This window comes from Saccharospirillaceae bacterium (assembly GCA_022448365.1).
In the GTDB taxonomy this organism is placed as follows: domain Bacteria; phylum Pseudomonadota; class Gammaproteobacteria; order Pseudomonadales; family Oceanobacteraceae; genus Bacterioplanoides.
Genome location: JAKVCS010000003.1, coordinates 229,834 through 345,176, shown reverse-complemented (window position 1 = coordinate 345,176; position 115,343 = coordinate 229,834). Strand labels below are relative to the sequence as shown.

General features: G+C 48.7%; 117 protein-coding genes (2 of these 117 only partly in view). 67 read left to right on the top strand and 50 right to left on the bottom strand.

The features are described 5' to 3' along the window. Positions 1-493, bottom strand: the 5' portion of a protein-coding gene (locus MK185_05300) for a porin (protein MCH2040028.1). The gene continues 602 nt to the left of window position 1, outside the view; the window shows 493 of its 1,095 coding nt (coding positions 1-493); its start codon is at positions 491-493; its stop codon lies beyond the left edge, outside the window. Between the two features lie 191 nt (positions 494-684). Between MK185_05300 and apbC the strand changes: the two genes are divergently transcribed. Together apbC and MK185_05290 are read left to right on the top strand one after the other, a co-directional pair. Next, the gene (apbC, locus tag MK185_05295) at positions 685-1,779 is read left to right on the top strand and encodes an iron-sulfur cluster carrier protein ApbC (GenBank protein ID MCH2040027.1); all 1,095 of its coding nucleotides are present in this window, start codon (positions 685-687) and stop codon (positions 1,777-1,779) included. A 230-nt stretch (positions 1,780-2,009) separates the two neighbouring features. Continuing rightward, entirely contained in the window at positions 2,010-4,070 is a 2,061-nt protein-coding gene (locus tag MK185_05290) for an NADPH-dependent 2,4-dienoyl-CoA reductase (GenBank protein MCH2040026.1), read from the top strand. A 114-nt stretch (positions 4,071-4,184) separates the two neighbouring features. Here MK185_05290 and MK185_05285 read toward each other — a convergent pair whose 3' ends face one another. The 3 genes from MK185_05285 to MK185_05275 all read right to left on the bottom strand — a co-directional run bounded on the left by MK185_05285 (position 4,185) and on the right by MK185_05275 (position 10,207). Then, positions 4,185-5,774: an ATP-binding protein gene (locus MK185_05285; protein MCH2040025.1), complete on the bottom strand. Its 1,590-nt coding sequence runs from the start codon at positions 5,772-5,774 to the stop codon at positions 4,185-4,187. Positions 5,775-5,921: 147 nt separating this feature from the next. After that, positions 5,922-9,143, bottom strand: coding sequence for an efflux RND transporter permease subunit (locus MK185_05280; GenBank protein MCH2040024.1), 3,222 nt, complete (start codon positions 9,141-9,143; stop codon positions 5,922-5,924). Between the two features lie 11 nt (positions 9,144-9,154). Continuing rightward, complete coding sequence (locus tag MK185_05275; GenBank protein MCH2040023.1) at positions 9,155-10,207, bottom strand: efflux RND transporter periplasmic adaptor subunit; 1,053 nt, start codon at positions 10,205-10,207, stop codon at positions 9,155-9,157. Positions 10,208-10,399: 192 nt separating this feature from the next. On the opposite strand from MK185_05275, the gene MK185_05270 reads away from it, so the two are divergent. Beyond that, entirely contained in the window at positions 10,400-10,636 is a 237-nt protein-coding gene (locus MK185_05270; protein MCH2040022.1) for a GrxA family glutaredoxin, read from the top strand. Here the strand turns inward: MK185_05270 and MK185_05265 are convergent, their stop codons facing one another. From MK185_05265 to MK185_05255, 3 genes are read right to left on the bottom strand one after another with little or no spacing between them, the layout of a single operon-like run. Further along, positions 10,637-11,290, bottom strand: a complete 654-nt coding sequence (locus MK185_05265) for a TIGR01621 family pseudouridine synthase (GenBank protein MCH2040021.1) — start codon at positions 11,288-11,290, stop codon at positions 10,637-10,639. A 9-nt stretch (positions 11,291-11,299) separates the two neighbouring features. After that, positions 11,300-11,449: a cell developmental protein SirA gene (locus MK185_05260; protein MCH2040020.1), complete on the bottom strand. Its 150-nt coding sequence runs from the start codon at positions 11,447-11,449 to the stop codon at positions 11,300-11,302. Between the two features lie 14 nt (positions 11,450-11,463). Next, positions 11,464-12,006, bottom strand: a complete 543-nt coding sequence (locus tag MK185_05255; protein MCH2040019.1) for a porin family protein — start codon at positions 12,004-12,006, stop codon at positions 11,464-11,466. Positions 12,007-12,151: 145 nt separating this feature from the next. On the opposite strand from MK185_05255, the gene MK185_05250 reads away from it, so the two are divergent. The 3 genes from MK185_05250 (at position 12,152) to MK185_05240 (ending at position 13,232) form a co-directional block, all read left to right on the top strand. Continuing rightward, positions 12,152-12,511 (top strand): hypothetical protein, encoded by a 360-nt coding sequence (locus MK185_05250; protein MCH2040018.1) that lies wholly within the window; start codon positions 12,152-12,154, stop codon positions 12,509-12,511. An 18-nt stretch (positions 12,512-12,529) separates the two neighbouring features. Then, complete coding sequence (locus tag MK185_05245; GenBank protein MCH2040017.1) at positions 12,530-12,784, top strand: YkgJ family cysteine cluster protein; 255 nt, start codon at positions 12,530-12,532, stop codon at positions 12,782-12,784. A gap of 136 nt (positions 12,785-12,920) precedes the next feature. Continuing rightward, entirely contained in the window at positions 12,921-13,232 is a 312-nt protein-coding gene (locus tag MK185_05240; GenBank protein ID MCH2040016.1) for a YqfO family protein, read from the top strand. Here the strand turns inward: MK185_05240 and MK185_05235 are convergent. Together MK185_05235 and MK185_05230 are read right to left on the bottom strand one after the other, a co-directional pair. Then, positions 13,202-13,819, bottom strand: coding sequence for an NUDIX hydrolase (locus MK185_05235; protein ID MCH2040015.1), 618 nt, complete (start codon positions 13,817-13,819; stop codon positions 13,202-13,204). The genes MK185_05240 and MK185_05235 overlap by 31 nt on opposite strands. A 71-nt stretch (positions 13,820-13,890) precedes the next feature. After that, complete coding sequence (locus MK185_05230) at positions 13,891-14,235, bottom strand: DUF3135 domain-containing protein (protein MCH2040014.1); 345 nt, start codon at positions 14,233-14,235, stop codon at positions 13,891-13,893. A gap of 365 nt (positions 14,236-14,600) precedes the next feature. On the opposite strand from MK185_05230, the gene MK185_05225 reads away from it, so the two are divergent. The 8 genes from MK185_05225 (at position 14,601) to MK185_05190 (ending at position 20,450) form a co-directional block, all read left to right on the top strand. Next, complete coding sequence (locus MK185_05225) at positions 14,601-15,173, top strand: CoA pyrophosphatase (GenBank protein ID MCH2040013.1); 573 nt, start codon at positions 14,601-14,603, stop codon at positions 15,171-15,173. Between the two features lie 37 nt (positions 15,174-15,210). Then, positions 15,211-15,735: a gamma carbonic anhydrase family protein gene (locus MK185_05220; protein ID MCH2040012.1), complete on the top strand. Its 525-nt coding sequence runs from the start codon at positions 15,211-15,213 to the stop codon at positions 15,733-15,735. 2 nt (positions 15,736-15,737) lie between these two features. Continuing rightward, a complete protein-coding gene (locus tag MK185_05215) occupies positions 15,738-15,962 on the top strand; it encodes a DUF1289 domain-containing protein (protein MCH2040011.1) in 225 nt (74 codons plus the stop codon). Positions 15,963-16,007: 45 nt separating this feature from the next. Continuing rightward, on the top strand, positions 16,008-17,204 hold the full coding sequence (gene purT, locus MK185_05210; protein MCH2040010.1) for a formate-dependent phosphoribosylglycinamide formyltransferase: 1,197 nt from the start codon (positions 16,008-16,010) through the stop codon (positions 17,202-17,204). Between the two features lie 284 nt (positions 17,205-17,488). After that, positions 17,489-17,905: a MerR family transcriptional regulator gene (locus MK185_05205; protein ID MCH2040009.1), complete on the top strand. Its 417-nt coding sequence runs from the start codon at positions 17,489-17,491 to the stop codon at positions 17,903-17,905. Further along, positions 17,902-19,203 (top strand): permease, encoded by a 1,302-nt coding sequence (locus tag MK185_05200; GenBank protein MCH2040008.1) that lies wholly within the window; start codon positions 17,902-17,904, stop codon positions 19,201-19,203. The genes MK185_05205 and MK185_05200 overlap by 4 nt, the downstream gene beginning before the upstream one ends. A 91-nt stretch (positions 19,204-19,294) precedes the next feature. Next, positions 19,295-19,876, top strand: coding sequence for a DUF3833 domain-containing protein (locus tag MK185_05195; GenBank protein MCH2040007.1), 582 nt, complete (start codon positions 19,295-19,297; stop codon positions 19,874-19,876). A 91-nt stretch (positions 19,877-19,967) separates the two neighbouring features. Beyond that, complete coding sequence (locus tag MK185_05190; GenBank protein MCH2040006.1) at positions 19,968-20,450, top strand: hypothetical protein; 483 nt, start codon at positions 19,968-19,970, stop codon at positions 20,448-20,450. A gap of 83 nt (positions 20,451-20,533) precedes the next feature. On the opposite strand, the gene rimO is transcribed toward MK185_05190, so the two are convergent. Continuing rightward, the gene (gene rimO, locus MK185_05185) at positions 20,534-21,856 is read right to left on the bottom strand and encodes a 30S ribosomal protein S12 methylthiotransferase RimO (protein MCH2040005.1); all 1,323 of its coding nucleotides are present in this window, start codon (positions 21,854-21,856) and stop codon (positions 20,534-20,536) included. Positions 21,857-22,364: 508 nt separating this feature from the next. Beyond that, positions 22,365-23,099 (bottom strand): hypothetical protein, encoded by a 735-nt coding sequence (locus tag MK185_05180; protein MCH2040004.1) that lies wholly within the window; start codon positions 23,097-23,099, stop codon positions 22,365-22,367. A gap of 90 nt (positions 23,100-23,189) precedes the next feature. On the opposite strand from MK185_05180, the gene MK185_05175 reads away from it, so the two are divergent. Together MK185_05175 and MK185_05170 are read left to right on the top strand one after the other, a co-directional pair. Further along, positions 23,190-24,242 carry a DUF3524 domain-containing protein gene (locus MK185_05175; GenBank protein ID MCH2040003.1) on the top strand — a complete coding sequence of 351 codons (1,053 nt, stop codon included), beginning with the start codon at positions 23,190-23,192 and terminating at the stop codon, positions 24,240-24,242. Positions 24,243-24,315: 73 nt separating this feature from the next. Next, positions 24,316-25,116 (top strand): MipA/OmpV family protein, encoded by an 801-nt coding sequence (locus tag MK185_05170; protein ID MCH2040002.1) that lies wholly within the window; start codon positions 24,316-24,318, stop codon positions 25,114-25,116. 81 nt (positions 25,117-25,197) lie between these two features. Here MK185_05170 and MK185_05165 read toward each other — a convergent pair whose 3' ends face one another. Continuing rightward, complete coding sequence (locus tag MK185_05165) at positions 25,198-26,919, bottom strand: beta-ketoacyl synthase (protein ID MCH2040001.1); 1,722 nt, start codon at positions 26,917-26,919, stop codon at positions 25,198-25,200. Positions 26,920-27,066: 147 nt separating this feature from the next. Between MK185_05165 and MK185_05160 the strand changes: the two genes are divergently transcribed. Beyond that, on the top strand, positions 27,067-28,068 hold the full coding sequence (locus MK185_05160) for a helix-turn-helix domain-containing protein (protein ID MCH2040000.1): 1,002 nt from the start codon (positions 27,067-27,069) through the stop codon (positions 28,066-28,068). A gap of 23 nt (positions 28,069-28,091) precedes the next feature. Here the strand turns inward: MK185_05160 and MK185_05155 are convergent, their stop codons facing one another. Further along, positions 28,092-28,877, bottom strand: coding sequence for a hypothetical protein (locus tag MK185_05155; GenBank protein MCH2039999.1), 786 nt, complete (start codon positions 28,875-28,877; stop codon positions 28,092-28,094). A gap of 300 nt (positions 28,878-29,177) precedes the next feature. On the opposite strand from MK185_05155, the gene MK185_05150 reads away from it, so the two are divergent. Beyond that, positions 29,178-29,981: a zinc-dependent peptidase gene (locus tag MK185_05150; GenBank protein MCH2039998.1), complete on the top strand. Its 804-nt coding sequence runs from the start codon at positions 29,178-29,180 to the stop codon at positions 29,979-29,981. 49 nt (positions 29,982-30,030) lie between these two features. Here the strand turns inward: MK185_05150 and MK185_05145 are convergent, their stop codons facing one another. Together MK185_05145 and MK185_05140 are read right to left on the bottom strand one after the other, a co-directional pair. Beyond that, the gene (locus MK185_05145; GenBank protein ID MCH2039997.1) at positions 30,031-30,504 is read right to left on the bottom strand and encodes a MaoC family dehydratase N-terminal domain-containing protein; all 474 of its coding nucleotides are present in this window, start codon (positions 30,502-30,504) and stop codon (positions 30,031-30,033) included. 17 nt (positions 30,505-30,521) lie between these two features. After that, positions 30,522-31,445, bottom strand: coding sequence for an alpha/beta hydrolase (locus MK185_05140; protein MCH2039996.1), 924 nt, complete (start codon positions 31,443-31,445; stop codon positions 30,522-30,524). Between the two features lie 258 nt (positions 31,446-31,703). On the opposite strand from MK185_05140, the gene MK185_05135 reads away from it, so the two are divergent. From MK185_05135 to MK185_05105, 7 genes are all read left to right on the top strand, one after another. Further along, positions 31,704-33,380, top strand: coding sequence for a long-chain fatty acid--CoA ligase (locus MK185_05135; GenBank protein MCH2039995.1), 1,677 nt, complete (start codon positions 31,704-31,706; stop codon positions 33,378-33,380). A gap of 177 nt (positions 33,381-33,557) precedes the next feature. After that, a complete protein-coding gene (gene hrpA, locus MK185_05130) occupies positions 33,558-37,535 on the top strand; it encodes an ATP-dependent RNA helicase HrpA (GenBank protein ID MCH2039994.1) in 3,978 nt (1,325 codons plus the stop codon). Between the two features lie 192 nt (positions 37,536-37,727). Further along, entirely contained in the window at positions 37,728-38,120 is a 393-nt protein-coding gene (locus MK185_05125) for a hypothetical protein (protein ID MCH2039993.1), read from the top strand. Positions 38,121-38,126: 6 nt separating this feature from the next. Next, positions 38,127-38,966, top strand: coding sequence for a DUF692 domain-containing protein (locus MK185_05120; protein ID MCH2039992.1), 840 nt, complete (start codon positions 38,127-38,129; stop codon positions 38,964-38,966). 1 nt (position 38,967) lies between these two features. Further along, positions 38,968-39,735 carry a putative DNA-binding domain-containing protein gene (locus tag MK185_05115; protein ID MCH2039991.1) on the top strand — a complete coding sequence of 256 codons (768 nt, stop codon included), beginning with the start codon at positions 38,968-38,970 and terminating at the stop codon, positions 39,733-39,735. A 36-nt stretch (positions 39,736-39,771) separates the two neighbouring features. Further along, positions 39,772-40,356, top strand: coding sequence for a DoxX family protein (locus MK185_05110; protein ID MCH2039990.1), 585 nt, complete (start codon positions 39,772-39,774; stop codon positions 40,354-40,356). Between the two features lie 85 nt (positions 40,357-40,441). After that, entirely contained in the window at positions 40,442-41,224 is a 783-nt protein-coding gene (locus tag MK185_05105) for a VacJ family lipoprotein (protein MCH2039989.1), read from the top strand. A 75-nt stretch (positions 41,225-41,299) separates the two neighbouring features. On the opposite strand, the gene MK185_05100 is transcribed toward MK185_05105, so the two are convergent. Further along, positions 41,300-42,373, bottom strand: a complete 1,074-nt coding sequence (locus MK185_05100) for a 3-deoxy-7-phosphoheptulonate synthase (GenBank protein ID MCH2039988.1) — start codon at positions 42,371-42,373, stop codon at positions 41,300-41,302. Positions 42,374-42,531: 158 nt separating this feature from the next. Here MK185_05100 and MK185_05095 point away from each other — a divergent pair, with 158 nt between their 5' ends. Beyond that, entirely contained in the window at positions 42,532-43,365 is an 834-nt protein-coding gene (locus tag MK185_05095) for a DUF72 domain-containing protein (protein MCH2039987.1), read from the top strand. Here the strand turns inward: MK185_05095 and MK185_05090 are convergent. After that, a complete protein-coding gene (locus MK185_05090; GenBank protein MCH2039986.1) occupies positions 43,362-43,541 on the bottom strand; it encodes a MerR family transcriptional regulator in 180 nt (59 codons plus the stop codon). The genes MK185_05095 and MK185_05090 overlap by 4 nt on opposite strands. A gap of 106 nt (positions 43,542-43,647) precedes the next feature. Beyond that, positions 43,648-44,421 (bottom strand): sulfite exporter TauE/SafE family protein, encoded by a 774-nt coding sequence (locus MK185_05085; GenBank protein MCH2039985.1) that lies wholly within the window; start codon positions 44,419-44,421, stop codon positions 43,648-43,650. A 136-nt stretch (positions 44,422-44,557) separates the two neighbouring features. On the opposite strand from MK185_05085, the gene cysB reads away from it, so the two are divergent. Continuing rightward, positions 44,558-45,532 carry an HTH-type transcriptional regulator CysB gene (gene cysB / locus MK185_05080; GenBank protein MCH2039984.1) on the top strand — a complete coding sequence of 325 codons (975 nt, stop codon included), beginning with the start codon at positions 44,558-44,560 and terminating at the stop codon, positions 45,530-45,532. A 71-nt stretch (positions 45,533-45,603) separates the two neighbouring features. On the opposite strand, the gene MK185_05075 is transcribed toward cysB, so the two are convergent. Beyond that, on the bottom strand, positions 45,604-46,224 hold the full coding sequence (locus MK185_05075) for a phosphoadenosine phosphosulfate reductase family protein (GenBank protein ID MCH2039983.1): 621 nt from the start codon (positions 46,222-46,224) through the stop codon (positions 45,604-45,606). Positions 46,225-46,400: 176 nt separating this feature from the next. Here MK185_05075 and thrH point away from each other — a divergent pair, with 176 nt between their 5' ends. Continuing rightward, entirely contained in the window at positions 46,401-47,018 is a 618-nt protein-coding gene (gene thrH / locus MK185_05070) for a bifunctional phosphoserine phosphatase/homoserine phosphotransferase ThrH (GenBank protein ID MCH2039982.1), read from the top strand. A gap of 54 nt (positions 47,019-47,072) precedes the next feature. Here the strand turns inward: thrH and MK185_05065 are convergent, their stop codons facing one another. Next, entirely contained in the window at positions 47,073-48,365 is a 1,293-nt protein-coding gene (locus MK185_05065; GenBank protein MCH2039981.1) for an anthranilate synthase component I family protein, read from the bottom strand. A 376-nt stretch (positions 48,366-48,741) separates the two neighbouring features. On the opposite strand from MK185_05065, the gene MK185_05060 reads away from it, so the two are divergent. The 6 genes from MK185_05060 (at position 48,742) to MK185_05035 (ending at position 55,391) form a co-directional block, all read left to right on the top strand. Further along, positions 48,742-49,821 carry a DUF6160 family protein gene (locus MK185_05060; GenBank protein ID MCH2039980.1) on the top strand — a complete coding sequence of 360 codons (1,080 nt, stop codon included), beginning with the start codon at positions 48,742-48,744 and terminating at the stop codon, positions 49,819-49,821. 171 nt (positions 49,822-49,992) lie between these two features. Continuing rightward, complete coding sequence (locus tag MK185_05055) at positions 49,993-50,925, top strand: C39 family peptidase (protein ID MCH2039979.1); 933 nt, start codon at positions 49,993-49,995, stop codon at positions 50,923-50,925. A 21-nt stretch (positions 50,926-50,946) separates the two neighbouring features. Continuing rightward, positions 50,947-51,993 carry a transporter gene (locus tag MK185_05050; protein ID MCH2039978.1) on the top strand — a complete coding sequence of 349 codons (1,047 nt, stop codon included), beginning with the start codon at positions 50,947-50,949 and terminating at the stop codon, positions 51,991-51,993. A 23-nt stretch (positions 51,994-52,016) separates the two neighbouring features. Then, positions 52,017-53,699 (top strand): outer membrane protein transport protein, encoded by a 1,683-nt coding sequence (locus MK185_05045; protein ID MCH2039977.1) that lies wholly within the window; start codon positions 52,017-52,019, stop codon positions 53,697-53,699. A gap of 38 nt (positions 53,700-53,737) precedes the next feature. Next, positions 53,738-54,541, top strand: a complete 804-nt coding sequence (locus MK185_05040) for a hypothetical protein (protein ID MCH2039976.1) — start codon at positions 53,738-53,740, stop codon at positions 54,539-54,541. After that, entirely contained in the window at positions 54,522-55,391 is an 870-nt protein-coding gene (locus tag MK185_05035; protein ID MCH2039975.1) for an alpha/beta hydrolase, read from the top strand. Before MK185_05040 ends, MK185_05035 begins: the two co-directional genes overlap by 20 nt. A gap of 15 nt (positions 55,392-55,406) precedes the next feature. Here the strand turns inward: MK185_05035 and MK185_05030 are convergent, their stop codons facing one another. Beyond that, a complete protein-coding gene (locus tag MK185_05030) occupies positions 55,407-56,228 on the bottom strand; it encodes a kinase/pyrophosphorylase (GenBank protein ID MCH2039974.1) in 822 nt (273 codons plus the stop codon). Between the two features lie 154 nt (positions 56,229-56,382). On the opposite strand from MK185_05030, the gene ppsA reads away from it, so the two are divergent. From ppsA to scpA, 8 genes are all read left to right on the top strand, one after another. Continuing rightward, positions 56,383-58,755, top strand: coding sequence for a phosphoenolpyruvate synthase (gene ppsA, locus MK185_05025; GenBank protein ID MCH2039973.1), 2,373 nt, complete (start codon positions 56,383-56,385; stop codon positions 58,753-58,755). Positions 58,756-58,793: 38 nt separating this feature from the next. Beyond that, positions 58,794-59,780: a lysophospholipase gene (locus tag MK185_05020; GenBank protein ID MCH2039972.1), complete on the top strand. Its 987-nt coding sequence runs from the start codon at positions 58,794-58,796 to the stop codon at positions 59,778-59,780. Then, a complete protein-coding gene (locus MK185_05015; protein ID MCH2039971.1) occupies positions 59,773-60,429 on the top strand; it encodes an NAD(P)H-binding protein in 657 nt (218 codons plus the stop codon). Before MK185_05020 ends, MK185_05015 begins: the two co-directional genes overlap by 8 nt. A gap of 23 nt (positions 60,430-60,452) precedes the next feature. Further along, entirely contained in the window at positions 60,453-60,944 is a 492-nt protein-coding gene (rraA, locus tag MK185_05010) for a ribonuclease E activity regulator RraA (GenBank protein MCH2039970.1), read from the top strand. Positions 60,945-61,369: 425 nt separating this feature from the next. Beyond that, a complete protein-coding gene (locus tag MK185_05005; GenBank protein MCH2039969.1) occupies positions 61,370-63,043 on the top strand; it encodes a hypothetical protein in 1,674 nt (557 codons plus the stop codon). Positions 63,044-63,105: 62 nt separating this feature from the next. After that, positions 63,106-65,961, top strand: a complete 2,856-nt coding sequence (locus MK185_05000; protein MCH2039968.1) for a hypothetical protein — start codon at positions 63,106-63,108, stop codon at positions 65,959-65,961. Positions 65,962-66,028: 67 nt separating this feature from the next. After that, entirely contained in the window at positions 66,029-66,433 is a 405-nt protein-coding gene (gene mce / locus MK185_04995) for a methylmalonyl-CoA epimerase (protein ID MCH2039967.1), read from the top strand. Positions 66,434-66,587: 154 nt separating this feature from the next. Beyond that, a complete protein-coding gene (gene scpA / locus MK185_04990; GenBank protein ID MCH2039966.1) occupies positions 66,588-68,732 on the top strand; it encodes a methylmalonyl-CoA mutase in 2,145 nt (714 codons plus the stop codon). On the opposite strand, the gene MK185_04985 is transcribed toward scpA, so the two are convergent. Then, on the bottom strand, positions 68,713-68,949 hold the full coding sequence (locus MK185_04985; protein ID MCH2039965.1) for a hypothetical protein: 237 nt from the start codon (positions 68,947-68,949) through the stop codon (positions 68,713-68,715). The two genes, scpA and MK185_04985, sit on opposite strands and share 20 nt — an antisense overlap. 51 nt (positions 68,950-69,000) lie before the next feature. Here MK185_04985 and meaB point away from each other — a divergent pair, with 51 nt between their 5' ends. Further along, positions 69,001-69,969, top strand: a complete 969-nt coding sequence (meaB, locus tag MK185_04980) for a methylmalonyl Co-A mutase-associated GTPase MeaB (GenBank protein ID MCH2039964.1) — start codon at positions 69,001-69,003, stop codon at positions 69,967-69,969. Positions 69,970-70,049: 80 nt separating this feature from the next. After that, positions 70,050-70,577 (top strand): thioesterase domain-containing protein, encoded by a 528-nt coding sequence (locus tag MK185_04975; GenBank protein MCH2039963.1) that lies wholly within the window; start codon positions 70,050-70,052, stop codon positions 70,575-70,577. A gap of 35 nt (positions 70,578-70,612) precedes the next feature. Here the strand turns inward: MK185_04975 and MK185_04970 are convergent, their stop codons facing one another. The 7 genes from MK185_04970 to metH all read right to left on the bottom strand — a co-directional run bounded on the left by MK185_04970 (position 70,613) and on the right by metH (position 82,178). Then, a complete protein-coding gene (locus tag MK185_04970) occupies positions 70,613-72,487 on the bottom strand; it encodes a methyl-accepting chemotaxis protein (GenBank protein MCH2039962.1) in 1,875 nt (624 codons plus the stop codon). A 60-nt stretch (positions 72,488-72,547) separates the two neighbouring features. Continuing rightward, positions 72,548-73,708 carry a cation:proton antiporter gene (locus MK185_04965; protein ID MCH2039961.1) on the bottom strand — a complete coding sequence of 387 codons (1,161 nt, stop codon included), beginning with the start codon at positions 73,706-73,708 and terminating at the stop codon, positions 72,548-72,550. A 142-nt stretch (positions 73,709-73,850) separates the two neighbouring features. Further along, complete coding sequence (locus tag MK185_04960; GenBank protein MCH2039960.1) at positions 73,851-74,354, bottom strand: DUF934 domain-containing protein; 504 nt, start codon at positions 74,352-74,354, stop codon at positions 73,851-73,853. After that, positions 74,338-75,999: a nitrite/sulfite reductase gene (locus MK185_04955; GenBank protein MCH2039959.1), complete on the bottom strand. Its 1,662-nt coding sequence runs from the start codon at positions 75,997-75,999 to the stop codon at positions 74,338-74,340. The genes MK185_04960 and MK185_04955 overlap by 17 nt, the downstream gene beginning before the upstream one ends. Positions 76,000-76,167: 168 nt before the next feature. Further along, positions 76,168-76,956, bottom strand: coding sequence for a hypothetical protein (locus tag MK185_04950; protein MCH2039958.1), 789 nt, complete (start codon positions 76,954-76,956; stop codon positions 76,168-76,170). 57 nt (positions 76,957-77,013) lie between these two features. After that, positions 77,014-78,381, bottom strand: coding sequence for an MATE family efflux transporter (locus tag MK185_04945; protein MCH2039957.1), 1,368 nt, complete (start codon positions 78,379-78,381; stop codon positions 77,014-77,016). 125 nt (positions 78,382-78,506) lie between these two features. Further along, a complete protein-coding gene (metH, locus tag MK185_04940; GenBank protein ID MCH2039956.1) occupies positions 78,507-82,178 on the bottom strand; it encodes a methionine synthase in 3,672 nt (1,223 codons plus the stop codon). Positions 82,179-82,556: 378 nt separating this feature from the next. Here metH and nfuA point away from each other — a divergent pair, with 378 nt between their 5' ends. Then, a complete protein-coding gene (gene nfuA, locus MK185_04935; GenBank protein ID MCH2039955.1) occupies positions 82,557-83,147 on the top strand; it encodes a Fe-S biogenesis protein NfuA in 591 nt (196 codons plus the stop codon). A 143-nt stretch (positions 83,148-83,290) separates the two neighbouring features. Here nfuA and MK185_04930 read toward each other — a convergent pair whose 3' ends face one another. Continuing rightward, on the bottom strand, positions 83,291-83,593 hold the full coding sequence (locus MK185_04930; GenBank protein MCH2039954.1) for a PilZ domain-containing protein: 303 nt from the start codon (positions 83,591-83,593) through the stop codon (positions 83,291-83,293). Positions 83,594-83,814: 221 nt separating this feature from the next. On the opposite strand from MK185_04930, the gene MK185_04925 reads away from it, so the two are divergent. The 8 genes from MK185_04925 (at position 83,815) to MK185_04890 (ending at position 89,813) form a co-directional block, all read left to right on the top strand. Beyond that, positions 83,815-84,987, top strand: a complete 1,173-nt coding sequence (locus tag MK185_04925) for a SpoIIE family protein phosphatase (protein ID MCH2039953.1) — start codon at positions 83,815-83,817, stop codon at positions 84,985-84,987. Beyond that, on the top strand, positions 84,984-85,478 hold the full coding sequence (locus MK185_04920; protein MCH2039952.1) for an STAS domain-containing protein: 495 nt from the start codon (positions 84,984-84,986) through the stop codon (positions 85,476-85,478). Before MK185_04925 ends, MK185_04920 begins: the two co-directional genes overlap by 4 nt. 20 nt (positions 85,479-85,498) lie before the next feature. Further along, on the top strand, positions 85,499-86,524 hold the full coding sequence (locus MK185_04915; GenBank protein MCH2039951.1) for an NAD(P)H-dependent glycerol-3-phosphate dehydrogenase: 1,026 nt from the start codon (positions 85,499-85,501) through the stop codon (positions 86,522-86,524). 41 nt (positions 86,525-86,565) lie between these two features. Further along, positions 86,566-86,844, top strand: a complete 279-nt coding sequence (locus MK185_04910) for a DUF4389 domain-containing protein (protein ID MCH2039950.1) — start codon at positions 86,566-86,568, stop codon at positions 86,842-86,844. A 5-nt stretch (positions 86,845-86,849) separates the two neighbouring features. Beyond that, on the top strand, positions 86,850-87,329 hold the full coding sequence (gene sixA / locus MK185_04905) for a phosphohistidine phosphatase SixA (GenBank protein MCH2039949.1): 480 nt from the start codon (positions 86,850-86,852) through the stop codon (positions 87,327-87,329). A gap of 86 nt (positions 87,330-87,415) precedes the next feature. After that, positions 87,416-88,231: an alpha/beta hydrolase gene (locus MK185_04900; GenBank protein MCH2039948.1), complete on the top strand. Its 816-nt coding sequence runs from the start codon at positions 87,416-87,418 to the stop codon at positions 88,229-88,231. Beyond that, the gene (locus MK185_04895) at positions 88,228-89,103 is read left to right on the top strand and encodes an alpha/beta hydrolase (protein MCH2039947.1); all 876 of its coding nucleotides are present in this window, start codon (positions 88,228-88,230) and stop codon (positions 89,101-89,103) included. Before MK185_04900 ends, MK185_04895 begins: the two co-directional genes overlap by 4 nt. Next, positions 89,100-89,813, top strand: coding sequence for a DUF1461 domain-containing protein (locus MK185_04890; GenBank protein ID MCH2039946.1), 714 nt, complete (start codon positions 89,100-89,102; stop codon positions 89,811-89,813). The genes MK185_04895 and MK185_04890 overlap by 4 nt, the downstream gene beginning before the upstream one ends. Before the next feature lie 83 nt (positions 89,814-89,896). On the opposite strand, the gene MK185_04885 is transcribed toward MK185_04890, so the two are convergent. The 4 genes from MK185_04885 to MK185_04870 form a co-directional block, all read right to left on the bottom strand. Beyond that, positions 89,897-90,514: an RluA family pseudouridine synthase gene (locus tag MK185_04885; protein MCH2039945.1), complete on the bottom strand. Its 618-nt coding sequence runs from the start codon at positions 90,512-90,514 to the stop codon at positions 89,897-89,899. Further along, positions 90,511-91,812, bottom strand: a complete 1,302-nt coding sequence (locus tag MK185_04880; protein MCH2039944.1) for an ABC transporter substrate-binding protein — start codon at positions 91,810-91,812, stop codon at positions 90,511-90,513. The genes MK185_04885 and MK185_04880 overlap by 4 nt, the downstream gene beginning before the upstream one ends. A gap of 334 nt (positions 91,813-92,146) precedes the next feature. Continuing rightward, positions 92,147-92,674: a hypothetical protein gene (locus MK185_04875; protein ID MCH2039943.1), complete on the bottom strand. Its 528-nt coding sequence runs from the start codon at positions 92,672-92,674 to the stop codon at positions 92,147-92,149. After that, positions 92,671-93,594, bottom strand: coding sequence for a hypothetical protein (locus tag MK185_04870; protein MCH2039942.1), 924 nt, complete (start codon positions 93,592-93,594; stop codon positions 92,671-92,673). The genes MK185_04875 and MK185_04870 overlap by 4 nt, the downstream gene beginning before the upstream one ends. Positions 93,595-94,076: 482 nt before the next feature. Between MK185_04870 and MK185_04865 the strand changes: the two genes are divergently transcribed. Then, positions 94,077-94,424: a hypothetical protein gene (locus MK185_04865; GenBank protein ID MCH2039941.1), complete on the top strand. Its 348-nt coding sequence runs from the start codon at positions 94,077-94,079 to the stop codon at positions 94,422-94,424. 17 nt (positions 94,425-94,441) lie between these two features. Here MK185_04865 and MK185_04860 read toward each other — a convergent pair whose 3' ends face one another. The 3 genes from MK185_04860 to tal are packed head-to-tail and all read right to left on the bottom strand — an operon-like array spanning position 94,442 to position 96,712. Next, complete coding sequence (locus MK185_04860; protein MCH2039940.1) at positions 94,442-95,311, bottom strand: DNA replication terminus site-binding protein; 870 nt, start codon at positions 95,309-95,311, stop codon at positions 94,442-94,444. After that, a complete protein-coding gene (locus tag MK185_04855) occupies positions 95,308-95,760 on the bottom strand; it encodes a TerB family tellurite resistance protein (protein ID MCH2039939.1) in 453 nt (150 codons plus the stop codon). Before MK185_04855 ends, MK185_04860 begins: the two co-directional genes overlap by 4 nt. Next, positions 95,753-96,712, bottom strand: coding sequence for a transaldolase (tal, locus tag MK185_04850; protein ID MCH2039938.1), 960 nt, complete (start codon positions 96,710-96,712; stop codon positions 95,753-95,755). The genes MK185_04855 and tal overlap by 8 nt, the downstream gene beginning before the upstream one ends. A 134-nt stretch (positions 96,713-96,846) precedes the next feature. On the opposite strand from tal, the gene MK185_04845 reads away from it, so the two are divergent. After that, a complete protein-coding gene (locus MK185_04845; protein MCH2039937.1) occupies positions 96,847-97,161 on the top strand; it encodes a rhodanese-like domain-containing protein in 315 nt (104 codons plus the stop codon). Positions 97,162-97,182: 21 nt separating this feature from the next. Here MK185_04845 and dusA read toward each other — a convergent pair whose 3' ends face one another. Continuing rightward, entirely contained in the window at positions 97,183-98,184 is a 1,002-nt protein-coding gene (dusA, locus tag MK185_04840; protein ID MCH2039936.1) for a tRNA dihydrouridine(20/20a) synthase DusA, read from the bottom strand. Positions 98,185-98,333: 149 nt separating this feature from the next. Between dusA and MK185_04835 the strand changes: the two genes are divergently transcribed. Continuing rightward, positions 98,334-99,500 carry a tyrosine-type recombinase/integrase gene (locus MK185_04835; protein MCH2039935.1) on the top strand — a complete coding sequence of 389 codons (1,167 nt, stop codon included), beginning with the start codon at positions 98,334-98,336 and terminating at the stop codon, positions 99,498-99,500. On the opposite strand, the gene MK185_04830 is transcribed toward MK185_04835, so the two are convergent. The 11 genes from MK185_04830 to MK185_04780 form a co-directional block, all read right to left on the bottom strand. Next, entirely contained in the window at positions 99,497-99,772 is a 276-nt protein-coding gene (locus MK185_04830) for a hypothetical protein (GenBank protein MCH2039934.1), read from the bottom strand. The genes MK185_04835 and MK185_04830 overlap by 4 nt on opposite strands. Then, positions 99,772-100,026, bottom strand: a complete 255-nt coding sequence (locus MK185_04825; protein ID MCH2039933.1) for a pyocin activator PrtN family protein — start codon at positions 100,024-100,026, stop codon at positions 99,772-99,774. Before MK185_04825 ends, MK185_04830 begins: the two co-directional genes overlap by 1 nt. Continuing rightward, positions 100,023-101,615 carry a DNA cytosine methyltransferase gene (locus MK185_04820; GenBank protein MCH2039932.1) on the bottom strand — a complete coding sequence of 531 codons (1,593 nt, stop codon included), beginning with the start codon at positions 101,613-101,615 and terminating at the stop codon, positions 100,023-100,025. The genes MK185_04825 and MK185_04820 overlap by 4 nt, the downstream gene beginning before the upstream one ends. Then, positions 101,615-102,244 (bottom strand): hypothetical protein, encoded by a 630-nt coding sequence (locus MK185_04815; protein MCH2039931.1) that lies wholly within the window; start codon positions 102,242-102,244, stop codon positions 101,615-101,617. The genes MK185_04820 and MK185_04815 overlap by 1 nt, the downstream gene beginning before the upstream one ends. A 31-nt stretch (positions 102,245-102,275) precedes the next feature. Continuing rightward, positions 102,276-102,956 carry a hypothetical protein gene (locus MK185_04810; GenBank protein MCH2039930.1) on the bottom strand — a complete coding sequence of 227 codons (681 nt, stop codon included), beginning with the start codon at positions 102,954-102,956 and terminating at the stop codon, positions 102,276-102,278. A 98-nt stretch (positions 102,957-103,054) separates the two neighbouring features. Then, entirely contained in the window at positions 103,055-103,366 is a 312-nt protein-coding gene (locus MK185_04805; protein MCH2039929.1) for a hypothetical protein, read from the bottom strand. After that, positions 103,363-104,307, bottom strand: coding sequence for a hypothetical protein (locus MK185_04800; GenBank protein MCH2039928.1), 945 nt, complete (start codon positions 104,305-104,307; stop codon positions 103,363-103,365). The genes MK185_04805 and MK185_04800 overlap by 4 nt, the downstream gene beginning before the upstream one ends. Next, on the bottom strand, positions 104,304-104,522 hold the full coding sequence (locus MK185_04795; protein MCH2039927.1) for a hypothetical protein: 219 nt from the start codon (positions 104,520-104,522) through the stop codon (positions 104,304-104,306). The genes MK185_04800 and MK185_04795 overlap by 4 nt, the downstream gene beginning before the upstream one ends. Next, entirely contained in the window at positions 104,519-105,247 is a 729-nt protein-coding gene (locus MK185_04790) for a hypothetical protein (protein ID MCH2039926.1), read from the bottom strand. Before MK185_04790 ends, MK185_04795 begins: the two co-directional genes overlap by 4 nt. A gap of 57 nt (positions 105,248-105,304) precedes the next feature. Then, complete coding sequence (locus MK185_04785; protein MCH2039925.1) at positions 105,305-105,595, bottom strand: hypothetical protein; 291 nt, start codon at positions 105,593-105,595, stop codon at positions 105,305-105,307. Continuing rightward, on the bottom strand, positions 105,592-105,750 hold the full coding sequence (locus tag MK185_04780; GenBank protein ID MCH2039924.1) for a hypothetical protein: 159 nt from the start codon (positions 105,748-105,750) through the stop codon (positions 105,592-105,594). The genes MK185_04785 and MK185_04780 overlap by 4 nt, the downstream gene beginning before the upstream one ends. A 134-nt stretch (positions 105,751-105,884) precedes the next feature. Between MK185_04780 and MK185_04775 the strand changes: the two genes are divergently transcribed. Then, entirely contained in the window at positions 105,885-106,499 is a 615-nt protein-coding gene (locus MK185_04775) for a hypothetical protein (protein MCH2039923.1), read from the top strand. Here MK185_04775 and MK185_04770 read toward each other — a convergent pair. Further along, entirely contained in the window at positions 106,483-107,436 is a 954-nt protein-coding gene (locus MK185_04770) for a hypothetical protein (protein MCH2039922.1), read from the bottom strand. The genes MK185_04775 and MK185_04770 overlap by 17 nt on opposite strands. Positions 107,437-107,537: 101 nt before the next feature. On the opposite strand from MK185_04770, the gene MK185_04765 reads away from it, so the two are divergent. The 10 genes from MK185_04765 to MK185_04720 all read left to right on the top strand — a co-directional run. Continuing rightward, positions 107,538-108,005, top strand: a complete 468-nt coding sequence (locus MK185_04765; GenBank protein ID MCH2039921.1) for a phage regulatory CII family protein — start codon at positions 107,538-107,540, stop codon at positions 108,003-108,005. Next, entirely contained in the window at positions 108,005-109,051 is a 1,047-nt protein-coding gene (locus MK185_04760) for a PriCT-2 domain-containing protein (protein MCH2039920.1), read from the top strand. The genes MK185_04765 and MK185_04760 overlap by 1 nt, the downstream gene beginning before the upstream one ends. After that, entirely contained in the window at positions 109,044-110,528 is a 1,485-nt protein-coding gene (locus tag MK185_04755) for a DUF5906 domain-containing protein (protein MCH2039919.1), read from the top strand. Before MK185_04760 ends, MK185_04755 begins: the two co-directional genes overlap by 8 nt. 247 nt (positions 110,529-110,775) lie before the next feature. Then, positions 110,776-111,138, top strand: coding sequence for a hypothetical protein (locus MK185_04750; protein MCH2039918.1), 363 nt, complete (start codon positions 110,776-110,778; stop codon positions 111,136-111,138). Between the two features lie 213 nt (positions 111,139-111,351). Continuing rightward, positions 111,352-111,780 carry a DUF5675 family protein gene (locus tag MK185_04745; GenBank protein MCH2039917.1) on the top strand — a complete coding sequence of 143 codons (429 nt, stop codon included), beginning with the start codon at positions 111,352-111,354 and terminating at the stop codon, positions 111,778-111,780. After that, positions 111,777-112,280 carry a hypothetical protein gene (locus MK185_04740; protein MCH2039916.1) on the top strand — a complete coding sequence of 168 codons (504 nt, stop codon included), beginning with the start codon at positions 111,777-111,779 and terminating at the stop codon, positions 112,278-112,280. Before MK185_04745 ends, MK185_04740 begins: the two co-directional genes overlap by 4 nt. Further along, entirely contained in the window at positions 112,277-112,573 is a 297-nt protein-coding gene (locus tag MK185_04735; protein ID MCH2039915.1) for a hypothetical protein, read from the top strand. Before MK185_04740 ends, MK185_04735 begins: the two co-directional genes overlap by 4 nt. Positions 112,574-112,662: 89 nt before the next feature. After that, positions 112,663-113,202, top strand: coding sequence for a hypothetical protein (locus MK185_04730; protein ID MCH2039914.1), 540 nt, complete (start codon positions 112,663-112,665; stop codon positions 113,200-113,202). A 13-nt stretch (positions 113,203-113,215) separates the two neighbouring features. Beyond that, positions 113,216-115,144, top strand: a complete 1,929-nt coding sequence (locus MK185_04725; GenBank protein MCH2039913.1) for a phage terminase large subunit family protein — start codon at positions 113,216-113,218, stop codon at positions 115,142-115,144. 7 nt (positions 115,145-115,151) lie between these two features. After that, positions 115,152-115,343 carry the 5' portion of a hypothetical protein gene (locus tag MK185_04720; GenBank protein ID MCH2039912.1) on the top strand. 30 nt of this gene lie beyond the right edge of the window, so the window shows 192 of its 222 coding nt (coding positions 1-192); the start codon lies at positions 115,152-115,154; the stop codon falls past the right edge of the window.

The window sequence follows — 115,343 nt, the reverse complement described above, 5'->3', positions numbered from 1 at the left end:
GCGAGAAAGCGGTACCGTTATAGCCAAAGGGACTGGCATTGTGATTAAAAATATCGATGTGTTCGCCGACCAATAAATAGTGGGGTGGGCGCTGTTTGCCCAGGGTCAGTTTACCGTAATTACTTGAAATACCGGCGAGTGCCAAACGTGCCCCGTCGAATTGACCCTCGTCAGCAATATTGATGCGCCATTCACCCTGAAAAAAAACGTTGGTGGATTCCAAGACATCCGTTGATCCTCTCAGGCCAAAGTAAGAAAGTCCGTCCTGGATATCCGTAGTGGTTTTTTCATCGTCGTCATTGTAGGTCAGCACCGGGCGAAAACTGCCGTATAGCGACAGGGCGGAATCCCTGGGTGTTTGCGCTTTACGCGCTCGTATTTTTTCAATTTCCTGTTCCAGCTGCGACAGTCGTTTTTCGATATCGGCAAAAACAGGATGGGGGATAAGCAGTAATGAAGCAGTAACCGCGACGATGACAATCAGAGCGGGCATAAAGCCTCCGGATGTTTCTCGGATAACTTCAGTGTAGGAATATAAATTGTAGGAATTTGCGAAAGTCTCTTTTTAAGTCAATCTCGTATCAAAACAGTCTTTTTTAATAGCCAGAATGTCTGTCGGTGGAAATTGTTGCTTATCTACGTAGAATTCCCGCCATTGTACGATGATTTTTATAGGAATAGATGGTGGTTCAACTTACCCAGACCCAGGTGGAGCAAGCGTTAGCTGGTTACACCGACCCTTACCTGAATCAGAATCTGGTTTCAGCGGGAGCCATTAGGAACATTGAAATTAATGGTGACCAGGTCACGGTCGATATTTTTCTTGGTTATCCGTCTGAGTATCTGAAAGACGGTATTGCGCAAATGTTGGTGGTGGCACTGGAAAATATTGATGAGTGCGCCAGTGCATCGGTGAATGTGAGCTGGCAGGTTGCTGATAACCCAGCAACGCAGGCAATTGAAGCCATTGCTGAGGTAAAAAATATTGTTGCCGTGGCTTCTGGTAAGGGCGGCGTTGGCAAATCCACCACGTCGGTCAACCTGGCCTTGGCACTCGCCAAAGACGGTGCTCGCGTAGGCTTGTTGGACGCCGATATCTATGGTCCCAGTCAGGGCATTATGCTGGGCGTCGAAGACGGTACCCGTCCCGAAACCGTTGATGGCAAATGGTTTGTGCCGGTTGAAGCTCATGGTATTAAAACCATGTCGATGGCCTACCTTGTGACGGAAGAAACTCCAATGGTCTGGCGCGGACCTATGGTTGCAGGGGCATTGCAGCAGATTATGACCCAGACCCGTTGGGGTGAGTTGGATTATCTGATCATTGATATGCCTCCGGGTACCGGTGATATCCAATTGACCCTCAGCCAGAAGTTTCCGGTAACCGGTTCAGTCATTGTTACAACGCCTCAGGATATTGCGCTGGCAGATGCTAAAAAAGGTGTTGAGATGTTCCGGAAGGTGAATATTCCGGTGCTGGGTATGATCGAAAATATGAGCATGCATATTTGCTCCAGTTGTGGACATGCGGAGCATATCTTCGGTGAAGATGGTGCCGAGCGACTGGCTGAAAGCTATCAGACCGACGTGTTAGGCTCCCTGCCATTGTCGAAGTATATTCGTGAGCAAAGCGACGCGGGGACGCCGGTGGTTGCAGCGGATGACTGTTCTGAGGTGAGTATGATGTATCGCCATGCCGCCCGGAAAATGGCGGTGGTGCTGGCAAAGGCTGCTGAATCGAATGCGGTGGTGCCTGATATTCAGATCTCTGATGATTAATCGCCCAGTGCGGTTCTGTGCTTAGCCCGGTTTACGCCGGGCTTTTTGATTAAGCTTGATGCTGACATTTTATAATAATGCGTAATTCGCCTATCTGAATACCACCTCTGTTATGCATGATCATTTTTCTGCTATAAACGATCATTTACCCCTTCTGCAATACCGTTAAACTGGGCGCATAACAAATAACTAGCTGAATCAGGCTAACCCTCTCTGGAGACCGTATAGAGATGAGTCATTACCCTCATGTTTTTGAGCCGTTAGATCTTGGCTTTACGAAATTAAAAAACCGCGTCGTTATGGGTTCTATGCACGTAGGTCTGGAAGACCGTCCGTGGCACTTTGATGAAATGGCGGAGTACTTTGCCGAGCGTGCGCGCGGTGGTACGGGTTTGATGGTGACCGGTGGTTTTTCTCCCAACCGTCGCGGTGACCTGCTGCCATTTGGCTCCAAGTTAATTTCTGGCTGGCAGGTTCCATTCCACAAGAAGGTAACCACAGCGGTCCACGAAGCGGCAGCAGACAGTAAAATCCTGTTGCAGATTCTGCATGCAGGTCGTTATGGCTACACGCCATTCAACGTTGCACCATCGGCGGTTAAATCGCCAATTACACCCTTCAAGCCAAAAGAGCTGAGCGGTAAGCAGATCGAGAAAACCATTGATGATTACGTTCGCTGCGCCAAGCTGGCCCAGAAAGCGAATTACGATGGTGTCGAGATCATGGGCTCTGAGGGCTACTTCATTTGTCAGATGATCAACAAGCGCGTAAATAAGCGCACCGATGAGTGGGGTGGCTCTTACGAAAACCGCATGCGTTTCCCGCTGGAAGTTGTTCGCCGTATACGTGAAGCGGTGGGCGATGAATTTATCCTGATGTTCCGTCTGTCGATGCTGGACCTGGTAGAAGACGGCTCAGAAATGGACGAAGTATTGCAGTTGGCGCAAGCGCTTGAGAAAGTGGGTGTTACCATCATCAATACAGGCATTGGCTGGCACGAAGCTCGTGTTCCAACCATTGTGACTTCTGTTCCTCGTGCTGCGTTTGTCGATGTCACGGCGAAAGTGAAAGAAGTTGTCAGCGTTCCAGTTGTCGCGTCTAACCGTATTAACATGCCAGACACGGCTGAAGATATTATCTCCAGCGGCAAAGCCGATATGATTTCGATGGCCCGTCCTCTGCTGGCCGATTCTGAGTGGGCTAATAAAGCACGAACGGGTAGAGCCGACGAGATCAACACGTGTATCGCCTGTAACCAGGCTTGTCTGGATCATACCTTCCAGATGAAGCGTGCCAGTTGTCTGGTGAACCCTCGCGCCGGTCATGAAACCCAACTGATTTATAAAACGGTTGGTCAGGCCAAAAAAGTGGCGGTGGTTGGCGCCGGTCCAGCTGGTTTGGCATGCGCAAATGTTGCCGCACAGCGTGGCCACAACGTTACCCTGTTTGAGGCCCGCGAACACATTGGTGGCCAATTCAACTACGCCGCCCGGATTCCAGGTAAAGAGGAATTCCACGAAACCATTCGTTATTTCCACAAGATGATTGAAGTGCACAATATTGATCTGCGCCTGAACACCTGGGTGGATGCAGATCAGCTGAAAGCAGAAGGTTTTGATGAAGTAGTTATCGCCTCGGGTGTTGAGCCTCGTGTGCCTAACATGCCCGGTGTCGATCACCCGAAAGTCGTGACCTATCAGCAGGTTCTGGATAGTGGCATGGAGCTGGGTAAAAAGGTCGCGGTTATGGGTGCTGGTGGTATCGGCTTCGATATGTGTGAATACCTCACTCACGAAGGTCCATCGCTGACATTGGATAAAGATGCATGGATGAAGGAATGGGGTGTTGATGGTCAGAACGAGAACCGCGGTGGTCTGAAGCCTCAGGAAATCGAAGAGTCACCCCGCAAGGTGTATATGTTGCAGCGTAAAGCGTCTTCCTTCGGTAAAGGGTTGAATAAAACTTCCGGCTGGGTGCATCGTGCTGTGGTTGCCATGAAGGGCGTTGAAACCATCGGTGGTGTCAGCTATGACAAAGTAGACGATGACGGTCTGCACGTAACCATTACAACCGGTAAGAAGGGCGAAGAAGTGTCCGAATCCCGCATACTGGATGTTGATCATGTTGTACTGTGTGCCGGTCAGGTATCCGTCAGTAAATTGCATCAGCAGCTGGAGCAGGACGAAACTAAAACGTTTAATCTGCACCTGGTTGGCGGTGCTGAATTTGCCGGTGAACTGGATGCTAAACGCGCGATTCGTCTGGCAAGTGAGCTGGCATCTGAGCTGTAGTGAGAAAGTCGTTAAGGGCGATTTTTAAAGGCAATAAAAAACGGGCTAATGGCCCGTTTTTTATTGCCTTCGATTCAGAATCTATTAAGCAACATTCGCTAAAAACTAGTGCAATCAGCTGTCGATTTTTTTCGGAATTAACAAGCGAAACCCCGCCCCCGATTGATAATCCGGGTCCAGGAATATTTCACCTTTGAGGCGCTGGTGAACAATGTTGTATACCAGGTGCATCCCAAGACCAGTGCCGCCCTGGCCACGCTTAGTGGTATAGAAGGGTTCAAAGATCTTCTGACGGGCTTCTTTACTTAAGCCTTTGCCATCATCGGTATAACGAATGACGGCATTGCCACGCTCCTCCGCAGCCACGATGCGAATAACACCATCGCTCTTGTCCTCGTAACCGTGAATTAATGAGTTCATCACCAGGTTGGTAATCACCTGTGAAATCGCGCCCGGATAAGTGCTCATACGCAATTGTTCAGAGCAATCAATCTCGACCTTATGCTTGGTTTGTTTAAACTTCGGTGACAGGGTTTCCAGGATCTCGGTCAGGTATTCTTTCAGCGAAAAATCACGGATGTGTTCTCCGGTCTGATCTTCCGACACCTGCTTAAAGCTCTTAATCAGATGCGCAGCTCGTTGCAGATTTTTATCGAGGATTCCGAGGCTTTCCTCCATCATGCGGATAAAATCTTCGAAGTCCTGCTTGGTCATCTTTCCGGTATCAAACATCGACCGTATCTGTTGGTAGTGATCGTTGATATAGGAATGAATGGTGATACATAACCCAAGTGGTGTATTTATCTCATGCGATATACCAGCCACCATACCACCCAGTGACGACAGTTTTTCTGCTTCGATCAGTTTCCCCTGGGTCGCGTGCAATTCCTGCAGAGTCTGATTCAATTCATCAACGGTGCGCTGCAGGCTTTGAGTTCTCTCACCCACACGGTCTTCCAGCTCGGCGTTCATAATGCGCAATTGTTGCTGAGCCAGCGTCTTTTGTTGCAGCTCATCGTTCATTGCCGCACTTAAGGCATTAAAGGCATGCACCAGGATATCAATCTCATCACGGGCGCTCGATTCTCTCAACGACAGCGGCATAAAGCTGTCGTTGTTGATGCGATGATTGACTTCCAGCGCCATATGGCGAATCCGTGCATTGATCAGCCGATGAACCACCAGAGCCAGCAGCGATGCCAGTAACATCATACTGATCAGCTGCGCCACCATATTGGACAGGGCGGTTTTGGTGGCCGATGCAAATACAGCATCGTGGTCGAAAGCAACTTCGAGTTTGCCCAGCAGTTTGTTATTGAAAAAGATATCGATGGTCTCGATTTTGCCGTGATGGGGTCGTGAGCCGTCCTCGATATTAAGATTGAGATTATCAGTTACCCGAACGTAACTGATTGCATCGAGGTTCATAATCCCTTTTACCTGAGTACGTATCTGTACCTCATCGTAGAACCACAAGCTCGACCCCAGTGATTCTTTGTAACCAACAGCGACAGCCTCCAGACGTTCAGGAAAAGTATCGGTTTGTTGCTGATAATTCCAGGCAACAATGATGGCACTGATCGCCAGGGACAAGGTGACTGATGCAACGGCGAAGTAAAGAATAATGCGCCACACCAGCGAGTGGTGCCATTGTTGCCCGATAGTGCCTTTGCTTACCGGGTTTGATGATGTTGATGTATCCATTCGCTCAGGGCGGCCTGTTATTAGCTGGAATCGTAAATTAACCTCAGTCTAGCTGAATTTCATCTCCTGCGCTGACGGATATGGACTTTTGTTGAACCTTGCACGGGCCTGCACGAGCGGTTACTGATACAGGCCGTTATTGATGATTCAGCGGTTTAATCGTTTGCGGAAGGCGGCAAAATACAGCAGAGGTATGATGAGCAGAGTCAGTAGCGTCGATATCAGGATGCCGAAGATCAATGTAATGGCGAGACCGTTAAAAATCGGATCATCAATAATAAAGAAAGCACCAAGCATGGCTGCCACTGCCGTCAGTGCGATTGGACGCGCCCGCACTGCTGCCGATGTTACTACGGCGTCTTCAAAGGACATCCCCTCTGATAACTGCTGGTTGATAAAATCGACCAGCAAAATCGAGTTACGAACGATGATTCCAGCCAGTGCGATCATGCCGATCATTGATGTTGCGGTGAATTGGGTACCGAATAGTGCATGGCCGGGTAGTACCCCTATCACGGTAAGCGGAATAGGGGCCATAATAATCAGCGGTATCAGATACGAACGGAATTGCGCAACCACCAATAAATAAATCAGGATCATACCGACTCCGTAGGCAATACCCATATCGCGAAACGTTTCATAGGTGATTTGCCATTCACCATCCCATTTCACTTCCGTTGAATCAGGCAGAGAAGGTGTCGAAAGGTAATGTTGTGGCCAGTTCATTCCCTCATCTTGCATCGCCGAAGCGGCTGAAAATAGGCCGTACAGCGGGCTATCGAGTTCACCGGCCACATCGGCGGTCACCAACACCACAGGCTGCAGATTTTTGCGGTAGATGTTTTTATCGATCATTGTTTTTTGTACGGTGACAAGGTCACTCAGACTGATCAGTTGACCAGTATCCGTCTTCACCTGCATGACCATGAGTTGGTTAAGGTTGACCTTGTCACCCTCACTCAGTTCCAGCCGGATTGCCAGTGGATATTTGTTCTGTTCGGTATGCAGATAGCTGACGTCTTCGCCTCCGAGTGCCGTATTAATTGCCTGAACAATGGTGCTTTGGGCAATACCCAGATGCGCGGCGCGCTGGCGATCGATATTCACCCGCCACTTGTCCTGGTTGGCTTCAATTGAGTCGTCAACGTCGACGATATGCTCTGTTTGCTCCAGCAGCTGGCGTAATTGTTTTGCGGCCTCCGTCTGTTGTTGATAATCCACGGCGTAAACTTCAGCAACGATTGGCGCCATAACAGGAGGGCCAGGTGGCACTTCGACAATTTTGATGTTGGCGTTGTAGCGCTTGCCTACCAATCTCAACGGTTCACGGACAGACAAGGCGATGGCATGGCTTTGGCGGTCACGTTGGCTCTTATCAACCAGATTTACCTGAATATCACCCTGGTTTGGCAGGCGTCGCAGGTAATACTGGCGTATCAGGCCATTAAAGTTGATGGGTGCCGCGGTTCCGGCATAAAGTTGCAGATCGTTAACTTCTGGAACCTTGGTCAGCTCTTCGGACAGCGCTTCCAAAACCCGCAGTGTTTGTTCGACCGGTGTGCCCTCCGGCATATCCACCACAACCTGAAATTCAGATTTATTGTCGAACGGCAGCATTTTTAATACCACGGCTTTAAACGCTGGCAGCGATAGTGCCAGCCCGATCATTGCAATAACGCCAGCAAACAACAGTATGCGTTTCTTTCTCGCTGCGGCACCTTTAACAAAAGGGCCCATCAGGCGATCACATATACGATACAGCTTGTCGGCCTGGAGATCGTGCGGTTGATGCGATTGATTGCTCCCTGACGCTGCTGGTTGTGCGTTTAACAACTTATAAGCCAGCCAGGGAGTGACTACAAACGCAACAATCATTGAAATCATCATGCCAGTGGATGCGTTGATTGGGATCGGGCTCATATACGGGCCCATAAGTCCCGATACAAAAGCCATCGGCATCAATGCAGCGATGACTGTAAAGGTGGCCAGAATGGTCGGGCCTCCGACTTCATCCACCGCTGCGGGGATAAGTTCGGCCAGTTTTTTGTTACTCGCTTGTTTGTGGCGATGGATATTCTCAACCACCACAATGGCGTCATCAACCAGAATGCCAATCGAGAAAACCAGTGCAAAAAGAGACACACGGTTCAGGGTGAAACCCCAGGCCCAAGACGCAAACAAGGTGATCGCCAGGGTAATCATGATGGCGCCACCAACGATGACCGCTTCGCGCCAGCCCATGGTTGCCAGTATCAGCATAACGACCGCTATGGTGGCAAATAATAGCTTTGAAATTAACTGATCGGACTTATCGTTAGCCGTCATGCCATAGTCTCGGGTCACTTCGGCATGAACCGTGTCAGGGATCAGGCGATTTTTCAGTTTGTTGAGCCGTTGTTGGACGTGTCGAGTGATATCGATGGCGTTGACCCCCGGTTGTTTGGCAATCGCCAGCGTGACCGCGGTGTGGCTGTGATGACTGTCGCTGCTAGTCACTTTGATGTGACGCGCATACTGTTCGGCCACGTCGGGTTGCAAACGAATGTCTGCAACATCAGCTAAGTGAACCAGACCGTTGCGATGCTTGCCAACTATCAGTTGCTCCAGCGCCAGAGTTGAATCCAGAAAACTACCAGCTTGTACCTGAATGACCCGGTTGTTCTGCACCAGTGTTTGGCGATGGCCACCGTAATTAGCGCCTTTCAGAGCGTTGCGAACATCGTTGAAAGCCAGTCCATGTGCGTTCATACGAGCCGGATCCATCTCAACTTCCACCACCGTTGTTTGTTTGCCGATGGTATAAATGTCGCGGGTGCCGGGCACGCGTTTTAAATCACTCTCAAGGGTGTGGGCGATCTGAGTAAGTTGTTCGCCGGTGACGTCAGCATCCTCTGACCATAATGTGATCGTCATAATCGGAACATCATCGATCCCCATCGGTTTAATGATGGGCTGCATCACGCCGAGATTCTGTGGGAACCAGTCGTTGTGGCTGTGTAGCTGATTGTACAGGCTGAGGATCGCATCCTGGCGCGGAATTCCGACTTCGAAGGCAACAGTCAGTATCGCCTGGCCAGGTTGTGAGACCGAAAATATATCTTCAACGCCTTTGATTTCCGACATGACCTGTTCTGCAGGAATCGCTACCAGCTGTTCAATCTCTTTCGGACTGGCGCCAGGAAGAGCAATGAAAACATTGGCAAATGTCACATCAATCTGTGGTTCTTCTTCCTTCGGGGTAATCATAATGGCAAAAAAGCCGAGTAATAATCCAACCATCGCCAGTAACGGTGTGATCGTTGAGTTCTGGAAAGTGCGCGCGGTATTACCTGCAATTCCCAGAGGTTTATCATCCGGTAATGAGTTCATCAGCGGGCCTCTTACGGTTGTTCAGCAGGCAGTTGTTTACGTTTCAGTTTGGCGAGTGTGGCATAACCGCTGGTAAAAACGGTGTCGCCTTCCTGCAATCCGGATAACACCTCAATGCGGCTGCCATAGCGGTTACCGGTTCTTATTTGCCGCAGTTTGATGGCACCGCGATCATTGATGTAAACCGCCGACAGCTCGGAGCGTTGGATGACAGCTGTCGCAGGGACCGTGATGACTTGGCGCTCTCCGGTTTTAAACAGCATTTTCGCCCAGCTGCCGGGAATCTGTGGGGGTCCGTCAGCTGGCAGGTCAGCACGAATACGGACGCTGTGTAGCTGGCTGTCGGCATACGGAAATAACGTCACTTTGGCCGGCTTAATCAACCTGTTGTTTATGCGGATACTGATTTGTTGTTGTGACTGATATTGTTCAGCGAGTCGCTGGGGTAAGTCTGCAACAGCTCGCAGACGGTCGAGCGATAGTCCCGTCATTAGCGGCGTACCTGGCGTTACCAATTCTCCTGGTGCTATGTGACGTGCCTTTACAACACCGGAATAGGGAGCGCGAACCTGAGTGTAAGCCAGCTGCTCGCTGGCTTGTCTGACTCCGGCACTGGCTGCTTCAACCGCTGCGGCTGAGCTCTTGGCCCGAGCTGAGGTGCTGTCGAGCTCACCCTGAGAGAGCGTTCCCTGTCTGAATAAGCGTTGGTTACGTTTTAGCAATACCTGGGCATCTTCGTTTTGGGCTTGTGCCTGTGCCAGGCTGGCTTTTGCCTGTGCCAGTGTTGCAAGCTGCTGAGTGTTATCGATCTCAATAAGCAGTGCACCTTTGGCAACTGTGTCATTAACATCAAACAAAATAACCTTAACTGCGCCACTTGTTTGTGCTGATACGGTGCTCTGATTAACTGCTTCGATGGTTGCTTCCAACTCAAAATGCTGCGGTATATCTTGCCGTACCAATGTTTCTGTTGGGGCGTCAGCCATTGCTTGATTGGCCAAGGTCAGCAGGGTGGCAGTAATCAGGCTGATGACTAACTTACAGATGGTTGACCGAGCGTTCATGGGAGTCCTCAGGAATAAGTTGGTGCAGTAATGGTAATTCAAATATAACCATATAGAAATATGCAGGCGTTTTCAATCGTGTGTTGTTAATCACAAATTTCTATCGACTGAATAGAATTAATAAAATACATACGTTGCAGATGTTGAGCGACACTGGCAGTCGTTAACCAATAGTCATGGCAGGAGAATGATATGGCAACCTATACAATTTTTGGTCGCGATGGTTGTGGCTACTGCAGTCGCGCGAAACAACTGTGTGAAATAAAACAGCTCGAATATCGTTACATCGATATTGAGAAAGAAGGTATCAGCCAAGCAGACTTGGAGAAAACCATTGGTAAACCCGTTGCGACCGTACCACAGATCTTTCACGGTCGTGATTACATTGGCGGGTACACCGAGCTGGCAGCTTCTTTGTCTGCCAAATAATCAGAAGCACCGTTCTGGTTCTGCCCAGGTATCCGGTAAGTCTGGCCAGCTGCCACTTTGAGGGGCGCAATTCAGCATCAGCCGTTTCCCTTTGTCTTCGAAGGACAGAGCAAAGGCATGCAGATAGGTACGGTCAGCTGCTTTACCCCCATAACGTCGGTCTCCCATTATGGGGGCGCCAAGGCTCTTTAACGCCACCCTCAGTTGATGCGTTTTCCCAGTGGTTGGTTTTAGCAGATACAGGCGCGAACCGCTGGCTTGGTCGTAGTGACTGATAAATCGGGTTACGGCAGGGTTTTCCTGGCTGCGTAAAATCTTCCAGCTGCCGTTGCGGGATTTGGCCATATCGCCTTTTATCCAGCCCTGTTTCTTTTTGGGTTTATCGGGCGATAGCGCGAGATAGTACTTTTGTATTTTGTGCTCGCTGAATAATGTCGAAAGATACGCCGCTGCGGTTTTGTTTTTCGCCAGCAGCAATATACCGGACGTGACTTTATCGAGTCGATGAACGGGCCAGAGTACAGTACCCAGTTGCTCCGTCACTAATACCACCAGGCCTTTTTGGTCGCCTTCGGTATGCATGCCAATGCCTTGCGGTTTGGCAATCGCTAACCAGTCATTGGTTTCATGAATGATGGGAAAAACGAAGGACATGGAATCGCGTCAGCTTTCCTGTTCCATGATTTCCAGGAGACGGCGCACCAGAGCCTCAAACAGTTGTGCCTGATCATTGTCACTGTCAGCGCTGAGGCTGTACATCAGTCTTTCGATTTCAGCGCGCGACATGTAACGCACGGTTACCGGGTTGGTCATAAATTACTGCTCACTCAGAATCGGTAGCCAATTAACAAGTTGGTTGTATAAACCGATGGTGTTTTCTTACCGAGCCCTGCGCGGCGATATTCAGTCCGATAGTCGCTTGGGTCGCGGACGGTAGCCGCCAAATCCAGAGTGACCGATTTGTATTGATAGCCAAGTCCTAATTGCCAGCCCCAGCCGTTAAATACCTGGTGATTTTTGCCCGCGCGGGTTATCCGGTTCTTTTCATGGTGCCAGCTTGGACCAGTGTATGCGCGAAATCCTGGTTGTGATAAACCGATACCCCACATTAGCTGGGTTTGAAATCCGCTGCTGAATTTGTCGTCCTGATCGATGCGGTAAAGCATGAAGCGGGTAGCGGTATGGTCGGATTGAGGCATCTCAGCAAACAGGCTGAAACCTGTATCAGAATTGTCTGGAAGGTATGCCGGAGCCGGGTCACTATCCAATTGGAAAGAACCCACGCCGACCCGGAAGTTGGTCGGTTCCGACAGGGTAACAGCGCTGGCGCCGAGCAGTGCGGCGGCCATCCATAAACGAGAGCCAGACATTCTTGCTTCCTTAATAACGAAATAAAGCTGGCGCCAAGGCTATCTCAGCAAGGGCACGGATACAACAGCCAGCCTTTGGTGCCTGTGGCGTTGAGTACCGATTCGGCGTCTATACTTGAACGACAAATATTGTTGGGGAATGGTTGTGAAGATATTGTTGATTTGCTGCAGTTTGCTACTGTCGTTGCCGGTTGCAGCAATGGATGAAGAGTTGGTGAATCCGACCGAGGATGCGAAAGTGGCTTATCAATCCGGAAATACCGAATACGTAGCCATCGCATTGCAAAACGAGCTTGAAATCCCTGGGTTAAAAGCGTGGCAGCTTGAGGTGGTAAAGCGTGATTATAAAACCCGCTCATTGAATCGGCGCTGGAAAACGTTCGATAACATTGAACAGCAGCCGAAGCGTTATCGTCGTATCAAGCGATACGCAATCCGGTATAATCTGATGATGTGGAAGTTGACAGAAACTGCACAGAGTCCACGTTTTAAATATCGTTATTAATCGATTCGGAGAGTTTCATTGGAATGTCGTTTAGGCTGCGGAGCCTGCTGTATCGCGCCGTCTATTACTACCCCGATTCCTGGTATGCCTGATGGCAAACCCGCCGGGCAGCGTTGCGTTCAGCTCAATGCACAGAACCTCTGCAATTTATTCGGGGACCCATCCAGACCGGCGGTATGCGATGGCTTTAAGGCTGAAGAGTCGGTATGTGGTTCTGCCAATCAGATTGCGTTACGCAACCTGAATGAACTTGAGCAGTTAACGATCGGCTAACGGTCTGGTCGTGATTGGCGCTCAGAGAATCTTTCTGAAGTGCCAAATTTGAATGTTTAACGGACGCGCCAATTGTTGATACTTGAGTAATGAACAGTGGCCTGACTTCTGATAGTAAAGAGAGTTAATAACGACGGTGTTTAAACTGGCTTTTTTTGTTCCGCCAGCACAGGCGGATTCGGTTAAGCAGGCAGTATTTGCTGCCGGAGCAGGGCGTATTGGTGATTATCAGGAGTGTTGTTGGCAAACCGAAGGTGTTGGTCAATTCAGACCAAATACTTCAGCCAATCCCTTTGTTGGGAAACCTGGTGAGTTGGAAACCATTGCTGAGTTGCGCATTGAAATGGTATGCGACGATCAGTGTATTCACGCCGCACTGACTGCATTAAAGCAGGCACATCCCTATGAAGAGCCGGCTTATGATGTCTGGCGATTGGCGGAGTTGTAGCGTTGCTTTTCTTCTGCCTCGATTTTTTTCAGCGCCTGATGCGGTTCAATAACAGAGCTAGTACAACGCTGTAACGCCACAGAATCGTGTTGGTTGGCAAAATAATGCTTCAACGTTCTTGCGACGGTCGGAAAGGCAATCTCTTTCCATGGGATATCTTCCTCGCTGAATAGCCTGACTTCCAGGCTTTCACTGCCTGAAGAAAACTCGGGTTCAGGAAGGTCAGCCAGATAAAACAGATGTACCTGGTTGATGTGCGGCACGCTGATCATAGTAAAAGCCGACTGGCTTATAACCCGGGCATTGGCTTCCTCCAGCGTTTCCCTCTCAGCTGCTTCAACTGTGCTTTCACCATTTTCCATATAACCCGCGGGTAATGTCCAATAGCCTCTGCGTGGCTCTATTGCGCGTTTACAGAGCAGCACCTGGTGCTGTTCACCGTTGCGATAGACCGGAAGTGTGCCAGCGACGATGCGAGGATTCTGATAGAAAATGGTGTCACAACCCGGGCAAACAAAACGAGGGCGATTGTCACCCTCCGGTGTTTTCATTTCTACCGGGGTGGCGCAGTGGCTGCAAAACTTCATTGTCGGACTCGCGGTCGTGAACTCATTGTCCGAGTATACGGTAATGCGGGAATTCGTTTGAAGAGTCGCTGCTAATTCGCCACAGCATTGTTTGGGAACGGTAAGATGGCGGCTCCAGAGTCGGTGACTTTTTCGACTTTAGGTACCATCTTTTGCGAATCATCTGGCTGCAGAAACGAACGCAGATCTGACAGACTCTCATGCATCATTTTTGAAATTTTCAAACAAGCAGCCATCGGATTTGAGGCGATTTGGCGCTGGGCATCAATCTGAAATTGTAAGCCGCGTAACCGGCGCTGGTCGTTTAACGGGGCTTGTCTGATGGTCTGATCAATCAGCCGTTGGCGCAATCTTTCAAGACTCTCCGGATTGTTTTTGGCCAGTTCAAGCAGCTCTTCAAAAGATGGGAAATCCATTGCCAATCTCCTTCAATCAAGGGGTCGAAGCGCATCCATCGAGCAAATAGCTAATTTTAATGCTGCGATGATTTGCGAAAATATGGATATAGTCTACCGCGATCATTGAGGCGTCAAAATCTTGCAATGCTGGCTAATTTCCTATCTAAGTTGTTGAAAAATATACGGATAAATTCCTTGGGTTAGGTTGCGTGTGACGAAAAACGTTTAAAAACAGTGCGTTAAGTGAACGTTTGAATCCAGAGGTAGAGCATTGCTTATAAGAGTATCGAATTTAAAATCGCATAAGTATGAAAATATGATATACCCGCACTTGTTTGTTCTTTGGCTGGTGAGCGGTATGTCGATCGTCGTACAATGCAGTGATGAGAGATTCACAACTGTTTCTGCAATTGCAGCAGCGCCTCGAGCAAAGGTGCCCAAGAAAAATCAATCAGCCTGACCTGGCTGAAGCGGGTGTGCTGGTAGCCATTACTAATGAGCCCGAGCCACAGCTTATTCTTACCCGGCGCGCCGCTCATTTGTCGTCTCATAAAGGCGAAGTGGCGTTTCCCGGAGGGAAGCGTGATCCTGAGGATACTGACATCATCGCTACCGCTATCCGTGAAGCGGAAGAGGAAGTTGAGCTCGACTCAGCGATGGTTAATGTCATTGGCGAAATGGATCAGGTGGTTTCACGGTTCGGCTATCTGGTGACACCGGTGCTGGCACTGGTGCCGGTCAACGTCGACTTGAAAGCTAACCCGGAAGAGCTGGATGCGGTTTTTAAGGTACCGCTGTCATTTTTTCAGCAGCCGCCCACTAGCTACTTTGAGCATGGCCAGGTAAAAATCCCAAGTTACGATTATGACGGTTTTCATATTTGGGGACTGACGGCCATGATGATTGCTGAAATGATGAATAATCTCTGGGATGCGGATATCTCCTTCCGCTTCTGAATTCAGACTCTGATAACAAGAATAGTGAGAGAGAATCATGTTTTATCAACTAGGTGATAAGACGCCGATAAAGGCTGAAGATGCCTTTGTGGCTGGCAATGCATCCGTGATTGGTAATGTCGAGTTAAAGCAACAATCCAGCATTTGGTTTAACGTCGTCGTTCGGGGCGATAACGAACTGATCAGCATCGGAGAACAGACTAACGTTCAGGACGGTTCTGTATTGCACACGGATCCTGGCTATCCACTAACCCTGGGAAAGGGCGTGACCGTAGGGCATAAAGCGATGTTACATGGATGCCAGGTGGGAGATTATTCTCTGATTGGAATTAATGCTGTCGTTCTGAATGGCGCTAAAATCGGCAAGCACTGCATTATTGGCGCGAATGCGCTGATTCCCGAAGGTATGGAAATCCCCGATGGATCACTGGTTGTGGGATCGCCAGCCAAAGTAAAGAGGGAGCTGAACGATTGGCAGCAAAAAATGCTGGAAGCCAGCGCGGCGCATTACGTTCATAATGCCGCGCGTTTCAGCAAAGAATTAAAGGTTATCGAGTTGTAGTCATGAAACAGGTTGATGTTAATGGTCCGCAGGTGGAACAGCGCGTTGCTTCCCCCTGTGTTTATATTTGCGCCCTGGATGACAATAACATCTGCATGGGGTGTTATCGCAGTGGTGAAGAAATCACCCATTGGGGGCGCTACAGCAACGATGAAAAACGTGAAGTATTAAAAAAAGTGGGCGAGCGAGAGCGCGCCTCAATGAATTTTTATACGCCATCTTCATGATGGCCTGATTGCTTTGTCCGAGAGAAAAAAATGAACAGCAAGGAAATGACTACCATTGGCACACCGTTTTCAGCGACAGCGACCCGAGTGCTGCTGTGCGGTTCCGGTGAATTGGGAAAAGAGGTGGTTATTGAGCTACAGCGTCTCGGTTGTGAAGTAATCGCTGTCGATCGCTATGCCAATGCGCCGGCGATGCAGGTCGCTGATCGCAGTCACGTGGTTGATATGCTTGATGGCGCAGCTTTGCGCGCTGTCATTGAGCGTGAAAAGCCAATGCTGGTTGTGCCTGAAATTGAAGCAATTGCGACGGATACACTGGCTGAACTTGAGCAAGAGGGTGTGAATATTGTGCCAACTGCCCGGGCAACTCAGCTCACTATGAACCGTGAAGGTATTCGCCGTTTAGCGGCTGAAACGCTGAAGCTGCCAACTTCTACCTATGAATTTGCTGCGGATGAAGCGGAGTTTATGGCAGCCGCAGACAAAATCGGTTTGCCATGTCTGGTTAAGCCCATTATGAGTTCCTCGGGTAAAGGTCAAAGTCTGGTGCGCAGTCGCGACCAATTAGAAGCGGCATGGAGCTATGCGCAAGAGGGCGGTCGGGCTGGTAAAGGTAAGGTGATTGTCGAGGGTTTCGTCGATTTTGATTTTGAAATTACCTTGCTGACGATTCGACACAAAGATGCGCAAGGCAATGTTGTTACCAGTTTTTGTGATCCCATCGGCCATCGTCAGCAGGACGGTGATTACCAGGAATCCTGGCAGCCGCAGGCGATGGCGAATGCCGCTCTGGCTGAGGCTCAGCGCATTGGTGGAGCGGTAACAGCGGAATTAGGCGGCTTGGGGTTATTCGGGGTTGAACTGTTTGTGAAAGGTGAACAGGTGATTTTCTCGGAAGTGTCGCCTCGCCCACATGATACCGGTTTGGTCACACTGATTTCTCAGGATTTGTCAGAGTTCGCCTTGCATGCCCGCGCCATTCTTGGTCTGCCGATCCCTAATATTCACTGCCATGGACCATCAGCATCGGCTGTGTTACTGGTTGCTGGTGAATCAAATCGTATGGCTTACAGTGGATTGAATCAGGCGCTGTCTGGCCCAGATACTCAGCTGCGGTTATTCGGTAAGCCAGACGTCAAAGGTCAGCGGCGTTTGGGTGTCGCTTTGGCGCGTGGCGAAGATGTTGAGCAGGCTAAGGAGAGAGCGCTGGCGGTCATTGCACCAATACAGGTGTCCTTGTGATTGGTTAATTGGCTGTCGTTAAGCGTAGGCAGTTTCAGACCGGCAGGTGACTGCGGTTAAAGTTTCTGCCCAGGCAATCCCCTCAGGCTGGCAACCTTTTTGTTGTGCCAGCCTCGCACTTTCCCTTCTTTTTTTGTACTTCCCCTCTTGTGCGATTTTTACCGACCCAGATGTACCGATTCGTTGCCTGCTCAATGTGCCCATAAATGCTGCTTGACCTGCGAGCTACTCAAAGGTTTATCCTCCATGTATTCTGAAGAGGTTCCTGAAGTGGATGGAGTATTATGCGAGTACAGCAACTGGCTAAACAAGAAAAGGTAAATGCCAATACCGTTCGCCATTACGTTCGTATCGGACTTTTAACACCGCTTAAAGATCGTAATGGTTATCACAACTTTACCCAGAACGATCAACAACGTTTGCGGTTTATTCTGCAAGCGCGCGATTTGGGTTTCACATTGGAAGACATTGAACAGATCCTGGCCGATGCCGGCAAAGGACAGTCGCCGTGTCCCAGGGTGCGTGAACTTATTGCACCACGTTTGTCTGAAGCCAGGGATAAATTATCCGCCATGCAGCAGCTGGTGGAGCGAATGGAAATGGCAGTAAGAACCTGGGAAGAGCAGCCCGATTGCTTGCCTTGTGGCGATCATATCTGTCATTTAATCGAAGGTGCACATCAACATGAGGTGGACGCATGAATTCATGTTGCGGTTCAGATAAAGGCGTTGATGATGGCGCAAAAAAAGATACACCGGAGTACACAGTTTCCGATTCCGCAAAAGCCATTCCCTCTGGCTGTTGCAGCGCAGCACAAGCGAAAACCGGCGAAATAGTCGATGGCGGTGCCACTGGCTCAGAAGCTGTGCCGCAGGCGGCAATAAGCGGTTGTTGTTCATCTTCGGTGTCATCGACAGAGTCGGACGACGGCGGTTGTTGTGGTTCGGACGATAGCAACAAAATCGATTGGATTTTGTGGATCTGCACTCCTCTGGTGGTGATTGGTTATCTGAGTTTTCTCATCTGGGGCGATATTGAGCACATGGAGGCAATGGCTGCAGCAGAGACCACCATGGTGATGCCCTGGTGGGAAACGATGATGCACACTGCTTATGAGATGGTGAATGCCATGTGGTGGGGAATCATTTCCGCTTCTCTCTTCGTTGGTTTGTTAGGGCGAATTCCCCGGGAGTTAATCATGTCGCTCCTTGGGCAAGGGGGTTCTAAGCGAGGAATCTTCCGCGCCACACTGGCAGGTCTGATGCTGGATTTGTGTAACCACGGCATTCTTATGGTTGGCATGAAACTGTATGAGCGTGGTGCAAGTGCAGGTCAGGTGATTGCATTTCTGGTGGCTAGTCCCTGGAATTCGCTGACCTTAACCCTCATTCTGGTGGGATTGATTGGCCTGGAATGGACGGTGCTGTTCATCGTTGCGTCGATGGTCATCGCTTGGCTAACAGGCTGGATTTTTGACCGGCTGGTGGACCGCGGCACCTTGCCGCCCAACCCTCATCAAGCAGAGTTTCGTAAAATTCCGTTCTGGCCCACCCTGAAGCAAACGATGACTCAGTACGACTGGTCCTTGTCGTCCTGGTTAAGCCTCTTCTGGCAGGGCCTGAAGGAGTCAAAAATGGTATTGCGCTGGGTGGTATTTGGTGTGGTGCTTGTTGCTTTGATCCGGGCGTTTGTGCCTGCTGACAGTTTTGGTTTGTGGTTTGGCGCCAGCGTATCCGGTTTATTCCTGACATTGGCTGCGACCACTGTAATAGAAGTGTGCTCTGAAGGGTCATCGCCCATTGCCGCCGATCTGTTTAATCGGGCTGGGGCACCTGGCAATGCATTCACTTTCCTGATGGCAGGGGCCGCAACCGATTACACAGAAATCATGGCGCTTAAAGAAACGACGAAAAGCTGGAAACTGGCGTTATTCGTACCATTGATTACCGTCCCGCAGGTGTTGCTGATTGGCTGGATAATGAATGGCGCGCCGCTGTAGCGGCGCCACCGGGTCTTTTCCAAACTTTACTTCTTGTCGAGCGGCAATCCTGTAAATTGACTGCACAACTAATGTATAGGAATTTGCTAATATGTTATACCGTTATCTATTTTTGTTGTTCGTTGTTCTCATAGCAGGGTGTAGCTCGCACCGGGTTGAGGATAATCAGGCATTTGACGTACTGCTCGACCCAAGGGTGTTCTTCGATGGAAAAATCTGTGCCGATGGTGTGGTGCGTGATCGAAATGGTATGCAGATACGGCAGTTTAACGCTGAGATTATTGCCAGCTGGGATGAACAGGGAAGGGGATTGCTTGATGAAACCTTCCATTTCAACGACGGAATCGAATACCGTAAATGGTGGCTGACACCGGTTACCAATGCAGCTGGCGTGGTTGACGGTTATCAGGCAAGAGCCTCAGATGTTCCCGAAGCAACGCTGATGACCTTCTCGGGCAATGCAATCTATATGGATTATCAGCTGCAATATCAGACTGGTGTTGACTCGCAAGGTGAAGCGGAGACGCTGGGGCTGTCAATGATTGATCGCATGTATCAGGTGGCACCTGGGGTCGTTATCAATGAAACGCGCATGGAGAAATTCGGTCTGGGTGTGGGTCAGGTTTTGTTGGTGATGCGCAAGGTCGGTAGCGACGTAAATTGTGTGCCATAACTTTTTGTAGCATTTTGCTACAAACTGAGTCTTCCAGGTTGCAGCAGAGCGACTAACGTTAACAGCAGGCAATGAGAAAAAGGATCTCCAAATGGCTGCTGTCGTTCCGTTTTTACTCGCTCTGCTGTTCCGTATCTCGGCGGGATTTATACCGTTATCTATATTGGCTCTTTCGCTGGTTATAACAAGCTGCTCAAGTTATCCGTCGACATCGCTCGGTGCTTCCTATTCCGTACCACCGATTAGTCGGCCAACCAACTTAGACTATCGTGCGTTTGGTATTCCGGGGCAGTGGGATAACACCGGTATTCTGGTTGCACATGACAGGATTAAGTCACGACTGCTCAGCGATATGCGCTTAATGATGCAGTTTGGTTACAACAGCCGGGTATTTCAGGTCACTAATCAGGCTAATGAAACGGAGTTCTGGCTTGTTGCTGAGGGTTTTGCTGGGCGTGAGAGTGCTCGCCAGGCCATACTTGAAATGGCAGAGACAGGATTGTGGCGAGGTGCGTTATCTTTGGTGTCGCTACCGGAATTGGAAACCGAGAACCGGGTAGCAACCCGGCGCTAGAGTGACAATATGGCATAGTTGTCAAAGAAACCGGCCGCAATAAGTCGACTTGCTGCGGCCATGGGTATCGTCATGACAACGGATCAGATGGGCGTGCCCCACAGATCGTACTCGTCAGAGTGTTCAATCACAACTTCAATCAAATCACCTGGTTGGCAATCCTGATAACCATTCAGATATACCATGCCATCGATATTAGGGGCATCTGCGTAAGTACGGCCGATTGCACCCTCGTCGTCAATCTCATCGATAAGAACGGTCATCTGCTGACCCACACGCCGAGCCAGTTTTCGTGTACTGATCTCCTGAGCTTTGGCCATAAAACGCTCCCAGCGATCTTGCTGAATATCCTCCGGAACATGATACGGCAGATCGTTGGCCTTGGCCCCTTCAACCGGACTGTATTTAAAACAGCCTACACGGTCCAGTTCTGCGTCATCCAGCCAATCCAGCAGTATCTGAAAATCTTCTTCTGTTTCCCCTGGAAAACCGACCACAAAGGTGGAGCGCAGCACCAGATTGGGCACCTGCTCACGCCATTTTTTTATCCGCTCCAGCGTGTTTTCAGAATGGGCAGGTCGCTTCATCAGCTTCAGAACTCGTGGACTGGCGTGCTGGAAGGGAATATCCAGATATGGCAATACTTTGCCTTCAGCCATCAGTGGCATGATGTCATCTACACTCGGATACGGGTAAACGTAGTGCAGACGTACCCAAGCCCCCAGCTTGCTCATTTGTTTACAAAGATCATACAGCTTGGTCTTTACCGGCATACCGTCCCAGAATCCGGTACGGTATTTCAGGTCAACGCCGTAGGCCGACGTGTCCTGAGAAATGACCAGCAGTTCTTTGGTACCTGCAGCTACCAGCCGCTTTGCTTCATCGAGGACGTCACCAACCGGACGGCTGGCAAGCTTGCCACGCATGTCCGGAATAATGCAGAAGGTACAGCTGTGGTTACAACCTTCTGAAATTTTCAGATAGGAGTAATGGCGCGGAGTCAGCTTTACACCTTCTTCCGGCACCAGATCAATAAATGGATTGTGCTCCTGAGTCGGAGGAACCCACTCATGTACAGCGTCCATGACTTCTTCATAGGCATGAGCGCCGGTAATCGCCAAAACACCCGGGTTTTCCTCTTTGATCAGCTCAGCATCGGCACCTTTGCCCATACAACCAGTCACGATGACTTTGCCGTTTTCTGTCATGGCCTCACGGATGGCATCGAGTGATTCTTGCTTCGCGGCATCGATAAAACCACAGGTGTTTACCACCACCACATCGGCATCGCTGTAGCTATTGCTGATTTCATAGCCGTTTAACTGAAGTTGAGTGAGGATTTTTTCACTGTCGACGGAGTTTTTCGGGCAGCCAAGGCTTACCATGCCAACCCGGCCATTACTGATAGAGTCAATAGGGGTATCTTCTGAAATCGTATGTTCAGACATCTGCGGGACCTCGTTATGTGCATTCTGACGTGGCGCTTAGGCCGGGTGCACTTATGTATCTTGCTAATCTGGGCGCGATTGTACTTGTTTTAGGGAATGCCGTCATTGATAGAACCGCTGTGAAATGAACGCTGCAATAATTGATAATCATAATAAAATCCTGCGGTTCTGATTATCTGGAATCCGCGCCGTCTGGCGTATGAAAGAGGTATGCTCAAACAAGCAATGAGTGTGAAAAAGCCGGGTCGCATTTCTATACGGCGTATCGCTTTGGCTCGATGACCAACCGGAAAAGGCGTTACAGCAGCTCAAGCTCAGTCGCAAACAACCTGCGTACTTTTACTAGGAATATATCTGGCCGCCATTAATTAAGAAGAAAATAAAAACCGGCATATAGCCGGTTTTTATTTTGCTTGATTGATTATGCCAGACCTATGTCGCTGGTAATCAGTGCTGTTATTTTCAGTTAATTAAATGACGCTGGAATGCTGACATAATTTTCGAAACAAACGTCATTAACGCAGGACGTGGCGGTAATAAAGCCTGCTTGTGGAGAGGTATTTTCAAAGTTCTCACCGTTTTCACTTTCGAGTTCTACCATAAGAATCGAAGCGAGCTTGTTATTGAGAAAATACCCAGGGTTCGAACAGGTAAAAGACAGGTTATCCCCAAGCTGGCAAAACATGGCAATAATACTGTTGCCCTCTGGCAGGTTGGTGAAGCGAAAACTGTCAGAGGCGGCTCCGGATTGATCAGCGCCCGACTGGTTACCGAATTCTATGCGAATATCACTGCTCTGATCTTTGTCTATGCTGGCTTCGACGTAAATACTAAATTTGCCCATGCTGCCTAGCGGATGGATCTGTACCTTGTTGTCCGATATTTCAGCGTTACCTTGTACACTGAAGCGTGTTAATACTGAATTGGCATTATCGCCAGCCGTTGCGTCAGTTGCCATCGTAGCCAGTTTCGCTTTAGCCACGGCGGCGTTCATATTCTTTTGCTCGTCCGGCGATAAACATTGGTCAACATTATCGTCATAAGTTAACTGGCTCACGAGAATACCATCGATGAGCGCAACGTTGTCTTTGGGGCACACAGAGCCGGGTGGTAAGTTACTGCTGGTACCAGAGCTGTTGCCGCTGCAACCGTGTAGCAACAAGCTGCTGGTCAGGATCAGAATCGATGATTTAGTGAACATAGTGGTCTACGGATTGTTATGATTATTAATTGCCATGGTATACAGCACTACGCTGGCCGGACAAGCCTTTTATATAAAAGTTAATAGTGAATGAAAAAGAAAGTTTTGTTGTTATCTGCCTATCGCTCCGACAGCCATGCCAGCTGGTGTGACTGGCTGCAGCGGGAAGTGGATGTTGACTGGCGTGTACTGGAGTTACCCGGGCGGTATTTTCGCTGGCGAATTCGCGGCAATCCGTTGTCATGGCTGCAACCGCTGTCGGACTTGTTGGCGCAGTGGCAGCCAGATCAGATTCTCGCGACATCCATGGTTGATATTTCAACCATTCGCGGCTTATTTACTGCGTTGGCAGGCGTGCCTCTGGACTACTATTTTCATGAAAATCAATTTGCTTACCCTGCCGGAGAAGGTCAGCACTCATCGCTTGACCCGCAAATGGTTCAGCTCTACGGCGCGTTAGCAGCCGATCGTATTTTCTTTAATTCAGACTATAACCAACAGTCCTTTCTTTCAGGCGTTGCCACTCTGATGAAAAAAATGCCTGACCATAAACCCGATGACCTGGCGCAGCGTTTACGACAGAAGAGTGATTGGTTGCCGGTGCCGATTAATGCCATTGCACCGACGCCTGAAGATCAAAAAGAAGAAAGCCTGATTCTTTGGAATCATCGCTGGGAATACGACAAACGCCCTGAGGATTTTCACGCGATACTGCGGCGACTCCAACAAAAGGGAGTTAACTTTACGCTGGCTTTGTTAGGGCCTCGGGCACAGAAAACCCCGGCTGCATTAAATGCCATTCGTGATGAGTTTTCAGACCGGATTTTGGTCGACGGGCGAGTCTCTCGATCGGATTATGAGCATTGGTTGCAACGCTCTCAGGTGGTTGTCAGTTGTGCAATTCACGAATTTCAGGGGCTGTCGATGCTGGAGGCAGTCAGCGCAGGTGCGATTCCTGTTGTTCCTGATGATCTGTGTTATCGCGAACAATATTCTTCCCACTGCCGTTATACCAGTGGTGATATCGAACAGGCAGCAAATAAGGTTGTAGCGGCGTTAGCGGGCGAGTTGCAGGTGTCGAATATCTCTCCCTGGTTGGCAGACTCATCCGCAAAACAATGGCAGGCACTTTACGCAAGCTGATAGCGGGATACGAAATACAGGAACCTTTGGTGTTTGATACAGTCAATTAGTCATCGCTATAAAGGAAAACCTTATGCATCTTTTCATCCTGGCTTTTGTGGTTGTAACCGCATTTTCCCGCCCCGTCGCGTCTGATGAATCAGTTTGGCGCACTGTGAGCGAACCGGCCTACGGTTTATGGTCTGCCGGTATTACGGTGAAAGCCAGTGTATTTAAAGATGTCGATCCGGCAGTCAGTCCGGCTTTATTGGTGTTTGGTGGGTACGGTGACGTATTCGTTGAAGCCAATCGCTTTGGTTATGGCGTTTATCGTGATGGTACTTATTTCGCATCAATTATTGGTAACTTTCGCAGCCATACCCGTTTAACGGAAGATCAGATTAACGAAAGCAAAGACCTGTCGCGATACGATCTGGATGAGCGAAAAGCGGCGATAGAAGTTGGTATTCAGGCAGGACGGCGCCTGGACTCAGGTTGGGTCGTCAGGGCAGCGCTGTTGCAGGATATCTCAGGCGCTCATAAATCTCAGGAAGCCGAAGTGCTGTTTTATCGCCGTGATGATATCGCCGGGCTACGTGTTCTAACAACGATTGGCGCTCAGCATCAAGCGAAGAAATTTAACGATTATTATTTTGGTGTCGATACCGACGAAATTAAAAATAGTACTCACCAAAAAGTGTACAAGCCAGGAGCCGGTTTTTCTGCCGAATTAGAAGTTATAGCGACCTACAATTTTGACTGGGGAGCTGGTGAAGAGTGGGGCGCTTACGCCGGTCTGCGTCATTACCAATACGATAGTGAAGCGGAAGACAGTCCTCTGGTTGATGATGGTTTAGTACAACAGTATTTTATTGGTTTGGGTAAGTACTTTTGATGGCCCCTCAATAATTACTTGCAGTATTTCATAAGAGCACTTGTCGATTGGCGTTTATATTCCGAAAATCGGTTGTTCTATTTACAGTAGAACGCTGTAATTCCAGCCTTTGATACGAATTTCATCGGTACTGATGGTCAGGTCTTTTGGTTCGAGCACTTGTTTGCCGAACTGGTATAAGGTCTTTATTTTTCCGCTGTTCATATCTTGGTTATATTGTTGAATATTCATTCGCACCTGTTCATTCTTATCAAGATACCGATGCCAGTTTTTCTGCCCGATGGCAGAAGAAATATGTTCTCTGGTTTTATCCGGAGAAATAATAAATGCGGAAGCATTGTTACCACCAAATCCTTTCGAATTAATAAACGCTAATGGTAGATTCTTGCTGTTTACGGGTGTGTGTTGCAGTAAAAAATTCAGACCACTTTGATGCACATCTTCTGCGATCTGGTCAATGGTGGTAATTCCAGGAATGATATGGTTTGCCCATCCCCCCAATGTCATTGTCAGTTGGTCTGCAGACGCTGCTGACAGAGGGTGACCCAGATGGGCTTTAACTGCGGTGATCTTCCAATCCTTAATTTTAAAAGTACCCGCCAGCTCAGCGTAAATATGTGACTCAGTCACCCGATTTTGTGGTGTGCTGCTACCATGGGATTGAACGTAGCTGCCATTACGAACTGCATCAGAGCCCAGCCATCGCTGCGCCTCTGCGATGGCTTTGCCCATCGTTAAATAATTCCCAATCCCCGGACTGGATATTGAATTTTTAAAACCATCGGCATTGATATAAACATCGCCAACTGAGCCGTAAATTGTTAGTCCAAGGTCGAGTGCGAGTGCCTGATCGGTAAGTACAAAAAATTGCGCGGATTCGGCGATGGTGAAGCCCCCATTTTGACCAAACGGTCGGCTGGAACGGCGATAATCGGGCGTTTCATGTTGATTCATTCCGTCCAGGTCACGGAGTTTTTGTTCGCTGATCAGAGCTGTCATGGCGGCGTAGCCCTCCACGACTTCAGGTGTCAGCGGTGCTTCAGCGTTGCCGACCACAACAATGCGGCGACGTCCTGTGCGTAAATCGTCGAGTGCTGCTTTAAGGTTATACAGAAAAGTCGCACAGGCGCCGACATAGCTACCGGTGGCACCAACATTTCCGAGCACATAGGCGTTAACAAAATCGGCTGGCATTTCGCTCAGGCCCAGAGCGCATTGCTTCGAACTGGTGCGCTTTCCTCTGAGGTTTGCCTGAACCATCCCACCGTGACCAGCCTGATCGAGCTGGCCCATTGCCGAGCCGGCGTAGACTCCTATTTGATCTGGACGCACGGATTGCTTCAGTGTTTCCCAGTTTACACCCAGGGAGGCGATGGCATCGGATGCCGCGTAGATGGTCATTTGCAGCGCCCGTGGATGATGACGCGAGGAATAATGTGCAGCGGGATCAAACCCTTTCGGTGTCTGACCCGCACTCTGCACAGACAGACGTTTGTGACTCAGACGCCAGCACTGCACGTCATTTTCGTCGGTAAAGGGCTGGTGAAAGGGGATTTTATTGGCATCCCAGTCAACGTTGTCCCAGTTGCGTACCAGTGTTCCGTTCAATATCGCCTCTTCGTTGACCAGTGCATCGCCATCGAAGCCCATCACCTGGTTAAGAGCGCTCAGGGTTTCTTGTTTCTGCTGTCGATCAAGTGCCTGATACACCACACGCTGAAAAGCCATGTGTCCGGAACTGCGGCCTGCAGTGTTGATTCCGCCGAAGCCAGTGATTAACGCCGGTGCAGGATAAGTGCTCATACAAACCGTTCTCAATGAATGTCGAAGTGAAAGGGATAACAAAGAACCACAGTTATTGTAGAAAGCGACTTAAGGTTGCAATTAGTAGATAATAGACAAATACCAGAATATAAGAGACATCATTATGTCTTGAGAGGAAACGTAACTATGATCAGTCATGTTACCTTGTTGGCTATTGATCAAATGCTGATGTCCAGCGCCGCCATTCCTCTGGAAATGCTCGAGGCGGCCAGAGCCAGACTTGCGCTTGCGCGTCAGTCAAAGCGATATTTCAGTGTTGAAATAATTGGTCAGGAAGAGGGTCCCGTTAGTGTATTAGGAGGTATTCCGCTAACGCCGCAAAAAACCATCGATCAATGTTATCAGTCATCCTTGAGCAGTGACCTGATTATTGTTCCGGCGCTGTGGCGAAATCCAAAGCCCTTGCTGGATAAATATCGGCCAACCATTAACTGGCTCCGTCAGCAGTATCTTGCCGGAGCCAGTGTATTTGTTGTCGGGACCGGCGTTTGCCTGCTGGCCGAGGCCGGAATCCTTGACGGCAAGCCAGCCACTACGCATTGGCATTATCTGGAGAAATTTGCCCAGAATTACCCCAAGGTGAACCTTCAGGTTAACCACTTACTGACACAGTCAGATCGGATTTTTTGTGCCGCCAGCGTCAATTCCGGGGCTGACATGATGGTTCACCTCATCAGTCTGTTATTTGGCCGTGAGCTGGCGTTACAGGTTGAACAGCAGTTTTCCCCAGAAGTACGCAACCCGTTTGAAAAGAAGGTGTTCTATGCCGATGGACGTCATCAACACGGCGATGAAAACATCGCGATGGTTCAGACCTGGCTACAGCATAATCTCAAAGAGGCATTGACATTAAGCCGCTTGGCGCAGATGACCGGTTTGAGTGAACGACAATTTGATCGCCGTTTTAAAAAAATGGTTGGTTGCACGCCCGGGCAATATCTACAGCAATTACGGTGCGAACAGGCGCGGCAGCTATTGCAGGATACTAACTTGAATATTGCCGATATCGCAGCAGCGGTGGGGTATCAGGACGGCGGCTATTTTACCCGCATCTTTAAGAAGCAAGCCGGGCAGACTCCAGGCCAGTTTCGACAGAAAGTCCGTACAAAATTATTCACTTCGAACTGATTAATGCGATTCCATATTATTGTTTAATCTGCAAGGTAAGATTGTGTGATTTTTCGCAAGAGCTGCAGATTTTCAGGTTGTTTTAAAATTCGGTCAAACAATTGAAGCAGTTCCTTGCTGGCTGGCAGATCTGGTGAAATTGCCAGGTAAAACGGGTTGCTATTAAGGCAGCCAGCTGCCTTCAGCGAGTGAGGCTGACCAAGTTTTTTTGTCGCTTGTTTTTGTGCCCAGGCAGCCACCAGCCGCTCTTCAACCATGGCGTCGGCCCGGCCAGCTAATACCAGTTGAACCATGCGCCGGCCTGGGTCGGCGCCAGAAACTTCAAACACTCTTGCGGTATTGTCAGCACTGCGAATGTGACTGTGCAACGGTTCGTTGTAGCCATAATCCTGAACATAGGCAATGTTTACCTGATCAAGAGAACGGTGGTCACCGTAGCGCCATATTTCGTTAGGGCGGACAAAAAAGCAATCGGTGTAATACGCCGTAGGGGTCTTCGGCAGAAGCAGATGATTGATTTCTTCCGGTACGACCGTCAGCAAGCCATCAACGGAACCATTGTTAGCTTCAACTAATGCCCGGGACCAGGGGAGAAATTTAATATTCAGCGAAATATTATGTTGTTGCAGTAATTGATCCAGATACTCACTGATAATGCCGGGTTGTTTTGGTGAGTTTGAAGGTACACATGAGAATGGACACCAATCGGTTGCTGCCAGCGTGAGTTGAGTCGGCAGATTTTTTACTGGCTGAGCTAGGGCGTGAATACCAGCGAAGAAAAGCAAAAGTGGAAGAAGTAAACGAGTCATGAGCAACAACAATCATGTTTTTTCCCAGCTTAGACTGGATAGTATGTAACTACAATCATTGATCGCTTGAGACAGCCGCTTTTTAACTTTCTGACTGCGCGGTTGAGATTGTAATGGACGTATCATAAAGTTCGCAGTCTGTAAGATGCGCCAGAATCCCGTTATCTGAAACACAGAAATTATGGTGCAAGTAGATGATGTATTCGTTCAGGTATTTCGACGACCGCATTATCATCGAATCAGATGGGAAATTAACGCAAGTAATGTGACCAATAATCACGAAAATGGAACACGGAACGTATGCTGGAACTCTTGAAAAAAATTAAAAACTGGTTGTTTGGGGAAAGCGTCACAGACTTTTTCTGGCAGGACGAGTGGAGCCAAATACTGGAGGATCGAGTGGACTTTTATCGCCGACTCGATTCCGAAAAAAAGCAGTTGTTTGAGCAGCATTGTTTCGCATTTTTGCAAACGACCCGGGTCGAGGTCAGTGGCGACGTTTGTGTAACGGATTTAGATCGTTTGTTGATTGCTGCCAGTTCGGTGATCCCTGTTTGGGGCTTTTCTGACTGGCCATATTTAAGTGTGGATGCTGTGGTGCTGTTTCCTGGGTGTTTTAATCGTGATTTTCAATGCGGTCAAAGTGACTCAACCATTTCAGGTATGGTTGGCAGCGGTGCAATGTCTGGAAAAATGGCATTAAGTAAGCCGGATCTTATCCATGGATTCAGCAATGATCAAGACAAGCATAATGTTGGTGTCCATGAATTTGTCCACATTCTGGATATGGCGGATGGTCAATGTGACGGGTTTCCGGAAGCAGTTGCCTCCGGTCAATGCTCGCACCAGTGGTTTGAATTGGTACGCTGTAAAATCGCGGAAATAGAGAAGCGAAAAAGTAATATAAATGATTATGGCGCTACTAATAATCAGGAGTTTTTTGCAGTGGCGTCGGAGTATTTCTTCGAACGTCCCTTAATGCTGAAAAATAAACACCCCAAATTATACGATTACCTGAGTGAATTCTACCAGCAGAACCGGGCGGAAATCGAACGTGACCAATTGCGTTGCAAAGTCAGTAGCAAGAAAGCCAGTAAACGCTAGGGCGCGGACAGAGATCGATCTGTCCACGCTGTTTAAGTCAGGTTGGTCATTATCCCAGAGATATCTCGGGAAGCTCGGGTGCGTCTACCGTGATTTTTTCGGTCGGAGCCATGACGGTTGCTTCACCAACCGCCACAGTTTTACCCGTCTGGTTACTGACCGTGCATTCCAGGGTTACGATCGGTTTTGATTCGTGTTTTGCCGTAACTTTTAATTCAACGGTTAATTCATCACCAATCATGACCGGCTTTCGGAAAGAAAGGTTCTGACCGAGATAAACGGTGCCCGGCCCAGGTAAATCCATCGCCAGCGCAGCCGAAATCAGTGCGCCAGTGAACATGCCATGAGCGATTTGACCTTTAAATGGGGTGGTAGATGCGTATTCAGCGTCCAGGTGAACCGGGTTATGGTCACCCGATACCGCCGCAAATAAAATCAAGTCTTTCTCTTCAACCGTGTGTTTACGCTGACAGCTGTCTCCCAGTTGAATTTCTTCGAAGGTACGATTGGTTATGTGTTCCATATGTTTTCCTTGTTTCTTTAAATAGTCTGAATCCAGTTCAGTATGTCCTGATAAACTTCGTCGGCGTTGATCTCATTCAACATCTCATGACGGCCGTCAATGTACAGCTTGCAGCTGACAGTTTCATGACCGGTTTGTAACAGTACTTGTTCCAGCGCTCTTACGCCTTTGCCTTTTTGACCGACCGGGTCCTGATCGCCAGCAAACAAATAGATTGGCAGGCTTTGCGGTATCCTGGCCAGATTATTTTTGTTACTGATTTCGATCAGACCATCAAACAGGTCAATCCATAGCTGCAAAGAACAGGTATGACCACAAGCAGCATCGTTTATGTATTTATCAACCTGCTGTTCGTCACGTGATAGCCAATCAAAATCGGTACGGGCAGGGCTGAACTGTTTGTTAAACGACGCGAAAGATACTTTATCCATTACGTTCGATTGAGTCCGGCCATCCTGAAATACCTTTAAGCTCCTGGCGACAATCTGTCCTGCGCGGTACAGAGCCGGATTCTGATAGTTGGAACCCGATAGGATCAGACCGCTTAATTTTCCACCGTGGCGAATAGCAAATCCCTGGGAAATAAAAGAGCCCATCGAATGTCCGAATAATATAATCGGTTCGTTGCCGCACAACGTATTTTGCGCTTGCAACATATCGTCGACCACCAGCTCCCAGCCATTCTTGTCAGCGTAATGACCCTGCGGCGTCCGTTCCCCATGTCCGCGGTGGTTATGAGTCATCACCTGAAACCCTTGGGCATGAAGAAATTCGGCCAATGGTGCATAGCGCTGGCAGTGCTCTGCCATGCCGTGCACGATATGAACGGTGGCTTTGGGTTGTTGCTGGCGCCAGATATGGGCGGTAAAAATCTGGTTATCTGTTGTCGAAATATCGATCGTTTGCTTGATGGATTGCGGTGCTTCTGCGACTTGCTTCATGGTGAAAATGCTTTTTTTGAATTCTATAAACGCTATAGGCTGGTCTTTATGTAGCAATTTGTAAATACATTCGGCGGTTTTTTGCTGGATTAGAGCAAAAGCGCTAAACTCCCGGCCAAAATAAATATCCGATTTTAACGTCTGTCAGGCCATTGATTTTATCCGTCAGTGATGTTTTGCGGGCGAAACAAAATGATAAACGCGCTTGTTGGTTAATTTGTACCCAGCAGCGATAACAAGAGTGTTTCAGGAGGTCGTATGAACGAGCAATTCTTCCAGGAGAAATATCCGGAAGACTATCCGAAGTCTGTGGATGCGGATAAGCATGAGTCGGTTGTAGAAATTTTTAACGGTTTTGTTGCCAAATTTGCCGATCGTCCGGCGTTCAGCTGCCTTGGCCAAACGCTTACTTACGCCGAGCTGAATGACAAGAGTGCTGCGTTTGCATCGTACCTGCAGAACCATACGACGCTTGAGGCGGGTGACCGGATTGCGGTGCAGCTGCCTAACGTCCTGCAATATCCGATTGTTGTATTTGGTGCCATGCGTGCCGGTATGGTTGTGGTGAATACCAACCCCCTCTATACCGAGCGAGAAATGGAGCACCAGTTCAACGACTCTGGTGCAAAAGCGCTGGTTGTTCTGGCGAATATGGCGTCTAAAGCAGAAACCGTTCTGCCAAGCACCGGCATTAAACACGTGATTGTTACCCAGGTGGGTGACATGCACGGTATGGTGAAGCGCACCCTGATTAACACCGTGCTGAAGCACGTCAAAAAAGAAGTGCCGGCGTTTAGTATCGCAGGTGCTGTGCCACTGCGCAGTGCTTTAGCAAAAGGCCAGTCGCAGCCTTTCACCCCGGTGAAAGTTGATCGCAACGACGTCGCTGTTCTGCAATACACCGGTGGTACAACAGGTGTCGCCAAAGGTGCGATGCTGACTCACCGAAATCTCATGGCCAATATGATGCAGTGCCATGGTCTGTTTAATATGGTTTTGGACGAAGGTAAAGAGACCGCCATCGCACCGCTGCCGTTGTACCACATCTACGCTTTTACCATTCATTGCATGGTAATGCTTGAGACCGGTAACCATTCGGTGCTGATTCCGAATCCTCGTGATATTCCCGGCTTTATCAAAACGCTGCAAGGCAATAAATTCAGTGCATTTGTTGGCCTGAATACCTTGTTCGTTGCTTTGTGCGGTCAGAAGGAATTCTGTGATCTGGACTTCTCCGGTTTGAAATTGACAATTTCTGGCGGTATGGCGCTGACTAAAGACGCAGCAGACCAATGGAAGACGGTCACCAACTGCGATATTGCTGAAGGTTTCGGTATGACTGAGACTTCCCCGGTTGTCTCGTTTAACCCTCCGGGTCATATTCAGCTGGGTACAATCGGCATGCCAGTGTCGGGTACGGATTGTAAAGTGATCGATGAAGACGGAAATGACCAGGGCATTGGTAATCCCGGCGAGCTGTGTGTAAAAGGTCCGCAGGTGATGAAAGGTTACTGGCAGCGTCCTGAAGCAACGGCCGAAACCATCGACGAAGATGGTTGGCTGAAAACCGGTGATGTTGCGGTCATTCAGGAAGACGGTTACATGAAGATCGTTGACCGTAAGAAAGACATGATTATCGTATCTGGCTTTAACGTGTACCCTAACGAAGTTGAAGACGTGGTTGTTGCCCATCCGGATGTGGTTGAAGTCGCCGCAATTGGCGTACCTGATCCAAAGAGCTCAGAGGCGGTTAAAGTGTTCCTGGTTTCCAGTAACGAAAATCTGACAGCTTCCGATGTGGTTGATTGGTGTCGTGAGCGCCTCACGGCTTACAAAGTGCCACGTCATATTGAATTCCGTGACGAGTTGCCAAAAACCAACGTCGGCAAGATTTTGCGACGTGAGCTGCGTGACGAAGAGTTAGCTAAGAGCTAATAAGTTCTGGTAAAACTGTTAGAATACGCCCGCCCGGGAAACCGGCCGGGCGTTTTTTATTGGATTTTTAATACTGTTATTCCAGCGTTATTTTGCGTCCTCCGGATCAAAGGCACCTCCCTGTGCCTGTGATCGTGTCGCTGTTTTGCAAAACAACACTGAAACAACGGTTTTTAGTTGAGTGCCCCTGTTTTGTCCGATCATCCGACCGATTCTTCCGCAAATACCAATGTTAATAGTGGTACTGATATTAAAGCCTTATATCAGGCGATTGATCACTGTCTGATTAAAGACAGATTTCCGCTACGTCGCAGTGTGCGCCAGATTAAATCGCTGGTCGAAGAGGGAAAGCCCTTCGACAAGGTGCTTGAGAAACTGTTGGCCCGCATTCAGAAAAGCCAGGAGCTGGTTAAGCTGCGCTCCGGGCCGCTAGCAATCAGTTATCCGGACTTGCCCGTTTCTGAGCGTAAGGACGAAATCCTCAAGGCGGTTAAAGAAAATCAGGTGGTTGTTGTGGCTGGTGAAACCGGCTCTGGTAAAACCACACAGCTGCCCAAGGTGTGTCTGGAAGCCGGGTTAGGGATATTCGGCCGTATTGCCCATACCCAGCCACGAAGACTGGCGGCGCGTGCCGTGGCTGGTCGAATTGCCGAAGAGCTGCAATGTCAGCTCGGTAATCAGGTCGGTTTTCAGGTACGTTTTACCGATCAAAGCAATGATCAGACCCGCATCAAGCTGATGACTGACGGCATCCTGCTGGCCCAAACTCAACACGATAAGTTTCTCAATGAATACGACGTCATCATCATCGATGAAGCGCACGAACGCAGCCTGAATATCGACTTTCTGATGGGCTATTTGAAACAGATGTTGCCGAAACGTCCGGATCTGAAAGTCATTATTACCTCGGCCACCATCGACGTTGATCGCTTTGCCAAGCATTTTGCGGATGAAAATGGCAAACCAGCGCCTGTGATTGAAGTGTCTGGCCGCACATTTCCGGTAGAAACCCGCTATCGCCCGCTGGTTCGTGAAGACGAAGAGGGCGAGGATCGCTCATTGTTTGAAGGCATTGTGGATGCCCTGGCGGAACTGAGAACAGAAGACAAAGCCAAAGGGCAACCTGGTGATGTATTGGTATTCTTACCGGGTGAACGAGACATTCGTGAATGTGCTGAAGTTTTGCGCCGTGCGCAATTACCAGCGACCGATATTTTACCGTTATACGCACGTTTAAGCGCCGGTGATCAGCAGAAAATTTTCAAACCACATGGCGGCCGCCGGGTCGTGCTTGCGACCAACGTGGCGGAGACCTCGTTAACGGTACCGGGGATCCGTTACGTTGTTGACTCTGGTGTTGCGCGCATCAGTCGCTATAGCTACCGCAGCAAAGTGCAGCGTTTGCCGATTGAGGCAATCTCACAAGCCAGTGCTAATCAGCGGGCAGGTCGATGTGGCCGTGTTGCGCCGGGTGTGTGTATTCGTTTGTATGAAGAAGCCGATTTTGAGGGACGGCCGGAATTTACTGATCCGGAGATTCGTCGCACCAACCTGGCGGCGGTCGTGCTGCAGATGTTACATCTGAAGTTGGGTCGTTTGCAGGATTTCCCATTTGTTGATGCACCCGACGAGCGTTTTGTAAAAGATGGCTTTAATTTGCTATTGGAATTGGAAGCTGTGAACGAAAAACAGCATCTAACCGAATTGGGACGGCAAATGGCGCGTTTGCCCGTCGATCCAAGAATCGGTCGTATGATGCTGGAAGCACAAAAGCAAAATGCACTGAAAGAAGTACTAGTTATTGCGGCTGCATTAACCGTTCAGGACCCAAGAGAACGACCGCCGGAGAAACAACAGCAGGCGGACGAGAAACACCGTACCTGGAAAGACGAAGACTCCGATTTTACCAGCTTGCTAAACCTGTGGAATGAATTTGAAGAGCAACGCCAGGAGTTGTCTCAGAATCAGCTGCGTAAGTGGTGTGCGAAATATTTTTTGAATTTTATGCGCATGCGTGAGTGGCGTGATACGCACCGCCAATTACATATTTTATGCAAAGAACTGGGCCTGGAAGAAACAGATAAGGCGGCTGATTACGAGGCCGTTCATAAGTCGCTGCTGTCCGGTATGTTGAGCCAGATTGGTTTCAAATCTGAAAACATGGAATACCTGGGTGCCCGTAATCGTAAGTTATGGATTTTCCCGGCTTCCAGCCAATACAAGAAAAAGCCGAAATGGATGATGGCTGCGGAGCTGGTCGAAACCTCCAAGCTGTTTGCCAGGACGGTAGCGAAGATTGAGCCCCAGTGGATTGAAGAAATTGGTAAGCCGTTACTGAAATACCAGTATTTCGAGCCTCATTGGCAGGGGCAGCGAGGTCAGGTGGTGGCGTTTGAGCAAAGTACCTTATATGGCTTGATTATTAACCCGAAAAAACGGGTGAACTATGCCAATACGCATCCGAAAGAAGCCCGTGAGATTCTGATTCAGGAAGGCTTGGTTGAGCAGAAGATTCGTACCAAAGCGGATTTCTATAACAAGAACCTCAAGCTGCTGGAGGAGGTGACGGAATACGAAGAAAAATCCCGCCGCCGGGACCTGGTGATTGATGATGCGTATCTGGCGGAGTTCTACAACAAAGTGCTGCCGGAGCCTATCGTTACCACCAAACACCTGGAGCGCTGGTTCGAAAAAGCCAATGCTGCAGAAAAGCAGGCCATGTATTTCAGTCGTGACTTCCTGTTAAGCCCGGAAGCTGCGGGTGTTGGCGCACAAGATTACCCGACTGAGCTGGACTGGCAGGGTATGGCGTTCCCGCTGACCTACAGCTTTGCCCCCGGCACAAAAGACGATGGCGTGTCGTTGAGTGTGCCAGTGGCCATGTTGCAGCAGGTGCCGGCTGAACAAACCGAATGGCTGGTTCCGGGCTTTATCGAAGACAAGGTGGTTGCTCTGATCAAAGGCTTACCAAAATCCATTCGTAAGCAGTTTGTACCGGTGCCGAACACTGCCCAGGCGTTTTTGAACAAATGCAGCCCGGCGAATGGGGGGTTGTACAGCCAGTTACTGAACTTTCTTAATTACGATCTGCGTCCGGAACAGATTGAGATGCAACAGTTGCGCGATATCGAATTGCCGGATCATCTGCGGATGAATATCCGCGTGATGGCGGATCGTAAACTGTTGGCGCAAAGCCGTGATTTAACGGCGTTAAAAGAGCAGTATACTGATGCTTCCCAGGCGCAGATTCAGGACTTGAGCCATTCTGGTTTTCAGCGTGATCAGGTAAATAATTGGGACTTCGGCGACTTGCCACACAGTACACAAACTGAAGTCAACGGTCTGCCGGTGCGTGCTTTCCCGTGTCTGAAACCAACCAAGGAAAATGCTGAGAAGTCGGATATTCAACTGACGGTGGAAGCCGATGAGTTTGAGGCCAGTCGCCAACACCGAATGGGCGTTTGTCAGTTGATGCGTCGCCAACTACCGGATCAGGAACGGGCGCTTAAATCGCACATTCAGCAACAGATGAAGGGAAAATGGCTTTACTGCAAGGGGTTGGGTTCCGAGGCTGAAATCACCCAGGATTTGATTCAAGCTACCTTTATCCAAGTGTTCGTGCCACTGGATGATGACCTGCCGTATCTTGAGCAGGAGTTTAAGCAGCGATCGGAGCGTCGCTCGGAACTGTTCGATCATGGTGGAAAGCTATTGGTACAGTTTATTGACTGGATTAATCTGCGGCACAAGATTCTCAAAGCCATGGGGGGAGCGGTCAGTCTGGATCGTGCGATGACCTATTCAGACGTGAAAGCGCATCTGGAGCGTTTAATGGCCAAAGGCTTTATGCAACGAACCACCTGGTTACATCTGCAAAGTTTCAGTCGTTATCTGAAAGCAATGGATTACCGTATCGACAAACTGCAGGGTAATCTGGCACGTGATCGCCAATCGATGATTGAGTTCGACAGCGTGTACAAGCCCTATCGTGACGTGGCGGATAAGACTCAGGTGACAGACGGTTCCGAGCTTGATGATTTCTGTTGGATGCTGGAAGAGTGGCGGGTGTCTTTGTTTGCCCAACCGCTGGGGACGAAAGAACCGGTCTCATTGAAGCGCTTACAGAAACGCTGGCGGGAGATTGCAAAACTCTGATCATGGCAGGGAACACGATGGTTTTATCCGGTTGTCGCGTGAAGAAGGCGCACAGCAGAAAAAAATATTGAACTGTCAGACGTTTCCGGTAACTAATGACCATGCAAGTTCACCGGGCTTATCAACTTCCGGATACTGCATCCGATAAGCGGACTATGATTAAAACTTCGAATAAAAGAGTAGGAAACAACTATGGCTAAGACAATCAAACCTGTAGCAGCTGTTCTGGGTACTGCATTTGTGACTGCAATGTCTCAGGCGCCACTGGCAAATGCCGCCGAAAATCCATTTGCATCTGCCGAACTGCAGGGTGGCTATAAACTCGCGGGTCATCACGGTGAAGGAAAGTGTGGTGAAGGCAAATGTGGGGGGAGCGGCAAGTCGTCTTCGGAAGGTAAGTGCGGTGAAGGCAAATGTGGCGGAAGTGAAAAGTCTTCGAGCGAAGGTAAGTGTGGTGAAGGCAAGTGCGGCGGCAGCAGCAAGTCGTCTTCTGAAGGAAAGTGTGGTGAAGGCAAGTGCGGCGGCAGCAGCAAGTCTTCCTCTGAAGGGAAGTGTGGTGAAGGTAAATGTGGCGGTAGTCACTAAACACCTATGAAATATCCTGTCCAAGGTGCCGGGTTGGGTTTGCGACGGGCTCTGATGAGCCCGTTGGCAGACGTACCTGAGCACAAAATCGATTTTATGGAAGTTGCGCCAGAAAACTGGATTGGCGTTGGTGGGCGTCTCGGGAAATCGTTCCGTTCATTTACTGAAAAATACGATTTTGTGTGTCACGGCCTGTCTTTGTCGATAGGCAGTCCGGCACCATTGGATGAGGACTTTGTTCGCCAGGTGAAGCAATTCATCGACGAACACGGTATTAAGGCGTACAGCGAGCACCTCAGCTATTGCAGCGATCAGGGGCACATGTACGACCTGATGCCGATTCCATTTACCGACCAGGCGGTTAAATACGTCTCTGAACGCATCCAGAGAGTTCAGGATATCATCGGGCAGCGGCTTATTATCGAAAATGTTTCGGCATATGCAGAGCCGGGAAAAGAAATGGAAGAAGCAGAATTTGTCAGAGCTGTGATCGAAACGGCAGACTGTGACCTGCTGCTGGACGTGAATAATGTTTATGTCAACAGCGTCAATCATGGTACTGACGCCATGGCATTTATCAAAGCGATGCCAACTGAACGTATCAAATATCTGCACGTTGCTGGTCATTTTGACGAAGCAGACGACCTGTTGGTTGATACTCACGGAATGGAAGTAAAAGACATCGTTTGGGATGTGCTGGCAGAAACCTACAAAATTCACGGTGTTATTCCGACACTGCTGGAACGAGATTTTAATTTCCCTGCCATTGGGGAATTAGTCACCGAGGTTGATCAGATTCGATCTCTGCAACTTCAGGTCAACGCAAAGTCTATTCAGGCTGGCTAATATGGCGAAGTCTGGATCAGTATCCGCAAAACACATCGACACCCAGCGCGCGTTCGCAGCTCATATTCGTGCACCTCATAAACATCCGATTCCTGCAGATATCGATCCCCGACGAATGAAAATCTACAGCGATCTGTTTTTTAATAATGTGAGTGGTTTTCTTGATGGAACTTTCCCGGTGTGTGCGGAAATCATCGGAGCCAAACGCTGGAATGAAATTGCACGGGATTTCTTCGAGAGTCATTTTTGCCAAACACCTTATTTTCTGGAAATCCCGCAGGAATTCCTAGCGTATCTGGAGCAGGAGTTTCGGGCTCATCCCGATGACCCTGATTATTTATATGAGCTAGCGCATTATGAGTGGCTAGAACTGGCCATCGATGTCAGTGAAGACGAAGTCAGCGTGGATATTGACGCAAACGCTGACCTCAGTTCAACCGTCCCACGGTTTGCTGCTGCGGCTCAGGGTTTTGTGTATCAATATCCGGTACACCGTATCAGTGTTGAGAATATCCATCCAGAGCCTCATCAAACGGCATTAATTGTGTTTCGTGATCGCCAGGATCAAGTGCGTTTTATTGAAACGAATCTAATGACGATTCATTTGCTGATTAAACTGAAGTCAGCGGAACTGACAGGCTTGCAGGCAGTCGAACAGTTGCTGCTGGAAAACGACCTCGAACGATCGCCGGTGGCACTTCAGGGTGGGTTATCTATTCTTGAGGAATGGCGTCAACAAGGGTTAATCCTTGGCGGCAGTGTTGTTTAGTTAGTTAATTTTTACGTGGTTCCCGGAGCACAATTCATGAGTATACAATCGCTGGCCCATTGGGTTCATGACCAGCTTGATGTCGCTAAGTCTGTTGATTTTTTAGGACCACTGGCGTTACGGATTTACCTGTTCTTCCCGTTCTGGATGGCTGGCACCAATAAGCTGGCAGGTTTTGATAGCACGGTTGCCTGGTTTGGTAATCCAGATTGGGGGTTGGGGCTGCCTGCGCCTGAGCTGCTTGCTTTTCTGGCGACCTGGACAGAGATTATTGGTGCTGTATTTCTGTTGATCGGTTTTGCTACCCGCTACATAGCCATTCCCCTGATGGTGACCATGGTTGTTGCAATCTTCGCTGTGCATTGGGATAACGGTTGGTATGCGATAGCACAAAGCACCGACCCGGAAGTGGCAGATCGCCTGAATCGGGCGAAGGACATTTTGCGTGAAAACAGTAATTACGATTGGATCACAGGTAAGGGCAGTTTTGTGATACTGAATAACGGCATCGAGTTTGCCGTGACGTATTTGGTAATGCTGTTAGTGTTATTTTTTAATGGTGCCGGTAAATACCTGAGTATCGACCATTGGATCAAAGCAAAATTCCGGCCGGAAGACTGATCGAACGTTTGCTGGAATGAAATATTAAAAAGGCGCCAAGGCGCCTTTTTTTATGGAGGTTATGCTGCTTTAATACTGAAAAATTATGGAAAAGGCAGATCGTCCAATGCGCTTAGCTATCGTGCGTTTAACAATGATGTTGATGGTAACCATGTTACCTGCAACGTCTTTTTCAGAAGAGCAGAACCCCGATCCATGGGAAGGCTTCAACAGGACGATTTTTGCTTTTAATGAGGCTCTGGACGAATACATTGCCAAGCCGGTTGCGGAAGGTTATCAATACATAACCCCTGAGCCTGTCGATCAGTCGGTAAGCGCCTTTTTCTCTAATCTGGGTGACGTACTGGTTATCGTGAATGATCTGGGGCAGCTGAAATTTACTCAAGCGGCTTCAGATACAGCGCGATTCTTGATTAATACCACGGTTGGTTTTTTTGGCTTTTTTGATGTGGCTTCGCATATTGGTCTGGAGAAGCACGATGAGGACTTTGGCCAGACTCTGGGATACTGGGGTGTTGGTACGGGTCCTTACCTTATGTTGCCATTGCTTGGGCCAAGTACGGTGCGCGATGCCGGTGGTCGCGGTCTCGATTTTGTTTCTGGATTGTCCTATACCAACGTTGGTGAAAACTTTGCTAAACAATCCGGATTGTTCGTATTGAATAATGTGGATGCGCGTGCTGATCTGATTGCCTCTGAGGGCTTGATCAGTGGTGACCGCTATACCTTTATCCGCAGTTTCTATTTGCAGCGCCGCGAGTATCTGGTGAAAGATGGTGTTGTGGAAGATGAATTTGAGGACTTCGACGATTTTGATGACGAAGAAGATGACTGGGGTGATGACTGGGATGAAGAGCCTGCAGAATAGTGGCTTGCTGATTATTCACCGAAAATAAAAATCCCATCCGTGACTACACGGATGGGATTTTTTTATGCTGGCAGGCTAAGCGTTACGTTTAGGTAAAACGTCTTTTAACTTGTCATGCATTTTCATGATTGCTTCTTCTGTCTCATCCCAGCTGATGCAGCCGTCGGTGACGGACAGTCCGTATTCCAGATCATCGAGGTTGGCCGGAATATTCTGACGGCCATGCTTGATGTTGGATTCAACCATCAGACCAACGATGGAGTTGTTGCCTTCCAGAATCTGGTTACTTACGTTGTCCATAACTAATGGTTGCAGCTCCGGCTTCTTGCTGGAGTTTTCATGGCTGCAATCAACCATAATGTTCTTTGGCAGATCCGCTTTTTCCAGAGCTTGCTCCGCAATGGATACGCTCACAGAATCGTAGTTTGGTTTGCCACCACCACCACGCAGTACCACATGGCCGTATTGGTTGCCGCTGGTTTCGACGATGGATACAGCGCCACTTTGATTGATACCCAGGAAGCGGTGAGGATTAGCAACCGACATTAACGCATTTGTAGCGACAGTCAGGCTGCCGTCGGTTCCATTTTTGAAGCCAACCGCAGAGGAGAGTCCGGAGGCCATTTCACGGTGAGTCTGCGATTCGGTAGTACGTGCGCCGATAGCAGACCAGGTGATCAGATCCTGCAGATACTGAGGTGAGATGGGATCCAGCGCTTCCGTTGACAGGGGCAGACCCATTTCGGCCAGGTCAATCAAGAGTTGGCGGGAGATGTGGAGGCCTTCCTGAATCTTGAACGTGTCGTTCATAAACGGGTCATTAATCAGACCTTTCCAGCCCACGGTTGTGCGCGGCTTTTCGAAATACACCCGCATAACCAGATAAATCGTATCAGATACTTTTTCTGCCAGGTCGCGTAAGCGCTCGGCATAGTCTTTTGCCGCTTCTACATCGTGAATGGAGCAAGGGCCAACCACCAAAAAGATACGGTGATCTTTGCGATCGAGAATGTCGCGGACGGTTTGCCGTCCTTTCTGCACGCTGGCTACAGCTTGTTCGGTGATTGGCATTTCGGTCTTCAGCTGATCCGGAGTTACCAGCTGAGTGATGGAGCCAATATTGAGGTCTTCAACACGGTTGTCAGTCATTATTCGTCCTAAATCGACGTGGTAGAGTTGAGCATAAGAGCTTTTGATACAATAACCACGGATTATGACAAAACATGCGGTAAAAGCACACTCAAAAGCCTATGGAATATTGCCTGAAATCAGCGTTAAACAGCGGACAGCTCAAATTGGGGCTGCCAATGTGGTTTATGGAAGACTGGCGAGGAAATATGCTGAGTGACTGGCAAACCAGCAAAACGGCTTTGCAGGAATACTCCAGGGTATTCGCTTCGGTTGAGGGCAACTCCACATTTTATGGTTTGCCTTCAGCCCCACGAGTTGATCACTGGCTGACCATGGTCCCAGATAACTTCCGCTTTTGTTTTAAGTTGCCGAAAGACGTCAGTCATTCAGCAAATCTGGTGGAAGCTTACGGCAAGTATCGGTCACAGATTGTCGCATTCTTTAATCAACTGGGTGATCGTTTAGGAACGCTACTGGTGCAGTTGCCCGCTACGTTCTCACCTCTTCGGCAGCCAGAATTGAGCGAACTTTTGTTGCTCCTGCAACAGGACGTTTTTGCGGATATCTCGGTCGAGTTACGTCATTTGCAGTTCTTTGATAAATCCGAGTCGGAATCCAAATTATTGAGGTCTTTGGCAGAGGTAGGCGCTGGACGCACTGTCTTTGATTCGAGAGGTTTATTTGCTGACAGCGCAATGACGGAAGCAGTATTGGATGCCAGGGCAAAGAAGCCGCGTATGCCGGTTCACCCCGTAGCGACCAGTAAGGCGCCTCTTGTTCGGTTTATCGGTCACAGCGACTGGAGTCAGAATGATCATTACCTTCTGCAATGGAAGCAAAAGCTGGGGCAATGGTTAGAGGAGGGCAGAACGCCGTATTTCTTTATTCATACCGCAGGAAATACCGATGTTCAGCATTTCGTGCGTTATTTGGAAGCACTTTGGAAACTGGATGGACAAGTCTGGCCCGGGGAGGGTGGGCCAGGAAAAACAGAGGATATGTTTGATTAGCGAAGTTTGGACTGAATGTCTTTGAAACGTTGCACTTTGTCTGGCTGAAAACGCAGCTCGCCGTTTTTCTCTTCAGAATCCAGTAATCCTTCCCGCGCGTAGCGTTTAATCGTGATTGGTTTCAGGCTAAGGATATCGGAGACCTGGTCGAGCGTGAGTAATTCCGCTTGTTGCATGAGCTTTTCTCCCTTTGTTAACTATATGCTCAGTTATCTTAGACGGAAATGGATCGATAATATCCAGTCATCCGGGAGAACTGGATGACTTTCCTGCCGCCAACCGTTAGAAGAAGGCGTACTTTGCGCCGATAGTAAACAAGATGGTCGCCAGAATCGGTTTCAGCAATTTCTCGGGCACTCTGCGGCTCAGGTGGCTACCAACATGAATCGCGGGTAACGAGCCAATCAGCAGCGCACCGAGCAGATAAAAATCGACGTTACCGAGATACATATGAATCAGACCGGCCGCCAGGGTCAGTGGCACTGCATGAGCAATATCGGTTCCGACGATGTGAGTGGAGCGCAATGCCGGATACAACATCATCAGAATTGCCGTACCGATAGCACCCGCCCCCACGGACGACAAAGTAACAAATACACCCAGTAACATACCCATAACCAGGGTTGCATGCTTGCGATAATGACTGAAGTTGCCTTTAAACGTTGCGGCTGCCCAATTCTGGATCTTACTGCGAATAAGAATAACGGTTGCTGTGAGTAACAGCATTATGCCCAGGGCGGTACTCAGCAGCGATGCATATTGTTCAGAATCTTCAAACAGGGTTTTCAGTGCAAAACCCGTAATCAGTGCTGCCGGAATGCTACCCAGTGCCAGTGTTCGGACCAATGACCACTGGACGTGATTCTGCTTGTGGTGGCTGTAAGCGCCGCCGGCCTTAGTAAGTGCCGCGTACATTAAATCGGTACCAACAGCGACATGGGGAGGGAAACCAAACATCAGGAGCAGTGGAGTCATTAATGCGCCACCACCAATGCCGGTCACGCCAACAATCAGACCAACTATTGCGCCGGAAGCTATATATAACAAAATATCCATGAAATATGGTCTAAAGTAGTACCAGTAGCTCTAAAAAATAACGATTCAACGCTAATGTAGTGTGTTGCATCTATTCTGGAAAAGAATATTTGTTTATATTTTTATAACGAAACACAAGGTCTGGCACGGAGGACGTATGAAGTTACAGCAACTGCGTTACATATGGGAGGTAGCGCATCATGACCTGAATGTCTCTGCGACTGCTCAGGTACTGTACACCTCTCAGCCAGGTATCAGTAAGCAAATCCGCCTGCTGGAAGATGAGTTGGGGGTTGAGGTGTTTGCTCGCAGTGGCAAGCATCTAACGCGCATCACCCCAGCGGGTGAAGCAATTTTGCAGGTGGCTGGTGAAATTCTGCGTAAGGTTGAGAGCATAAAACAAGTTGCCCAGGAGTTCAGTGATGAAACTAAGGGCAGCTTGTCGATTGCTACCACGCACACCCAGGCACGCTATGCTTTGCCGGGTGTTATTGAAGGCTTTATGCAAAAGTACCCGGATGTATCGCTGCATATGCATCAGGGAACACCGATGCAGATTTCAGAAATGGCAGCAAACGGTACCACCGACTTTGCTATCGCGACAGAGGCGATGGAACTATTTTCTGACCTGATCATGATGCCTTGCTATCGTTGGAATCGCAGCATATTAGTGCCGCGCAACCATCCTCTTGCGCAAAATCCGAGGCCATCATTGGAGCAGGTGGCCGCTTACCCATTGGTTACTTACGTGTTTGGATTTACCGGACGTTCGAAACTGGACGAAGCATTCAAAACCCGTGGCCTGACACCACGTGTCGCATTTACCGCGGCAGATTCCGATGTCATAAAGACTTACGTTCGTTTGGGAGTTGGTGTTGGAATTGTTGCAAGCATGGCGCTGGATAAGGATCAGGACTCAGATCTGGTTGCGATCGATGCCAGCCACCTTTTCGCACCGAGTGTGACTCAGATCGGTTTTCGCAAAGGTACTTTCTTACGCGGCTACATGTATGACTTTATATCAGCGTTTGCACCGCACTTGAGCCGTGACTTGGTTGAAAAAGCGACTCATTGCCACAGTCGTCAGGAAATTGATGAACTGTTCTCAAATGTTGTTTTGCCGGAACATTGATCAATACTTCTTTTCTCAGGCAATAAAAAAGGGCGATTCGATCGCCCTTTTTTATTGCCTGAGAAGCATTATCAAATTTTAGTGTGCAGCCCACACTCGCGATTCGAAATTGCTTTGGTAGGATCGAAGTATTTTGTGACATTCGGTAGATTGTTGTCTTCCAGGTACTTTTGCATATCACTTTCCGACCAGTTCAGCACCGGAGCAACTTTCAGAACGCCATTCGGGCCTTCGGAAACAATATCCATTTCCTGGCGAAACGCGGTTTGCTCTTTACGCACTGCGGTTAACCAGACGTCAGGCTGTGCTTCTTTCATGGCGCGCTCGAAAGGTTCCAGTTTGAACTGACGGGTAAACTCTTCGTGTGCAGGATCATCAACGTCTGGGATACCACCCAGGGCTGCATCGCGGCGGGCTGCTGATACTTTGGGTGTGTACACATCAATATTAAGATTCAGAGATTGGATTAACTCTTCTGCAACTTTATACGTTTCGCGTGTGTTGTAACCGGAATCGATCCAAATGACGCGAATATCGGCCTTTATTTGGGTGGCCATGTGCAAAATCACTGCTTCGTGTGGACCGAAATTGGTGGTAACCAATGGGTTGCCGCCATTCTCAATAGCCCAGCGTACGATTGTTTGTGGATCTGCATCAGCGAGCTGCAGATTAGCATTAGCAATATCGGTCATAGTTGCTGTCCGGCTTAGTTATCAAAGCGTGACAGGCTAGCATGAGCTTTGTATTCGATAAAAGAATAAAAAAGAATATTTATATGTAGTTTTCAACTTGTCTTTGTGGATTGCATTGGTAGAGTACGCGCCAACGAAAACATATCATATTTAGTTAATAAACAGCGGGAGCTAACATGGAAATCGCATGTCTTGATCTGGAAGGTGTATTGGTACCTGAAATTTGGATTGAATTTGCCAACAAAACCGGTATTGAGGAGTTAAAGGCGACAACACGTGATATTCCTGATTACGATGTGTTGATGAAGCAGCGCCTGCGCATTCTGAATGAAAATAACCTGAAAATTCAGGATATTCAGGAAGTGATTGCCACGCTTGCGCCTTTGGATGGCGCGAGAGAGTTCGTAGATTGGCTGCGTGAGCGCTTTCAGGTGATCATCTTGTCTGATACTTTTTATGAGTTTTCTCAGCCTCTGATGCGTCAGTTGGGTTTCCCGACGCTGTTCTGTCATCGCTTGATTACCGATGATGAAGGCCGTGTGGTCGATTATAAGTTGCGTCAGGCTGACCCTAAACGTCAGTCAATTCGTGCGTTGCAGACAATTTACTACCGCACCATCGCGGCCGGTGATTCATACAACGATACAACGATGCTTGCGGAAGCCGATGCCGGTATTCTGTTCCATGCACCGGAAAATGTGATCGCAGAGTTTCCGCAATTCCCGGCCGTGCATACCTACGAAGACCTGAAGAAAGAGTTTATCAAGGCAAGTAATCGTGAGCTGACTCTTTAAGCCAATTTTTCAGCCAGGAGGGTACCTACTCTTCTGGCTGAGATTGGACGCAGGCTAAAGAGGCGTGGCTAATATCTTGCCAACTTTGTCCATGATTTCCTGATACTCGTCATCTGCTGTTGAATCGACAGTCACTCCGCCACCGCCCCAGCATTCAGCTCCCTCTTTGGTTGCGACAATACTTCGTATCAAAATATTAAAGTCGCTGTGGCCGGCATCATCAAAGTAGCCGAGTGAGCCGCAATAAAGCCCTCGGGGTTTAATCTCGAGTTCTTCAATAATCTCCATGGCGCGTTTTTTGGGTGCGCCAGTAATGGAACCTCCGGGAAATGCATCGAGAATCACGTCCAGGTGCGATTTATCTGCAGATTTTCTTGCAGAGATGGTGCTGACCAGATGATGAACGTTTGCATGGGATTCCAACTCAAACAGTTTTTCAACGGTTACGCTGTGTGGCTCTGCACTGCGACTGAGATCATTGCGAAGCAGATCAACAATCATCAGATTCTCAGCTTTGTTTTTGTTGCTCGCGGCAAGTTGTTGCATCAGCTTACGATCAAGCTCTGAGGTTGTGCCGCGGGGCAGCGTTCCCTTGATGGGTTTGGTCTCAATCCGATCGCCATCGATCTGGATAAAACGCTCAGGGCTGACGCTGAACAGTGTAAGGCCCTTGGTTTTCATGTAGCCGCCAAAAGCGGGACGGAATTGCTTGATCAGCGGGTAGGGGCTTTTCTCTGTTAAGTCATTCCTGCAATGAAACGGCAGGGTTAAATTGATTTGATAGCAGTCGCCTGAGTTCAGGTAGTTTTGAACCTGATTAAAGGCACGGGTGTAGTCTGCTTGATTCCATAGGGCAGACCACTCTTGTTTTTGTGGCGCTGTATTGACTGGTTGAGCTGTCAGAAGTTGTTCAAGCCAAAGTGATGTCTGCTGGTCACTTAATCGCTTCGGATTCTGCAACCATACTTCATCGCTGTCGATATCCAGTAACAGAGAACAATTGTAATAAGCCATCACCCCTTTAGGTTGATGGCGGTGATCTGCCTTTGTGGTTTGCCCCGCCGCGCTAGGATAATGAAAAACGCCGGCCCAGCCGCTGCGAAATGTCCGTTGGTAATCATCGGTGCTGGCATCAACATTTTCTTGAGTATTGTACGGCCGTCTCCCCCCTATGTGTTCCTGCCATTGCGTTATGCCGGATATTGATGAAGAAATCAGTTTTTCGGGTGCATAAGCCAGTACGTAACGAGCACTGTAATCGCCAGCGGGTAACAGTATTGGATTATCCAAAGAGGGTGCGCGGTCTAGCGCTGTTTTTGCGCTGAGGTCTAGCTTCTTGTGGGACATATTAAGCCAGCTTGGTAATTCGTAAAATAATTCTAAGTTGTTGAAATGTAAGGGTTAAGATGTACTTTCTTGTCTATCTTGTTAATTTTCTGAGTAACAATCGTCATAGTCTCTGTGAAAATATGTAAAAAAGAACTAGACAAGTTTTTAACCCCATAATAGATTGTGGACATTCTCCCACAGAGTTGGGAAAACAAGAACAAGAAAAACAAACGGTCAGATACTCATATCTGCAAACAAAGAAGCCGAAAATATAAACGAAAATTCACTGTATCAGATGGTTCGATGGAAATCCCAAAGTGCTGGCTGGTTCGTGATAGAGCATGGAAATGCTCGATTACTTAAGTAAAAAAAATAATATTGGAGTGTGCACTCAATGAAATTCTTACAAAAAGCTACTCTCGCCGCAGCTATCGCAGCAGCCCCATTTTCCGCTCAGGCTCTGCAGCCAATCGCTGATGAAGAGCTGGGCGGCGTGACTGGTCAGGCTGGTGTTACTATCGAAATCGATATCGATTCCCAGGGTATTTCCGTAGGTGAGGTAGAATACACAGATACAGGCGCTGGCGCCCTTGACGGTGGTTCCGTTGTATTGCAGAACATCACTGTAAAAAATGTTACTGACCTGAAACAAACCATTGACGTGAATGGCGATGGTGACTTGGTGATGGGTGTTAGTGCCGTCGACAACATGCAGCTGGCGATTGGCGGTGCTGCCGATAAAAGCGCTCTGGCTCTGAAATCTTCCACTGGCGATATAACAGAAGTTGTAAATGATATCTCGATGCAGCTGGATCTGGGTCCACAAACAACCTATATCCGCAATTTAGCTGGTCGTGATGCTACTGCTAAAAATGCTCTTGGGCTGCCTGTCGCATCTCACGATGGTTCGGTCGCTATTCAGCAGACTATGGCCGTTCGTATCGATGATCTTGATGTGGGTGCATTCGGTTACACTCAAGCCCAGGCTGATGCTTTGGATGACACGATCATAGCTGGTGTCGGTGGGTCAGATGCTGGTGCAACGCTGAAAGCGAACGAGCTGATCACAGCCTATAATGACGCTAATGGCTACAGCTCAGGTGATGCTAATTTTATTGATCCGGCTGTATCTGGAACAGCTCTTACTTCTGATCAGGAAACCGCTGTTAATACTGCGATTGCAACAGGCTCAGCGGTTGGTGTTAAAGATGTTCAGTTTTACAAAGCTGGTGTTGGTACTGATGGTGTGATCGGTACTGCTGATGACACTAAAGAATATGCAACTATTTCGCAGACTATTTGGGCAAAAGGTGGTTCTGCTGCTACTGGCGGTGGCTTGTATATCCAGGTTGGGCAAATCTCTGGTACATTGGAGGTGGGCGGCGTACTGTTAGCTAATGAATCTATCGGCTCGATCAAGGTGAGCGATATTAATCTGACTGGCATGACTCAACGCATTTACGGTCATCAGTAAGGCCAGACTTCTATGTCGAAAAAACCCGCTTTTGCGGGTTTTTTTTTGCCTGATATAAATGTAAAGGTCATAAAAACAAGGGGAATTGACCGAAAACGGATGAAAATTGGCTTGGTTGGTTGTGTGATTTTATGTAACATGGCCGTGAATAATAATTAAGATAAAAATAAAATGTTTGTCATTCTCCTGGGTTCCATTATTGCATTCGCAATGGTTAACGAATTTGCCATTGTCCCTGATCGAAATCAGGGAGATACCTTTGTACGTGTTGCTGTGGGTCAGGACGGCCAGTACGATCAAGTGGTCAACGTCGAGCCATTGGCCGTTCAAAAGTTCAATAACGTGGTGCGCCAGGCTTACGACTACTCGTGTGGCTCGGCTGCGCTCACTACCTTGCTGGATTTCTATCTGGGGCGTAACTTCCAGGAGCGTCAGGTGATGGAAGGCTTGCTCCGGTTTGGTGAAACTGAGCGGATTGTGCAGCGTCGCGGTTTTTCTTTGTTGGATATGAAACGTCTGGTAACCGCGTTGGGTCACCCGTCAGGCGGGTTTAAGGCCGAAGCCTCAGATCTTGTAGAGCTGGATCACCCTGCCATTGCGCCAATTGAATATGCGGGCTTTAAGCATTTTGTCGTGATTCGTACCGTCTATGAAGGGCGGGTGTATGTTGCAGACCCCGCGCTAGGTAATTTAAGTTTTACGTTAAGTCGTTTTCTGGAAATCTGGGATAATAATGTTCTCTTTATCGTTTTCCCTAACGGACACCGTCCGGCGAGTGGCCTGGAATTGAGAGAAGAGGACATGCGTTACGTCTCCGACTATATAATCGCACAAAATGCATATCGAGAATTCCCTCACTTTATGATGCGTCATGAAGACCTTGTAGGTAATAAAATTGCCGCATTAAATGACAATCTTCGTTCGACGCTTCAACCACAGCGTCACGAGAATGGAGAGGTCAAGAAAAACGACGATGGGGATACCTTATATGAATTTAAGATTGAGACTGCCGCCGATGGTGTGAAGCAGGATGATTTTAACGTCTGGAATAGTAGTGATCCTACCGAGCGTGTCGAGAAAACGCTGCGCTTTCGAAGAAAATAATAAGATACAGGGCATAGGTACATGTTAATTCGATCCACGCTGATAATGGTTCCTTTGATTTTGATGTCAGGTTTAGCATCAGCAGAGAGTGCCAATGATTTGTCCAAGGCACGAGAAGCGCTATCCAAACAGGATAACGACGCGGATACTGAAAAAGCACTTGAGGAAGTGTTTGAGGCCGCCGAAAAAAATTATTCGCTGCTTAAGCAAGGTGGGATGAGTCTTAATTATAATTTTGATTATTCTTATTTTGGTGACCAGAGAATTGAATTGGTGATTGAGCCAAATCTGGTCGATGGCGAGCCGCAGGGTGCTGGCGTGGTTAAAAACGCTAATGTATCGCCTGTCGCCTCACATACCTTTACGAATGCCATCACTTTTGATTATGGCGTATTTAATAATCTGACCTTGAGCGGTCGTCTTCCTCTGATTGCTAAGTTTGATACCGGTGAAGACTTAACCGCCTATTCGATTGGGGATCTGACTGGTACGACACGCTGGCAGCCATTCGAGTACGTGCCTGGGAAAATGTCGTCAACATTTTTCGGCACAGCGCGCCTAAAGACCGGTGACAGTCCTTATGAGATTGATTTGGGTAAAAGCCTGTCTACCGGGTCGGGTACGTATGGTTTGAGCGGCGGCGTGAGTGTTTCGAAAGTACTTGACCCGGTTGTTCTGTTTGGTTCGGGTACATTTGGATACAACTTTCCGCTAACGGATTTAAATCAGGTGCGGGGCAGTGCCATTCTGCGTGAGGTGCATCCCGGTAATAATCTGTCTTTCTCCATGGGATTTGCCTATTCCTTGTCGTACGACGTTTCACTGAGCGCATCATTCCAGGGATCATTTAACGATAAAACCCGCTTTGTGTTGCAGGATGGTGGCGATACTCGTACATCAACGGCGGGGAGTCAGATGACGGGAATTATGAACTTTGCACTCGGGGTCCGTGTGTCGCCAAAAACGATTGCCAACATTAATGTTGGTTACGGGGTAACGGAGTTGGCACCGGATATTATTCTCGGTCTGTCGTTACCAATCGATATCGAAGGTGTGAAGCCTAACTGATCAGTCGCAGAAGAATGATAACAATGACTATCAATAAACGTCGTCTCAGGCGACTGATGACAACTGTCTTTGGGGTATTTATAGGTACTCTTGCCAGCACTGCGAGCAGTCAGCTGGCGACGAACCTGTTCCTTGATACCCGTGCAATGTCTATGGGCAATGCCATTACCGGTGATCCTCAAGGGATTATGAGTATTCATTTTAACCCAGCGGGTTTGGCGAAACTTGAAGGGCGGCAGTTGGAGGTTCAATTACAAAATATCTACCTGTCTGCAGAAGCCACTTTTTCTTTGCCGGAAGGTTATGATCGAGATGCTGCGAATGGTGATTTACTCAGACCGCACGATGATCCTGTGTTGGATGAGGGAAAGAGTAAAAGTACCGCCGCTGCGTATATTCCCGGTGTTGGCCTGTTGCCAATGAAAGCACCCATTCTGACGCTGCCAACGGGTGGGATTTCCATCCAGCCACCAGGGTCGAAATTTACTTTTGCAAACGCTGTTTATGCGCCCATGGCAGCAGGCTTTGCAAAAGACGATGATGACCCGGGCCGCTATCAGGCTAAACAGGTTGCGCTTCAGCGGTTTACCTATCTTTCTCCGTCTTTTGGTTATCGTGTGACTGATGAGTTCTCCGTAGGGGCAAGCTTCTTGTTTTCTCATCAGGCTGTGGCGGTTGTACAGGATATTCGTGCACCGAGCGTGTTAATTGGTGTAATTGATGAACTTCAGGATGCATTCGGTTGTTTTAACCAAGATGGATCGATTGCACCTAATAACGACCCACTCGCCCCCCTAATAACCCTTTGTGGCGGTAAGGTTGGACCCTACGAGGATGTGGGAGAATTATCCGTTGTAACGGAAGAAACACTTTCTCCTTCGTTTAACGTTGGCTTTTTATGGGAGCCGACGGATTGGTTTGGAATTGGCGTTGGTTATCAGAGCGAAGCTGTAACCAATCTGAAGGGCACATTTGACCTGCAATATGACGATCAATTCTCGGGCTTCTTCCGGAAATTCCGTGCATCGATTATCGGTGCCATTGGCGGTGCTATTTTTGGTCTTCCAACGGGTCAGACGTCTGAAAAAGGTCACGTTGCGATTGAATTAACGTACCCTCAGCATTTGCAGATTGGTACCAAGTTCCGCTTCCTGGATAAGTTCCAAATTAATGTGGATGCGGGTTGGACCGATTTCGATAAATGGGATGCTCTTCAAATTGAATTCGACAGGCCAGTGAGCTTTCTGAGTTCGGCGAAAACGTTAGCGCCTGGTCTGGTAACGAATACCAGCTTGAGGCAGCCGATGGGTTTTCGCAGTGTTTGGAGTTTTGGTTTTGGTTTTCAGTATGATCTGAATTCCCGGATCAAGTTGCGCGCGGGTTATGAGCCTCGGGAGACGTCAATTCCCGATGATGCTCGTAGTATTCAGGCGCCATTGGGTTTTGCCGAACTGTACAGTATTGGTATGGGTTATCGTTGGGATCTTGATACAACGGTCGATTTAGCATTGAGCTTTATGCAATCGAAAGAAGAAATCCGTGCTGATCCACAAGCTAATGCTGATTCTGGTAATTATCCCAACTCCAGTAATGCCATCAACCGAAACTGTTTGACGTGTACGGTTACCAATCCATACCCAGGTCTTGATGTGAATACGAAGCTGACGATTGGTGCGGCGGGATTTAGCTTCCGGACCAAGTTCTGATGTTTCGTATGGTCTTTCTGCTCTTGCCGTTATTTGCAATGGCAGAGCAGGAATATTTTACCTGGGTGGACGCACAGGGAAGAATTCATAACTCACTGGTAAGCCGCGAACCAGAAGAGAAGAGTGACGCAGGCAAACAAAACGACGGTGTAAGTAAGCAAGTTCAGGATATTAAGAGCAAGGTTCCTTCCCTTTCTGCAGATAAAAATGAATACCTCACTGAAGAGCAGTTTGCGCAAAAGCTTGAGCAGGAAAAAGTCGACAATCCACCCTTCTTTACCTATGTCGATGAAGCCGGGCAGGTTCGGAACCAGGTCATTATTGACTCTCAGATTGAAGTTGAAGAACTCGATGCTCCTGTCAGTTACGATCACATCTACGCGCCTCCGTTCCGTGTTTCAGATAAGATGGCGAAGCAGTGCTGCAATCGATATCGTTCATACTTTAAAGAGAGAATTCCTGCAGAAAAATCCGTTCTGTTTTCTGGTTTTCTAAATACAATTCCGATTTCAACTCGATTCGGTCCTAAGCAGGCGTGGTATTTTAAACTTACCAATCCGTCTGACTTCCGGATTTTGCAGCTGAAACTGCGTCAGAATGATCAAATATCAACATCACCTATCGCCATGATTCTGGCTGATCGCCAGTTCGATGCGGTGTATTTCACACCCGAACTTTCAATGATATCGAACGACGGCAGTTGGTTCGGGCAACCTTCAAGAAATGCGTTGCTAAAAATAGACGACCCAGAAGTCATGTCGGTGATTGTTTATTTTCCTGAGAATGCTCCCGCTGGTGCCTCGCTGGAGGTAAACTGGTGGCATGGAAAAGCATCAGATTAATTTCAACACAGCCACGGTTCATCAACATGGCTGGACATTTCAGTATCCTGAGACACCATCAAATTCCGGCAACCGTCTGGTGTTACTGCATGGTGCCGGTGTGGCAGGGGAACTGACCTGGACATACATTTGTAACTACCTGAACCACTGGCAGGAGATTCTGGTGGTTGATCTTGCTGGCATGGGTCGTTCTGAATTTTTGACAGACGATGACATCGAAGTTGGCAGTTTTTCTCTGCAATTGATTGAGTTACTGGAGGCGCTGGATTGGCAGCAATTTGATATGGCTGGCTATTCTTTTGGTGGCTTGGTTGCTGTGGATTACCTGAGCCGTTTTTATCGATGTTCTTCTGGGAGAGATTTTGGTGGGCTACTTTTTCTGATCGAACCGGCAATGTTATTTTCCACAAAAATTGAAGATCTCAATTACAAGGCTCATGAATATGCTTCCATCGCTTTAGAAATAGCGAATGGAGAGACGCATGTCTCGGTATTCCGACGCTTCTTAGATTCCGTATCACCCAACAGAAAACCCAATAAAATCGCAGACGAATTAACCATGCAGCGGTTGTGTGAAAATGCGTCTGGTTTTGCAGCAGCATTAGCGGTTGTTGCAAAGAATCTGGTGGCCCGAGGGGAGGATTTTGTCGCTTGGCGTTCTCCTTTTTCGGGGATTAGCTTTGTTGGCGGATTGAGTCCTGATGTGATGAAAGTACGTCATCAACGATTGGTTGAACAGAGCCAGGACTGGCAATTGATCGAGGTGCCCAATTCCGACCATAGCCTGGTATTTACCAAGCCACGCACCATCGCCAGAGCAATGAATGCCAAGAAGGCAGAGCAGCCGTAGCTGCTCTTGTTGTTTTTAGCTTTGCAGCCGTCGTTGTAAGCCGGTTTCGGCCATAATACGGGTTGAGATTTCTTCAATCGATTTATCGGTGGTGCTGATGTACGGGATCTTCTCGCGTTCATATAAGAATTCCACCTCATCGACTTCGTGGTAGCACTGTTTGAGCGATGAGTAGCGGCTATTGGCGCGACGTTCTGTACGGATCGCGGCCAATCGGTCTGGATCAATGGTGAGTCCGAAAAGCTTGTGTTTATGTTGCGACAGGCTCTGGGGTAATTTCAGATCCAGCATGTCCTCTTCTGTGAGAGGGTAGTTTGCCGCTTTTATGCCAAACTGCATCGCCATATACAGGCTGGTCGGTGTCTTTCCGCAGCGAGAAACGCCAACCAGAATCACATCGGCATCCGCATAGTGGCGGGTACGGGCACCGTCATCATTATCAAGCGCGAAGTTCACAGCATCCATACGACTCAGGTAATCGTCGCTATCGGTTGGTGAATGGGATTTGCCAACGGTGTAGGACGATTTAACCGTCAGCTCACTTTCTAGTGGTGCCAGGAAGGCGGAGAAAATGTCCACTTTGAAGACATCCGCGGAATCAATGATCTTACGAATGTTTTTATCGACAATGGTGTCGAACACAATCGCAGAGTGGCCGCTTTCGTGTGCCTGATGATTGATCTGCTGAACCGCTTCGCGAGCTTTATCCTCTGAATCAATATAAGGCAGCGTAATTCGTTCGAATTCGATTTCTTCGAACTGGGACAACAGGCTGTTGCCCAGTGTCTCAGCAGTGATTCCGGTACCGTCGGAAATAAAGTAGGCGTAACGCTTCATGTGGAAATTTGTTCTTGCTGCACTTAGTATTAGCGAGCCGCCACTATAGGCTAATTGAAAAGCTGTGACAAAGTGTCGGGTTGAAAGCCGAATCCAGGCCTTAGCTGTTATTTGATTGGCCAAAAGCCAATCTACCCGTATAGGAGATATAAAGTTGACTGATTACGTACTCTGGTTCGATCAGGTGTCTATGGGCGATGTAGAACGGGTAGGGGGCAAAAATGCCTCTCTCGGGGAGATGATCAGTAACTTAACGAACGCCGGTGTGTCTGTGCCCAATGGCTTTGCGACGACTGCTGATGCGTATCGTGAATTTCTTAATTACGAAGGTCTGGATCAGAGAATTCAGGCTGAGCTGGACTCATTAGATGTCAATGATATTCCGGCATTAACCGAAATCGGTGCCAAAATCCGCAACTGGATTCTCGATGCACCACTGCCTCCTCAGCTAGAGGCCGATGTTCGTAAAACGTTTGCTGAATTACAAGAGGGTAATGAATCGATTGCTGTGGCTGTCCGTTCTTCTGCGACGGCGGAAGATTTACCAGATGCATCTTTTGCGGGTCAGCAGGAAACACACCTGAATATTGTCGGTATCGAAAACGTATTGCACGCCATCCGGGATGTTTTCGCTTCGCTCTTCAATGACCGAGCGATTGCTTACCGCGATCATCAGGGTTTTGATCATCATAAAGTGGCTCTATCCGCTGGTATCCAGCGTATGGTGCGCAGCGAAACAGCATCCAGTGGTGTGATGTTTACATTGGATACGGAATCCGGATTTGACCAGGTGGTATTTGTTACATCCTCCTATGGTTTGGGTGAAACTGTGGTTCAGGGTGCTGTTAACCCAGATGAATTCTATGTTCATAAAAACAATCTCAAAGAGGATCGGCCAGCGATTTTGCGCCGTAATCTGGGCGCTAAAGCGATTAAGATGGTTTATAACCCGGATGCGGCCGTTGGCAAGTCAGTTGAAACACAACGGGTCGACCGTGATTTACGACGCAGATTCTCGGTCACGGATGATGAAGTTGAGGCGTTGGCTCGACAGGCAATGATCATTGAGCAACATTATCAGCGTCCGATGGATATTGAGTGGGCAAAAGACGGTGATGACGGTCAGTTGTACATTGTTCAGGCTCGGCCTGAAACCGTAAAGAGTCGTGCCAGTAAAAATGTCATGGAGCGTTATCTGTTAAAAGAGACGGGAAAAGTACTGGTTGAAGGGCGCTCCATTGGTCATCGTATTGGTAAGGGCAAGGTGCGTGTGATCGAAAGCGTTGATCATATGGATCAGGTTGAAGAGGGTGATGTTCTGGTTGCAGACATGACCGACCCCGATTGGGAACCGGTGATGAAGCGCTCGTCAGCGATTGTGACTAATCGTGGTGGACGTACCTGTCACGCTGCGATTATTGCCCGTGAGCTCGGTATTCCTGCGGTTGTCGGTTGTGAGGACGCAACGGATTTATTAACCGATGGACAGGAGGTAACCGTTTCCTGCGCCGAGGGTGACACCGGATTTGTGTACGACGGCGCGCTTGATTTTGACGTCAAAACCAACAGCGTTGATTCAATGCCGGATTTGCCATTTAAAATTATGATGAATGTGGGCAATCCAGACAGGGCGTTTGATTTCCAGGGTTTACCGAATGAAGGGGTTGGGCTTGCACGTCTGGAATTTATTATTAATCGAATGATTGGTGTTCATCCCAAGGCGCTATTAAATTTCGATACACTGCCGGAAGAGGTCAAGCCTACGGTTGAACGCCGCATTTCTGGTTATGCCGGACCGGTTGATTTTTACGTTGATAAATTGGTTGAGGGGATTTCTACGCTGGCCGCAGCATTTTGGCCTAAACGAGTGATTGTACGTTTATCTGACTTTAAATCGAACGAATATGCCAACCTGATTGGTGGTCGCTTGTACGAACCGGAAGAAGAAAACCCAATGCTGGGCTTCCGTGGTGCTTCTCGTTATATCTCAAAAAACTTCCGCGATTGTTTCGAACTTGAGTGTCGCGCGATGCGTAACGTCCGCAATGATATGGGCTTCACCAACGTTGAGATCATGGTGCCGTTCGTTCGCACCCCTGGTGAAGCGGAGCAAGTGGTGAATTTGCTGGCAGAAAATGGGCTTAAGCGCGGAGAAAATGATCTCCGTCTGATTATGATGTGTGAGCTGCCTGCCAACGCTGTTTTAGCCGAACAGTTCCTGGAACATTTTGATGGTTTTTCTGTAGGTTCTAACGATTTAACTCAGCTCACGCTGGGTCTGGATCGCGACTCAGGTATTATCGCTCACCTGTTTGATGAGCGAAATCCAGCCATTCTGGCGTTACTTGAAAATGCGATTAATGCTTGTAAAAAAGCCGGCAAGTACATTGGCATTTGTGGTCAGGGTCCGTCCGATCATCCGGATTTTGCCAAGTGGCTGATGGAGCACGGCATCGATAGCGTGTCATTGAATCCGGACTCCGTAATGGATACCTGGTTCTTCCTGGCCGATAAACCACAACAATAATGGTCTCTCCCGGCTTTATGGATTGAAGTAGTTATTTAATGAAAAGTAGTAGTGCTTTATTCCCGGTGTCTTTGCTGCGAGCGGAGAACTGGGGAGACCTCAATGAAGATGTTTATCTTCTTAAACACAACCGCTGTGCAGATCACAGTGCTGAAGTGGCGCTTAGTCGTATCAGCTCGACTTGCGGAAGCTCCCGAACCAGGCCCCCGGTGGTTTTGGTTCACGGCAGTTTCAGTAATCGTGGTTTCTGGTTATCGGCAAAAGGCATTGGTCTGGCGAAGTACTTATTGGATGAAGGCTTTGATGTCTGGCTGTATGACCAGCGTGGGCACGGGTTATCTCCTCGCAATCAGGCATATCACAAGAATACCCTGGAACAATACGTTTTAGCTGACGTGTCTGCCATCAGTGAGTTCGTTCAGGAACAAACCGGCCAGAAGGTGAGTTGGCTTGGCCATTCTCTGGGGGGTGTCATCATTGCCAGCGCTGTTGCAGCGAATGTTCTCAATGATCGAAATTGTCGGTCTCTGGTGTTACTCGGTTCCCAGGCTGTTCGGCGTCCTTGGTATCTGTGGCTGCCGCTGTGTGGCCTGTTGTTGCGTCTGATCGTTTCGGTTAAAGGCGAGTTAGATGGTCGCCAGCTCAAGATTGGTCCCGAAAATGAGCCGGCGGGGTTGGTCAATGAATATCTTAAACGGCACGATTGGTTTGGCCGTTGGCAATTAAAGTCAACCCAGCAGAAGCTGCTTCCGGCCTGGAAAAAAGCCACGTTGCCGTTACTCTCCGTTGCGGCTTCTGCTGATACCTCTGATCCGGCAAAATATTGCAGACGCTTTTTCGATATGTACGGCGCAGAGAGTGTCTCAGATTCAGTGGCAAACGGAGTGGATAAAGAATATATATTGCTGGGTAAAGACCAGGGCTTTGATAAGGACTATGGACATGTCGATATGGTTGTTAGCAAAGAAGCTGTGATTGAAGTATGGCCAAAGATCAGTCGTTGGTTAAAAAAACGTTATGCATGAACAGCACAAAAAATCGGCTTTAGTCGTTGGTGCTACGGGCCTGATTGGCAGTGAACTATTGCGCTTGCTCGTAGACTCACAATATTACCAACAGATTATTGTCTTGGTACGCCGACCTGAAGCGGTAGCGGTTGAGTCTGACAAAATTACTATTCTCACTTTTGATACTGCTTTTAATGAAGCACTGCAAGGATATCCACCCATTGACGACTTTTACTGCGCGCTAGGCACTACGCAGAGAAAGTCTGGCAAGCGCGGTCTGCATTATGTCGACAAAGAGCTGGTTATAAATAGCGCAAAAATCGCTAAAAATAACGGCGCAACAACGGCTTCTATTGTCAGTGCCGTTGGTGTTTCAGCCGATTCGCCGTTTTTTTACAACCGTATAAAAGGTGAGATGGAGCAGGGTGTCGAGGCCCTTGGGTTTGAGAGATTAATTTTCTGGCAACCGTCTGTTTTAATTGGCGAGCGCGACGAGTTTCGTCTCGGTGAAGAAATTGCGGCTCGTCTTTTAGCATTTCCAGTATTTGGTAATTACCAGGCCCTGCCAGGTAAAAGAGTCGCTCGCGCCATGTTTACTGCTACCCCAAATTCGCATCCGGGTGTTGTACGCCATCGGGTGCGCGAAATTAAACAATTTTCCAACTAGTATCGTTAAATAAGGATCAGAAAATGACTGAATATGTAACTCCCGATCTGTGTGATGAATACCCGGAATTGATACAGGTTGTAGAGCCTATGTTCAACAACTATGGAGGTCGTGAATCGTTTGGTGGTCAAATCGTGACCGTTAAATGTTTCGAGGATAACTCCAAAGTAAAGGAATTAGTCGATACCAACGGCAAAGGTAAAGTAATGGTTGTGGATGGTGGTGCGTCAATGCGCCACGCGTTGTTGGGTGATATGCTCGCTGAAAAGGCATCTAAAAATGGCTGGGAAGGGATCATTATCTACGGCTGCATCCGTGATGTTGATGTCATCATGCAAACGGATTTAGGGGTTCAGGCGTTAGCGACTAACCCACTGAAAACCGCTAAACGTGGCCTGGGCGATGTTGATGTCAGCATTAAATTTGGTGGTGTTCAGTTTGTTCCAGGTCAATTTGTTTATGCAGATAATAATGGTGTGATCGTCTCCAGTGAAGCACTGAGCATGCCTGAATAATCCCATCTTCTGGTAGTTCTACCAGTACGGGTGACCAGGAAAACGTTCTGGTCACCAATCTACTTGATGATGCAGCGAATAAAAATGATGACTCAAAGCTGTTATGAATTTTGGGAATAAGTCCTTTCCAGTCATGCGTTTGACTGAAAATTGATCTGTTTTTTCTTTTTTGGCGATATTTACCAGTCAAAATCTCCGATTTGGCCATTTCAGGAAATAATAAGACCAGTATAGTGTTGCGCTTAAACGTCTGTGCTCATTCGTACCCGACATTATGAGTATTCACAAGATGGATAGACGCCATTATCATCTTTGCGCAATTTCCTTGTGAACTGAGCCCATACAACCGGTGAAAATTGAAACGTTACCATTTTTACCCATAGCAAATTGGCCGTAGTAAGCCCACTCAACGGAACGACACCTTAATGACAAAAAAAACAGCAAATCAAACCAAAAAGCCGCTGGCTTCTCTGGCTAACCCGTTTGACCAAAAAGAGGAAGTTGAGTTCGCGATTCCGGGACAGGCGTCCTACGAGCCTGGATTGTACGAAGAGAGCCTTAAAAAGGGCTATGAACTGATTCAGCGCCCACGCAAAGCAGCCGGTGTAAACGCCATAACCCGTCAGCACAGCAAAAAACGCATGACCATTTGGGAACGCATTGCGGTATTGACGGATGAGGACCCAACCGTTCTTTTTCAGAACTGGGGCAAAAACCTCGACGGTGCTTCGTTGGTAACTGCGGTTGTTAAGATAAATGGGCGCGATGTTGCTTTGTATGGACATGACTTTACTGTTCGTGCTGGTTCTATGGATGCCACTAACGGTAAGAAATTGGCGCGTTTATTTGAGCTGGCCGGCAAACGCCGCATTCCTCTGGTGGGCCTAAACGACAGTGCCGGTGCTTACGTGCCTGCTGGGGTGGGTGGTTTGGATGGCTACGCCGAAGCGTTTACTGCACTGCGAAAAATTTCCGGTGTAGTGCCCTCTGTCATGTGTATGTTTGGTTTTAACGCCGGAGGCGGTTCCTACTTACCGCGTCAGGGCAGTTTTCTGATTCAGCCTAACGATACCTTTTTTGGTTTAACCGGACCGGGCGTTGTGAAGTCGGTTTTGGGTGAAGATGTGACGCCTGACGAGCTTGGTGGTCCTGGAGTTCATAGCCAAAGTGGTGTCACTGATTTTGTCGTAAAAGATGAACTGTCTGCGCTGAAAAAGGTAAAGCAGCTGCTCAATTACCTGCCGGGTAATAACAGCGAGCTGGCGCCGTTTCAGCCAACCTCAGATCCTCTGGATCGTAAAACCTGGGACGTGGACATTCTGCTGAAGAAAGCGTTTAACGCTCCCACGGGGTTTAACACACCAATTGATGTAACCATCATGATCCAGCAATTATGCGACCATGGTGATTTTCTGGAAATTCAACCGGATCGCGCCCGCAACACAATCACTGCGCTGGGGCGTATGGGCGGTAACGTAATCGGTTTTGTTGCGAATAACTCGGCGGTAGCCTCAGGACAAATTGATATTGCCGCAGCTTACAAAAATGCGCGCTTTATCCGCTTCTGTAACCTTTACAACATTCCAGTGATTTTCATGGAAGACACTACGGGTTTCCTACCTGGCAAAGATCAGGAAAGCCAGGGGATTGTTCAGGCTGGTCGCGCCATGCTGGATGCCATTATTGATCTGCGCACCCCGCGCTTCCTGGTGATTATCCGTAACGCCTTTGGCGGCGCTTATGCGTCTTATAACAACTACCCGACGGGTGCGGATTTGGTTGTTGCATTGCCATCGACCCGCGCTGCTGTAATGGGACCGGCGGGCGTTGAGTTTGTTTATAAAAAAGAACTTCAGGAAATTCGTGGAGCGGTTAAAAACGGCTCTCAATCTGCTGCTTGGGCAAAAGAGCAGGAAGCCTTGTTGGCCAAGCGCTACGAAGAGGAATTAATGAACCCCAATGAAGCTCTGAGCCTAGGTTCGATCTCGCAAATTGTGATGCCAAGCGATTTGCGAAAAGTCCTGTGTGAAAACATGGATTTCCATCTGCGCCATTACACACCTGAACCCTTTACTTCGGTTCAGCGAGAGTTCCACTAGAACTCAGACGTAAAAGCACAGAGAAAAGAATTTAAAGCGATACGCTTACGGGATTTAGAAAAATGAGCAACGATTATTATCTGCACAATCCGCTGATTCACCAGGATCGTCAGCTGGCCGACGCCGCCACAGAATGGGTACAGAGCTTCAGCTGCACCGAGATGAGACCACTGATTATCTGTCGTGGGCCTATCCGTAAGGAGGCTATGGATGTGTTTGAGGAAATGGGTATCCAGCACTACGGTATCCTGCTGTCTGAAAAAGATTCCATTGTTTATCAGAACGCACTGGCGCCTGAACTGCGCAAGCTGACTGATCCTAATCGCGTTCACCGTGTTCCGGATTATACCGGCGTGGATAAGGAGGAGCGTGATGTTCGTATTAGACAGATTATTAATATTGCCAAAGAGAATGACTACAACGCTATTTACACCGGTTACGGCTTTATGGCCGAAGATGAAAACATGGTGTCAGCGATGGAGAAGGCGGGCCTGAACTTTATCGGTCCGTGTTCGCGAACGGTTCATGATGCGGGCCTTAAAGATGAAGCAAAACGCACGGCGTTAAAAGTTGGTGTCAGCGTGACGCCGGGCATCGATAATGCAACAGCGATCACGCTGTTGAAAAAGCACAGCGATGAAAAAGCATTGCTGGCTGTGGTTGCAAAAGAACAATTACCTCTCAATCAGGAAGCTTTTGACGCCGCGGAGACGCTGCTGAGCAAAGCCGACGTGGTCTTGGCAGCCTCTTATGACAAAGGCATCGACCTGTACACCATCGACGAACTGGCGGCGACTATCGCTGAGCAGGTGATTGTGATGGGGCGTGACTATCCACAAAACCGAATCCGGCTGAAATGCATCGGCGGTGGCGGTGGTAAGGGTCAGCGTATTCTGCCAAACCCATCATCGTTTGAGGGGGATCTCGACAGGCAATTGGCTCAGGTTGCCGAGCTGGCGCCATCTCTTGTCCTGGAAATCCTTAATGAAGTGAAAGCAACCGGTCATGGCGATAATAAAAATGTACTGATTGAGTTGAATATTGAAACCACCCGTCACCAGGAAATTCAGGTAATTGGTAATGGCGACTGGACCCTGGCAATGGGCGGTCGTGATTGCTCGCTGCAAATGCACGAACAGAAACTGTTAGAAGTTTCAGTGACGGTGGAAGATTTGGAAGCCGCACTCACTGAAGCGGTGAAAGACGGGCGGGATAATGAAGCTCAGATTCTTAAGCAGGACATTGAAACCCTGTTGGAAATGGAGCGTCAATCGGAAGTATTTGGTCAGGCTGTTGGTCTGGATAGCGTATCGACGTTTGAGTGTATCGTTGATCGTGACAAACATTTCTTTATGGAGATGAATACTCGAATTCAGGTCGAGCACCGTGTAACTGAACTGTGTTACGCACTGAAGTTTGTTAACCCGGACAACGAAAACGACTTCTTTATCGTTAATTCACTGGTTGAAGCCATGGTGTTACTGGCCGCTCATGGTCCGCGCTTACCGAAACCGAGTCGTGTTGTTCGCAACATCGCCTCGGTTGAGGCACGGCTCAATGCCACCAACCATGCGTTGGCTCCGCATGCCGGCGGTGTGATTGAACACTGGTCGGACGCCCGAGAGGGCGAAATTCGCGATGATCAGGGGATTTCGCTGCATAATCCGGACACCGATGTTTTTATGAAATACCATCTGGCCGGTGCCTATGACAGCAATATTGCACTGCTGCTGACCGTCGGTAATAAACGCCAGGACAGCTATGAGCGTATGGCTGAAATTCTTCGCACAACCGAGCTGCGGGGGAAAGACCTGGCGACCAATCTGGAGTTTCATTACGGCCTGGTCAACTGGTTTCTGGGTAACAACATCAATGCGCGTCCAACCACGCGTTATATCGTTCCTTACCTGACGGCGGTTGGTCTGCTGAAAGAAAAAGCTAATAACGTCGATCTCAGCCATGCCTACAAACAAGTGTGCAGCAAGGCAATGACCGGACTTCGCAGTAAGGATGAAAAGGCTGCAATGCAGCAGGTGCTGGCTCACAAGGAGCTGCTGTTGACCCGTCCGATCGAACGCTTATTTGCCGATCCGCATATTCTGTCTGGCTGGCTAAGCATCAATCAGAACCATTTTGAACAAAGCGACTCGGGCCAGATCCACTGGCTGACGAACCCGGTTTTGGTGCTGAAGGACACTTACCACTTCCTGAATATGGATTTCAATCCGGAAAGTCCGGCGTCGAGCATGATCTGGGATCATGATCATGAGGTACTGTCTCAGGCACTGGCTTTTTATGGCGAACTGGAAAGCCGCTTGGGTATTACTGACTTTGGTGAACTGAATGCCACTCTGGCAGCTAATTCGGTGCCGGAAGGGATTGATGCGGATCAGTGGGGAGCGATTCAGTCTGCCCATCTCGGTTATCAGGCGGGCTGTGACATTCTGTCTTTGTTGCCTTTTATTGGTTTCAGCACGCAGTTCTTTGAACTGAAGGTTAAAGAAGATCTGAGTATCGATATTCCTGAGCGTTTGCTGAATGAAGAACTACAGGCGCAAATGGCTAAGGTTCTGGTACCACCACCGGTTGCTAAAAGTGATGAAATTCTGGCCCCGACGGGCGGTATGTTCTATGCCTGCGAAGCACCAGGACTGCCTCCGTTTGTTGAGGTAGGTAGTCACTTTGAGGCGGGACAACCGCTCTACATTATTGAAGTGATGAAGATGTTTAACAAGGTAAATGCTCCGTTTGCAGGTACCATTGAAAAGATACTGGTGGACGAAGACGGCACTATTATCAGTAAAGGGCAGCCATTATTTAAGATCACACCGGATGAAATTGTGATTGAAGAAACAACCGAAGAAGTTCAGGCACGCATTGAAAAACAAACGGCTGAGTTTCTGTCGGCTATCAACTAATAGCCTGCCACGGCCTCTGCTTAATCGTGTCAGAGGCCTGGCATAATGATTAACGGGTGAGAGAGTTATGATTGTTGCTTTGGATCATATTGCAATCGCAGTACCGGACCTTGAGAAAGCCATCAAGCGTTTTATGGAGGACTTTGGGCTTCCATACAAAGGTCAGGAAGATGTGCCCGCGGCTAAAACCAGCACGGCATTCTTCCCGCTGCCTGAGACCAGTATTGAGTTGGTGCATCCACTGAACGGTGACGGTCCGATTCAAGGGTATCTGGATAAAAAGGGCGGCGGAATTCACCATTTGTGTTTTCGCAGCGATGATCTGGAAGCGGACGTTGTTCGCCTGAAAGAGAAAGGTTATCAGTTTTTATCGGATGAACCCTCCATCGGTGCGCACAATTGTAAGGTGATTTTTATCCACCCGAAAAGTTGTGATGGTGTCTTGATTGAATTAAATCAGCCGCAAGATTAACAAACTATTTGCGTTGCCAGAGCGGCGGTAAAAATCATAAAAACGATGCTCACGTATTGCCATAAGCGTTGTATTTCCCTGGTTTTGCCCTGTCCTGACTGCCTCAATCACGTTTTTGAGCGGATTGAGAAATATCAGATGTTAGGAAATTTCCATGACTGATAGTAAAAAGCCAACCCTGGAACAGTGGGAAGCACTAGCCACCAAACAAATGAAGGGGTTAACTCCGGAAGAAATGGCGTGGCACACGCCGGAAGATATTCCGATTAAAATTCTTTACACCAAAGATGATGTAAAGGAGTTGGAATACGCCGATACCATGCCGGGTTTGGCGCCCTATGTACGTGGTCCACAGGCGACGATGTATGCAGGCCGTCCATGGACCATTCGCCAATACGCGGGTTTCTCCACAGCAGAAGAATCTAACGCGTTTTATCGGAAAAATCTTAAGGCAGGTGCGCAGGGTGTATCGGTTGCTTTCGACCTGGCGACCCACCGTGGCTATGATTCCGATCATCCGCGTGTCACGGGTGATGTGGGTAAAGCCGGTGTTGCAATTGATTCAGTCGAAGATTCCAAAATCCTGTTTGATGGCATCCCGCTGGATAAAGTTTCGGTTTCCATGACCATGAATGGTGCGGTATTGCCGATTCTGGCGAACTATATTGTTGCTGCTGAAGAGCAGGGTGTGTCTCAGGATAAGCTCAGTGGCACGATTCAGAATGATATTCTGAAAGAATTTATGGTGCGTAACACTTATATTTATCCACCATCCCCATCGATGAAAATTATCGGCGATATCATTGCTTACACCTCGGAGCATATGCCGAAATTCAATTCCATCTCAATTTCTGGCTACCATATTCAGGAAGCGGGTGCCGATGCCGCACTCGAGCTGGCGTATACCCTGAGTGACGGTCGTGAATATGTACGTACCGCGATTGCAGCGGGCTTGGATGTGGATGCTTTTGCGCCGCGCTTGTCGTTCTTTTGGGGCATTTCCATGAACTTTTATATGGAGATTGCCAAGCTGCGTGCCGGACGTTTGCTGTGGGATCGGATTATGAAGGAGTTTAATCCTCAGAATCCTAAGTCTTCGATGTTGCGTACTCACTCGCAAACATCTGGTTGGTCTTTGACTGAGCAGGATCCATACAACAACGTGGTGCGTACTACGATTGAGGCCATGGCGGCAGTATTTGGCGGTACTCAGTCTCTGCACACCAACGCACTGGATGAAGCCGTTGCGCTGCCAACCGAATTCTCTGCACGTATTGCCCGTAATACCCAGATTATTATTCAGGAAGAAACCGGTATTCGTCAGGTGGTTGATCCGTGGGGCGGCTCTTACATGATGGAAAGCCTGACCCAGCAAATCGCCGATAAAGCCTGGGAGTTAATCGAAGAGATTGAATCCAAAGGAGGCATGGCGAAAGCGATTGAAGAAGGTCTGCCGAAGCTGCGCATTGAAGAATCTGCAGCGAAAAAACAAGCACGTATTGACCGCGGTGAAGACGTGATCGTTGGTGTTAATAAATACGAACTCGAGAAAGAAGACGACCTGGAAATTCTCGAGGTCGATAACATGGCAGTGCGTGAGTCTCAGATTAAACGTCTGGAAGAAATCCGTGCAACCCGTGACACGGACGCGGTAAATGCTGCGCTGGCTGCGATTACCGCTTGTGCGAAAAGTGGTGAAGGCAATCTGCTCGATCTCGCAGTAAAAGCAGCGCGTCTGCGTGCAACGGTGGGTGAGATTTCTGACGCGATGGAAGAAGAATTTGGTCGTTTCCAAGCGGAAGCTCGCACCATCTCTGGCATTTATGGCGCACCTTACGAAAATGATGCGGACTGGCAGTCAATTAAAGCGGATATTGAAAGCTTTGAAGGCGCTCATGGTCGTCGCCCTCGTATGCTGGTGTGTAAGATGGGGCAGGACGGTCACGACCGTGGCGCCAAGGTAATCGCAACTGCATTTGCGGATGTGGGTTTTGATATTGATTTGTCACCGATGTTCTCCACACCGGAGGAAGTTGCTAAGCAAGCGATTGAAAACGATGTGCACGTGGTTGGTGTATCTTCCCAGGCAGCAGGTCATAAAACTCTGGTTCCGGCATTGATTGAGGAGCTGAAGAAGCAGGGCGCAGATGACATTATCGTGGTTGCTGGCGGCGTCATTCCGAAGCAGGATTATGATTATCTGTGGGAATCGGGTGTTAAAGGTATCTTTGGTCCGGGGACCAAAATCCCGGTAAGTGCGCGCCAGGTACTGGATGCTATTACCGAAGCGCAGAGCTAAACCCGCGTTTCGGATAATACAAACAGAAGAATCGATTGTTTTTCAAAGCAGCAACAAGAGGTTGCGCTAGCCCGGCAGGCGCAGAAATGTGCTTTCGCCACAGCGGCTGAAAAACAATCGGTTTTTCAGTTTTGGGCTGTCGAACTTCCAACGCATAACTTTGGTTCGGAACGCCATAAATACATCCATGCAGGCTCGGCGATTGCTTCCATTCCATCGCACGCTCTCAGCCAAAGTCATCCGATGGAAATTCTTTGGAAAAGACGAAATGATTGATTTAGAAAAACTAACATCCGGTAATCGCAGAGCTTTGGCGAAAGCCATTACACTGGTTGAAAGTAAACTCGATAGCCATCGCGAGCAAGCACAGGGCATTCTGAATCAGTTACTGCCGGATACAGGCAAATCCATTCGTATCGGAATTACGGGTATTCCCGGCGTCGGGAAATCTACTTTTATCGAAGCCTTCGGCCTGTATTTAATTGAGCAGGGCAAAAAGGTGGCGGTACTGGCGGTTGACCCAAGCTCGCCACTGCGTGGTGGCAGTATTCTCGGTGACAAGACCCGAATGGAATTGTTATCCCGCGAAGAAAATGCATTTATTCGTCCATCGCCAAGCGAAGGTGCATTAGGTGGTGTTGCTCAAAAAACCCGTGAAACCATGCTGTTGTGTGAAGCGGCAGGTTACGATGTGATTCTGGTTGAAACAGTTGGAGTAGGGCAGTCGGAGTATGAGGTTGCTGCTATGGTTGACTTCTTTCTGGTATTGATGCTGCCAAATGCTGGTGATGAGTTACAGGGTATTAAACGTGGCATTATGGAATTAGCGGATGCTTTGGTGATTAACAAAGCCGACGGTGAAAGTATTAACCTTGCCAAGCAAACTCAAGGACATTACCAAAATGCCCTTCATTTGATGAGAAACTCCAGCTTCTGGAATCCGCAAGTGAAAACCTGTTCGGCACTGAAGAAAGAGCGTATTTATGATGTCTGGCAAATGATTAAAGAGTATCAGACAGCGGCAATTGAATGCGTTAATGCCGGTATTTCTGCCTTTGACGAAAAACGCGCACGCCAGAACAGTGAGTGGCTGAAGAAATTAATTCATGAGATGTTAGAACTTCGACTAAGGCAAAATCCGCAAGTACAGCAGAAAATGCCGGAGCTGGAGGATCAGGTGTTGAATAATCAGACAACGCCCTACAATGCCGCTCAGAAAATTATCGACCTTTTATAGAATTGTTTGTACTCGACTACCGAAGGTCTTTTCGCCACGCTAGAAATACGCCCTGTGCGCTCGGGTAACGCCCCCCTGAATTGCATAGCCCTGAAAAACTATCTCCAGCCAAGTGCTTAGATAAATTGAATCACAGATTAAAAATGAATACTGATATCAGCCAGAAGCTAAAAGATTTTTTTGTAGAACACCTGCCGATTACCCAGTTTATGGGCTTAGAAGTCGAATCTTACGATGGAGAACAGCTTGTATTAACGGCGCCATTAGGTCCGAATATCAATGATAAACAAACCGCATTTGGTGGCAGCTTATATAATGCTGCGGTTATGGCTTGCTGGGGTTTCGCTTATTTGAAAACTCAGGAGCGCGGACTGGTGTGCAATCAGGTTGTGGCAGGTGGTGATATAAAATATATTGCGCCAGTTACCGGTAAGATTCGAGCAGTGTGCAGAAATCCCGGAGACGATGTGATTACCCGTTTTATTGAACATTTTGACCGTAAAGGAAGAGCAAAAATATCGTTAGCGGCTGAAATTACCACTAACGGTGAAGCCGACGGCGATGTTGCGGTTTCTTTTTCGGGACAATATGCGATTCTGGCTCAATAATCAGCCAGAATCGCATATTTAGACTTATTCACCGATTAAAGGGTGAACTTGTTAACCAGGGTGCGCAATTCATTACCCAGAGACTTAAGGTTGCGGCTGGTAGAATCTGCTGAGTGAGCCTGGGCGATGCATTGATGTGACAGCTCATTCACTGCAGCAATGTTGCGATGTATTTCTTCCGAGGCTGTCCCTTGTTCTTTGGATGCTGTGGCGACCTGGGCATTCATCTCGTTAATGTTCTGAATGCTTTCAGAAATAGCATCCAGAATAGAACCGGATTCCTCTACTTTAGTAATACCCGATTGTGCTCGCTCTCTGGAGCTCAACACAGTTTTTACGACTTCTTCGGTGCCTCGCTTAAACTGAGCAATATTATCCCGAATGGACTCCGTCGATTCCTGAGTTCGGCTCGCAAGCGTGCGCACTTCATCGGCGACCACAGCGAATCCTCTGCCTTGCTCTCCCGCGCGCGCTGCCTCAATGGCAGCATTCAATGCCAGTAAGTTGGTTTGCTCGGCTATCGAACTGATGGTCGATAATATTTCTCCAATGTTTTCGCTGTTTTTCTGTAATTCCTCAATCGCCTGGCTGGCTTCATACACTTCGTTATTTAGCAGGCTGATTTCATTCCTGGCTGCACCGGCTGTTTCTTTCCCCCTGTTGATTTCACCAGAGACTTTACCCACAGCTTCTGAGGCGAGATTCGCATTGTCAGCAATACTGGAAATGGTCTCCGTCATCTGATTGATTGCGATGACGGCTTGCTCGATCTCATGCTGCTGTTGTTCGCTGGCACTACCGACATTGTGTGTCATGGTGACCAGTTCAGAGGAGCAGTCGGATAAGTGGTCAGAGGTGTCATGAACCTGAGTGATCGTTTCTTTAAGACTACCCATCAGAGAGTCAAAGGATTTTGCCAGGCTACCAACCTCGTCTCTGGATGAAAATCGCAGTGGGGTGCTCAGATCCAGCGTTGAAGCAATTCGGTGAATCTTTTCCGTTATTTTGCTGACGGGTAAATAGATGGCCCGAGAGACCAGCAGAATCGATATTGCAACTATAAGAATAATAGCGATGATCAGTGCCATCAGAGTTGAGGAAGCCTGAGAAACTTCGGTGCTGATAGTGGCATTAATGACTTCATCAAAATGCTTCAATGTTGCTTTGGATTTTTCTGATTGATTGCGCAGTCTACCCAGAATGCCATCACTGTTCGTCAGACCAATTTGCTGCTCCTTGGTAACCAGTGCTTTGAAATCACGTTGATAGTTATCAAGCTTTTGCCTGATCTCAGGCTCTGAAACCAAAAAAAGAGCAGAGAGTGTCTGATTAAACTTAGCGATGTTCGCATCGAATTTGGACAGGTATTTCATGTCCCGTCTGAGCATAAAATCTTTCTCATTACGTCGTAACATCAGCATATGAAACAGTAATTCATATTCCTGTTGCGCTTTCGCCAGTGTTTCAACTTCGTGTACGGCATTGCGTAATGATCCGTAGAGTCCTGTTTTGGGTGTCAGGCCGACATCGGTCTGAGTCGTCGTCAACTCGTCAAACAGAGTGCGGTAGTCCTGTATCTCTTCGGTAACGGGTCTTACAAGAGTTGCATCGAGATTGTTATCAGCCAATGTTGCGTGTAAGGATTCAAGGCTCATTTCCAGCTGATCTTCAGAGGCCCTGAAGTTGTCGATATCTGCCGCTTGCTTGTAGAGCAAAAAGTTCTTTTCGATTTGCTGCAACTGGCTGAAGTCACTGTTGACCTGCTGCAGGATCAGTGTGATCTTGCGCAGAGATTCCAGATGGGAAAGTCGATTGACTGAGAATATGGCCGTAACAATCAGTCCGGTTACAACCAGCGCGAGTATCAATAAATGTTTGCTACGAATTGACAAATTGCTGAAAAACACCATTTCCCTACCTGCCGTTAATAGATACAACCGCAGTATAGATAATCTCGGCGAAACTGCAGATCAGTCCCGTCGTAACGCGTCCTTTATCGCTATTGGGTTAGGGTAGTTAAACACCACTATGTAGCTGGAGACGGCAAAGGTGATAATTGCAGTTGCTTGGATCAGCGATGATGCCTGCTCGGTTAACAGCTGGCTTTGCAACGCAACAAAGCCTATCAGTAACGAGAATTCACTGATTTGTCCGAGGCGAAAGCCCACATCCCAGGCGAGGGCCGGTCTTTCGCTGAATCCACCCAGCAAGTAGCGAAACGTGACCGGCTTTATCATCAGTATGATGATTGCCAGGATAACCGCGGGGACAATCACATTGGATAACAGTCCAAGGTTTAGGCCGGCACCTAATGCGAAGAAAAACATAACCAGAAAGAAGTCGCGTAGTGGTTTCAGGCTGATAGCAATAAACTGAGCAATGGGGCTGGTAGCCAATGTGACTCCTGCGATAAAAGCGCCAATTTCATGCGTTAAACCTACAATTTTTGCACCTTCGGCAACGGCGAGGCACCAGCCAATCGCGAGGATAAACAGATATTCCTGATAGCGGTCGAAGCGAGTGATTAATGGGAGCAATACGCATTTCACCATCAGATAGCAAGCAGCGACCAGTAACGGTAATGCTATGAACGGTTGCCATACAGGCATGTTGCTTTCACCGGCCATCACACCAAGAAAAATAAGCACCAGGATTGCCAGTAAATCCTGAATCAAAAGTAAACCAATCATCAGCTCGCCAATGTGCTTATGGTGTAAAACCGTGGTGGGTAGTAATTTTAAGCCAATGATGGTGGAGGAAAACATCATGGCCAGTCCAATAACAATGCTGTCCATTTGGCTGTATCCGAATGCCTGCGTGAGACCATAGCCCGAGGCAAAGAAAACCAAGGAACTCACCAATGCCACCAGAGTCGCTTTGCGCAAAACCGAGACCAGTGCGGACGGTTGCATGTCCAACCCCAATAAAAACAGCAAGAAGATAATGCCGATATGCGCCATATCGGACAGATTTTCCGGATTTTCTATCCAGCCCATACCAAACGGTCCAACAATGGCGCCGAGAGCAATATAAGCGATCAGAACCGGCTGTCGTGTAAACAGAGCCAGGGTGGCGAGAATGGTTGCTCCGGAGAACACCAGAAAAAATGAGAAAACGATATCTTGGTCCATGGCCATAAGCTTAAGTTAGGGTGTTTGTTGTCGCCAGTGATATCGCACACAGGAAGGCAGTTTTTCTTGCTGGTAAAACAAAAAAACCGCCATGGCGGCGGTTTTTTCGATTAAGCGGTATCGCTACCGCTGATACTCAGGATTAGCGACGACGATACAGCGGACGGGTGTCATTAACATCGTTTTGATAGCAAACGCTGAATGTGCCAAAGGCTGCAATCGCATCCTCCAGGTCCTGATCACCGCGCAGTTCGTAGCTACTGAAGCCACAACGCTGCATGAAGAACAGCTGGTCGATAAGCACATCACCGGATGCGCGGAGTTCGCCTTCATAACCATAGCGCTCGCGCAGCAGTCGCGCTGCAGAGTAGCCACGACCGTCCGCGAATTTCGGGAAATCGATGGTGATAAGCGTAAAGCTCTGGCTGTCTTCAGCCAGTTGATCCGCAGTTTCACCGGCAGCCAGGTGAACCGCCAGTTTTCCAGCAGTCGCCTGTGCCTGTAACTCATCTTTGTTCTCTAACCAGCGGGTCAGGCTGATGATCGAAAAGTCTTGCAAAATTTCGTCATCTGCAACCACTTTCCACTGATCATTTTCCACCCATTGGCGGTCTTTGATCAGCTTTGCATTATTCGGGTTTTCCATATACCGCCTCCTTAAAGGTGTTGTGGCCAAGACGACGGTATACTTCGAGGAAGCTTTCACCCTCAGAGCGCGTGTCTACATAGTGATCCAATACTTTAGTGATTACGTCCGGAATGGCTTCACGAGAGAAGGATGGACCTAAAATCTTGCCGAGCGATGAATCGTCGCCGGCGTTACCGCCCAGCGACACCTGGTAAAACTCTTCGCCTTTTTTATCAACACCCAGAATGCCGATGTTACCGATATGGTGGTGACCACAGGCATTCATACAGCCTGAAATGTTCAGGTCAATCTCGCCCAGATCGTGAAGGTAGTCGAGATTGTCGAAGCGAATTTGCAGATCTTCTGCGATTGGAATCGACTTGGCATTAGCCAGAGCACAGAAGTCGCCACCGGGGCAGCAGATCATATCAGTCAGCAACCCCAGTGTTGGTGTTGCCAGTCCTTTGGATTTAGCAGCTTGCCATAGCGCGAACAGTTGGCTTTGTTCAACATCCGCAAGTACCAGGTTTTGCTGATGGGTAGACCGAATTTCACCAAAGCTGTAGCTGTCTGCCAGATCCGCAATATCTTCCATTTGCTCTGCTGTGACATCACCCGGCGCATTCCCTTTTTGCTTGAGGGCCAGAGTGACGATCGCGTAGCCAGATTTTTTGTGAGCGCGCACATTACGCTGTACCCAACGAGCAAATGGTGCGTTCTCGGCGAGTGCCTGTTGGTATTCCACTGGATTATCTTCCAGCGTTTGATAAGCAGGTTCGGTGAAGTGGGACTTAACCCGTTCAAGTTCTGCTGCAGGCAGTTTGCCATCACCGTCTTTGATGCGATCCCATTCTTCATTGACCAGCTCACGCATCCGCTCGATTCCCAGAGCCTTCACCAGAATCTTAATACGGGCTTTGTATTTGTTATCACGACGACCAAATTGGTTGTAGACGCGGATAATGGCATCCAGATAGGTCAGTAAGTCTTCTTCTGGTAAGAAGTCACAGATTTCGGTACCAATAATCGGGGTTCGGCCAAGGCCTCCACCAACCAGAATACGGTAACCAATCTCTCCAACGTCGTTTTTAACGATATTCACGCCGATATCATGCACCTTAATTGCAGCACGATCTTCACCAGGCACCGAATTGACGGCGATCTTGAATTTACGTGGCAGGAAAGCAAACTCAGGGTGGAAAGTAGACCATTGACGAATGATTTCACAGTATGGACGTGGGTCCACCAGCTCTTCTTTAATGACGCCTGCGTACTCATCCGTTGTGGTGTTGCGGATACAGTTGCCGCTGGTTTGCACAGCATGCATCTGAACTTCGGCCAGCTTTGCCAGAATTTCAGGGCATTTTTCCAGTGCTGGCCAGTTGTATTGCAGGTTTTGGCGAGTACTGAAATGGGCGTAACCTTTGTCGTAGTCGCGGGCAACCATCGCCAGAGCACGCATCTGCTTTGAATTAAACAGTCCATATGGGATTGCAACGCGCAGCATGGGGGCATAGCGTTGCACATAGATGCCGTTCTGAAGTCGCAACGGGAGGAATTCTTCTTCCGGGATTTTGCCGGCAAGATAGCGGTCCATCTGCCCCTGGAACTGGGCGACACGCTCATTCAGCAGCTGCTGATCGTACTCATCGTAAACGTACATAGTGATCCGTTTCTAATCTAATCAAGCCGATTACTGGACAAAGCCAATAATCCTGTTGTGGTTATAGCGCGCACCTTAGCAAAGCTTCGATATTCTTAAAATGAATATTTATCTATATAGAAATAGCAAATGGGTATAACTTGCGGGGTAGGTAAGGACGCTGCAATTTCAGTGATTATGCCATGGTTTGGCTTTTCGGGCTGTCTGGATTAATCGATATGGATAATCGGAAAAAACGGATAAGACGCCTGCCCGCCAGAGCTTTTCAGCCTGCTCTGGGCAGTTCACGGTGAAGCAGGCCATCGGGATATTGTGCTCAGAAAGCTGTTTTACCAGCTTCTCGTCGAAGAAGTCGGCAGAAAAGTGCAGGCCGGTTGCCTCGTACTCTTCCAGACGCTTTTGCCAGTTGTAGGGAATAGCATCAACATTCAGCGCTCTGGGTATTTCCGGAAGGTATTCGAGACAGGCTTTTAGGGCGTAGTGATTAAAGCTGCTTAATAACAGCTGCTGTTCAAGTGGCACTTGTTGCAGAGCGGTTTTAATTGCCCAGACGGTCTCGGTTTCGCGGCCAATTGTCGGTTTCACTTCGAGATTCAAATTGAGACTGAACTGATTGCACAATACCAATAGCTCAACCAGTGTCAGGATACGCTCGTTTTTAAATTCGGGGGCGAACCAACTGCCACAGTCGAGCTTCTTTAATTCGCTCAGTTTTGATTGCACGACATATCCTGTGCCGTCAGAACATCGCTGCAGTTCTGGGTCGTGAAAGATGACGGCAACACCATCAGCACTGATGGATGCGTCTACCTCGAGCCAATGTGCCCCTTGTTGTGCTGCAAGGCTGATCGCAGCCGCTGTGTTTTCCGGAGCATCGCCACTGGCACCGCGGTGGGCAATCACCGGCTCCATCATTTGATAGGGGTTTTGTGCGGTTATTGGCCGATAGGATGGCATGGCAGGTTCCTGATGGTGCAGAGAAAACGAAACGCAATCTAAGCGGGGGTGGCGAAGTCAGATTTTGATGTCGGCCCACTGCTTACCGCGCCACATTACACCATATATCAGAGATAACGAAATACGTTGTATGCCTTGTAAAATCCACACGCCGGTCAGGCCAGCGCCTGCCAAAGGTCCGACAAAATAAGCCAGTGGCAGGAGGACCGCCCACTGCATAATCAAATTAATGCGCAGAACTTGTTTGCTGGCACCTGCACCCAATAATGCCTGAGTCAGCACCATGGCAGTGACTTCCAGCGTGATGGCAATGCCGGAAATACGGAGAGGCCAGGTACCGAGTTCAATCAGATGAATATCCGGAGTAAATAGCCGTAATATTTCTTGCGGGAATAGCCACAGTGGCAAGCCTGCCAGGGCCATAATCAGGGCTGCAACACGCACCACCTCCCAGCCCCATTGATAAGCATCGTCTTTGTCTTCTCGCCCCAGGGCCTGACCAACCAAACTGGTTGATGCGATACCAAGCCCCACAGCAGGAAGAATAAGCAGCAATGCAAGACTTATGAGAATATGCCCAACGGCTTGTTCTTGGGTACCAATCTGGCCGATGATCCAGAACATCACACTGGTGCCTGCAGCAAACAGAACCTGCTGCGCAGAATTGGGAATCGCCAGTTGCGCAACCGAAACAATAGTGGAGCGGTTTGGTAACTCCAGCGACGGCAGACGACCAATCTGGCGTTTAAATGTGAGCCAGAAATAGACAAGAGTCCCAAGCACCATGGAAGCGGCTGTTCCCATTCCCGAACCCACGGCGCCATAGCCATAAACGCCAATCTCCGGAATTCCAAAAATAAACAGATAGCTGAGCAGCACATTGGCCAAGTGCATCATCAGCAGCACTTTGAGATAGGTCTTGGAGTCACCGACACCACTCCAGAAGCCACGGAATACGAAGTTCATACCAATAAATGCGGCAGCCAGCGTACGCCATTCAAAGTAAGGAATTGATATAGCGGCAACATCGCTGGAGTCGTTGAACAGTGGGATAAAGTAGGGTGCGCCGAGGTAAAAAAGTAGAGTCAGCGGGATGCCCAGCAGGAATGCCAGCGACAGGCCTGCCAATAGTGGTTCTGACAGCAGGGAGTGTTGCCCGGCACCAAAGCGTCGTGCCACCAGCGCCTGAACCCCAGACGATAAGCCCATCACGCTGGAGACCACAATAAAACTGGCGTAACTGCCGACGCCGACACCAGCGAGTGCGACATCTCCAAGACGACCAACCATGGCAGCATCGACCAGATTGATCAGGCTCTGGGAAAGCATTCCGCCAATGATTGGCACGCCGATAATCAGAATGCGCTGCAAGCGGTCGGCTTCAATATGGAGAAGTCTTGCAAAAAACCGAGAAAAACCGGGCATGAATTAAGCTCGAAAAAAGCGTTGCAGCAGCCATTGAAACGAAAAAGACCGATAAAAGCGCAACGTATTGAAAACGTTGGGCATCTTATCAGTCTTTTAAGGCGGTATGTTAATGAGTTTGGCGGCTAGCGGTCGTAGCTCAAGTTTGGTGACAACCAGCGTTCCATTGTTTCCAGTTCATATCCTTTGCGTTGGGCGATGTCTTCCACCTGATCTTTACCGATTTTACCAAGACCGAAATATTTGGCCTCCGGGTGAGAGAAGTACCAACCGCTGACGGACGCCGCAGGGTACATGGCAAAATTTTCTGTTAGGGTTACGCCGGTTGCGGCGCTGGCATCCAGTAGTTTAAACAGTGCCGTTTTCTCGGTATGGTCCGGACAGGCAGGGTAGCCTGGTGCAGGACGGATTCCTTTATAGGACTCTTTGATCAGAGCGTCGTTGTCCAGACTTTCATCGGCTGCATACCCCCACGTCTCTTTTCGCACAATCTCGTGCATGCGTTCTGCAAATGCTTCGGCGAGACGATCGGCAAGTGCCTTAATCATGATGCTGTTGTAGTCATCGTGTTGGCTATCATAATCCTTTGCCAATTCTTCCGTTTCCAGTCCTGCAGTGACTACAAAGGCGCCCAAGTAGTCAGTAACCGTGCCTTCCGGCGCAACGAAATCGGCGAGAGAGAAATTGGGTTGGTCGTTCGGTTTGTCGGTTTGCTGGCGCAAGTGGTGCAGCAGTGCGATTTCCTCATCGCTGCGACCTTCCTCGGCACTGAAGACAACGATGTCGTCGGAGCCCCGGCGCTGAGCGGGCCAGAACCCTACGACTCCCTTGGCGACAAATAGCTTCTCGTTAACGATGCGTTTCAGCATTGCTTGTGCATCTTTATAGAGGTTGGTGGCCGCTTCGCCGACAACTTCGTCTTCCAGAATGCGTGGGAATTTACCCGCCAGCTCCCAGGATATAAAAAACGGCGTCCAGTCGATGTAATTTACCAGTTCGGCCAAATCGAAATCTTCATAGACCGTGATGCCCAGGCTGTTCGGTCTGGGTGGAACATAACCCTCCGGGTTATCCGGGCTACGCCAGTTTGCCTGGAAACCATTCGCAACGGCATCATTGTAAGTCAGCAGTGCTTTGGACTTTCGATTGGCACTGCGTTCGCGCACTTTTTCATATTCCGCGCGTCTCTCGCTGATGAACTCGGCCTTGTCTTGCGGATTAACCAGTTTTTGGGCAACACCAACGGCCCGCGAAGCATCGGCAACGTAGGTTGCTATGTCATGCTGGTACTGCGGCTCAATTTTTACTGCTGTGTGGGCTTTGGAGGTGGTCGCACCGCCAATCAGCAGCGGCAGGTGGAAATCAAGGCGTTGCATTTCCCGGGCTACGTGCACCATTTCGTCTAAAGATGGTGTGATCAGGCCAGACAGACCAATGATGTCGCAGTTTTCTTCTTTAGCAACTTTCAGGATTTTTTCTGCCGGTACCATCACGCCGAGGTCAATCACCTCAAAGTTATTACATTGCAGAACTACGCCAACAATGTTTTTGCCGATATCGTGGACGTCACCTTTGACGGTTGCCATCAGGATCTTGCCCTGAGTTTGCACTTCACCGCCTTTTTCTTTTTCAATGAACGGCAGAAGATAGGCCACGGCTTGTTTCATTACCCGGGCGCTTTTCACCACCTGGGGCAAGAACATTTTGCCGGAACCAAACAGGTCACCTACGACGTTCATACCATCCATTAATGGGCCTTCGATCACCTCAATTGGGCGGTCGAACATCTGACGTGCTTCTTCAGTATCCTCCTCGACAAAGGTGTTGATGCCCTTAACAAGCGCATGGGTCAGACGTTCACGAACTGGCAGCTCGCGCCAGGCTTCGTTTTCTTTTTCCTGAACGGCGCCATCGCCACGGTACTTTTCAGCAATTTCGAGAAGTCGATCGGTGCCATCTTCGTGTTTGTTTAGGATCACATCTTCAACACGATCTTTTAATTCTGCCGGTAGGTCGTCGTATACAGCCAACTGACCGGCGTTAACGATGCCCATGCTCATGCCATTCTTGATGGCGTAATAAAGAAATACCGAGTGGATCGCTTCACGAACTGGCTCGTTGCCGCGGAACGAGAACGACACGTTACTCACACCACCCGAGATTTTTGCGTAGGGAAGGTTGCTGGTTATGAATTCACAGCTGTCGATAAAATCAACGGCGTAATTGTTGTGTTCTTCGATGCCGGTGGCAACCGCAAAGATATTCGGGTCGAAGATAATGTCTTCCGCCGGGAAGCCAACTTTATCAACCAGTACCCGGTAAGAGCGTTCACAGATTTCATTTTTGCGGGCGACGGTATCGGCCTGGCCGGCTTCGTCAAATGCCATTACCACAACCGCAGCGCCAAAGCGCATACAGCGCTTGGCCTTTTCGATAAACTCGTCTTCACCTTCTTTCAGGGAAATTGAGTTCACCACCGCCTTGCCCTGAATGCATTTTAAACCGGCTTCAATGATCTCCCATTTGGAGGAGTCAACCATGATCGGTACACGGGATATATCCGGCTCCGAGGCAATCAGGTTGAGGTAGCGTACCATGGCGGCCTCAGAGTCCAACATGCCTTCGTCCATATTAATGTCGATAATCTGGGCGCCGTTTTCTACTTGTACTCGTGCGACTTCCAGTGCTTCGTCGTAAGCTTCCTCTTTGATCAGACGCTTAAATCGAGCGGAGCCAGTGACGTTGGCACGTTCGCCGACATTGACGAACAAGCTGTCTTCATCGAAGTTGAAAGGCTCCAGCCCAGACAGACGGCAAGCGCGCTTTATCTCAGGAATTTTCCGGGCAGGGTGTTTGGCCACTGCCTTCGCCACTGCTTCAATATGTTGCGGAGTGGTGCCGCAACAGCCCCCAACAATGTTCAGGAAACCGCTGGCAGCAAATTCTTCAACAATCACCGCCATTTCATCCGGCGATTGATCGTACTCACCGAACTCGTTCGGCAGGCCGGCATTCGGGTGAGCAGAAACAAAGGTTGACACCTTATTTGACAGTTCTTCAATATGAGGACGCAGTTCCTCTGCCCCCAGAGCACAGTTCAGGCCGACGGATAAAGGCCGGGCGTGGGCAACTGAGTTCCAGAATGCTTCCGCCGTTTGACCAGATAGTGTTCGCCCGGAAGCATCAGTAATGGTGCCAGAGATCATAATTGGCAGTTCTTCGCCTTTCCGCTCGAATGCCTCCTGTACCGCGAAAATAGCCGCTTTCGCGTTCAGGGTGTCGAACACCGTTTCAATAAGAATAATATCGGCGCCGCCATCCATCAGGCTTTCAGTGGCTTCAATATATTCCTCTACCAGCTGGTCAAAAGTGATGTTGCGGTAGCCTGGGTCGTTTACGTCGGGACTAATGGATGCGGTTTTGCTGGTTGGGCCAAGTACGCCTGCAACGTAGCGCGGGATGCCTGTCTCAGCCTCAACTTCGTCAGCGACCTTGCGAGCCAAAGCGGCTGCAGCGGTGTTCAGTTCTGGCACCAGTGCTTCGAGTTGGTAATCGGCTTGAGAAACGCGAGTGGAGTTAAATGTGTTGGTTTCAACAATGTCAGCACCCGCCATGAAGTATTGGCGGTGAATGCCAGCAATAATTTCAGGTTGGGTAATTACCAGTAAGTCATTATTACCTTTCACCTCCTGCACTAAATCAGCGAAACGCTCGCCACGGTAATCCGGCTCTTCCAGCTGATGAGATTGAATCAGGGTTCCCATACCACCGTCCAGTATATGGATGCGTTGTTCCATATTGGCTTTTAACTGTGCAATACGTTGTTGGCGTAACTCAGTTAAGTTATGGCTGGTCTGGTTGTCAGTCATGGTAAAACCTGTGGCTGTGGACGGAAAAATGGCGCGGCATTGTAGCAAAGCGATGTGATGCTTCACACTCACGCCCTATATTATTCAAGCGGTCTGAGTGCATCAAAATGGCGGTTTCATGGTGTTGCTGAGCTATCTATGAGGAAAGCGTGATTTAAGTTGAAAAAATTTCAGCACTAATCCGAGTTTTCTGGCCGCGTTGCTCAGCTCAAATGCAACAATCTATCTTGCCAGCCAGCTATGTCTGGGTGTTTCGTCAGACGGTACTATTAGGTAATATGGCGCCACTTGATTGAGGTGAAGATGATGACGACTTACGTAAATATAACTCCGGATGCTGAAACTTATCTGGCGGAATTGCTGGAAAAGCAAAATACCGAAGGTATGGCCGTGCGCATCTTTATCACGCAGCCGGGCACCAAGTATGCAGAAACTTGCCTTGCGTATTGTCGTCCTGAAGAAGTCAGTCCTAATGATGAACTGCAGCAAATGGAAAAGCTGCGCGTTTATGTCGAAGCGATGAGTATTCCCTACCTGGACGAGTCTAAGATCGACTTTGCCAAAGACCGGATGGGAGGTCAGCTGACGATCAAGGCGCCAAATGCCAAGATGCCCAAGGTAAATGCTGACAGTCCGGTGGAGGAGCGCATTAACTACCTTCTGTATACCGAAATCAATCCGGGGCTGGCGGCTCATGGTGGGGAAGTCAGTCTGGTTGATCTGACCGAAGAAGGTATCGCCGTATTGAAATTCGGTGGCGGTTGTCAGGGTTGTAGCGCTGTTGATATGACCTTGAAAGATGGCGTTGAGGCCAGTTTGGTCGCCAAGATTCCCGAAGTCACTGGTGTACGTGACGAAACGGATCACACTCAGTCAGACAACGCTTATTTTAAATGATGGTTGCCTGTGAGACTCTGCGGTTCTGTATAGCTACTTCATATCATTGAGTTACCATTTGGGTAACATCCCGCCACACTGATTGACGTTATACCGGGCAACGGGGTTGTTTTGAAGCCGGAATGTGTCTCCGGCTTTCTCACTCAGATGAACGAGTCAATACTCAAGCCAATCCGATAGTCGCCACCGTCCAGTGCCTGTACACGACAAGTCGAAACTCTGGCATGCAGCGGCGGTGTTGAGCCACCACCGCTTTGTACTTTCAGTTCGCCGGCCGAGTTAGCTGGAATTGGCTCCTGGCTTTTCAGCTGAACGCCGCTGGAGCTCAGGTCAATGCATGTAACCTGATAACTCTGTCCTGTGCTTAGCGTGAGCGTGGCTTTTGTGTCCACCTGCATGCGAATGTAGTCCCGTTTTTCGTCGAAATTCCGAGCCAGATTTGACATGAGATTCTCCTTGGATGACCTACCGTTTCTGATTATTGTTTTTCGATAATTCAGCATAACCTGTGCCGACACAATGCTGGTGCTGCACAGTACCAATGATAGTCAGGAAAGTTCGGTAATTAAAATTCTAAATACCTGAACCACAAATTTACCACTCGGGATTGCAACCCCCGTGATATGGCGGTAACGTTCGCCACTCCTAACAATGATGGGAGGCGTAAATGGCCACAGCCGTGCTGGTCATTGATGACGACTCATTAGTTCGCGATAGCATTGCGGCTTACCTTGATGACTGCAACTTTTCAATGTTGACTGCTGATTCTGCGTCTGCCGGTCTTGTCGTGCTGGATGAGCACCGTGTCGATGCCGTCATTTGCGACCTTAAGATGCCCGGTGTTGGCGGTATAGAGCTGCTGCAGGTGATAAAGGCGCGCCGTCCATTGTTGCCCGTTATTGTCGTTTCAGGAGCGGGTGTTATGGATGATGTGGTACAAGCTTTACGGTTCGGCGCAGACGATTATCTGGTGAAACCGATCATCGACCTCGAAGTATTGCATCATTCACTGACAAAAGCGCTTCAGCGTGCTCAGTTGGAAGAAGAAAACAGCGCGTACCGCGAGTATCTTGAAAAGACCAATACCGAGCTCCAGCGCGGCTTGGATGAGCTGCGCAATGATCAGTTAGCCGGGCGTCAGGCGCAGTTGCGTATGTTGCCGGAACCGCTCGACTTCAAACAAATTCGCTGTCGTCATTCCGTTACTCCCTCGCTTATGCTCAGCGGTGACTTTCTCGACTACTTCGAACTTGATGATGATCGGCTTGTATTTTACATCGCTGATGTGTCAGGACACGGGGCCTCTTCGGCGTTTGTCACCGTGTTGCTGAAAAATCTGACCTATCGCCTGAAGCGCAATTACAAACGTGGCTCCAGTGCCGACGTATTGCACCCGGCTCAAGTGCTGTCGCGGGTTAATTCTGAGCTTCATGCCTCGGAACTGGATAAGCATCTGACCATGTTTTATGGCGTCTTGTGCGTTAAAACGAACCAGTTGTTGTATAGTGTCGGCGGTCATTTTCCGATGCCGATTATGCTTGCTGAAAATCGCGCCAGTTATTTGGAAGGGCGCGCGATGCCGGTTGGGTTATTCCCGGAGGCCAGCTATCAGGAATACACAATGACGTTGCCCGAGAACTTTTCTTTACTAATGTTTTCCGATGGAATACTGGAAATCATGCCAGAATCAACCTTGAATGAAAAAGAGGACGCTCTGTTAGCTACGGCGATAGAGAGTCAGGGTAATATCGAGCGCCTTGCTGAAGCGTTGGGTGTTCGGGCCGGAGCTGAAGTTCCGGACGATATTGCCATGGTATCGATAGCTCGAGGTTCCGTATGACATCAGGTGAAGTATTGGTCGCCTTTCATAACGGCACGCATATTATCCGCTTGCGAGGCGATGTCCGTCTGAATTTGTGTTCAGCGCTGGAGAAATATCTCGACGATATTCTTGAGCGCCCTGACTTTACTAATGTAGTGATTGATTTGTCGCTGGCTGAAGGTGTAGACAGCACAACATTAGGGCAGATCGCTAAAATTTCTATCTTATGCCGGGATCGTTTTGCGATCACGCCCACCATTTCCAGCCCAAACCCAGGTATTACGCGTATCTTATTAAGTATGGGGTTTGATCAGGTTTTCCATATTATTGATGAACCGTTCGAAGATCCGGCCGATTTTTGTCAGTGGGTTGCGGATTCTGTTACCGAAGATGAAGCCCGGGAGCAGGTAATTGCCGCTCATAAAGTACTGATGGGGTTGAATGACAAAAATAAGGACGTATTTAGAGAACTGGTGGACTGTTTAGAGTCTGATCGTCACAACTGCTGAAGCACCCGATAGGGGGATGTGTGAATTTTAATAAGGCCGCGGTTATTGGCGGGGGCAGTTTTGGTACTGTTGTCGCTAATATCCTTGCAGATAATGATATTCAAACCGTGCAATGGCTCCGGGATGCCGCCATTGCTGATGCCATTAACGAGCAGCATCTCAATCCTAAGTATTTGCCAGGTACCGAGCTAAATCCGGCGCTAACAGCCAGTACGGATCTTTTTGCCGTGATTGAAGACGCTGATGTGATTTTCGTTTCTGTGCCGAGTCGTTCAGTGCGCGAAGTGGTCTCTACTTTTGCAGCAAGACTGAAACCTCATCAGGCACTGGTGAGCACCACAAAAGGAATTGAGCAGGAAAACTTTCTGCTGATGAGTCAGGTGTTGTCGGACCTCTGTCCTGATAATCCGGTAGGCGTTCTGTCTGGTCCGAATCTGGCTAAAGAAATCGCTCGAAGAGAGCTGGCGGCGACTGTTATTGCTAGTAAAAACAGTGATTTACGTCGGAATGTTCAGTCAGGTTTGAGCTGTTCTTACTTTCGTGTTTATGCTTCAGATGACCTCTATGGCGTTGAATTGAGTGGTGCTCTGAAAAATATATATGCCATTGTGTCGGGGTTTGTCGCCGCGCTTGGCATGGGCGAAAACTCCCGCAGCATGATTATTACTCGTTCCCTGGCCGAAATGAGCCGTTTTGCTGTGGCACTTGGTGCCAACCCATTAACGTTCCTTGGCCTGGCTGGTGTTGGTGATCTGGTAGTAACCTGTAGCTCGCCACTCAGTCGCAACTATCGGGTCGGATTTGCCATCGGAGAAGGCAAGACTCTGGATGAAGCGATTGAATCTCTGGGCGAAGTGGCAGAGGGTGTCAACACGCTGCGCTATGTCCGGGCAAAAGCCGCTGAACTGGATATTTATATGCCTTTGGTGATGGGAGCGAATGAGGTTCTGTTCAACGGCGCTGACCCAAGATTGGTCGCTCAGGGCTTAATGGCTGGAGAGCACGCTTCGGATGTTGAGTTTGCCTTGCCGCGCAGCGAAATTTAGTTTGTGCTTTTTTTGAATTTTACCTAGCTTGAGAGATTGAAATGAGTGATCTGAAAGATAATGTAACTTCGGATGCCTTTTGGCTTAAAACAATTTATTTGGTCGGTTTTTTTGTAGTTTACCGCATTCTCGACCTGGTGATTTTGGTTTTGGGTGCAGCGCAGTGGGGCTTTCGGTTATTGACCGGTGATGTTAATCCGGCTCTGGCGCAGTTTGGTGACAGCCTTGGAGCGTATATCGGTCAGATCGTGCAATACCTGTCCGGAGCGACCGAAGATAAGCCATATCCATTTCAGGATTGGCCTGAATCCAGGGTCTAGCGATCATGAGGCTTTGTATTGTTCGACATGGAACTGCTGAAATTGGTGCGGATGAAGATCCGTTACGTCAGCTGACCGATAAGGGCCTGAGAGAAGCACAGGGTGCTGGCCGTTGGCTGGCTGAAATGTTGGCGGATGGCAACCTGTCGGCTGGTGCCACGATCTATGCCAGTCCTTACCTCAGGGCTCGCCAGACAGCGGAGGCAATCGCGTTTGCAACGTCTTTGCCGCTAAAGGAATACGAAGAGATCGTGCCGCACGGAAGGTTAGAGCGGCTGGTCGAACAACTGGCGACAGAGCAAACGGATATTGTGTTGGTTTCACATTTGCCGCTCGTGGGTCGACTGGCGGCTCAGCTGGTCGATGGACAAATTTATGATCAGCCGTGGTCGCCGGCCGAATGCTGGGTGTTGGAAGGTGATATTGCCGCCTCTGGCTGTATGTCGGTTGCATCCCTATGGTATCCGGCACTCGATAAGCACTAATCCGGGGTCGATCAGTCCCCAATTCCCCTTGTCATCTGAATAAGCAAAAGGTAGCTTCCGGCTTTTGCTTATAACCTTGGCCAATCATGAAGTCTCAATCTGATTTTCCTGACATCCTGCATTTCTCACATGCCAATGGCTTTCCTGCCGGGAGTTATCAAACCTTACTGGATCAATTGGCTGAACATTATGATGTCAGAACAATCGATCGGCTTGGGCATCAGCCTCAATACCCGGTTACTGATAACTGGGCTGAACTTGAACAGGAGCTCACGCATTACTTTGAGCAAAACTACTCAAGGCCTGTGATTGCGGTGGGTCACTCGTTAGGCGGCCTGCTCAGTTATATGGTGGCGCGTCATCGACCTGACCTTATCAAGGGGTTAATAATGCTTGATGCGCCAGTTCTGACGCCAATGCAGGCGTTCGGCTTCAGGATGTTAAAACGCTGGAATCTGGCGGACCGTGTTACGCCAGCGGGGCGCACCGATGGTAGACGACAGCATTGGTCAGATCAGCAGGAGGCGATGGAATATTTCTCTGGCAAATCACTGATGAAACGTTTTCACCCGGAATCTCTGCGTAATTATGTCAGTGCGGGGACTGAATACGTCAATGCAGACGACCCTGAGAAAGGCGTGAGATTGCGCTTCGACCCGGACACTGAAATGAAAATCTATCGCACAATCCCACATAACGTGCGCAGCGATAAACCACTGGCGATGCCATCTGCGGTTATTGCCGGGCGTAACAGTGACGTGTTCTGGCCATCCAATGGCGCAAGAATGAAAAGTAAGGTTGGCATGAAACTGTGCTGGTTACCCGGAGGTCATATGTTTCCGTTGGAGCACCCCCATGCAACCGCCGATCTGATTCTTCAGTTGTTGGAAGAGATGTTATGAAACAAGACAAGGTATTCGATACGGCTGGGGGCTGCATTGCCGGTGTTGAATGGGGAGACTGGCAGAACTCGGATGCTCCGGTTGTTGTCGCGCTGCATGGTTGGCTTGATAACGCAGCCAGCTTTGATCGATTTGCACCGGCTGTCGTTGCTGACGGATATCGCTTACTGGCACTGGATCTGCCGGGGCACGGTCATTCAGACTGGCTCGCGGATGGTGGTGATTATTACATCTGGGAAACAACCACAGCGATTGTGGAGGTATTGCGGCAACTTGATTCAAAAGCGCATTTGGTAGGGCATTCGATGGGTGCTGCAACGGCATTTATCTGTGCAGCCAGTTTCCCGGAGCAGGTATTGTCTGTGTCGGCATTGGATGCGATAGGTCCATTGTCTACGCCGCCGAGTCAGGTTGCGGAGCAGCTAAGGAAGGGGGTTGAGGATGTTATCCGCAGAAAGGGGCGTGGCAGCCGAACAGGGCTCTATGCTTCGGTGGAGAAGGCACTTGAGGCAAGAACGGCGAAAGATCCGGTATTATCACAGCACTGTATTCGTCCAGTAGTGGAACGGAACCTCACAGCTTCAGGGGATGGGTTTAGCTGGCGCACCGACCCGAGATTGCGCCACGCCTCAAAGGTAAGAATGACGGAAGACATGGTGCGAGGTTTTTTCAACCAGATTGTCTGTGAGGTACTTGTTATTCGCGCAAGTCATAGCTTTATTCCAAAATCGATGTTTGATCTGCGTCTGTCGTACTTAACGAAAAAGCACTTTGTAACTATTGATGGCCATCACCACTTTCATCTGGAGGAGTCTACGGCCGTGGACGTTGCTCAACAGGTGTCACAATTTTTGACAGAGGTGCAGTTATGATCCGTCGTTTGCAAGCAGTGCTGTGGTTTGTGGCCTTGCTGGCTGGCTTTGTTGCAGCTTTATTTTTTAGTTGGAATCTGCTGGCCAGCCAGGACTATGGCTATCGCTGGTTTTACGATATCTACGACATCGAACGGCATATTGATAAGTTTGGTCCACAGAACAGGTACATTTCAGGGCTGGAGCTTGTCGATCGAGATGATCATGAGCGCATGTTTGCTGAAATTGTACACGGCGTTCACCACCAGGGTGAGGGACTCGCACAAATTGCTTTTCAGAGGGGTGAACAGTCCGTTGTTTTAATGCGCAGCCCAGAGATCGTTCATTTACAGGACGTTGCCAATCTGGTGGATGCCTTTCAGGTATTCGGATTCAGCGCAGTATTGACCGCTCTATTGTTGGTTATTCTATTGTTGCGTTCGGGCAGTCAGCCTGCTTGGTTTCAGCAGCTCGGTCTTCTGCTCGGCCTTATGGCGGTTCTGACTGTTATGACGTTTTTAATTGGACCGAAAACTGTGTTTTATCAGATGCATGTCTGGATGTTTCCACCAGATCATGAATGGTTCTTTTATTATCAGGATTCCCTGATGACGACCTTGATGAAGGCGCCAGTGATTTTCGGTGGTATTGCCTTGGCGATGATTTTTCTGGCGCTTGTGTTGTTCGCCTTATACATTGCTGCGTTGCGACGATACTGCCGTACCGCCTGATCCGGCAATGGCGCTTCAGAGTATTAAGCGTTGCGGGAACTGACGATAACGAGAGCTGAGCTGGCGCGGCAGCTGGCTGAAACTCAAAATGCCGCCTTGCATAAAAACACCATTCGCTCTGTCGTGACCGGGTGATCGAAATCCAGTTCCCTTGCATGCAGGCATAGCCGTTTATTGGTGTGGTCGCGGCCAGTGGCGTATAACGAATCCCCAACAATAGGATGACCCAGTTGTTGCATATGGATCCTTAGTTGATGGGAACGGCCGGTTTTAGGAAGTAGTCTCACCCGGCAATATTCGCCTTCGTTCGATTGTTTCTGCCAGCGGGTTAGGGCATAACGGCCCTCAGTATGGCTGATCATCTGCAGCGGTCGGTTGGGCCAATCAACAATAATCGGCATGTTAATGCAGCCCCAATTACCTTTCACCTGACCATAGACCAGTGCTTCATAAACCTTTCGGGTTGTCTGTCGCTCAAATTGGCGCTGGATATTGGCCTGGGCAATCTTGTTGCGTGCGAAGACCAGGATGCCTGAGGTGTCCATGTCCAGTCGGTGTATTACCAGAATTGTTCCGAATTGCTGCTCCAGGCGACTGACTGCGCAATCTGGTTCGTATCGTCCCGGAACACTTAATAAGCCGGAAGGTTTGTTGATCACGACGATGTCGTCATCGAAGAACAGTACTTCTAAATCTGTCATTGTGGGAACTGATGTTGCTCCAGCAGTTGTTGGTATGTGCCATCTTGCTTGAGTTGTGCCAATCCGGTATTGAAGGCGTCAATCAAGGTTTTGCCATTTTTACTGGACTTTGGAATGGTGACATGGAGAGAGCGTGAGGCCAGTGTGCCGACTACCCGCATAAGATGCTCTGCGATATGTTTCTTATTGGTCAGTTCGGTGTCAGCAACCCAGTGATCGACCAATGCCAGGTCCAGATTCTTATTGGCGACATCGCGAAACAGCTGGGAGCAGTACTCTCTGACCTCTAGGTTGAACAGCGATTTCACCTGATCAAACTCTTTGCCGTAGGCAAAGTCATCAATGATTCCAAGGCGATAGCCTTTATTGGCAATTGATTGTTGCGCTTGTACAGCGCCCTGAAATTCAAACGGATCGTTGCTGCGTTTGATGAAGACTAATTTATTATCTACATAAGAGTCTGAGAAGTAGAGCGACTCAGCCCTCTCTGGGGTGTGCCAGGTAGCAATGGAACCATCGAGTTCTCCGTTAGCAGATTCTTCAACCACTCTTGACCAAGGCATAAATTCGATTGTGACTTGATAGCCGACACGCGTGAAGGCAGCAGTCACAATATCTGCTGCCAGGCCGTAGTTGGGCAGATGTTTACCCAGATACGGTCCCCACGCGTGTCCCCCGAGCTTTACCTGGGGGGCTTCGCTCTTGTATTCGTCAGCCAGCTTGGAAATAGCTTTTGCCAGCCCATCTTGTTCGATACTCATGCTGACCTGATCACGAAAGCTTTTGGTCAGGCTGACGCCTTCAATGATGACATCAAATACACGCCAGTTACCCTTCTTGAAGTAGAGTTTGTAGTCGACCCGGATATTCGCAGCCCCAATTCGCACGATCTGGCTTTTCAGCAGTGCCTGATTTCCCTTCTTGTTCAAACGGGATTCGTCGAAGCGAATCTCCTCACCATTAAAGGCCTTGAAGGCCCCGGCATACGTGCGGATGACCTTTTGTTTGAAGGCGGCCACGAAAGCTTTCTGCTGATCTTTGGATGCGCGACGCCAGTGCTTACCAAGAACGCGCTTGGACATATAAACGTGATCGACTACGGGTAGTAACAGTTCGTCGACCAGTTGTTCCACGTAATAATCCTGAGACTGAACCATCTGGCGGTCGGCAATCAGGCGTTCTGTCATTTGTTGAGATGCACTTTCCACCAGCTGGCGGGGAACATCCTGTTCGGCATGACTGACCAAGGCAAACAGGCTGGTAACTATCACCCAACCACAGAGCAGTGCCTTTTTCATAAAGTCCTCGTTATTGCTTTTACTTGTTGTCCGGGCACTATAGATAAGCTGTCTTGTCTTGCCAAGCCACTTTACTGCGACTTACTTAGCAAATTCTTAATCAACTTGGCGTGTTCAAGCTAATGGGCTGCAGCCAATGGTGAATCGTGACAGTGGCGATATAAAAAGAGCATCGTGTAACCTTGTCTGGTCACCAACGTTGTCATCGGCTGAGCGACCGTGGAAGCTGAGTTCCTACCGCTGCTTCGCCAGTCTCAGGCAATCGGGATACCACTCTGCAATGCACTGAGCTGTATTGGCGTTTTATCAGTGAGAATTGCAGCTTAATTTTGCGTCACAGGCCAAACAACGAAGTATCGACTTGCTTCAGCAGATCAAAATAGTCCCTGCTTATAGGGGTAGACTTTGAGTCAGCTAGCGTTTCGTTCAGGGCTTGCTGAATTTCCAACCAGTATTCCTGCAGTTCGTCAGAATGATCACTCAGAGACGCCAACTCCTGATAAAGGTCCTCAATATTGGCGCTCAGTAGCACAGTGTCATCACACTCAGGATCGAGAATGGCCTCAACCCCGGAGTACAGCGCAGAACAAACCAGTTCCGCAATACGATAAGCGAGATTGTCGTCTCCCGGTAAATCATTGCGCCAATCAGCAAATGCGGCATGAAATCGCTCCAGGTTTGCCAGTGACTTCAGCTCACCTTTGAGGTAGGCATCCAGTTTATTGCTGAGTTTTATAAAAGGAGCTGCGGGATACTCATTGCGCTCACACCAGAATTCCAGATGAGCGCGGTTGATTTTAGCAACCGCTGCACACCAGGCGGCTCGTTGCGTTGCATGTGTCATTAATACTACGGCAGTCATGGTTTGCGAATAATCCCGTTTTTAGCGAAGTGCTGAGTGCTGAAGAGTGCCGGCAGCGTCCAGGTACTGTCCGACGGCATGGAACCTTCGAGCCGTTCAATAAATTCATGCTGATTAGTCAGGCGAACAAAGCGCTGCTCACCGGCCAGATTATTTGCAAAGAAATCTTCCCAGTGGCCCAGGATAAAGTGTTGAGCCTCAGTGTTTGTAACGATTGATTCTGGGTAGTGATCCACTTGAGTGAAGGCTGCCGGACAGAGGATTGCGATATCAATTGCTTTGCCATCGGCCATTACGGGTACCAGGCCATCAGGCTCGCTGCTTGCCGCATCCTGATAGAAAATACGATGAGCAACGGTTTTATCGTCATCCAAAAAGTCGATAATAAATGCCAGGGTCTGGCCTTCTTTCCAGCCGAACGCATGCCATGGAAGATTACTCAATGGCTTGTCGTGATTACCTCCCATAAACTTGATGCCCATGATGTGCGGCGCGTGGCTGGCTTTGAGTGGCATGATGCGAACTTTACCACTAAGACTGTAGATCCATTCACCTTCGCGCTCGATGCTACCCATCTTGTCGTTAAGTGCGTGAACCCGCTCTTTCTTCATAACAGGAAGCAGAGTATTTGCCATGGTATTAGAACCATATACATGCGCTTTGCGCGCGTAGCGGTCCATTACGTAAGGCACATCGAGTAAATGATCATAATGTGCATGCCCCACCAGGATCATCTCAACATCGGAAACATCCGGAATAAATTTGTCCACTTTTTCTTCATTGACTGACATCGGGAAGAATGGCCCGGCAAACATGAAGTGGGGGTTGCTGAATGACGGGGCAGTCATTATGCGAGTACCTTTGTAGGACATAATGTGACCACCTACGCCAAGGTATTGGATTGATAAAGAATCATCCATTAGTGCTCTTGATTGGCTTGCATCTTCATAAGTTGGAAGTTGCAATTTGCTGGAGCATGCAGCGAGCATCATTATGGCCATCAATGATGCCATTTTAAATATTGAACGGATTGTCATGAGAACGACTTTTTAATTGTAATAAGATCGCAGATTGTACTCTGTGAGGTGGTTAAAGGACAATTAAGTGTTGCTGTTGTGGTATCTAACCTATTGTTTTTAATGGTCAAATATTGAATTCTCGGAATGAGGGTCGCTTTATTTTGGTCATCGTTAATATGCAGGCACAAATCCCCCAAAGTATGCTGTAAAGTCAGGTGAGGCGTTGATTTATTACGGTCAAAACAATCACTATTCATATCGGTGGTCACAACATACCGAAACAATACGCTACGAAGCCTAACCTGAGAGTATTGTTAATTGGTTGGAATTTGAACATATATACGCTAAGGTCAGGACAGTTTTGAGTTCTGATGGATATATTCATGATTCAGATAACGCTGAAACATACCGATAACATATTATTTAAAGGTGCTGTACTAGAAATTAGTCCTCTCGGTATAGACGTTCATATGCCGATGGATCAGACGGAGTGTTTTCGTGATGCGTCCGGGCGCTATATTCGTTTTGATCTTGAATTAAATCTTCGCCCTTATAAAAGCAAAGATCATATTTCCGGGCAGGGTACAATCCATTCAGTGCGACGTGTTTCCCAGGATCATTGCCATGTTTCTATTCGCTTTGCTAACCTCTCCCCGTCTGGTTATCACCAGATCGCGCATCATATCGCTTCAGACCAGATTGAAGTTGAATCTGAGCAATTGGTCGGGTGAATAGGCCCGCTGTTTAATCAGTCTGAGTAACCGAAAGCGCGAATGCTTGGTAATATCGCTTCTTCGGTAATCCTGTTGTCCCTTCTTGATATACGCGTCCTGCCGGTAGGTGGTAATAAACCGATTCGATTGAATTCTGGTAATGACTGATCATTTTCATGAGTAGCAGGAATGAATAATGGAAGAGGAGAATTCATTGCTCTTCGCAGAGTATCTTCGCCGCTGTTGAATACCAGATTTGCACGCATGGTAGGTGCCAGCAATTGAACTCTGGCGAGCTGCGTATTAGCCGATAATTTTGCAAGTGTTTGCAGTTGCACTTGGATGTGCGTCTTTTCTTCACCTAGATCAAGCAACAGTTCCTGTGCCTGGCTGTGAGATATCTTCTTTATAGAGCGGCCGTTGTTATACCAGCTGAAGCCAACCTTTGTGGGTTTCTGTGAAAGCAATGGAATGTGACGGTAGCTTTGCTTCAGGTGCACTCTCTGCAAGCCGGCAAAGGTCAGACTGGTTCGCAAGGATTGCGACTGCCTGCCAAGCTGATGCTGACGGGCAAGCCACTGCTCAGCATCCAGGCTTTGCTTTTCCTCATTGACTGCCAGGCGGAAGCAATCCTTTTGTTGGTTTATTTGCCCAATCAGATCGATGGTGCGCTCGTCAGCCAGAATAAGCCCATGACGTGTACGTGTTTCTCGACCATCTTGATTGTCTTGATACCACAGGTCAGATAACAAATCACAAGCGTGCTGCAATGTATCATCGCAGACTGTGCGTTCGTTATCTGATAGCGGAAAGTAATGATGTGGACGGTTATTGAGCAAATGAACCCTGAGTTGTGTCAGCAAGTTGGTAAGTTGACTGAACTCTTCAATAAGGTCGCTGATCAATGCGGGTCTCCGTTTACAGCGTCGCGTACCGCAAGTTTGGCGCGGATAAAATCACTGTGTGGTATGTAAAGCAGCTCAGATATCCGTCGAATCATATGCTCTTCATATTTATCAAGTCCGTCGCTGGCGTAAGCGACCCGCCAGAGGTTACTGAGCAATGTGAATTTTTCACCAGCGTCGCACTGAGAATGAATAACTTTGGTGAACTGCTGCAGGTCGTTTGATGCGTCAGTTAGCTCGATGGCTTCCTGCATCAAATGGGTCGCCTCTTCGAGAGACAATCCAAGTGAGCGTTGCAGTGCCACAACCAACGTGTGCTTTTCAATGTCATCAATTTCATGGTCAGCGCGCATAATTTCCACCAGTAACGCAGCGGATGCTAACGCCAGGCTGTGTTCACTGCGTTGTGGTTGCGGCTGTTTAAACAGTTCGAAAAGAGAATTAAGCATTCTTCGCAATCTGACTCAGTTTGTCTTCCAGCGCTTGCTGATCTGCTGCAAAACGGCGAATGCCATCAGACAGTTTCTCGCAAGCCATCGTGTCCTGATTCATTGCCCAGCGGAATTCGGCTTCACTCATGCTGACTTTTTCGGTTTGGACCGCGGTGTTATCGGGGGATAGCACCCGAGGCAGGGGGGTCAGGTCATTGCTGAGCTGCTCCAATAAGTCTGGGCTGATGGTTAATTTGTCGCAGCCAGCGAGTTGTTCTATTTCTCCGGTATTACGGAAACTGGCACCCATAACAACGGTCTTATAACCATGTTGCTTGTAATAGTTATAAATTTGAGAAACTGACTGAACGCCAGGATCATGACTACCTGAATAGTCTTGTTCCGGCTTGTTAGACTTGTACCAATCAAGGATACGGCCGACGAATGGCGAAATCAGGGTAACCCTCGCTTCCGCACAGGCAACGGCTTGGCTGAAGTTGAACAGCAATGTCAGGTTGCAATGAATACCCTCTGACTCAAGAATTCTGGCGGCCTGAATGCCTTCCCAGGTCGAGGCGATTTTAATCAGAATACGGTCTTTGCTGATGCCGGCATCGTGATACATCTGAATGATTTTACGGGCTTTGGCGATGGTGGCATCGCGATCGAATGATAAGCGTGCATCAACTTCGGTAGAGATTAATCCGGGAATGATATCCAGGATTTCACATCCAATGCTGACCGCAAGTTTATCGCTGGCGTTAGCAACCAGGGATTCAGAGTTTTTGCATTGGCTTGCCCATTCAATCGCTTCTCTCAGAAGAGGTTGATAGGCATCAAGCTGCGCAGCTTTAAGAATAAGAGATGGGTTAGTGGTGGCGTCGACGGGCTGGTGTTGGCGAATCGCTTCAATATCGCCGGTGTCAGCCACGACTATGGTCATATCTCTCAGGGCGTCCAGTTTGCTCATGCTATTTCCTGAATCCTGTGTTAATAAATAAAAAGACAAAGCTTAGATTCTCTTAAGCAGCGACTCAGGTCAATGCGTTTGCAAATCTCTTTGGTTAAAAAAAGTCAACTCAGACAATTACTTGGAGAAATATGATGAAAATGTTCAGTGCCCTTTTGGTTGTGCTTTTTAGTTTGGTTTCATGGGCAGGCGATCCGGTATGGATCGATGTGCGCAGTGCTGGGGAATTCTCTGGTGGTCACATTGAAGGTGCGCACAATATCCCTCACAGTGATATCGTTGAGGGGATTAAAGCACTCAAGCTTGATAAGGGCGCAGAGGTTTTGCTTTATTGTCGCTCAGGTCGTCGTGCCACGTTTGCTCTGGAGCAGCTGCAACAGCAGGGTTACACCAATGTTAAAAACATTGGTGGTTTTGAAGATGCACAGCGCTACGGTGGGCCGCTCTGATACGAAAAAGCAGCGCTGAGTCTATTCAACAAAGCTGAGTGCTGTTTCCATTACATCGATGCCGGATTCTTTTTTGAACGCATTTTCACTCAGGTGACGGCGGAACTGACGCGCACCTTTCATGCCGTTGAACAATCCCAGCATATGTCGGCTGATGTAATGCAGTGTGGCGCCATTGGTGAGTTGATCTTCAATGTAGGGATAGAAGTCACGTACTGCCTGGATACGATTTTCCAGAGAGTCAGCGTTCCCAATCGCTTCTTTATCGAAATAGCGCTCATCGGCCTGCATCAAAATGCCTGGGTTTTGGTAAGCCTCGCGGCCCAGCATGACTCCATCAACCTGTTTAAGATGTTCGTCACATTCTTCGTGAGTTTTAATGCCACCGTTAATAATGATTTCCAGCTCGGGAAATTCCTGCTTCAGCTGGTAAACCAGTGGGTATTGCAGTGGTGGAATGTCGCGGTTTTCTTTCGGTGAAAGCCCTTGAAGAATTGCTTTGCGCGCATGCACGGTGAACGATTTGCAGCCGGTTTCAGCGACGGTGGCAACGAAGTTGCGCATGTGTTCGTAACTGTCAATATCGTCGATGCCGATACGGTGCTTGATTGTTACTTCGATGTCGCATGCATCCTGCATTGCTTTAATGCAGTCGGCTACCAGCTGCGGATGGGCCATCAGGCATGCGCCAATCATGTTGTTTTGAACCCGGTCGCTGGGGCAGCCAACGTTCAGATTGACTTCGTCATAACCCCATTCTTCTGCAAATTTTGCACATTGAGCCAACTCATCCGGGTTCGAGCCGCCTAACTGCAGGGCGACCGGATGTTCGATATCGTTGTATTGCAGGAAGCGTTCGCGATTGCCATGAATCAAAGCTCCTGTGGTTACCATTTCGGTATACAACAGGGCTTCTTTGCTGAGTTGGCGCCAGAAAGCGCGGCAGTGTCTGTCGCTCCAGTCCATCATCGGAGCGGTGCTGAATCGGCGATTGACGGATTTTCGGGGTTTTCCAGCGTTCATGCGGGTTTTGGCCTGATCTTGGTTTGCGTGTTGTTGTGTCATTCTTAGGTATTTTCGGGTATTTTTGCGTTCAAGGTGCGACAAAAGAGCGACAATTTATGGTTGTTTAAAATGTCGCACTAAAAATGTCGCACCGGAGAAGAACAGATATGGCAACAATCCGCCCTCGCTCTAAAAAGGATGGCAGTGTCTCATATACGGCCGAAATTCGCATTAAGCGTGGGGGTAAGGTTGTCCATCGTGAGTCTAAGACTTGGCCGAAGAAAAGGTTGGCCGAGCAGTGGGCCGCTAAGCGAGAGGCGTTGTTAGCAGAGCCTGGTGTGTTGGATGGGCTGATTTCTGGTGCTGCCGAGGCTCAATCTTTAACCGTGGCTGAGTTGATACAGAAGTATATTGATGTTGTGAAGCCATTGAAGGACTGGGGGCGAACTAAGTCAGATACACTGGCTCAGATAAAAGGTTCTGAATTTGGCCAATTGATCGCTTCTGAAGTCGTCGCGGCTGACTTAATTGAGCACTGCAAGAATTGGGGGGCTGGCCCTTCGACAATGAATCAGCATTACTTGTATGTTAAAGGGGTGTTTGCTGTCTCTGCTGAGCTGCTGAGAGTGCCGGTTGATTACTCTCAAATCGAAATTGCTCAGCGTGTAATGTCGAAGCTCGGGATTATTGCGAAGTCTGATTATCGTGACCGCAGGCCAACTGTTGATGAGATGAGTCGCCTGGTTGAGCTGGCATTGAGGAAAGAGCGTAAGTCCAGTGAGGGGTGGGCTAAGCATCGTAGCGGTCTTATTCCGATTGCAAAAATTATGGTCTTTGCGATGTTCTCAGGTCGACGTCAGGCTGAAATAGTGCGCTTGAGACGGTCGCTTACGGATTATGAGAATCAAAGGGTTTTGGTTCCTGATATGAAGCATCCGACTAAGAAAATGGGTAACGATGTTTGGGTGTATGTTCCTGATGAAGCTTGGCGAGTGTTAATGAGTGTGCCGGTGATTGAGGGTGAAGATAGGTATTTTCCTGTTTATTCGAGATCGATTGGCGACCGCTTTAGGCGGTTGCTGAATGAGGCTGGTTTGTGGGATTCGGATGAGGGGGCAGATAACCTTCATTTTCATGATCTGAGGCATGAGGCGACCAGTTGGCTTTTTGAGCGTGATGGCTGGAGTGGCGAGCGCTGGGATATTCCCCGCGTTGCCTCTGTGACTGGTCATCAGAGTTGGGATTCGTTGCGCCGGTATACGCAAATGGAAAAGTCGAAGCCATACAATAAGTGGCTTGATTGGGAGTGGCTGGATAGGGTTTGTGAGTGTTAGTACTCCGTTATGTGTTTAAAGCTATTTGCCCATTCTTCAGCCTTGATTCTAAGGTCTGACATGTTGTCTACCTCGAAAAATTGGTCGCTGTCCCAGTCTCCGCAGTCCATAAATACGTGCCCTGTGCCGTCATCCTCTAGGTGAATGATTATGAATAGGCTATTCATAATCCATTCTTCCTCTGGGCAACCGCAGTCTTCGCTTGGGCGCTGGGTTAGCAGCTGGTTTCTGGTTTTCATTTCTTCTAGGTTGTCTTTTTTCGGGGTGATCATTACGCCACCCCGTTCATTTTCTGCCATTCCTTTCTAGCGGCTTCTGCGTTGTGATCTATGTACTCAGCCCAGTCAGTTGCGCGGCAGTAATAACCGGATTTCCCTGTTTTTTTGTAGAACGGTACTGGCAGGTCATAAGATGCTGCTTTGCGCTTTGCTTGGGGTAGTGCCATTCCGAAATGCTCTTCGCATAGCTGCTCAAGCTTGATTTCAGCAGCCTCAAATTCTGCCATTACCAGGTATAGGGTATTCATGCTGCCACCTCCACTTGATTTCTGATTTCAATATTGGCTTTTAGGATTGCTGCGGCCACCGGTGGCGACACGCTATTGCCAACCATGCGCACCTGATCCGCTTTTGTCAGAGGGTGTTTTTCACCATTGGCATCGATGTAGTGGTCATGGATATAACCAGGTAAAAATCCCTGCGCCTTAAATAGCTCTTCCGGGGTCAGCATTCGCATGCCGATATCGACGATGCGGTACAAGTCACCACGAACCACTACCAGGCCGAGACGGTCTTTTGTTGGGATTGTGTGCATCGGGTCGCGAACGTCAGCCCACTGGCCTCCCTCGCTGTAATACTTCACCAGAAACGCATTCACTAACGCATGGTGATCGGTCGTGGTGATGGTATCGGTTGGCGCATTCATCGGAATGCCTGAGCCGCTGTAATTGCCGCCGTAGTGCTTGGCTAAGAAGGCGGTGACCAGTGCTGATTTTCCAGCGCCTTGAGTCATGATAGTGCCAAGCGGGGCTTTAATATCGTTGCCAGTGCTGGTGCTGAACTGGCGCTCAATGTGCGCGGTTACCAGTGCAAATGTCCCGCCCTTGGTTTGTGCGGTGATCGTGCGCAGCGGTTCGTCTGCTGGCATGTTGCGCTGACTTGAGGCGTTGGCGCATTCGGTAATGAATGGCGCCACGCTTTCGGCTGGCAATACAAATGGATCAGCATTGTTAAATAGAAACTTTTCCATGCCGCGTGCAATACGCTTCAGGGTGTTTTCTGACAGTGGTTTTGTGCGTCCGAATATGGATTTAACCGGCACTGACCAGTCAATGCATTCAGCGGCTGTGATGTAGGGCTGCTGCTTTCCGCTCTGTACGCCAATCGAATCTGGTTTGCCGTGCGTAGCTTCTGGCCAGACCACCGGGTAACCGTCACAACGTGCAACCATAAAGAAACGTTTACGGGTTGTGGGTGCCCCGAAATCACAGGCGCGTAACTCACGAAAGTCGATAACATAGCCCAAGCCAGCAGCCAGCTTTTGGGCTTTGGCGCTGCCGACTTCCAGCTTCAGGAATTCCAAGCACTCCAGATAGCCCGGGTGGCTTTCTTCGATGCCGGTGGTGATGATTTTGCAGAAGGCATCGAAAGTTTCTCCGGCTCGCTCTTTGATTGCATGGCCGTCAGCATCCAGCGGCCCCCAGGTGCGAAACTCTTCGACGTTCTCTATCGGCACGATTTCGGGGCGAACTTCCAGCATCCAGCGAATTGCTACCCAGGCTAGGCCGCGAATTTCTTTGTTCTTCGGTTTACCGCCACGGGCCTTGCTGTGGTGTGTGCAGTCAGGAGAAAACCAAGCAGCTTCTACTGCACGACCCACAGCTACCGCGAGGGGATCGACATCCCATACTGACTCAATGTAATGGTCGGTGTTTGGGTGGTTAGCGTAGTGCATCCCCAAGGCTTTTTCGTTGTGGTTGATGGCTGCGTCAACCGGGCGACCAAAAGCCATTTCCATTCCGAGTGATGCGCCGCCACCGCCTGCGAAGTTATCGATCAGGAGCTTTTCCGGCATGTGCAATTGCTGCTGGCCGGGTTGTGCGTTAAATACGTGCATTATGCCGCAGCCCCCAGTGCCTTGCGGATATCCTCAACGGTATCGATTGGCACCATGTCAGTGGATTTAACCGGGGCTTTGATGAACTCGCCAGCTTCTGGCAGCAGCTCCAGCAAGCGGGTGTCTGTTTTTTGAGGCATGATGACCGCTTCCAGCTGCCGCATTTTTTCATCGCCACGCTTTTGGAAGTCATTCATTTTGCTGCGTAGAGCTTTGTATTCATCCCACAACGGGTGTTCTTTACTCATGCGAACATTACCGCCGTGTTGAATCTGACGGATGCTCAAGTAATGGGAGAGTGTTGCATCAACCCATCCATACCTTCCGGCAATCTTCACCTTGTTGTTTCTGCTGGTGAAGAATTCAATGATCGGGTATGGAATGTACTGTCCTCGGCCATTTTGCGTTTTTTCTATCAGGGATGGCTCTGCACCGTAGCTGAAGCAGCGTTCCAATTCTTCTTTACTGAGCTTCTCTTTCAGCATGTCGTTAAACACTTTATGCTCGGCATCGAAGGCTTTGATTAAAAACGCATCGGCCTCTGCGCAAATGGCTTCGCCTTTTGCTTTGAGAATTTTTTTTCCCAGGCCGATGATGATTTTCTGTTTCACGGTTTTGTTTAATTGCATGGTCTTTGTCCTGTCCTAAATTCCGGTTTAATTAATCCACTGAGATATAATCTTCGTGTGTGATCTTGTGCAGATCCGGGAATCTGGTTCCGGTGCAGTACAGCTTGTACAGGTAGCCAATAACCCCATAAGTGTGCGTAGCTCCGCCAAGATCTGCAGTGATGTGACGCCCGGAATCATCCTCGATGTAACCGATGTACCACTCGTTTTTATTCGAGTGATCAAAGAAGGTGACCTTGAAGTGATCTTTAACTATTAACTCAATAACTGAGTCGTTTCGCTTGTTCCACTCAATAGGAAGGTAAGGCCCGTCTTCAAACTCAACCCCCTCGCTTTCGTGATCGAAATATCGTCCGACTTCACCGAGGAATTCACCTGGTTTGATTTGTTTCGGAACTGGCTGGAGTATTTGTTCCAGATTTTCTTTGAGGTTTTCGACTGCTGCTTCATTTAGCTTCTGCTCAACCAGGGCCAGCACCTGGTTGTTAATGAAGTGCGAGTATTCAGGGAACGATACTTTCTCAATCGCATTACTGAGAGATGTTTCGAGCTTCGCTTTTACCGCTTTTCCGAATTCGCTGTATTCACGAAGGCTGCTATCCAGAATCCCCTTAACGGAGCTCTCCAGCTGGTTGTCGATCAGCTCTTGAATCTTCCCGGAATCAACCATGTGATTCATGCGCTCGGTGATTGCATTGTTAAGTTCTTGCATTGTTTTATTCCTGTCCTATGTCCTGAATTTGCCCGGCGTTTTGCAGCATCATGCCGCCATCCCGGTGCCGGAACCGGGTTGTGCGTTAAATACATGAATCATGCGGCCTCCGACTTTCTGAATCGGTTGGCGCGACCTTTTGCCCGACGGCTCTGTTCAGCTGTGGTGACCGACTGATTATTGAATTTCGGATCGGTTGCTTTGTTCCATGCCGGGGATTGAGTCGCTTTTATCCGGGCAGAGTGACGTCTGGCCATTTCGAGCTTTTCAAGAGTGTCGTATGAGTTAAAGCCGTCGGGACCATAAGGCAGCTCTTTAATCTGACCGCCTTTTGCAAGAAATTCTGCGGTGTCTTTGGCGAGCTTTTGGCGCTGTTCTTCTGGTTTCATTTCGCGTATGTCGGTGGTCATGATGTTGCTCCTACTAGTTCAAATCCTTGTCCTTTGCGCTTGATTACCTGGCGTAGTTCAAGTTCGTGAAAAATGTGTTTCAGGTGTTCGTGACGTAGTTTTGTTCCGTCGTATTCCTGTCCTAAGAAATTGCGAATCGATGGCTTTTGGCCGTGATTCAATATCTGCTCTTGCAGCCAGTCAGTTGCCGGGATTAGGTCTGAAATATCGCTGGTGTTAATTGCGGCTGTTTCAGGTGTTGCGGCCCGTGCTGCTGCGGGTTCTGGCTGTTCGGTTGTCAACTGTTTCGCTGTGTTGTTATCCGTTGCAGACTGTTGCTGTAACAGTTGTGCAACGGCTGAAAAGCAGATGATTGGGCAGGCGTCTACGATGATTGCCAGTGCCAGCCAAAGAACCCAGCGGAGATGACCTAAGCTGTTTCCAAGTGCCTGACCTGCATTGGTTGCAGTGCCTTTGTGTTGGCTTAATTCGCGGCTGAGCTGGTCGCGCTGTTCTGTTTTGTTGTCGATTTTGATCTGGGTGCGATTGGCGCGGGCGCGGTAGTTGTTGGCGATGTCGGCGCGGGCGCTTTGCTGCAGGTTCTGAATGTCTGCGGTCAGGTCTGCAATTTGTTGTTGTTTGGTGGTATAGCTGTAATCGGTCGTCAGGCTGTTGGTGTGCTGTGCCTGATAGCGTGATTCAAGCCAGCCGACGGTTGCGGCGATGCTTGATATCAGCAGTATGCCGGTGAGGTTTCTCATTCCGTTTCGGGTTGCTGGCTTGAGTGCTTGGCTTTTGCTGGCTGCGGCAAACAGGTACATGCAGGCTACAGAGGCCACTGCAGTAATAGCTGCAATGGCACTGTCGGTAGTGGTTGTTGCGTAGCTGCACCACAAAATAACGGATGCGGCGGCGCTCACGAGTGCGAACGCCAAGCCGGTGATGGTCAGCAGGCCGATCATGATGCATTCTCCGCGCTGACTGCCGGTGTCTCTTCCGCGCTTTGTCGATATACCGGGTTGCTGTATTCGCTGGCTGGTACATCGCAGATTGATACTGGGAAAAAGTGGTTTCCCTCTGGCATTACGTCGCCTGGTTCTACCGTGTCGTTCGGTGCCAGTTTGCGCAGAATAATTTTGCTCGGCGCTTCGATTGGGGCTTCTGTGCGGTGTGTCATGCGGCTTTCTCCTGTCTGGTTTCGGTGGGGCGAGAAATCCATTCTGGGATGCCGTTGCCTTTGAAGTCGTTTCTCGCTGGCATGATCACTAGCAGGGCGTTGATGTCCCGATAGTCGAAGCGGTAAATACAGCTGTATTTGTGGCTTTCTTCCGGTTTGTCGCCGGTACCAAATACCGTGATGTATTGGGATTTTTTGGGGATGCCTAGAGCGTCAGCAATTTTTGGTAGGTTGCTTAGGTATTTAGCGTTTAGCGATGTTGGTGCAGCAGTGGGTAGGGTCTCTTGCGGGATGACTCGTTGGTAGTTTGGGAAAATTTCGTCGATTACCTTAAGTGGCTCAATTGCTGGAAGGTTTTCTGTAGTGAGTGTTTCGAATTGGCCGGGTTCGAAGGTTTCATCCATCTGTCGGTGGGTTACGTATGCCAAGCGGCCGTCGAGTTCAACATATCTGTTGGTGGCGATTGGGCGGGCTTGTCGTTTGCATTCGGCTATGAAGTGCGGGGAAAACTGTACGATTGCTTTCTCGGAAATGGTGCTGTTTTCGTCGTATGCAATGAATAGAGTGTGGCCGTTGGTGCTCACGACTGTTACGCCTCCATTAGGATGGGGGTCGATAAGCATTCCATGAAGTGCGGGGCGAAAATCCTTGTTGTCGGCCTGCGAGTAGGATGCGGCGGCTATTAGGTTGGCGCTTATGGCGCCTGTGAGATGGTGATTGTTCATTTTTTGCTCCTGGTCTTTATTGGTTTGAAAGTTGTGCGCCGTCCCTGGCGCTTATCACTAGGGTGCGTGATTCGGTTCGAGCTGCTTTTTGATATGGTTCATTGGGCTTGATCTGGGCCACTGTTCGGCGTGTATCCAGTCGAGCAGCTTCTTTAATTCGGCGTTGTCTTCGTCGCGTAAAGCTGTGCTGGTCATGATCAGCGTGTTGTCGTTAGCGAGATATGTGTCTTGCGGTCTTGTAAAAATCTGAACTCCGGTACCGTCTCGCAGGCAGATCAAGTCGCTTTCAGCACTTCTCTGTACTGTCCAGGTGCGGCTCGCAATGCTGAATACTTGGCGCTTGCTCATGCTGTTTCTCCCTGTTGCGCAGGCTGTTTCGAAACGGTTGCAACGGTTACTAATACTGCGTTTCCGTCCTGAACTACGGCGGTGCAGTTGGTCTGTTGCATCAGCTGTTTCAGCGTTGCAGGGGAGGCTGCAACGGTTGGGTGGATCAGGATCATGGTCTCTCCATGTACTTATTGAGTACATATTGCATGTGCCTGAAAAGTACATATCAAATATGTACGTGTCAAGTACATATTTTGAATTAGCTGCTGCTGATAGAATTGTGGCTACCTAATATGGAGATATGGATATGAATAGGTTTATGTTGGTTTGGATGATGATTTTGCTCAGTGGGTGCTCTATACAGCAGATGATGTCTGATGCATATGATGTGAAAGGTGGGCCGGGTTATGTGGAGCGAAATATCTCAGAATTCGATGATGTAGTTACAGTGAAAATGGAGCCAGCCTATCTGACAATGGATTACAGCTACTTTAAGGTGGGAGTTTACAGGTCTTCAAGAATGAAGCCTGGTGAGGTTTGGCTGGAAGCACAACTTAAGGGGGCGGTTAACTTCGATTTTGACTTGCCGATGAAGGCAAGGTTGGGTTCTGAGATGTTGGTCTTTAAGCCTGTATCCAGGAGTGATTCCGGCTCCGTTAGTAATCATTACGTGCATTCTTCAGGGCCGTTTTCTATTCCCGTAGATATGGGGCTTGTTACTAGGAAGTACTTTCGCGCTTCTGTGAGTGATCTCAAAAAATTGGCGAAATCAAAAAATCCAATATTCCGGGTCTTCACATTTGATGGGTATGTTGAGGAGAAGGCAGGGCCTGCGGATAACTATGCTTCCTCTTTCGAGGCGTATCCACATGCTTGGTTTACCGGGGGAATTCCTAGGTTCTTGGCTATGGCTGGGCTGTAGATCCGATCCAGCAGCCAATCACGAGGCCGATAACTTCAAAGTCTTGCTGTGGGACCATTGGGTATCGAATATTCAGCGGTTCCAAGCCTCTCACTGTTTCATTGTCTACCAAGCGCTTGAAGCCTACTACGCCTGATTCACTTAAGCGGAATACCACTAAGTCACCGTTTTGGGCTTCTGCAGCGCGCTCTGGATCAACAAAAATGATGCTGCCTTCTGGGTAGCTCGGCCCCATGGTGGCTTGCATGGTGTTGTCGTGTACTTTGGCAGCGTAGGTTTGTGGGCTGTGCTCAACCGGGCAGGGCATTTTAAATAGCGGCTGATCGTAGCCAGTTTCAATGTCTCTCAGGTGGAAAACTGGTATTTCTTGAGGCGCCCCATAGACCGCTGATTCTTCCGCTACTTTGTTTGTTTCAGCCCAGTCTTGATCGATCCAGCCTTTAGGTTTAAAGAATGAGGCTTCTATATGCCTGGCTAAGTCTTCACCGATTTGAGTGGTCCAGTTTTTACCAATTATGCGACTGACTTGTGTTGGCTCCCTTCCGATTTTGCGTGCAAACGCTGCATTTGACCCTTCTTCTTTTGCGAGAAGCCTGGCGTTCTGGCGTCTGATTTCATCGTTGGTTTTAAATTCAGGCATATCTTCGATTTGTGCAATATCATTCGTCTGATTCTCCCATGTTGTACTTTTCCCGCACATTGTTCTTGCAAGTATATTATTCGCTGTTATCGTATGTACTTCCGAAGTACATGGTAAAAGACTATGACTAAGAAAGATTTCTGGCGAAAGATGAAGCCCAAAGAGAGAGATGCGTTTGCGGAAAGCGTTAGCTCGACCACTGGGCATCTGAGACAAGTGTTTATGTATGACCGCCGGACTAGTGCTGATTTGGCTCGGGATTTGTTCAATGCAACTGGGGGAGTTATCGGTGCGCATGAGTTTTGTCCTGGTGCTTTTTCAGAGGCTGATCGGCTTGATATCAAGTCTGACAATAACGCCGCTTGATCTCTACGTTTGATTTGAAATGGATTAAATCTATGACTAAGAAACATTCATTAACAATTGAGCAGGCGCTGTATCACTCTGTTACAGATTATCCCGGCGGTGCTGAAGCGATGGCGGCAATATTCGGCTGGAATGCTCAGGTGTTACGCAACAGTCTGAATCTTCATCAGCCTGCGCATAAACCAAATCTGATGCACCTGAAGGGTATTCTTGAGGCGACCAAAGATGAGCGCATTCTTGATGCAGTGGGTGCCCTGGCGGATGGTTTGTTTGTTCCGGTTGGCTCTGTCGATTGTGAATTGCCAGATGATCAGATTCTTTCTGACCTCTTGAATACGGTCGATGCGGTATCGAAATACTCTGAGGTTGTTCGTAAGAGTGTTGCAGATAACAAGGTGAATTGTGATGAGTGGCTGGATCTGCAGATTGGCGCTCAGGAAGCGATTCGCAAAATATTTGTTGTGTTGAAGCGTTGCGAGCAAATGCGGGAGGTTTCCTGATGGATTGCACGGTTGAGCAGGTTGAAAAGGCTCTGGTGTATATCAGTCCAGATGAAGCTCGTGACGATTGGGTTCTGGTTGGTATGGCGCTGAAGAATGAGTTTGGCGCAGCTGGCTTTGGTATGTTTGATCGCTGGTCTCAGGGGTCGGATAAGTACAAGGCGGCTGATGTTAAGTCCACCTGGAAGTCGATCAAGGCGGGTGGCGGTACCGGCATTGGTACGTTGTTTAAAAAAGCCAAAGATGCCGGATTTGATTTAAAAACTGAGCAGCGGGACCCAGAGGCAGAGCGTCGTTATCGTCAGGAGCTGGCAGAACGTAAGGCTAAGCGTGAGAAAGATTTCGCAGAAGAACAGGCTTGGCGTGAGCGTATGGCTGCTGTTGTTGCAACGGCCAGTCAGTTTTTGATTGCTGAGTTGGCAAGTCATGAGGCGGCTCCGTGTCAGTATCTGGAAGATAAGCAGGTTCGGGCTTTTGGGGTTTATGTTGCCGCTCGTTCGGTTCTGATGGTGGTTGATGATAAGAATGAGTGCTATCAGTTGCTGACTGGTGAGGCGTCCATCAAGGCTTTCTTTAGTTCTGGTGCTGCCAAATTTGAGCATATTTCTGTGCGTAATATTAAGCGTGGATGCCTGGTGATTCCTCTGTTTGATGGTCAGGACATTTGTAATGTTCAGATCATATTTCCCAATAAAAAATCGTTTCCACGTCACGGTCGTAAATCCGGTGCGTTTCACATGATTGGGTTTGATGAATGCATTCCGGCCGTTATCTGCATTGGTGAGGGTTACGCGACGATGGCCAGTGTTTATATGGCGACGGGTTATCCGTGCATTGTTGGGTTTGATGCCGGCAACCTGGTGGCTATTTCTAAATTGCTGCGCCAGTGGTGGCCTGATTCGGTTCTTGTCTTCTGTGGTGATAACGATACGGCAACAGATGGCAATCCGGGTTTAACTAAGGCTCGGCAGGCTGCTGCTAATTGTGGCGGTATTGCGGTTGTTCCTGATTTTAATGGTTGTGGTCAGGAGGTTGTAAATGGCTAGTGTTGATACGGATTTTAATGACTTGCATCTGAGTGCTGGTCTCTGTGAGGTTAAAACACAGGTTGAAGCTGCGATTGCGAAGGCGCAACTGGAAGCGGCCGCTCCGTCTGTTGGTGAAGTAGTGCCTGATGTGCCTGACTACTTTGATGAACCTCCCGCGCCCTCCGATGTTGGCGACGGTTTTTCAGGTGGGGTGGTGTTTGAGAATGGCCGATACAGCGCAGATACACTACTGGCTAACTTTTCGTATATCTACAATACCGATACTTGCTGGGACAACATTACCAGACAGCAGATGAAATTGAGTCACCTGAATCACTTGGTTGGCAAGGACCGCTATAAAGACTGGAATGAATCCCGAATGAGAAAAACCGTTAAAGAGTTGGTTTTTGAGCCGGGTAAAGATTGTGGTCCTGACGTTGTTAATTTGTATGAAGGCTGGGGAGTAGAGCCTTCGTTTGTTGGTGAGTCGGGCTGTCGGCGTATTTTAGATCATGTAATGCGACTGGCTAAGGGTGAAAAAAAAGTGGCCGACTTTATGCTCAACTGGCTGGCTTACCCTCTACAAAACCCCGGCGCCAAGATGGCAACTAGTTGCGTTATTTTTGGTTCTGAAGGCACAGGTAAATCGATTCTCTATGATGGATTTATGGGGAAAATCTATGGCGCGCACACGATCACCATCGGGCAGGCTCAGTTGGAAAGTTCGTTTACTGAGTGGCAGAGCAAAAAATTATTTGCGGTGGCGGAAGAGGTTGTTGCACGGACTGAACGGAATCACTACAAAGGCTTGCTTAAGCACCTGGTGACCGGGCGGGAGCTTTTGATTGACCAGAAGCATATGCCATTACGCAGAGAATCGAATCATTTGAACTTTGTGTTTCTGTCGAACAGTAGCGTTCCTTTGGAACTTGATCTGGGTGACCGGCGTTATCTGGTTTTGTATTCCGACGAAGTGCCGAACCCTCAGTATTTTAAAGATCTGTTTGCTGAGGCTGACAATGGTGGGGTAGAGGCGTTTTTTGGGTATTTGTTGAAGCGCGATTTAACTGGTTTTGATCAGCATAGTAAGCCGCCGATGACAGAGGCAAAAGATGAGTTGATTGGCTCCAGTATGACTTCACCTCAGTATTTCCATCGTCAGTGGAGCCGTGGCGAATTGGATTGGCCGTATACCTGTGCAGCAACAGGGGATTTATTTCAGGCATTTAAACATTGGTGTGAAGAGAATAATGAGTTCAGGCGTAATGAGCGCTTCTTTGCCCAGGAGTTGAAGCGGGTGATGAAGCCTCAGAGGCTGAACATTAATTATCCGACTGAAAAAGATCCGGTGCGGACGGTTAGGGTTTGGGTTCGGGATGATGACCCTACGCCACTGAAAGAAGATGAGTCGATTAATAAGTTTATTGGACGCTGTTGTCGGAATTTTAAATTGGCTTTGACTCAGGCCAATGTAATTCGGGAGGAAACGCCGTGATTTGTGACGCTATGACGCTTTGTATGACGCATGTTATGACGCTTTGCGGCCAGCTGTAATGCGGCTATGACACTTATGACGCTTTATCCCGCGCATGTATACGCGCGCACATACAAATATTATTTTATGTGTCATAAGCGTCATAGTGTCATAAATAGAAGTAACCCTTTGTTTTAATTAAAAAAAATTTATGACGCTTAATATGACGCTTTATTTTTAAGTGTCATAGGGAGGAAATATGGCGGGTTTGAATAAATTCCAGAAAGAATTGGTTGTTTCCAAGCTCAACCTCTGGGCGCGCTGGTGTCCTGATGCAGGGGTTGGATATCCGCGTAGTGCTGCTGGATTTTCTACATTTATCAGTGGCAGTCGTCGAGACTCGGCAATTGAGCTTATTGATTCAGAGGCTCAGCAGGTTGATCGCTGTGTCGCTGCTCTGCCTGATGAAGAGAAAACCGTGATAAAAATTATTTACCTAGGAACCCCTGATGCAACAAAGGAGCAACTGGCTCGTAAGTTAAATATGTCTCCATCCAAGTTTTATCGACGTCGAGACTCTGCGTTAACTATGATTTATGCAAAAATGTTCCCGGTAGTTCTGGAGGCTTAGAAATTAATTGAAACCACGTTTGCAAAAAAGTCTTGCAAACGTGAGAGAAATCAGGAAAATGCAACCTAGTTTCAGAAAACGCGCTCGTAACAAATTGAAGATTTAAAAAGAACCCGGCCATTGTGACGGGTTTTTTTATGCCTGCGTTTTATTCCACGGTGCGTGAAGGTCTTGCCCCGGTTCGCCGGGGATTTTTTATTTAGGTGATTAATTATGGAACCAGTGGTTGTTCTTTATCGGGGTGAAAGCTCTGATGAGGGGACTATTGGCCGTTGGTTTGTTAATTGGTTGCCGTTTTGCTATTCGCTAGAACTACCTGATCGAAACAATGAGCCGAATTATTCACGGATACCGGCAGGTAAATATCGTTGCGTTTGGCATTGGTCGCCGCGTTTTGGTTGGGTTTATCTCGTTACTGGTGTACCTGGCCGGACGTTTATTCTGACTCATGCTGCTAATTGGGCGGGTGATCGGAAGAAAGGTTTTAAATCTGATTTATATGGCTGTATTGCTCTGGGTAGTCGTACTGGTCGCTTATCTGGTCAGCGAGCGATTCTCGCCAGTCGTTTGGCTGTAAATAAGTTCTTTCGCTTTATGAATAAGCGACCGTTTGATCTGATTATTGTGGATGGTGATAAATGATTGAGTCGTTGTTGTCTGGTGGTGTTGTCGGGCTGTTTGGTTCATTGGCGAGTAATGTTGTTGGTTATTTCAAATCTAAGCAGGAGCATCGTCAGCAGCTGGATGTTAAGCGTTTAGATGCTGAGCTGGCAGAGTCGGATCATCGTTGTGCGTTGGAGCAGATTAAGGCTGAGGCAGAATTTAAAGGCGAGCAATTGCAAATTGAATCTGAGAAAGTGATTGATGTTGCAGCACATCAGACTTTGATTGCCTCATACGAAAACGATAAGGCATACCACGGTAATTCAAAGCTGTTGCTGATCGCTGAATTCGTTCGAAAGATTACCCGACCAGCTCTGACATTCCTGTTGGTGTTCTTCACCATCGGTATTTATTTTACTGTTGATTCAGTACTGCAGGATCTGGTTGTTCGTTCTGTAATTGCGATGACGGCAACGGTGGTGTCCTGGTGGTTTGCTGATCGTCAGATTGCCAAGCAGATCGGAAACAAAGTTTTATGACTGCAGCAGTGGAGAAGCAGCAAATGGATCTGCTGGACCGGCGGCTGGGTAGCATCGAGAGTAAGCTGGATCGTTTAATTCGTATCGAGGAACGACAGAATACTCATGATGATTCTCTGAAACGTGCGTTTGAGCGGTTAGAAAAATGTGAAGACCGTTTGCGCGAATTGGAAATCAATGATGGTCGCTCGGAGGTGCGAACAACTCAGAACTCTGGCGTCATTACGACCATTGTTTCAGCTATTGTTTCAGTAGGAGTTGGCCTTGTTATTTGGACATTCCGTGGCAATTAGGCGCGGGTCCTTCTGGCAATTGATGGCATACGACGGAGATAGGCGCGGATTTTTTGCAGAGACGAGAATTGCAGGGGGGTTGACACAACATGGCTGATATTCAGTTAACGGATGAAGCAACTCAATCTGGTTTTGCTCGGCTTGTTGGTGTTTCTCGTCAGGCTATTAACAAGCTTTATGAAAAAGGCGATTTTCCAGAAGGTGGCGACTATCACACGTGGTTGACGATTTATGTTGACCGCCTCCGTGAGAATGCGGCGGGCCGTGGTGGTGACAGTCAGGCAACGCTGACTCAGATGCGAATTATGGAAGCGCAGGAAAACGTTGCGGAGAAGCGTCAGCGTCGTTTAGCTGCGGCTGGTGAGTTAATGGATCGTGAAACGGTTTTTTCCTGGGTTACCGAGTCTGGCGCAAACATTCAGGGCTTTATGTTGGATGCGGGTGAAACAATTTTTGAATCGGTATCTGAAAAGTATTCGATTGAATTAGAGGCTGATGATGTTTTTGGACCAATCCGAACTGCCCTCAGACACGCAGGAGAAGCTGGACAGGAACTTGCTGGCCGTTTCGCTGGCTTGGCTCAAGAGTCTTCTGCCGAGCTTGCCGATTCCGACGGGCTTGTGGGGTGAGAGCAAATTTCGCTTGCCGCCAGAAGGAGCTGATAAGCCCGGCCCGTACAACTTAGATTTTGCTCCTTATCTTTGGGGTATTTTTGCGGCGCTGGATGATGACTCTGTAAAGGAGGTCGTAACACAAAAGGCAGCGCAGGTTGGATGGACGTTTGGCCTTGTTGTATTTCTGGGAAAATTAATTGATACGCTGCCTTGTGCAATAGTGGTCATGTTTCCTAAAACGGATTCAGCTCGTGAATTTAACGACGAAAAGTTTGAGCCATCTGTCTTGTCTACTCCGGCGCTTAGTCGCCGTATGGATGTAAATAAGTCGCGCAGCAAAGACAACCGTGCGTTGTTTAAAAAATTCCCTGGCGGCTTTTTGAAAATGGTTTCTTCTGGGTCTATTGGCTCCGTAAAGTCTACGCCCGCAAAGGTTGTGATCGTCGAAGAGCCGGATGATGCTGTTGGCAATCTGAAGGAGCAAGGTTCTGCTATTACGCTGCTCTGGGAGCGCACCAAACGTATACGCAATGCTAAGCGTGTACTCGGTGGGACGCCTTCCATTGATGGTTTAAGCAAGGTTCAAGAGCATATTAAAACCAGTGATCGCCGGGTGTTGCCGATTGAGTGTCACGATTGCGGCCAGACCCATGTCCTCGACTGGGAAAATGTCACATGGCTTGAGGCTGATGATGGAACCGAGCATGAGATTTACGGTACAGCTCTACCGGACTCTGCTGTGTATACCTGTCCTTGTTGTGGTTCTGCTTGGTCTGATTATCAGCGAAAAATGAATATTCGGAGGACGGTGAATGAGGCTCGCGAAGCTGGTGATCCCAATTGTGGCTGGGTAGCTCAGGCTGAGTTTCACGGCGTTGCTGGATTCGAAGAGTTGAACGAAATCTACAGCTGTCTGCCTGGTGCTGGCGTTGCTGACCTGGTTCGCGACTTTCTGAAGGCAGAACACAAGGCCGCTCAGGGTGATGAGACGGATCGAATCGTATTCGTTAATTCAAAGCTTGGTCGGCCATATGCGTATCAGGATGATCAGGCAGATGCTGAAACCCTTCGCGCAAAGGCGCTGGAATATTCAGAGCTGAACTGCCCGCGTGGTGGATTGCTGGTAACTGTCGGTATTGATGTGCAGCACGACCGGGTTGCAGTGGTTATTCGGGCCTGGGGCCGTGGTGAAGAATCTTGGTGTTTGTATTGGGGTGAGATATCGGCCTCAGTTTCGACCTCTGATATCAATGATCCGGTTTATGAAGAATTAGAAGCGCTGGTTTTTGGTGGTATTCCGCACCAGATCGGCGGGCATATTCATGCCAGCTCGGTGGGTATCGATTCATCAGACGGTAACACGAACGACGCTGTATACAGCTGGGTTCGTAAGATGGATAAGAAGTACTCGAAAACGCTGGTGATGGCGCTCAAGGGTTCCAGCTCTCAGCAAGATCCCGAGATATTCGCGACCCCATCAGGTAAACCAATCGATCATAAAAACCCGAAGAAGCGGACCAAAGCGGATAAGCATGGCTTGCGGGTTTACATGGTTGGTACCAATAAAGCTAAAGACTGGCTTGCAGCGCATATGAAGCTAGATGGCATTGGTCCTGGTCGTCACCATGTTTATCAGAATGTTCGGGCTGACTATTTTGATCAGGTAACCGGTGAAGTTAAAGCGCCGCATCGCTCGATCAGAAATCGAAAGGTGTGGCAGCAAAAAGCTGGTCGTGCTGTTGAAGCATGGGACTGTGAGGTATACGCGCTTCATGGTGCGAGGGCACGCAGAGTTCATCTTATGAAGCCTGGCCAGTGGGACGCCATTGAGCAAAAGCTGGGGCAGGTTGATCTGTTCGCGGTTGAAGAGAAAGAGGCTCAGGTTGTTGAAGAGCAGCCTAAAAAGTCACTGAAGAAATCGCGGAAACGCCGCAAATCAAACAGTTTTACAGGGTAGCGATTAGATGACGCACAACGAAAAAATGCTTGCCGCTATTCAGGCCCGGCTGGAAAAGCGAGTGGTTGCGGATCATGAAAGCTACTCCATTGATGGCAAGTCATTAAACCGTATTCCGTTTGAACAGCTGGTGAAGTACGAGCAGGTTTATGCTGTTCGTGTTGCTCGTGAGCAGCGAAAAGCGGCCGGTAAAAAGGCC

Bases quoted from the DNA above. Each gene is read 5' to 3' on its own strand.
- metH (MCH2039956.1), bottom strand. From the start codon at position 82,178: ATGGAACAACGCATCCATATACTGGACGGTGGTATGGGAACCCTGATT.
- MK185_05175 (MCH2040003.1), top strand. From the start codon at position 23,190: ATGAAAAAGAAAGTTTTGTTGTTATCTGCCTATCGCTCCGACAGCCAT.
- MK185_04925 (MCH2039953.1), top strand. From the start codon at position 83,815: ATGGCCACAGCCGTGCTGGTCATTGATGACGACTCATTAGTTCGCGAT.
- MK185_05255 (MCH2040019.1), bottom strand. From the start codon at position 12,006: ATGTCTGGCTCTCGTTTATGGATGGCCGCCGCACTGCTCGGCGCCAGC.
- MK185_04885 (MCH2039945.1), bottom strand. From the start codon at position 90,514: ATGACAGATTTAGAAGTACTGTTCTTCGATGACGACATCGTCGTGATC.
- MK185_04730 (MCH2039914.1), top strand. From the start codon at position 112,663: ATGGCTGATATTCAGTTAACGGATGAAGCAACTCAATCTGGTTTTGCT.
- MK185_05260 (MCH2040020.1), bottom strand. From the start codon at position 11,449: ATGACCAACCCGGTAACCGTGCGTTACATGTCGCGCGCTGAAATCGAA.
- MK185_05165 (MCH2040001.1), bottom strand. From the start codon at position 26,919: ATGAGCACTTATCCTGCACCGGCGTTAATCACTGGCTTCGGCGGAATC.
- mce (MCH2039967.1), top strand. From the start codon at position 66,029: ATGATTGTTGCTTTGGATCATATTGCAATCGCAGTACCGGACCTTGAG.
- MK185_05205 (MCH2040009.1), top strand. From the start codon at position 17,489: ATGCGAGTACAGCAACTGGCTAAACAAGAAAAGGTAAATGCCAATACC.
- dusA (MCH2039936.1), bottom strand. From the start codon at position 98,184: ATGAACGCTGGAAAACCCCGAAAATCCGTCAATCGCCGATTCAGCACC.
- MK185_04810 (MCH2039930.1), bottom strand. From the start codon at position 102,956: ATGCAAGAACTTAACAATGCAATCACCGAGCGCATGAATCACATGGTT.
- MK185_04835 (MCH2039935.1), top strand. From the start codon at position 98,334: ATGGCAACAATCCGCCCTCGCTCTAAAAAGGATGGCAGTGTCTCATAT.
- MK185_04870 (MCH2039942.1), bottom strand. From the start codon at position 93,594: ATGGATGATTCTTTATCAATCCAATACCTTGGCGTAGGTGGTCACATT.
- MK185_04805 (MCH2039929.1), bottom strand. From the start codon at position 103,366: ATGACCACCGACATACGCGAAATGAAACCAGAAGAACAGCGCCAAAAG.
- MK185_05110 (MCH2039990.1), top strand. From the start codon at position 39,772: ATGAGTATACAATCGCTGGCCCATTGGGTTCATGACCAGCTTGATGTC.
- MK185_05150 (MCH2039998.1), top strand. From the start codon at position 29,178: ATGCTGGAACTCTTGAAAAAAATTAAAAACTGGTTGTTTGGGGAAAGC.
- MK185_05270 (MCH2040022.1), top strand. From the start codon at position 10,400: ATGGCAACCTATACAATTTTTGGTCGCGATGGTTGTGGCTACTGCAGT.
- purT (MCH2040010.1), top strand. From the start codon at position 16,008: ATGACTACCATTGGCACACCGTTTTCAGCGACAGCGACCCGAGTGCTG.
- MK185_04765 (MCH2039921.1), top strand. From the start codon at position 107,538: ATGACTAAGAAACATTCATTAACAATTGAGCAGGCGCTGTATCACTCT.
- MK185_04880 (MCH2039944.1), bottom strand. From the start codon at position 91,812: ATGAAAAAGGCACTGCTCTGTGGTTGGGTGATAGTTACCAGCCTGTTT.
- MK185_05215 (MCH2040011.1), top strand. From the start codon at position 15,738: ATGAAACAGGTTGATGTTAATGGTCCGCAGGTGGAACAGCGCGTTGCT.
- MK185_04775 (MCH2039923.1), top strand. From the start codon at position 105,885: ATGAATAGGTTTATGTTGGTTTGGATGATGATTTTGCTCAGTGGGTGC.
- MK185_05000 (MCH2039968.1), top strand. From the start codon at position 63,106: ATGAGCAACGATTATTATCTGCACAATCCGCTGATTCACCAGGATCGT.
- MK185_04755 (MCH2039919.1), top strand. From the start codon at position 109,044: ATGGCTAGTGTTGATACGGATTTTAATGACTTGCATCTGAGTGCTGGT.
- MK185_04930 (MCH2039954.1), bottom strand. From the start codon at position 83,593: ATGTCAAATCTGGCTCGGAATTTCGACGAAAAACGGGACTACATTCGC.
- MK185_05065 (MCH2039981.1), bottom strand. From the start codon at position 48,365: ATGTCCCACAAGAAGCTAGACCTCAGCGCAAAAACAGCGCTAGACCGC.
- MK185_05285 (MCH2040025.1), bottom strand. From the start codon at position 5,774: ATGGATACATCAACATCATCAAACCCGGTAAGCAAAGGCACTATCGGG.
- MK185_04960 (MCH2039960.1), bottom strand. From the start codon at position 74,354: ATGGAAAACCCGAATAATGCAAAGCTGATCAAAGACCGCCAATGGGTG.
- MK185_05195 (MCH2040007.1), top strand. From the start codon at position 19,295: ATGTTATACCGTTATCTATTTTTGTTGTTCGTTGTTCTCATAGCAGGG.
- MK185_05035 (MCH2039975.1), top strand. From the start codon at position 54,522: ATGGAAAAGCATCAGATTAATTTCAACACAGCCACGGTTCATCAACAT.
- MK185_05015 (MCH2039971.1), top strand. From the start codon at position 59,773: ATGCATGAACAGCACAAAAAATCGGCTTTAGTCGTTGGTGCTACGGGC.
- MK185_04780 (MCH2039924.1), bottom strand. From the start codon at position 105,750: ATGATCCTGATCCACCCAACCGTTGCAGCCTCCCCTGCAACGCTGAAA.
- MK185_04815 (MCH2039931.1), bottom strand. From the start codon at position 102,244: ATGCAATTAAACAAAACCGTGAAACAGAAAATCATCATCGGCCTGGGA.
- MK185_05090 (MCH2039986.1), bottom strand. From the start codon at position 43,541: ATGCAACAAGCGGAATTACTCACGCTCGACCAGGTCTCCGATATCCTT.
- MK185_05170 (MCH2040002.1), top strand. From the start codon at position 24,316: ATGCATCTTTTCATCCTGGCTTTTGTGGTTGTAACCGCATTTTCCCGC.
- MK185_05140 (MCH2039996.1), bottom strand. From the start codon at position 31,445: ATGAAGCAAGTCGCAGAAGCACCGCAATCCATCAAGCAAACGATCGAT.
- MK185_04785 (MCH2039925.1), bottom strand. From the start codon at position 105,595: ATGAGCAAGCGCCAAGTATTCAGCATTGCGAGCCGCACCTGGACAGTA.
- meaB (MCH2039964.1), top strand. From the start codon at position 69,001: ATGATTGATTTAGAAAAACTAACATCCGGTAATCGCAGAGCTTTGGCG.
- rraA (MCH2039970.1), top strand. From the start codon at position 60,453: ATGACTGAATATGTAACTCCCGATCTGTGTGATGAATACCCGGAATTG.
- MK185_05005 (MCH2039969.1), top strand. From the start codon at position 61,370: ATGACAAAAAAAACAGCAAATCAAACCAAAAAGCCGCTGGCTTCTCTG.
- MK185_04945 (MCH2039957.1), bottom strand. From the start codon at position 78,381: ATGCCCGGTTTTTCTCGGTTTTTTGCAAGACTTCTCCATATTGAAGCC.
- MK185_05040 (MCH2039976.1), top strand. From the start codon at position 53,738: ATGGCAGAGCAGGAATATTTTACCTGGGTGGACGCACAGGGAAGAATT.
- MK185_04770 (MCH2039922.1), bottom strand. From the start codon at position 107,436: ATGCGCACCGATAACTCCCCCAGTTGCATTGAACAAATCCCGAGCCAA.
- MK185_05095 (MCH2039987.1), top strand. From the start codon at position 42,532: ATGTGGTTTATGGAAGACTGGCGAGGAAATATGCTGAGTGACTGGCAA.
- MK185_04800 (MCH2039928.1), bottom strand. From the start codon at position 104,307: ATGATCGGCCTGCTGACCATCACCGGCTTGGCGTTCGCACTCGTGAGC.
- MK185_04790 (MCH2039926.1), bottom strand. From the start codon at position 105,247: ATGAACAATCACCATCTCACAGGCGCCATAAGCGCCAACCTAATAGCC.
- MK185_05105 (MCH2039989.1), top strand. From the start codon at position 40,442: ATGGAAAAGGCAGATCGTCCAATGCGCTTAGCTATCGTGCGTTTAACA.
- MK185_05085 (MCH2039985.1), bottom strand. From the start codon at position 44,421: ATGGATATTTTGTTATATATAGCTTCCGGCGCAATAGTTGGTCTGATT.
- MK185_05050 (MCH2039978.1), top strand. From the start codon at position 50,947: ATGTTAATTCGATCCACGCTGATAATGGTTCCTTTGATTTTGATGTCA.
- MK185_05055 (MCH2039979.1), top strand. From the start codon at position 49,993: ATGTTTGTCATTCTCCTGGGTTCCATTATTGCATTCGCAATGGTTAAC.
- MK185_04745 (MCH2039917.1), top strand. From the start codon at position 111,352: ATGGAACCAGTGGTTGTTCTTTATCGGGGTGAAAGCTCTGATGAGGGG.
- MK185_05235 (MCH2040015.1), bottom strand. From the start codon at position 13,819: ATGAAGTTTTGCAGCCACTGCGCCACCCCGGTAGAAATGAAAACACCG.
- MK185_05180 (MCH2040004.1), bottom strand. From the start codon at position 23,099: ATGTTCACTAAATCATCGATTCTGATCCTGACCAGCAGCTTGTTGCTA.
- MK185_04735 (MCH2039915.1), top strand. From the start codon at position 112,277: ATGACTGCAGCAGTGGAGAAGCAGCAAATGGATCTGCTGGACCGGCGG.
- MK185_04900 (MCH2039948.1), top strand. From the start codon at position 87,416: ATGAAGTCTCAATCTGATTTTCCTGACATCCTGCATTTCTCACATGCC.
- MK185_04965 (MCH2039961.1), bottom strand. From the start codon at position 73,708: ATGGACCAAGATATCGTTTTCTCATTTTTTCTGGTGTTCTCCGGAGCA.
- MK185_05225 (MCH2040013.1), top strand. From the start codon at position 14,601: ATGAGAGATTCACAACTGTTTCTGCAATTGCAGCAGCGCCTCGAGCAA.
- MK185_05230 (MCH2040014.1), bottom strand. From the start codon at position 14,235: ATGGATTTCCCATCTTTTGAAGAGCTGCTTGAACTGGCCAAAAACAAT.
- MK185_05145 (MCH2039997.1), bottom strand. From the start codon at position 30,504: ATGGAACACATAACCAATCGTACCTTCGAAGAAATTCAACTGGGAGAC.
- MK185_04825 (MCH2039933.1), bottom strand. From the start codon at position 100,026: ATGAATACCCTATACCTGGTAATGGCAGAATTTGAGGCTGCTGAAATC.
- sixA (MCH2039949.1), top strand. From the start codon at position 86,850: ATGAGGCTTTGTATTGTTCGACATGGAACTGCTGAAATTGGTGCGGAT.
- MK185_04740 (MCH2039916.1), top strand. From the start codon at position 111,777: ATGATTGAGTCGTTGTTGTCTGGTGGTGTTGTCGGGCTGTTTGGTTCA.
- MK185_05275 (MCH2040023.1), bottom strand. From the start codon at position 10,207: ATGAACGCTCGGTCAACCATCTGTAAGTTAGTCATCAGCCTGATTACT.
- MK185_04910 (MCH2039950.1), top strand. From the start codon at position 86,566: ATGAGTGATCTGAAAGATAATGTAACTTCGGATGCCTTTTGGCTTAAA.
- MK185_04795 (MCH2039927.1), bottom strand. From the start codon at position 104,522: ATGACACACCGCACAGAAGCCCCAATCGAAGCGCCGAGCAAAATTATT.
- MK185_05190 (MCH2040006.1), top strand. From the start codon at position 19,968: ATGGCTGCTGTCGTTCCGTTTTTACTCGCTCTGCTGTTCCGTATCTCG.
- scpA (MCH2039966.1), top strand. From the start codon at position 66,588: ATGACTGATAGTAAAAAGCCAACCCTGGAACAGTGGGAAGCACTAGCC.
- MK185_05280 (MCH2040024.1), bottom strand. From the start codon at position 9,143: ATGAACTCATTACCGGATGATAAACCTCTGGGAATTGCAGGTAATACC.
- tal (MCH2039938.1), bottom strand. From the start codon at position 96,712: ATGAGCAAACTGGACGCCCTGAGAGATATGACCATAGTCGTGGCTGAC.
- MK185_05115 (MCH2039991.1), top strand. From the start codon at position 38,968: ATGGCGAAGTCTGGATCAGTATCCGCAAAACACATCGACACCCAGCGC.
- MK185_04895 (MCH2039947.1), top strand. From the start codon at position 88,228: ATGAAACAAGACAAGGTATTCGATACGGCTGGGGGCTGCATTGCCGGT.
- MK185_04890 (MCH2039946.1), top strand. From the start codon at position 89,100: ATGATCCGTCGTTTGCAAGCAGTGCTGTGGTTTGTGGCCTTGCTGGCT.
- MK185_04820 (MCH2039932.1), bottom strand. From the start codon at position 101,615: ATGCACGTATTTAACGCACAACCCGGCCAGCAGCAATTGCACATGCCG.
- MK185_04955 (MCH2039959.1), bottom strand. From the start codon at position 75,999: ATGTACGTTTACGATGAGTACGATCAGCAGCTGCTGAATGAGCGTGTC.
- MK185_04865 (MCH2039941.1), top strand. From the start codon at position 94,077: ATGATTCAGATAACGCTGAAACATACCGATAACATATTATTTAAAGGT.
- MK185_04970 (MCH2039962.1), bottom strand. From the start codon at position 72,487: ATGGTGTTTTTCAGCAATTTGTCAATTCGTAGCAAACATTTATTGATA.
- MK185_05125 (MCH2039993.1), top strand. From the start codon at position 37,728: ATGGCTAAGACAATCAAACCTGTAGCAGCTGTTCTGGGTACTGCATTT.
- MK185_05030 (MCH2039974.1), bottom strand. From the start codon at position 56,228: ATGAAGCGTTACGCCTACTTTATTTCCGACGGTACCGGAATCACTGCT.
- MK185_05020 (MCH2039972.1), top strand. From the start codon at position 58,794: ATGAAAAGTAGTAGTGCTTTATTCCCGGTGTCTTTGCTGCGAGCGGAG.
- MK185_04845 (MCH2039937.1), top strand. From the start codon at position 96,847: ATGAAAATGTTCAGTGCCCTTTTGGTTGTGCTTTTTAGTTTGGTTTCA.
- MK185_05290 (MCH2040026.1), top strand. From the start codon at position 2,010: ATGAGTCATTACCCTCATGTTTTTGAGCCGTTAGATCTTGGCTTTACG.
- nfuA (MCH2039955.1), top strand. From the start codon at position 82,557: ATGACGACTTACGTAAATATAACTCCGGATGCTGAAACTTATCTGGCG.
- MK185_05220 (MCH2040012.1), top strand. From the start codon at position 15,211: ATGTTTTATCAACTAGGTGATAAGACGCCGATAAAGGCTGAAGATGCC.
- MK185_05200 (MCH2040008.1), top strand. From the start codon at position 17,902: ATGAATTCATGTTGCGGTTCAGATAAAGGCGTTGATGATGGCGCAAAA.
- MK185_05060 (MCH2039980.1), top strand. From the start codon at position 48,742: ATGAAATTCTTACAAAAAGCTACTCTCGCCGCAGCTATCGCAGCAGCC.
- MK185_05155 (MCH2039999.1), bottom strand. From the start codon at position 28,877: ATGACTCGTTTACTTCTTCCACTTTTGCTTTTCTTCGCTGGTATTCAC.
- thrH (MCH2039982.1), top strand. From the start codon at position 46,401: ATGGAAATCGCATGTCTTGATCTGGAAGGTGTATTGGTACCTGAAATT.
- MK185_04985 (MCH2039965.1), bottom strand. From the start codon at position 68,949: ATGGAATGGAAGCAATCGCCGAGCCTGCATGGATGTATTTATGGCGTT.
- MK185_05160 (MCH2040000.1), top strand. From the start codon at position 27,067: ATGATCAGTCATGTTACCTTGTTGGCTATTGATCAAATGCTGATGTCC.
- MK185_04760 (MCH2039920.1), top strand. From the start codon at position 108,005: ATGGATTGCACGGTTGAGCAGGTTGAAAAGGCTCTGGTGTATATCAGT.
- MK185_04875 (MCH2039943.1), bottom strand. From the start codon at position 92,674: ATGACTGCCGTAGTATTAATGACACATGCAACGCAACGAGCCGCCTGG.
- MK185_05135 (MCH2039995.1), top strand. From the start codon at position 31,704: ATGAACGAGCAATTCTTCCAGGAGAAATATCCGGAAGACTATCCGAAG.
- MK185_04950 (MCH2039958.1), bottom strand. From the start codon at position 76,956: ATGCCATCCTATCGGCCAATAACCGCACAAAACCCCTATCAAATGATG.
- MK185_04830 (MCH2039934.1), bottom strand. From the start codon at position 99,772: ATGATCACCCCGAAAAAAGACAACCTAGAAGAAATGAAAACCAGAAAC.
- MK185_05100 (MCH2039988.1), bottom strand. From the start codon at position 42,373: ATGACTGACAACCGTGTTGAAGACCTCAATATTGGCTCCATCACTCAG.
- MK185_05075 (MCH2039983.1), bottom strand. From the start codon at position 46,224: ATGACCGATATTGCTAATGCTAATCTGCAGCTCGCTGATGCAGATCCA.
- MK185_05120 (MCH2039992.1), top strand. From the start codon at position 38,127: ATGAAATATCCTGTCCAAGGTGCCGGGTTGGGTTTGCGACGGGCTCTG.
- MK185_04920 (MCH2039952.1), top strand. From the start codon at position 84,984: ATGACATCAGGTGAAGTATTGGTCGCCTTTCATAACGGCACGCATATT.
- MK185_05045 (MCH2039977.1), top strand. From the start codon at position 52,017: ATGACTATCAATAAACGTCGTCTCAGGCGACTGATGACAACTGTCTTT.
- MK185_04855 (MCH2039939.1), bottom strand. From the start codon at position 95,760: ATGCTTAATTCTCTTTTCGAACTGTTTAAACAGCCGCAACCACAACGC.
- cysB (MCH2039984.1), top strand. From the start codon at position 44,558: ATGAAGTTACAGCAACTGCGTTACATATGGGAGGTAGCGCATCATGAC.
- MK185_05265 (MCH2040021.1), bottom strand. From the start codon at position 11,290: ATGTCCTTCGTTTTTCCCATCATTCATGAAACCAATGACTGGTTAGCG.